The following is an 81,312-nucleotide window of genomic DNA, read 5'->3' as shown; positions in this document are numbered from 1 at the left end:
AAGTGCAGCGCAAGGTGTTAGGAGGTTCTTTCCCTACTGGCAAGAACCTCCTAACACCTAACAATTTATATAAAGTGGCTCACTTTTTAAGTGATCGCTCTGGCTCAATTTCCTATTGACAAAAACATAGCTTGTTTTACTTAACGAATTAATCCCTACTAAACACGTCTCGCGTATATACCTTCTCTTTCACATCTTTCAACTCATCAGACAAACGGTTAGCAACAATTACATCTGCTTCCTGTTTAAATGCTGCAAAGTTTTTAATCACACGAGAGTTATCAAATTCCTCAGCATCAAGTACTGGTTCGTAGATGACTACTTCTACTCCTTGATCTTTTATTCGATTAATAACTCCTTGAATAGCTGATTGTCTAAAGTTATCGGAACCAGTTTTCATTGTTAAACGATAGATACCAACGACCTTTGGATTTCGTTTCGTAATCATCTTAGAAATATGATCCTTTCTCGCTGAGTTAGCATCAACGACTGCCTTAATAATAGTATTTGGTACATCTGCATAGTTTGCTAATAATTGCTTTGTATCCTTCGGTAAGCAATAACCACCATAACCAAAGGATGGGTTATTATAATGATCCCCAATTCGAGGATCGAGTCCAACTCCTTCAATAATTTGTTTACTGTCCAACCCTTTCAACTCTGCATATGTGTCAAGCTCATTAAAGAATGAAACACGCATTGCTAAATAGGTATTTGCAAATAATTTAATCGCTTCTGCTTCGGTTGAATCCGTGAAAAGCACAGGGATATCTTTCTTCATCGCACCCTCAGCTAAGATATCAGCAAACTTCTTCGCGCGTTCTGATTGTTCTCCAATAATAATTCGAGATGGATATAAATTATCATATAAGGCTCTACCTTCTCTTAGAAATTCTGGAGAGAAAATGATGTTATCATTCTTAAATTTCTCACGTACTGATTTCGTATATCCCACTGGGATTGTTGACTTGATAATCATGATGGCATTCGGATTTATGCCGATAACCGTTTCAATTATCGATTCAACCGAGTTTGTATCAAAATAATTCTTATCTGGGTCATAATTTGTTGGTGTTGAAATAATAACATATTCAGCATCTTTAAAAGCTGCTGTTGAGTCTGTAGTAGCTGTTAAATTTAGTTCCTTTGTTTCTAAGAATGTTTGAATTTCTTCATCAACGATTGGTGATTTCTTGTTGTTGATCATGTCTACTTTTTCTTGAATTATGTCTAGGGCAGATACTTCGTTGTGTTGTGCTAGAAGTACTGCGTTGGATAGGCCGACGTAGCCGGTTCCTGCTACAGCTATTTTCATGAGAACTCACTCCTAATTCTTATATAGCGAGCGTAAAATAAACTAATTTATCTTATATATATGTTTGCATTGACCGATCTTAAAATACCTAATTATAAAGATATCTAATTGGAAAATTTTTATTTATGTCCTATTAGTACGGTATACTTTTTCTTGAAAAACAATTATAATTTATTTTTTACACCATGACTATTAATATAATTCATGATCCTTTAAATTTCAAATTTGTCAATCGGATCTTGCTAGGCAGTGAGTTTTTTCATGCGATTAAAAGAACTTAAACATTTTGTTGATAAACCCTTCTTTACTTCACATCACCAAGGAATACCTCTTGTTTTCTCTTTTGCATATAAATAAGAAGCAATACTGTTTAATCTCGTTTGTGGGTTCATTTCCTCAACGTTAGTTTCCTCGTAAACCTCTTCTAATATATCCAGTATTTCTTCGTCATATACCCCTAAAAAGCTCCATCTTAAAACGTCATAGTAATATGGGTTTTCTTCTGAAGTATAGTATGCTTTTTCTTCTTCGCCTCTTTTATGAATAAATTTCCTCATTTGTGGTGGTGAACTTTCATCATCTATTACTTTATAAACATTATTTGCTATCTTCTCAAAGTCTTCTTCTGTAAATACAGTGTATCCTGCCTCTTCATGCAGAATAAAAATTCCATATACAGTAATCATAGCATGGCTGATGTCTTCCCAGGGTTTTTGGATATTTTGCTCTTCCCAATAACTCCAGTAATATGAATCAAACTCCTCATCATATTTAAACAAAGAATCCTTAAAGTAATTTAAACTTTTCTTGATTCGTTCACTGTAAGTATTTCCCTCGGTTAACTTGTCGTATAGCCCTGCAGCTGCTAAATAAACGCTGATTCTATTTGGTATTCCTATTTTATTTGCTTCTGATACATAGCCCTCTCCATAAGGGTGTCCAATATAAAAACCTTCTGTATCAGAAAAGTCCACCCACATATTATCCTGGTTATGTACAGCAAGCGCCTCACCTGATGCTGCTAAGAAGCGAACAGCAGATTCTTTATATTCATTAAGATTATTCGTATAAACTGTGTCAACAAATCGTAAAATAGGTAGCGTAATCATGCCAGTATGCACTGGGTATGTATAATTAAACTCACCAGATGTGTAATGTCCTCGATCTGACCAGGCTGGTAGGGAGTGGCCTGTACCAGTAAAACTTTCTATTCCAAGTTTTTCATCTGTTTGAGAAAAGATATAATCTATCTGTTGTGTAAGTATATCTAAATACTTCTTATCTTCTGTAACCCTGTACATATCCACTAAAGAATTAGCAACATAACTCCATCCCCAAGCGTAACTAGATGCATTGTAATCAGGATTCGTTGCAGGAAATTGATTAATCGACCAATCAGATTGCTGTTCATATAGATCATTATATATTTCTTCCGTTATTTTTGTTTCAGAATCTTTTTGTAACAATAGGTAAAAGAGCAATCCTAAAGAAACAGAAAATAAAATAAATATCTTTTTCATACTATTTATCCTTTTTATCTAAATGTTTTTTATAGATAATAACTTTCTTTAAAAGAATATTAATATAAGTGCAAATTTGTATTTATTTTTACAAACTTGCACTTATATTTTCGTTATATTTAATAGTTTAAAACATAATAAGGCTCATTTAACCTAAAAACTCATTCACAGTCTTAGCAACCTTTGCAACTTCATCTTCCTTTAAATAAGGATGCATTGGTAAGGAAAGAACGGTATCACATAATTTATTAGTAACCTCAAAATCACTCTCGTTAAAATTCAAATTAGAAAATGCTTCTTGTTTATGCATTGGTTTTACATAATATACCATGCTAGGAATTCCCTGTTCTTTTAAATGGCTTTGTAACCCATCGCGTTGTGTTTTAGAGTCTAATTTAATTGTATATTGTGCGAAACTAGAATAATAACCATTTGGAATCACTGGCTTTAGTACATAATCTTCTAGCTTATTGTTGTACAATTCATATACTCGATTAACATCATCTAACTCATGTTCTCTAAAGGCTCTTAGCTTAATCTTCAATATTGCTGCTTGTATTGTATCAAGTCTTGAATTTACTCCAATTCTAACATTATCATATTTATTTTCGCCTTTTCCATGAATTTTTAAAGAGTTTAACAATGCTGCTAACTCATCATCGTTCGTAAAAATGGCTCCACCATCACCAAAGCATCCTAATGGCTTAGCTGGGAAGAAAGAGGTTGTAGCAGCATCTCCAAAGCTGCATGCCATTTTCCCATCAATATTTCCTCCAAATCCTTGAGCCCCATCTTCAAGAACTAATAGGTTATACTTTTTAGCTACTTTTTCAATTTCTTGGTAGTTAGCTGGTAATCCAAATAGATCTACAGGTATAACTACTTTTGGAGATAATTTTCCTTCTTCAATCGTTTTTTGGATAGCTTTGTCAAGTTTATTAGGATCGATATTAAAAGTGGTTTCATCTACATCAACAAATACAGGTGTCGCACCATTTAAGGAAACAACTTCGCCAGTTGCAAAGAAAGTAAAATCAGGTACGAATACAGCGTCACCTTCTTTTACATCCCAAGCCATCAGTACTAAGGAAAGCGCATCTGTACCATTCCCACAAGAAATACAATGTTTTACACCTACATAAGCTGCTAATTCTTCTTCAAGCTCTTTCACTATTGAACCACCAATAAAACTGGCATTATTCATTACTTCTTGAACTGTTGAGTCGATTTCATCTTTATATGTAGTGTACTGCGTTTTTAAATCTCTAAATTGCATATTAAATCCTCCATAATATTATTTGTAAATAAAATTCCACTACTGGTTTTAATAATTGATAACCTGAAAATTTATTAGTTAAATACACTATTTTTCATATAAAATTCTGTGCTAATACAACTCCTAAAGATTAAAGAATGTTATAAGTTTTTTCGTATATTTTAACTCAGAATACTTTTCTAAAAAATTTTGATCTTTTCCTTTTGACAACTAAACCTTTTATGTAACGTATCAAAAGCTGGATTCAAAGGTTCAATGCTAAAAGGTCTGTTAACACTCAAACAGACCCTTTTCCAACTAATACCTGACTTATTGTCTTAAATAGTATTTTAAAGTCCAAACATAAATTAAAGTTTTCTACATAATACAAATCATGTCTTATCTTCTTACCATGGACCATATCACTTCTACCATTTACTTGTGCCCAACCTGTAATACCTGGCTTAACAGCTAAACGAAGCTTTTGTTCCGTACTATAACATTTAGTAATTTGTATTATTTCTGGTCTTGGGCCTATTACACTCATGTCCCCTTTTAACACATTAATAAATTGCGGTAGCTCATCCAGACTATATTTTCGGATGAATTTACCTATCTTAGTTATATTCGGATTTTCAACTGATCCGGTTTTAAATACAAAATCGTCTGGGACTCCATTCTCCCAATCATATATTCTTCCTTTACTCTTTCCTTCAGAAGTTTGCTTTACCTTCATCGAGCGAAATTTATACATTTCAAAAGGAATATTCTCTTTTCCACTACGTCGTTGTTTAAAAAAAATAGGGCGGCCATCTTCTTTGAGAATTAGTAAAGCCAAAATTAAGAATAAAGGACTCAGTACTATCAGTACACTTAGACTAAATACAATATCAAATAATCGTTTTATTACAAGTTGAAATGAATTTTTCGATTTGGTGTAGCCTATTTCTGTCTGTTTCGCTGAGCTGTTCACTTTTTTTCACACCTCCACTCCCGTCTGCTATTCCAATCACCTGATTCGGTTGTTTAATACTATCTACAATTACAGTACCTACTTTACCGATATATCCACCAGCAGCTACAGATACTCCTTGAATTATAGATTGTCCATAGACATCATTAAAAAAATTATTAGTATATTCATGAGTCGACAAGAACTGGTAAGGTAGGGCAATCCTTGTATCAAGCCTTGTAATTTGAACGTTTTTTAATAACATTTCCTGAATAAAATCATTACTAAAATTATTTATTCCACCATCTATAATAAGTGTGTCTTGGTGTATTAGTGGAAATAAAATATCATCTTTGGTAAATTTACCAGATAGAAAAGATACAATCAAATCTACTTTCTCCTTAGATTGCAATTCTTCAACTGATTGAATAAGAGATGAATATTTTGGTAAAAATAAGTTTAAGGCTCCAATATGTCTGTTTTCCCTTTCTCTTGATCTTCCAATAAGGTAAATCTTTGCCTGTCTTTCAGCAAGCCTCACAGCCATTTTACTGGCTAAGTTACCAGTTCCTATTATGATTATTTTTTTGTTAAATAAATTATCATCAAAATAATTCCGAATCAATAAATCGCAGGATTCTATAGTAGTATCATTTGGTTTCACTGTTACCAACTTTGACCTTTGAATTACTTCTTTTGCAACTTTGAGCAAGTTTAAATTCTGCTTTAATTCTACATCAATGTAGAAATTGTTTATTTTACCGTCAAAAAAGGAGAGGGTATCTTTCAACATATTTTCATCATTAATCATAAAACAAGATATAGCCATTACACCCGGAATATTTCTACGTGGAAGTACTCTAAAATCTAACGCGTGTTTAGCAGTTGTACTAATCATAATAGAGCTATAATTAAATTTTTTTAGATACTTGTGCTCATTATGCAATATCTCATTTAATTCCATTTACTACACAACCCCTAAAATTTTAAATTGAAGAAGGAATTTAAAAATGACTTTCCAGTCTTCTGGCTAACATACTCCATGTATGATTACTTTCTCCATATTTATAAGAATTCTTGCTATACTCTTGTAATAATTTTTGATCTTTGGATACTCTTAATATTTCATTTGTAATCTGATCAACTCCATCTGATACTATACCCAAATTATTTCTAGTAATCACTGTATCTTTTAGATTGCTAAGCATAAAAATAGGTAATGAAGCTGCCATATAATCAAACATTTTATTTAAACTTATCCCCCATTTATATACTTCTGCATTTCTCATTGTTATTATACCTGCGTCAGCATAATTTAAAATTGATGGAATAAATTCCTTCTGAATAGGAGGCAAGAAAGTAATATTTTTCAAATTGTGATCTTCCGCCTTTTTAATAATGCTCTGTTTCTCAGGTCCGTCACCTATCAATACAAAATGAATATTCTTATCGTATCTATCTACTTTTATTGCAATATCTACCATTGCCTCTAAATAATTTGCTAGGCTATGAGCTCCAGTATATATTAATAAGAACTTTGATTTCTGTTCCTCTAGAGCATGTAAATGAGTTTCAGGTAGTACACTTTTTGTGTGGTACCGGTTAATATCAACGCCGTTAGGTAAATAAATGACTTTTTCTTGTGCAATACCTTTTTTCTTCACATATTCTGGTGCCTTATCAAATAATACTATAATTTTATCGGCTTTTTTATATAAAAACAATTCCAATTCTCCTAATACTTTTACAATTGGATTGTTTGGCGAAATCTTACCTAAATCTACAAGTGATTGTGGCCACAAATCTCGTTCCTCAAAATAAAATTTGGCTTTTTTCCTCTTTGCAACTTTATAGCCTAATATTGCTGCCAGTGGATGCATTAAAGAACCAATAACAATATCCGGTTTTTCTTTAACTATTTTTGCTAATTTGTTAGCTCTATAAGTATATGAAAACATATTAAGAATTCTTTTATGATCATTTTTATAATAGCTAGTTGTTTTTAGCCAATAAAATTTCACACCACTATATTCTTTATAATTAAAATAATCATCTTTATCATAGTTTTGTTCTTCTTCTCTTTTTTGATGATTAAATGAGGAGGCAAAGATAGTCACATTATGGCCTAATAAAACTAGCTCTTTTGCCAAATCAAAATGACGGGTAATCCCGCTTGAATTAGGTCCAACTGCATAATGATTAAAAATCCAGATATTCACTAATATCTACCTTTCTTGGTTTCGTAACAATTGATTTTCAGGCACTTTTCTTAGTTCTTTTGCAGGTGTACCAACCACAAGAATCTCTCTTGGGACATCTTTGGAAACAATACTTGCTGCAGCAACTGTCCCATCTTCTTCAATTACTTTACCAGGTAAAATTGTCGCATTTGCACCAATTCTACCACCTGTTTTAATAGTAACTCCTTTAAACTTATCAAAACGTTCTCTGCTTCTTGCCATATAATTATCATTAGTAGTTACAACACAAGGAGCTATAAAAACATAATCCCCAATCTCTGAGTATGCTGTGATATAACAATTCGTCTCTAATTTACATCTCTTTCCAACTACGCAATCATTTTCTACTGCTACTCCACGTCCAATAATAGTATATTCACCAATTTCTACCCTCTCACGTATAGTTGCGAGATCTGCAACAAATACATTATCAGAGATAATGCAATTAGCGTATATTATAGCTGAAGTACCTATAGTAACTTCAGATCCAAGTTTTGCTGGGGGTAATTGCTTAGTATTTGGTAATATCGATGCTTTCGCCCTTGTTGGTTGCTTCCCGATTACTGCATTATCTTGAATGATAACATTACTTCCTATTTCAGTACCTTCATAAATAATTACATTATGTCCTATTGTTACATTTTCACCGAATGTTACATTATCTTCTATTATTACATTTCGACCAATTTTAATTGGTTGGCTCATAAATTATCACCCAATTCTTGTAGATTTTATGGTAATCATTATTTTCTATTAATTAAGTTCTCAATTTATTCACTATGCTATGATAGAAATACTTTTATAATTTCTTGGCTCAAATCAAGGTTCATAAATTTCTCTATATAATCCTATATATCTTTCCGCTATCTTTTCCCAATCAAAATCGTAAACTTTATCAATAGTTTTTTTATACATCTCATTATAATTTTTTATAATCTTTTCTATACTTTCAACTATATCTAACAGATTATCTGGAGAGACGGGGTAACCTATTTCTCCCTTATTAAAATACCCATCAATTCCTTGCCCTTTAGAATATATTACTGGTAATCCCTGGGACATTGCTTCAATATATACTAAACCGAACGTTTCATGATAAGAAGGCATTATAAATATATCCGAGTTTCTATATAACTTAAGCAATTCTTCTTTATCTTTAACATACCCAAATAATTTAAAGTTCTTTTCGTTTTTAGTTTCTTTTATTAGTTCCTTAATTTCAATTTCCAATGGACCCTTTCCAATTATATTAAAATTTATATTATAACCTTTTTTGATCAAAAGGTTTGCTGCCTTTAAGGAGTTAATGATATTTTTATTTTTATTAAGCTCTCCGACAAATATTAAATTAATTTCCTTTAAATTTAATTTAATATTCTTTTCACGATTAACGTTCTCTAGCCAAAATTTATCTATACCGTTAGGGACTATGTACGATTTTTGATCTATTTCAGCTTTTAATTTTTCCGGTATATATCTTTGTAATACTCTTTCTTTATAAGTGGGTGATATAAAAATGACTTTTTTTGCCTCTTTTAAAATCTTTATTCCATAGTTACGTATGTGAAAACCATACTTAAAAAAGAAATTCACATCGGCATTTCTAACAGCAACAATATAATCAATTCCAAATTCCTTTTTTATTTTATAAGCAATACTTCCATCCGAAAATAGGAAATGTGTGTGTGTAAGGTCAATTTGATTAAAATCAACATTATTCTTTATATCTTTATATATTTTTTGAATTTTTGTATAATATATATACCTATCCAAATTATTGAATGTAGCAGAAAAAATGTAATTAGTTCCTTTAGGATTTTCTATAGTGCGTTTATTTTTTAAAGTAACATCCTTAATTGATACGTACATTGTTTGTTCAATACCCTTATTATCTAATTCTTGTAATAAATTTTTATACAAGTCCGTAAAAGGATAACTAGAACTTAAATGAAGGACTTTCATATTAGCCTCCTACCCAACAAGTGATTGCAAATTAATTATTATTATAAACTCTACCATTTTCTCAATTATACTCATGGTTTTCCTATTAAGTTCGGGATACATTGAAAAAGATAAAGCTTCTTCAATTGATTTTTTAGTTATCGGAAAATCACCTTTTTTTCAACCGAATTTTTAAACACTAGTTGAAGATGTAAGATGTAATGGCATTGGATAATAAATCATAGAATCAATACCATTTTCTTTTAAGTAATCTTTTAACTCGTCTCTTTTTTTCAATACGCAAGGTATATTTGTGAAACATATGATAGTTTCCTACTTTTTCAATTGAGGAAGGTACATGTTCAGAAAATAACCTTGCATAAATTTGGCGAAGAAAAAACTGCTTTCTGTCTTCTTAGGTCGGGAAATTCAGGTAACCTCTTAAAATTAACATTTAATATAGCTGCTTGCAATTCATCAAGTCGACTGTTGTAACCTAAAACATGTTGATAGTATTTTGGCTTACTCCCATGTACACGAATTACTCGACTGTTCTCTGCAACTCCTTTATTAAGAAGTATCAATCATTCCCCTATCACCATATGCACCCAAATTTTATTCAGGAAAAAATTATATGAGCTGACAGTTCCAAGTTCCCCTAGTTTTTCCCTTGAAACTCTATCCCAATTGCTTGGGCAACATCTCCAACAACAGCTAAATTATGTTCTTGAGCTATCTCATTTATTTTATCCATATCAGCCATTTGGCCATATAAATGAACAGGAATAATTGCCTTTGTCTTATCCGTTATTGCTTGTTTAGTCTTATTTGGATTGATATTAATGTAACAGTATCAGGATAAGCGAATACTGGTACTGCTCCAAATCTAGATACAGCAATAGCGAAGAATGTAAAAGGTGTTGTACTAACCTCATCCCCATCTTTAACTCCTACAGCTTGTAAGGCATTATTTATTGCATCAGACCCGTTTCCAACACCAATTCCCGCATCCGCATTACTATATATAGCTACATCTTTTTCAAACTTTTTAACTTTATTTTCTAATATAAATTGTAAGAGCTTATAAACTTATCAATAGTTGAAAGCAATCCTTCTATCATCACTTAATACAATTCTGATAGTCCTAACACTTTAAACTTTCCTCATTATATTCACCACTAGAAGTGTTTAGATAACATATGATGAATCAAAACTAAAAATATTTCATAGTCATGGATTTTCTCAGTTTTGGTATCAATAATACAACACAATGTTTATGGTAAACATTTGCTGTGGAAATAATTCTATTTATTTATTATCAAAACTATTTTTGTCCATAATAGCAATAAATTTGTCTATATGTTTTTCAACTGAATAATCTTTTGCTTTTTTTCTAACTTGTAAACATTTTTTTTCTAAGGATGCAATATCTTCATCTGATAATTTTGTAAACGATTCAAATGCTTTAATTAAATCCTTCTCATTACCCTCTTCAATTAATATTGAATTATTTTTATCCAGTACTTGTGAGTGGATTGGATTATCCCATGCTATAATGAGTCTACCTGAAGCCATTGCCTCTAAAAGCCCATGTGATAACCCTCCGGCAGAATTATTTTTATTTAAAAAAACAATTATGCCATGTCTAGACAGCACATCTGTAACATCATCTGGTGAATACGATCCACAATAGATTATACTATCACTCTCTATTTCCCCTCCATGACCATGAACAGAAAAACTTAGCGAATTCGATTTTAGATGATTAGCAGCCTTAATATATTCTGAAAATCCTTTTGCAGCCACCATTCTCCCTAAATAAGCTATAGAAATAATGTTTTTTCTGAAATTTGGTATCTGCAAATCCGAGAATTTATTATATTCAACAGCGTTTTCAATTACCTTCATTTTCTTTTGATGCACTGGAAAAATACTTTTGTAATATTGAAGTGTATCATGCCCATTCGCTATTATAATGTCAGATACATTCAAAAGCTTCTTTTCTAGAAAATTACCAATACGTATAAACTTAGACTTTCTAGCTGCTAATTCTCCTACTGTTCGACTTCTTATCCAGGTAGCAATTATTGCCTTTTTAAATATAAAGTTACTAATAATGCCTACTGGCGCAGTAAATATGGTGCCGATAATAATAATTTTGTCATTGTTTTTTACTAAACCTCTCATTAACTTAATTGTTTTAATCGTGTAATCTAATATATTTTTAAAACCATTTCCTTTTCCAATACTATTCTTCAAATCTATATCTAAAAATTCACACTCAACCTTATTTTTAAACAACGTTGAAATAGAATCTTGATAATTGGCCGGTTTAATATTATAAATATATACTTTAGAATAAATATCTTTTTCTAATATACCCTTTAAGAAGTAAACCAACCATGTTTGTATTCCTCCTCCATTTTTATACAAAGGGGACATAACAATAATGTGCAATTGTTTGGCCAAATTTATTACCTCCTTTAATTTGAAACACTTATAAAACAACTAAAACTGGTAATATTTACAAATGACATTTCAAAAAAATTAGAATCTAATACTAATAGTTAATTAAACATTCAACGAATAAAAGTTTTTGAATAGTCTCTATAAAACAAGAGTATTTCTACTAGTTATCCCTTCCACATGCTGTTATTTATGTTGATTTCATGTAATACTAACTTTATTTTAGTAATTAACCATTGAGATTGGTTAAAGGGGAAACAACTTTCGCTTTATATTTATTTTTTGCTATATTATTTTCAAATATAATTAAGAAAAAGCCGATTATACAAATTACAAAAAGATCGATATTTAACATAAAATTACTAATCCCAGTTATTGATAGCTTTTGCAATTCTAACATTAACCACGTATTTAGTCCTATTGTTAGAGAGGATTTAGGTAAGCTCAAAACAATATATTGAACACTATATAGGATTACTCCTATAATTATTGAAGTAACAATAATTCCTAAAAAACCAAAATTTGCATATGCTTCCGCCCAATACACAGTAGGGGCAGATCCAACTATATCCGATCCAACTAAGTGAGGATTCATATAATTCATTACTTCTACATTTATTTGGTAATGTTCCCATGGTAATATTCCCATAGGATTAGGAAGTGATCTACCTAATAAGAAATCAACTTTTTCTGGAAATATTTCTAAATAAAAATATGCTGGAGTTATTTGCCCGGTAAAGGTGCGGCTAATGATTGAATTGAAAATCTCAAATAATGTTCTATCTTCGTACCCCATAAAAAATTTATACATAAATGTTAGTGATGGAATAGCAATAACTGTAAATATCATTATTGTTTTGAAAGAAAACCTCTTATTACGTACAATCATATATGTAATTAGTAAGCCAATAAAAATCCATATTATTGGAGCCTTGTGTGTAGGTACAATCGCTGCAAAGGCTGTAAAAGCAAACACCGAGGCAAATATAAATATATTTATTTTGTTATATTTTTTTAGTAATTCGGCAAATGTCACATAACAAAGAAGGCAAAATATTGAATTAAAAAACAAGCTATACCAATGATAACCTCCAGGAAAAGCATTTGTAGCTGCGCTTCTTAAAGCTTTTAAACTTCCCTCAGATGTTCCCAGTAGTAATGATACAATAGGTATAGAAGGTAATTTAGATAAATATATTAAAAAAACAATTATACTCACAGAAAATAAAATTAATAAAACAAACTTCGTGCTTTTAGTCAGTGTCAATTGTTCTTTTTTAAAATTATTACTATTAAGATTCATTCTGAGAAGCTTATTACTGAAAATAAATCCTATTATAATTGATAATAGTGCTATACTACTATAAACCCATAATTGTATTATTCTTAATCTATCATTAACTCCTAATATGAAACGATATTCATCCAATCCGAAGTATAATCCAAAAATGCCTAGATAAGCAAAAACCAAATACATCCAGAAAAATATTGTGATTATACTTGGTGAAAAAAGATTAATTTTAACCAATTTAGCTAAAGCAACAAAAAATAAAACTGTTAAAGAAAAAGTTAAAAAAAATAGTATAGATGTCATTTATTTACCTCTCAAGAATTTAAAATATTAATCATTAACAACTTGTTTACTTGCGATTAAGTAAGTAATGATTAAAATAATTATATAATGTATTATTAATATTGTGCTATATAAGATAAAATAATTTATTATATCCAATCCCCCTAAAAAAGAGATAACAAATATTATTAATGATGAAATTAACATGGATATTTGCCAAGTTAAATCAACCCATTGTTTTTCAAAAATTATAGTTATAAGTGTAAGAGGTGCTGCTAAAAATCGAATATAGAACAAAGGAATTAGAATTTGTGCATACTTACCAGCAATTCTCCAATCATTACCAAATACTAATACCACAAGATCTTCCACAACTAAAAATAAAATCAGAAAAAGAGGAATAGATACAAAAACTAGCTTTTTAAAAGTCGATTTATAGATCTTTTTAGCATTTCCATACTTAATTCTTTCTTTACTTGCCTTTTCAAAAAAAACTTGTCCAATTGACTTTCCCAAAAGCGTAGTCGGCATACCTAAAATTCTTTGAACCAAGGAATAATAACCTAATGTACTAGTTAAGTATAGAAAGGATATAAATATACTTGTCAGATGCTGTGATAACGAATTAGAAAGCGTAGCCCAAGTCGTAATTAAAGGAAATTTCTTATATTTTTTCCCTACTTTTAACATATCAGAAATATTAATCCTTAGAAATAAATTCTTATATTTTAAAACTGGTTTAATAAGTCTACCGTTCGAAAATATATGTGAAACTATTTGGCCAGTTATTAAACCAAGGACCCCTGATTTTAAAAGGCCTAATAATAGTTGGACAGTTGCCATTGAAATTGATTTAATAACCTTAACCTTAGCAATCGAACCAAAATTTTTCATTCTAGTGTTAAGGTAATTAAGAGTATTAAATAGCCCTATAAAAAAAACTACTAGTGGTGCAAAAAATAGCCATATACTTATACTAGGTTCTCTTAATAACCTGACAATAATTTCATGAAAGAAAATTACTAAAATAAGCAATAATCCACTTACAGCAAGAGTAATTATAATTGATATAGCAGCTAAATTAATTGCCTCTTCATCCTTTTGAGGTAATACAATCGCCAACTCATATCTTGCATTAGCAATTGAGCCAAAAATAGAAGTTATTGCAATAAATAACGCCAATACTCCAAAATCCTCTGGAGTATATAGGCGTGTTAATATGGGAGAGATTGCTAATGGTATCGCTTGAGCTAAGGTAGCACCTGTCATTAGCTTTATAATATTTCTATTAAAATCATTAGATAGTATCTTATTAAGCATTTTTCCCTCGATTTACAATTATAATTTATAATAATTTATATTATTTTCTACTACTTTATATGAATTTCTAGTATCAAAAATCAAATTTGAATACTTTATTATCTCTTCATAATCAAAACCACTATGATTCGTAGCAATCATAACCAAGTCCGCATTCTCAAGCATCTCAACAGTTACATTTGCAATAGGAGTTTCAATGCTGTTTCTATGTTTAAACTCTTTCACATAAGGATCTACCACAGTCCAGTTTGCTCCAGCATCTTCTAGTTTTTCTAAGATAGGAAGAACTGGTGATTCACGATAATCATCAATGTCTTTCTTATAAGCAACACCGAGTACTAAAATATTTGAACTCTTCACTGCTTTTCCTTCTTTATTTAATATCTCCATGATTCTTTGTATTACATAATTAGGCATTTCATTGTTTATTTCTCCAGCAGTTTCAATTAATTTAGTGTGATAATTATATTCACGTGCTTTCCATGTCAAATACCATGGATCGATTGGGATACAATGTCCACCTAACCCCGGACCCGGATAAAACGGCATAAAGCCATATGGTTTTGTCGCTGCTGCATCGATAACTTCCCATACATCAATACCCATTTTATTACAAAGAACAGCCATTTCATTTGCAAGACCAATATTAATATTGCGGAAAGTATTCTCTAAGATTTTTTCCATTTCTGCTACAGAAGGGCTTGACACTTCATGAATATCACTTTCCAATACATTACCGTACATTGTAGCTGCTACTTTTGTACAATTTTCAGATACTCCACCAACAACTTTAGGTGTGTTTTTTGTCTTAAATTGCTTATTACCAGGATCAACTCGCTCTGGTGAATATGCTAAGAAAAAGTCTTCACCACATGTCAATCCGCTTTGTTCTAGGATTGGCTTCAACAATTCCTCTGTTGTTCCAGGATATGTCGTACTCTCAAGAACTACCAACATACCTTCATGAAGGTAATCAGAGATCTCATGTGCTGAACTTTCAACATAACTTGTGTTTGGTTGCTTGTAAATATCTAATGGAGTTGGTACACAAATTGCAACCGCATCTACTTCTTTAATAAATGAATAATCAGTAGTAGCTTTGAGCTTTTTGTTTACAACTAGTTCCTTTAATTCTTCATCAACTACATCACCAATGTAGTTGATTCCTTGATTAACTTCATCAACCTTTGATTCCTGGACATCAAATCCAATTACATTATAGCCAGCTTTTGCTTTTTCAACTGCTAATGGCAAGCCCACATAACCTAGACCTACAACACCTATTACAGCAGTTTTATTATTTAGTTTTTCAATTAATTTTTCTGCAAGTTGATTTCCTTTTTCTTTAGTTGTTAACATATTCTTTCTCCTTTGTTAGTTGGATTGGTTGATTGTTTTTAGCAGATTCGTAGAATGATAGTACTAACTCTAATGATTTTCTACCCTCTTCACCTGAAACTGCAGGTTGTCTATCTTCCTCAATAGCTTTGACCATATCATCAATAATACATTGATGACCTGGTATACCAAATGGATCTACTTTTATTTTTTCTTTAATCTCATTGATTTCATCTTCGTCCATACCTTCAATTTCTAGATGTTCGAAGTATATAGCATTTTTTCCACCAATTTTCACAGTACCTTTTTCGCCAAATAGAGTAATTGACTCTTCGAAATTTTGGCCATAAGCTGTCGTGGAAGCTTCTACTAATCCTAAAGCACCTGATTTAAATTTGATAACACCCGTGGAAACATCTTCTGCCTCAATTTTACGTAATCTTGTTGCTTCCATACTAAATATTTGTTCCGGTTTACCCATAAACCATAATAATAAATCAAGATTATGAATTGCTTGATTCATTAATGCACCACCATCAAATTCTTTAGTACCTCGCCAAAGAGCTTGATCATAATACTCTTGGTTTCTATTCCAATTTACAATTGCGTTTGCATGACTAATTTTACCTAATAGTTTCTGATCGAGTATTTTACGTAATTCCATTACCACTGGTCTAAAGCGGTTGGGGTGCACGATTGAAAGCTTTACTTCATTTCTATTGCAAGCTTCTATAATTTTATCGGTTTCTTCTAAAGTCATTGCAATCGGCTTTTCTAAAATTACATGTTTTTTCGCGTTAGCTACTTTGATGGCAAGCGGAGCGTGTAACCCAGTAGGTGTACATACAGAGACAACATCAATGTCTTCTCTAAGTAGCATTTGATCTAGTTCTTCATATGCTGCTACCCCATATTCCTCCACATATGGTTCCATCGCTGTATTTAGTTTATCACTTACAGCTACTAGATTAGCATTTTCAACTTCTTGTATCGCCTTCGCATGTTTCTTCGCTATGAAGCCACATCCAACAATAGCAAAATTCATTTCAACAACTTCTTTCTATAGTAAGATTGATATTATGTTTATTTTACAGCTAGCATTTCTCTTTCTGCATAAACAATATTCATAAGTTCATTTTTTAAACTTGCTTGATTATACCTTTCAAACCGTTTAATTAAATTTAGTACAATCTCCATATCAACTTCAATCGTTCTTCCAACATATATCTTCTCATAAACTTCACCAGGAAGAATCTCATCTTCTCCTAATAGTTCTTCGTACATCTTCTCACCTGGACGTATACCCGAGAATTCAATTGGGATTTCGTCCTCTGTGTAACCTGATAATCTAATCAGGTTCTTCGCTAAATCAACAATTTTAACTGGCTCACCCATATCAAGGACAAAAATTTCTCCGCCCTCAGCTAGTGTCCCTGCTTGAATAACAAGCCTTGAAGCTTCTGGAATCGTCATGAAATAACGTGTCATTTCTGGATCCGTTACAGTAACTGGACCGCCTCTTTCAATTTGTTTCTTAAACAAAGGAATTACACTTCCACGACTACCAAGTACATTCCCAAATCGAACAGCGACAAATTTCGTTTTACTTTTCTGTGCCATATGCTGGACAACCATTTCGGCAACACGTTTCGTTGCACCCATCACATTTGTTGGGTTTACTGCTTTATCCGTTGACACCATCACAAATGTTTTGACACCAAATGTGTCCGCAGCTTCTGCGACATTCTTCGTCCCAATCACATTGTTTTTGACTGCTTCATGCGGATTATATTCCATAAGTGGCACATGCTTATGTGCTGCAGCGTGGTAAATAATTCTTGGCTGGTGCTCTTCGACAATGTTGAATATACGTTCACGGTCTTGGACGTCGCCAATAATTGGAATGATCTCTGTTTCTGAATCATGGTGTTTATTTTTAAGTTCCATATCAATTGAATAAATGCTGTATTCTCCATGACCAACTAACAGTATCTTTTCCGGTGCAAAACGCATCAGCTGGCGACAAATTTCAGATCCGATTGATCCTCCAGCCCCCGTAACCATAACCGTACTTCCTGTAACATATTCCGAGATTGCGCCAATATCGAGTTTTACTGGTTCTCGTCCGAGTAAATCCTCGACCTCGACATTTTTCAAGTGGCTGACAGATATTTTCCCTGTCATGAGGTCTTCGATTTTTGGAATCATTTGTACCTTAACATTTGCCTTGTTACATTCTGCGACAATTTTCTCCAATTCGCCGTTACGCAAGGAGGGAATTGCAATAACGATATGCTCGATTTTCAATTTTTCAACAACAGCTGCAATATCTCTCGTTGTTCCTTCTACAGGTAAGTCATAGACTTGCATTTTTTGTTTGTTGATATCATCATCGACAAAAGCAACTGGACTTAATTCGGAGCTATGCTCATTCTTCAGCTGACGTGCAATCATCGCACCAGCAGCACCAGCTCCTACAATTAAGGTTCGTTTCTGATCGGTTTCATTTCTTATGTAACTATCTCGGAAGATCCGCCAGACAAAGCGCGATCCGCCAATTAATAAAATATGGAGCATCCATGTAACAAGCAACGCTCTTGAATAAAGTGAAAAATCATTGATGAAATACTGAACAATTCCTGCACCGACAATCGAAAATGTGATTGCCTTTACAATCGTAACTAACTCTCCAACACTAGCATATGCCCAAACCTTATTATAGAGCTTATAAACGGATGCAAATAAATGATGAAAGACTAATAGTGCAATTGCGCTCCATAGGATGGTTTCCGTTCGTAGAATTTCTGTATGCGCTGGATAGACAACCCAAGTCGCTATAAATATAGCCGTGCTGACAATTACGGAGTCTAGTAAGATCAGGAATGTTAGCCTCTTACGATAGGACATCGTACACGCTCCTTTTTGATGTTTTAATTTTAATTGGCTTCTTCCATACGTACACGATTCGACATGATTTTATTTAAATAGTGTACCACATTTTTCCTGCCTCTGATGTTAATTTTCTTATAAATTTGACTGATATGTACTTTTACAGTTCCTTCTCTTAACTGGATACATTCTGCAATTTCATTATTTCGTAAGTTTTTCTTGAGAAAGTAAGCAACAAGTGATTCTTTCATTGAAATATGAATTCCATTTTCTCCGAGACGTTTCCGAAATAGATCAAAGTTATCTTTCTTTAACTCATCTAAACGTTCTAATAGATCTAGGATTACACTGGAAGGAGCAACATAATGTGCATCCTGTATAGAAAGAATAACGAGCATCAGTTTATCTTCAAAATTCGGACGCTTTTCAATAACACTGTCACTGCCTGCTTCAATGATCGCCATAGAATCACCTAGCTGCGAAGCGCCCACAATCGTGATAACCTTCACAAATGGGTTAGCTGCTTTTAACTGTTTAATAGCAGCTGTCACTTCGGGTAACGCGATTGATTCTGTGTCCAATAAAACAACATTCGGCTTCTCTTCGATGACGAAACCATTAGTTGTATAGAGCACACACCCAATTAACTCCATCTCTGTTTGTTCCTTAATTTTCTGTATAATCAACTTAGAAAACGGATTCTTACTTATGTATAAAATAGTCGCCATTCAACTTTCCTACCTATTCTTTCATTTTTACCGTCTTAACGACATATCGTAACAAGATTCTATTCTACTACATAGGAAGTCACTTTTTTAGTGACTTTTTACAATAAAAGTCACTACTAGGCAATTTTACCTGTTAAACTATCACCGTGTGACATTACCGAAAAATTCAATAACCTTTGCGCGGTTTCGTATATTCAGTTTATTGTAAATCTCACTAATGTAATTTTTTACCGTGCCTTCACCAAGAAATAGCTTGAGGGCAATTTGCTGGTTCGTATAGTTCTCTTTTAATAAAAACGCAATGTCAATCTCACGCTTCGTAAACGTGTAGCCAAGACGTTCAAGTCGCAATGTGAATATTTGTTTATTATTCATTGTCAGTTGACGTATGCGGGTAGCAAGCATCTGAGCTACTTCACCAGAGAAGATTGTCTCACCGCGATATGCGATTCGAATCGCCTCCAGCAAGCGCTCAGCGTACACTGCCTTCACTAAAAAACCGTCTGCACCAGCATTAATTCCTGAAATGATGAAATCATCCACTTTTGAAGTAAGCAAGATGACCCCTACTTCTGGATACTTCTCTTTCATATATTTTGTTGTGCGAATCCCGTCCATTTGTGGTAAATGAATGTCCATGATTACAATATCAGGATTTAGGTGTTCCATCTGCTTAATCGCAATTTCTCCGTTATCCACTGCTCCGATAACCTTTATATCATCCGTTCTTTCGATAATGGCTTCCATGCCATCCCGGAGTAACCTCTGATTTTCTACAATAAGAACATGTATCACCTAATTAACCCCTTTTTTTAGATATTTTTCTCGATTCTACCCCTATTCGGATTATCTCTTTTTCTAGTATAGTTATTAGGCTATAGGAGGTTGTCTATACCCTTAAAACAAGCCAAGAAATTTCTTTTTCTTAATCATGACTGGTTCCATGCGGTTCACATTGCTATTCTCAATTAACAGCTGACTATTTTCCAAAAACATATAGTGATAATCACTGCCATATGCGTGGTTTACATGTTCAAATGCTTTATCCATCACAAAACCACGTGATTTCGTATTATGTGCATCCGACGCAATAAAGTGAGTGAGGTTAAATTCAATAAGTTGATTTGAGAACTTTTGAATATTCTTACCAAACTTTCCAACGAGGCTTGCTGCAGTCACTTGTGTTAACGCACCTTTTTTGACAAATTCATAGAGCTTGGCCGGATGTTCAATAAGCTCTTGATTTCGTTCTGGGTGAACGATAATTGGAGTATATCCTGCGACTTGAATGTCAAACAGCATTTGACTAGCATATCTTGGAACCTGTCCTGATGGGAATTCTACAAATAAATACTTCGACCCGTTTAGAGACAAGAGTTCCCCTTTTTCAATGTCTTGAACCATATCCCCATTGATTCGTGTTTCCTGACCCGCAAGTACGTGAAGATCAATATTTTCTTTTTTGAACAATTCATTTAAAATGGCTACATGATTTATAATCGACTGGGCGTCATTATCATATTTTCCATTTTTATGGTGAGGGGTTGCGATTATTGTCGTTATCCCTTGAGCAACTGCTGCTCTTGCCATATCTAAGCTGTCTTCTTCTGTTTTAGCACCATCATCTACTCCAGGTAAGATGTGAGAATGTATATCAATCACATTGCCACTCCCTCTCCGTCATATTTTTTGAAAAAATTAATTAGTTAAAATTATACAAGAATCGATGTATGTTTACAATTACTCCCTAGCAATTTAATCCTTTAGTAACATAAAGCGCAATTCGGAATAGAAAGCAAGCAGATCATTAAAAATAGCCACCATATATCATTCGGTAAGGAGGCTATTTTTTTGGGTTATGTAATTCTCCTTTATTAATATGAAGTGTCATCGGATGCAAAACACGGACGATGTATACGTGAAAAATATTTCGACGCCAATACAAATTGATGAATGGCATTTGGTATCCCACTATGTATGATGTAATTTTTGGAAGTTAACTAAGCATTTTTACCTATGAATATTTTATCATATGAAATTGTAAAAATATAGGTATTTATAGTCACGAAAAAGTCACGGAAATGTAATAAAAATAGTTTTTAGTCATATTTTTTCATGAAAAAACTCCTTATCAGCGCATAGGATGATAAGGAGTTTCTTATTCGTATTAACTTCCATAATAGTAGTAGTGATTTGATTCCTTCTTGTCCCGGTCATTTAGAACGGTACCAAGGACTTTGGCATTCACTGCCTTTAATGATTCAACTGCCTTTTGTGCTGATTCTGTCTCCGTGCTTTTGCTGCGTACTACGAGAATCGATCCATCAACGAAAGCAGATAGAATTTGTGCATCTGTTACCGCAAGAACTGGTGGAGTATCAAAAATAATCACATCATAAAGCTCACGCGCTTCAGCTATCATTCGCTGCATTCGTTTCGAACCAAGCAGCTCAGAAGGATTCGGCGGGATTGGACCACAAGAGATTAAGTCTAAGTCCTGTACCGCGCTCGGAACGACTGCTTCCTGCAAGGGAATATCTCCAACAAGCACATTGCTAAGTCCTTTTAGATTATCCAGGCGGAATGTATAATGGATGGTTGGCTTACGTAAATCCGCATCAATTAAAAGTACCTTTTTACCCTGCTGCGCATATACAACTGCAAGATTCGCTGTCGTCATCGACTTTCCTTCCGATGGACCAGCTGAAGTTAACAGCAATGTTTGAATCTCTTCATCCGCGGAAGCAAATTGCAGGTTTGTACGAACGGTACGATATTGCTCTGAAATTGGTGAGCGTGGACTTATTTTCGTAATTAGGTGACGCATTTTATTATTTTTAAACTGTCTTTTTCGCGCCATCTAGACCACCCCTTACCGTTCTGATTTCACGAGCCTCGAAATTCTCCGTACGCATATCTTTTTCATCAATATGAGAGATAACCCCAAGTACAGGAATTCCAAGTTTCTGCTCAATATCCTCTTCTGATTTAATCGTGTTATCTAAGTATTCTAGTAAGAATGCAATCCCAACACCAATCATGGCACCTAGAACAATTGCGATTGCAATATTCAGAATCGGATTCGGTGCTACTGGTGAAGGATTTTCAGCTAATTGTGCCTCCGATAAAATTGACACGTTATCAACATTCATCAAGTCTGGAATTTTATCTTGAAAAACTTCAACCGTCGTATTCGCAATTTCTGTCGCTAGAGCTGGGTCTGGATCTGTTGCAGTTACGGTTACAACCTGTGAATTATCAGCACTTGCAACTTGAAGCTTTCCTGCTAATTGACTACTGCTTATATCTAAATTCAATTCTTCTATTACAGGCTCAAGGACTGCTGGACTTGTAATTATTACGTTGTATGTATTAATTAACTCCACATTTGTTCTGACATCTGCTTGCGTAAGCTGTGCATTCATGTCGGTATTGTTGCTTTGCGTTACAAGAAACTGCGAACTGTTTTCATATGTTGGTGTTAAGACAAAATAGCTAATGATTGCTGCTACGAGTGCCGCCCCCAACATTAAGGCAATAATCATTAACAAGCGTTTCTTGATGACCTCAAAAATCTCTTTGAGGGATATCGTTTCCTCCATTGCTGTACCTCCATTGTATTCGGTCCACCCCTGCTTTTGGGGAATGGATGTGTTTTTGGGCTTTCGGATAATGAGTGCTATTTCTAAGCTATAATTTTTTTACCCTATATCTATTTCGACATTATAAAGGGAATTATAACATATTTCCATAACTTTTCAGAAATAAATTTTTTAGAGAATTTGGACCAGATCGCTTTTTGGTACGATTTTCATTGAGATGAAGGTGTTATTCGGATCGAGTGGTACGTAGATTCGGGATCTGCTAGTTTTGCTTTCGAGTCAATCATGGGCATCATCTTTACCAAACCTTTACATTACAATCATGTTACAAATGTCCTATTAATCTATAATAATTTTGAAATAATAGCTATAATAGTGTTAGTTTCTGTTAGAACATGGATATTCAGAAATAAATTGGCGAATTTTCCAGGATAAAAACATAAACTGCCGAACTGGCAAGTATTTACTGGAATTACTATAACTATTTGATTACAACAGGGGGATAAAAAATTGGCGAACAAGAAAATTATTATGTCGGTTACTGCAAGTGCGGCGATTGCATCAGCTATTTTTGCAGCTGAGGAAGCAGAAGCAGCATCACACAAGGTTAAGAGCGGAGATTCACTATGGAAGATTGCACAGCAATATGGTACAAGCGTATCTGAACTGAGATCGATTAATAATTTGTCATCGGATTTAATTTTCCCGAATCAAGTCATTCAGACTACGAAATCATCTTCGAGCACGGGATCATCATCAAGTACGAATACAAACACTTCAACTAATAAATCTACTACATATACAGTAAAACGAGGGGACACGTTAAGCGGCATTGCCTCCAAACATGGAATCTCATTATCTAACTTGATGAAATGGAACAACTTAAACACAACCTTAATTTACCCTGGGAATAAGCTTGTTGTAAGTAAGAACGGATCGTCTACTGGAAATTCTGGTTCATCTAGTTCATCCGGCAATTCTTCAAGCTCATCTTCTGTCTACACCGTTAAATCAGGCGACACGTTATCACGTATTGCTGCACGACATGGTGTTACAGTTAGCAACTTGAAAAAATGGAATAACTTAAGCTCCGATCTCATTTTAATCGGACAGAAGCTAAGTATCGGAAGTAGTTCAAATGGCTCATCCGGATCTAACTCAGGCGGAAGTTCAAACAATGCTCCAGCAACTGATGTAAGCTACAATGTGGACAAGCTTATTAGCACAGCTAAAAGCATGAGCGGCGTCAAATATGTATGGGGTGGTTCTACACCGAGCGGATTCGATTGTAGTGGATTTATCTACTATGTATACAAACAAGCTGGGATGGACTTGCCTAGAACATCAGCAGCAGGCTACTTCGACCGTTCCTTTTACGTGAACACACCACAGGTAGGAGACCTTGTATTCTTTGAAGGAACTTATAAATCAGGCATCTCTCATATGGGAGTCTATCTCGGAAACAACCAATTTATCCACGCAGGAACATCAAACGGCGTACAAATTACGAGCTTAGACAATTCCTATTGGAAGAAGCATTTTGATAGCTTTAAAAGATTTTACTAGAATGATAGAAGACCTTCAGCTGCGGCTGGAGGTCTTTTTTTGTGTGCGCGGGGTTGTGCTTTAATTTTCTGTTTGGCGTCATAGCTTGGGTGGATGGTGCGTTAGTTTTGTGTTTGGCGTCATAGCGTGCGGCGAGGGTGCTTTAATTTTCTGTTTGGTGTCATAGCGTGCGGCGAGGGTGCTTTAATTTTGTCTTTGGTGTCATAGCTTGGGCGGATGGTGAGGTAATTTTTTGTTTGGTGTCGTAGCTTGAGTCTATAGTGCTTTAATTTTCTGTTTGGTGTCATAGCCTGAGGCGAGGGTGCTTTAATTTTGTCTTTGGTGTCATAGCTTGGGCGGATGGGTGCTTTAATTTTGCGTTTGGTGTCATAGCTTGGGCGGATGGTGCGTTAATTTTGCGTTTGGCGTCATAGCGTGCAGCGAGGTGTGCGTTAATTTTCTGTTTGGTGTCGTATCGTAGTCGGATGGTGCGTTAATTTTGCGTTTGGTGTCGTAGCGTGGGGTGAGGGTACGTTATTTCTGCTTATTTTTTATCCATCTTTTATTTGCTGGTTCATAGGTTAGATTTATATTCTTTAATGCTTTGTTTACCATGTGTCGGGAGTTTACCTGGAGGAAATTTTTACATTCCTGATTCGTTATCCATTGGTACAGCAATAAATATTCTTTAATTGCTAGGTGATGTGCGTGTCGATCTTTATGCTCGCATTTTGGGCACACCCAATTTCTGGGTGTCCGCTGCATTGCAAGCATGTCACAGCTCGTGCACTTTACGCCGTTCACTAAGTCCTCTCTTTTGATCTCATGCTCTTTCATAATATCTCGGTCAAAGTCAATGCATTTCTTTAAAATCATATGTCCGATTTTTTGATGGATGATTTTGTTCGTGTTCTCAAGCTTTTTTTCAATGTCTAGTATGATGTGGGGAATCCGTTCGCCGTGTGCAACTACTTTGGCTATTGGCTCTGTATCTCCTATAACTTTTATTATGGTGGAAGGTTCGCTTATTGCGACGAAATAATAGATGGGAATGTTTGTGAAGCCGTTATGATGGAGCCAGTTTTGAAGTTTAAGCTGTTGTAATTCTACCTGTGTAATGGGGTGGCTAAACCCTGTCTCTTTCTTGCCGTCTTCTCGAATAAACTGGTTAAGTGTTGTATCAAAAATAATTGTGCCACTATAGTTTTTCACTTCAACGATATAAATTGCGTGCTGCGAAATGATAATATTATCAAGCTGAACACTTTTCCCATCCAGTTTTAAACAGACATCCTGGAGAATCGTAGTGATCTGTTCAAGAAATTGCAGATAATAATCGACCTTCACTTCACCCATATATCCTTTCATGTATTTTCCATACGCTCTATCGATCTGCTGAACTCTAGGAAAAGTACTCTTTAAACGTGTTCGCAGTATTTCATATTTACGTAGTATCAAAGGTTTCGTGCGCTTTCTTATTATCATCCCATCGTTCCTCTCTATCATTAATTTTTCTCTCCTTAATATATACTGGATAAGCAATGTGTACAAAAGGACAAATTAAAAAAACATGTTCTATTCAGACCATGAAAAACAAATCATTCTTAACGAGAAATTAAAAACTTAGAGTGGAAGATGGCTAATAACTGCATTTTAAGGAAATTATTGAAACTGCTTCTTGCTATTTTTCAAGCCAAAAAATCTTCCGAACAGTATTTCGAAGGCGTTTTTTGTTCCATTTAATTCGTTGCTTTTAGCAAGATTGTTTGTAATATAAATCCCACAATCACCCCTGGGATAATCCCTAAAGTGGAAAGCCAGATTGGCCCTAATAGTACGCCAAATAGTGTTAATTCAGACGAAAACATACATGCAAAGGTAACAAAATAGGCGGAAAATACAAACGGTAAAAAGGAAAAGGCTCGCTTTCCTCCTCCCGCATCTTTATACGCATCCCACATTGCAAAGAAATATACACAAGGATAAAACAGAATCCATTGATAATCCGCTTCCTGAATTGCTTGTTCTATTTTTCCATGGTAGCTTAGCACGACAACATTATTAAGATGTCCCTGCAAATTAATCAAAATCTCTAAAAAAATCACCATGATTCCTTTGAAGTATTTTTTATTTAATAACTGACCAAATCCTGGAAATGCAATACTCCATAAAAGTTTCTCAACTGCGCCCTTATCTGCCATAACATTTCATTATACCACCTTGCCATCAATTATCTTTTGCTAAATCATGACGATTTGGAGCCATTGGAGGCTGTTCTAACCATTGGTTTTTGATCATGATATTAGCCCCGTCCTCAGAAAGCTTCTGGATCTCAAGTGATAACCTGTTATACATTACACCTAAATCCATTCTGGGGCTTACAGAAATGCTTGTACCATAAAAGCCAACACTTAAAGCAATCAAAGCGGTAGTATAATACATCATTAATCGATCCGAAAATGTGTATGCAGTACTGGTTGTTATATCTGCATCCCATGTCATCGCAACAGGCAAATTGCTTTCCTTTAATTTTCCGCTAAACAAATCAATATGCTTTTTAGCAACTTCAATACATCTCATCATAAATTTGGTGACATCTTTCGATCGGGAAACTTGGCTGAATCCAGTTAATGTTGCCGTTCCTAAAGCATTTCTCTGGATATTTGAATAAAGAGAAGCCACTTCTAAGGCTATTAATGGCCTTTTTTCGCCAATTATGTCCCACATAAAAGCTTGTTTTTTCACAAATTCAATTTCTTTATGATTAGACACGTATGGCGCTCGAATATAAATCCCTTTTTCTAACAATAAATCCTTTGACATCTCGAATAATTCCATTGTCTCAGTCAAACATTCTTTATAATAAGCTGTAATGTCTGACCTTACTGAAGAGTACAAGCTAGTTGATATGAGCGAAAGTCCTATTCCAGCCATTTGTTCGATAAAATTTAATACAAAGCCATCAGAATATAATCTGGGTGCGGTTAAATCAACATCTCCCTCAACCGAAAAGCCAATAGGGACTTTATGCTTTTCCTCTGTAAGAATCGAACTGATTTTTTGTACATGGGATTGAGATAATTTCAAAGCATGTTCAATAACCGACTTAATTTCCTCATCTTCAGCCTTCTCCAAAAAAAAGCTTAATGCACATACACTTGCACTCTCTTCCATGTATTGATAAAGAAGCTGTGATAGCTCTCCCGATGTCAGCCTTATTTGTTTTTCCTGTTCCACACAAAACCCTCCATTGTAGAATAACTTTTATTCGTAGTTATCCTTTGTCATTAATGGTAAAGTATGCAGGTGTTTTTCTAAAATTACTGCAAAAAAATTAGGATATATTTTGTTACGAAAATATATTTAGTACCGAGACAGCAATTATAAAGCTATTTATTATAGGTAGATCAAAAACCAAAAATCGGCCTACTAAAATAAAATCCCCCTTCAGCTCAAAATGTCTACTTGATAGGGCATGTTCAACAAGTAAAGTCGAGGCAGTTCCGTACATTGCCTCAACTTTTACTTGCACACGCCTTTACATTTTAACCCGCCATTATTTTCACGTAAAAGTGCCGTTCTCTTGGCCCATCAAATTCGCAGAAATATACACTTTGCCATGTGCCTAATATGGGCTGCCCATCTGAAATGATTAAGGTTTCACTTGCTCCGATTACAGAGGATTTCATATGGCCGTCCGAGTTTCCTTCCATATGAATGTATTCCTGCTTGTTCGGAAATGTTTCATCCAGACCGAGTTTAAGATCTGTTTTCACATCGGGATCAGCGTTTTCGTTAATGGTAATTGCTGCTGTTGTATGCGGACAGAAGATAAGCATAATTCCATCTTGGACATTGCTTTCAGTCAATGCTTCTTCTAAATAATGGTCTAGATTTGTGAAGGATTGCTTTTCGTTCGTATGGATTGTAAACTTTCTCAACAAAATCAACTCCTAACATTTCTTTTGTCTATCATAGCTAAACTTTCGATCCATTCCAAACATAACATGAAACCTTTTTTATGTAGAATCGTATAGCTGAGTTAGAGGGTTATTTTAGTCTGAGGAGGATATGATGAGGAAATTTCTATTGATTGGACTAGTAATATTAGCCGGTTGTTCGTCCGCTTCGCCTACAGCTGAGGAGAGTGCACGGGAAGTGATTGATCTTCTTGTAAATGAAGATTTTGAAAAAGTTCATGATGATTTTTTTGGTGAAAAATTGCAAGAATCCACTTCACTAAAGGAATTGGAACAAGTTTGGAAAGCTGAAGCAAGTGGAACATTTATTGGAGTGGGATCTTTGGAATCTTCCGAAAGGGGTGACGCTTATCAAGTTGTTGAAGCTGAAATCGAGTATAGTGAAGTAATTTTTCAATTACGTTTGACATTCGATGAAGCGCTTCAATTGGTTGGAATGAATTTATCTCCTGGAGGGGTAAATGTTGATGTACCGGACAGTGTCACGGAGGAGCAAGTAACAGTCGGCCAAGGAACTGAATATGAGCTGGAAGGAACACTAACACTACCGAAGCAACATCAGGAGCTGGGTGATCTGCCAGGGGTTGTACTCGTTCATGGCTCAGGTCCTAGCGATAGAGATGAAGCTGTCTTCGGTTATAAGCCTTTCCGTGATATTGCTTGGGGTCTTGCTGAACAAGGGATTGCAGTATTAAGGTACGATAAACGAACGTATACCTATGGCAGCACAATGTCCCCCGATGAATTGCAGTCCTTAACTGTTTACGAGGAAACCGTTGAAGATGCTGTTCGAGCTGCTGAGCTGTTAAAACATGATTCGCGCATTGATTCGAATAGCGTTTACTTAGGCGGACATAGTCTCGGTGGGATGCTCGCCCCAAGAATTGACCTAGAGGGAGATTTTGCTGGTCTTATTATACTCGCAGGTTCACCGAGGAGTTTATGGGAGATTATTTATGATCAAAGTATGGATATGTATGAAGATGAGAACCAGATAGCGTTTGTGCAAGCGGAATATGAAAAAGCAAAAGGGTTAAAGGATATGACAGAGGATGAGGCTTTATCAGAAACGCTGTTTGGTCTCCCTGCCTATTACTTTCAAGAAATGGATACCTTTGATGCAGGAGCTTTAGCTGCAGAGTCCGAAAAACCTCTATTGCTTTTGCAAGGAGAAGATGATTTCCAAGTTTACGTCGATAAGGATTTTGCATTATGGCAGGAAGCCTTAGCTGACAAAGAAAATGCAACATTTATTAGCTATCCCGGACTGAATCATTTTTTCGTTGACTATGATGGTCCTGATGCAGGAACAATTGCCGAATACGAACATCCTGGTGTTGTCGATAAGCATGTAATAGAAACAATAGCAGATTGGATTCTGGAGCAAACGAACAAATCACAATGATAGAAAGGTGAGCCTAATATGAAGAAGCTTTTCTTTATCTTACTAGCACTATTAGTTTTAATGGGATGTGGCGAACCAACAGGTGACCAGGCTTCTGAAAATGCAACCGATAGCAGCACTTCGGATGAACAAAATGAAGATACAGATGATGCGGCGGATTCTAGTGAAAAGAACGGTTCAGATGAAGATACAGAAGAGATAGTCACTCTTGCGGAAGAATTTATCGGGCAGCTTGCTAATGGAGAATTCGAAACAGCAACCCAACATTTTAACGGAACGATGGAAGCAGAACTCACACCTGTCGCACTCGATGAATTATGGGTGGCACTTGAGGATCAGCTCGGTGGATTCATCGACCAAGAATATAGCTCGATTGAACAAGTCGATGACCACCAAGTTGTATTAATTGATGGACTTTTCGAAAGTGCCGATGTCGTATTTAGTGTAACGTTTGACAATAACAATCAAATTGCTGGTTTTTACATTCAATAAAATGATGGAGAGCTTAAAACTCTCCATCTTAGCCCCAAACTAAATTTTATCGCATCACCTCAATTTAAATTAACGCGCTAACGTATCTCGCTTGGTTTGGACACCTAAATCATATTTAACGCACCATCGCACACCGCTAAAACACCTTCATCCAATTTAACGCACTATCGCATCTCGCTAAGACACCTTAATCATATTTAACGCACCATCGCAACTCACTATGACACCTTAATCAAAATTACAGCACCATCACTCACCGCCAGGACACCCTAATCCAATTTAACGCACTATCTCATCCTACTATGACACCTATATCAAAATTACAACACCATCACTCATCGCCAGGACGCCCTAATCCAATTTAACGCACCATCGCATCTCGATAAGACACCTAAATCATATCTAACGCACCATCGCACACCGCTAAGACACCTATATCATATTTAACGCACCATCACACCCCGCTAAGACACCTATATCATATCTAACGCACCATCGCACCTCACTATAACACCTATATCAATTTCATCGCTCCGCTCTCACTATCTAACGAAAAAACAAATCGTAACAATTACTGTTTACAAATCGTAATGATTACGATATGATAGGAAATATTAAAAATACAAAACAAGAAAGGAATACGATAAATGAAAATTATCCAGGCTTTATTTATTTTTAGTTTTACAGCATTTTTAATGATTGGTTGTTCATCAACTGAAGAGGATCCAGCCAATGCCAATAATTCAGATAAGCTTACTGTATATACGTCTGTTTATCCATTTCAGTATGCTGTGGAGCAAATTGGCGGCGATTCTGTTGAAGCCAAAACCGTTTATCCACCTGGCGCAGATGCACATACATATGAGCCAACATCCAAAGATATGACGGCAATTGCTGATAGTGATGCATTTATTTTTATAGGTGATGGTATGGAGGGCTTTGCGACAAGTGCAGCAGATGCGCTTGCTAATCAAGATGTAGAATTAATTGAAATCGGAAAGTATAAAGAGCTTTTCCATGGGCATGGTGGCGGCGATAATCACGATCATAGCGATCATACCGAGGATGGACATAATCATGGGGAAGACAGTCATGGGCATGATGAAGATCACGAACACGATGGCAGCGAGCACAATCACGAACATGATAACAGCGAGAACAGCGATACTGAAGATGGCCACGATCATGATGGTCACAGTCACGGAACAACCAGTGATTCACATGAAGAAAATAGTGTTTCCATTACTATCGATGGCCTGGCTGGACATTACCATACTGGCGATTCTATCCAGTTAACCGCCCATTTAAGCGAAGACTCTGACCATGACCATTGGCATTGGTATACATTAGAACCTGGTGCTGATGATTGGGAGACGGTGCCCGATAACGGAACCGCCACATTTGGTGGCGAGGCTACTATTGATGGACAGCAAATTAAAGCAGTCCTCTTCGGAGACGATCATGAAGTAGTAGCAGAATCAGAGGCCGTAACAATTTCAATCGATGATCATACTGGCGATCATGATCCACATCTTTGGATTGATCCATTGCGAATGATCGAAATCTCTCGCATTATCAAAGATGAGCTGATTGCATTAAATCCCGATGCAGAGGCTGATTACAATGCGAATTTTGAAGGATTAGAAGCGGAACTTCTAGGATTGGATAAGGAATTTTCAGAGCTGTTAGCGACCAAAGAAAATAAATATATCATGGTACCGCATGCTGCTTACGGATATTGGGAAGAGCGCTATGGTGTAAAACAAATTGCGATTAGCGGGCTTTCAACAAGTCAAGAGCCGTCGCAAAAGCAATTAACTGAGGTTATAAGCCAGGCAGAGGAACATAATTTGGATTATATTCTCTATGAACAAAACAGTCCAAATCGACTTTCCGAGGTTATCCAGGAACAAATTGGTGCGGAAGATTTAACGATTCATAATCTCTCTGTCCTAACAGATGAAGATATTAAAAATAAGGAAGACTATATTTCCTTAATGCGATATAACTTAGAAATACTCGACCAAGTGACGAAATAATTATGTGTTGCCCTCATTTTTTGGCAGAAAGGAAAGTGTAAAACTTTTCTTTCTGCATAAATGCGACTAAGGCATTTGCCGAATGCCTTAGATTTCTATAGGGCAACTAACTTATGGAGGGAAAATGAATTTGTTACGACAACATAAAATTCCAGTTACGATTCTCACCGGTTTTCTAGGCGCAGGAAAAACCACATTATTAAATCGCATTCTTAATGAAGATTCGCAGCAGAAAACAGCTGTGATTGTGAATGAGTATGGGGATTTATCGATTGATAGTCAGCTGATCACCGATACAAAAGAAGAAATTATTGAAATCAACAGTGGCTGTATTTGCTGCAATGTTCGGGGTGACTTGATTTCTATTCTCTCTTCTATGCTGCGGCAGCAATTAAATGGCGAAGTTCAATTTGACCGGGTCATTATTGAAACGACAGGACTTGCCAATCCAGCACCTGTCGTTCAAACCTTTTTAATGGATGAGGCTATGTCCCGCTGGTTTGAACTAGATAGCGTTTGTACGGTACTTGACTCGAAGCACCTCCCTCAACATATCGATTCAGAGGAATTACAGGAGCAAATCGCCTTTGCAGATGTGCTTATTTTTAATAAAACAGATCTTGTAAATGAAAGAGAACTGAAGAAGCTTCAAACGCGGATTACACAAATGAACCCGAATGCAAACGTAATACACTCTATTAATTGCGATATTAACACCAGTGATATTATTGGCATTCAATCATTTGATCTCGGACACAAGCTTCAAATACACCCCAATTTATTAACGGACGAGCATCATCATCACCATGATACTGTAAACTCTTTTGTATTTACTGACGATCGTCCCCTCAATTTGGATCGTGTAAACAGATGGTTCAGCTATCTCGTGCAAATTAAAGGTGAAAGCCTGTACCGTTATAAAGGAATTCTTCATATTGACGGAATGGATGAACGCGTTGTTTTCCAGGGTGTGCATATGTTATTTTCCGGTACAAATGACCGTCCATGGCTGCCAGCGGAAACGAAGCAAAGTGAAATCGTCTTTATCGGAAAAGACCTGGATAAATATGAATTAGAAAAAGGATTTTACGCTTGTCTGCAATGAACAATCTATTATGAAATAAAAGAAAGAAGGTAATACAGTGGCTAAGAAATCAAAGGTCGCAAAAACAAAGAAGCAACAAGCACTTGTAGAAAAATATGCTGATTTAAGAAGAGAATTAAAAGCTAAAGGGGATTACGAAGCACTTCGCAAACTGCCGAGAGATTCTTCCCCTACGCGACTGAATAATCGCTGTGAAGTAACGGGGCGTCCAAGGGGCTATATGCGAAAATTCGGCATGTCCCGGATTGCTTTTCGAGAATATGCACATAAGGGGCAACTGCCTGGTGTGAAAAAATCGAGCTGGTAGTAAGTGCTCGAGCAAAAAGGGGGCTCCCTCAAACTCTAGGGAGACCCTTTTTTTAAATTACTTCGTATCAAGGGGTTCTAAGCGCGCTTCGATTGCTTCCCGCTGATCTTCGAAGTAAGGCGGCAATGCTAACGATTCACCTAAATGCTCGAATTCCTCATCTGATGTAAATCCAGGACCATCTGTAGAAAGCTCGAATAGGATTCCATTAGGCTCTCTAAAATAAAGTGCTTTAAAGTAAAAACGCTCCACAACACCTGAATTACCAAAGCGTGCTTCTGTGATTCGATCTCGCCATTTTCTCAATTCCTCTTCATTTTCGACACGGAATGCAACGTGATGCACACTACCACGACCAGGACGTTCTTTTGGTAGATCGTTTCGAGTTTCTAGATGGATTTCTGCTCCTGTCCCACCCTCTCCAGTAGAAAAAACTAAAATATCATCTTGCCCCTCAACCAATGATGGATAGCTTCCAACTTGTGTAAATGTTAACAGCTCGGTGAGAACTTTAATTGTTGGTGCTGGATCTTGAACCGTTAATTTTACCGGACCAAGCCCGATAATACCCGTATCCACTGGAACAGGGCTGCGTTTCCAAGGCGTTCCACCTGCAACACCTTGATTTGTTTCATCTGAAACTAAGGTTAAACGCTGTTTCTCTGGGTCACGGAAATGAATGACACCACGCCCCCCCTGCTCCATAATCCCATCATGTTCAACCTCATATTCATTAAAGCGGTTTTCCCAGTAAGTAAGTGCGGCATCATTCGGTACACGTAATGATGTTCCCGAAATGCTGCTCACACCTTGATACGTATTCCCTGCTCGTGGAATCTCAAAAAACGTTAAATCTGTTCCTGGATTCCCTACCTCATCTGCATAAAACAAATGATACATGGATGTATCATCCTGATTTACTGTTTTCTTAACAAGACGCATCCCTAGAACAGTTGTGTAAAAATGGTAATTCGCTTTTGCATTGGCAGTGATCGCTGAAACGTGATGGATTCCTTTTAATTGCATGACTTTTCCTCCTAGGATTTTATTATGAATTAAACTATTTTTAATTAATTTATCTTTAATTAATTATATAGTACAATTTATTTTATTATTTGTCAACAAGCTATAAAATTAACTTAACCGATTATAGCTGGTAAGAAACATAGTCTTATCTGAAAAAAATGTCATATTATGTTCGTCAGCTTCTATGCTATAATACAAACGAGGAGGTGATAAGAATGGACAAGTCGGATCAAATTATTGAAATGCTTGGGGAAATTAAGAGCAAGTTGGATGAGCACAGTCAAATTTTAAAGGAACATAGTCAAATCTTGAATGAACATAGTCAAATTCTCGGAGAGCACAGTCAAACACTAGAAAACCACAGTTCACAATTAAAAGAACACGGGCAAATTCTAACTGCATTGCGTGCGGGACAGGATCATTTAAAAGCAGAATTCGACGGGATGAAACTAGCAAATGCAAAAGAATTTGGAGAATTGAAAGAAGAAATAAATACGATTTCGATCAATCAGGAGCTGCTTCGCGATGACACATGGACAAATAAAGTAGACATACATCGCATCAAGAAAACGATGGGAATGGCCTAACATCACCTCGTTTTGCCTCTTAGAATGAACGCTCCCGAATCTTACCTACACTTAAAAGCAGGTTGGACATCCTATCCAGCCTGCTCTTCTCTTATCTATATGGCTTTTAACAACAGTTTCTTCAAAAGCGGTGCAAAATGCTCCGGTAATTCAGCGACACTTGGTACCATCACACGTTCCCTGCCATAGATATTTTCCATCGTTGCATCTTCACGCTCGCCAATTTCACCATCGGACAAAAACATTCCGATAACATCAATTCCTTTTTTGCGCGCTTCGGAAACAGCGAGATGTGTATCGACAATGCCATTTTGATCATAGCCAGCTGCTGCGGGCTCTCCATCGGAAAATACTAAAAGGAATTTATTTTTCTCGCGTCGTGCTTCTAAATCCTTTAAGGCGACACGAATGCTGAAGCCATCACGATTATCCTCTTCAGGCTCGAGCTGCATGATTTTTGGACCATTGTTTTGATAAAAGGAATCGGTATGGGCATGAATTATATGAAAATAATTTGGCTGATAGCCTTCCCTTACTTCATTCGCATCCTCCCAGAATCCGATGATGGAATGAGGTATTTGTAATTGCTTCAGCACCTCATGAAACAGCACAATTCCTTTTTTCGTTTCTTCCATTTTTCCAACCATGGAAGCCGAACAGTCAATTAGCAATGTAAAAACCGCATCGAATTCTTTCGATTCCTGATCCTTTTTATAAAAAACTCGTGACGTATCATCCAATACAAGCGGCAGTAAGTTTCTCGATAATCGTCCTGCAAGCAGGTCTTTTCGCGGTGTCGTTTTCTTATGTTCGATTGTCTTCTTAATCGTATTTGCAAGCTTGCGGTGGAACAGATCAATTTCCGCTACATATTCTCGGTAAAGCTCCTCATCTTCTCTTGACGGGGCATGCGCCTCTTTTATCAGCTTAACAGCATCAGCATTCTCTTCCCCATAGCTGCTTTCCGATCCTTGCTTCTGGTCCTTCGCCGCCTGCTTATCCACTGCTTCCATCTTCGAATAGTCCTCTTGCTTACTTTCGCCGGACGTTCCTTGAATGGAAGCCATCGCCTGATCGGCATCCTCCGTTTCGCGTGCTCCGCCACCTAGCATGCTTGTTTTCGAACCTTGCTCCAGCTCAAATTGCAGGAAGTTTTGCTTCCGGTCTTCATTTTTATTTTCGCGGTGCCAGGTAGAAAACGTCTCATCGAAGTATTCGCTTTTTTCCTTATCCACCTCGTCTTCATCGTCATTGACCAATTCATCGGTACGAGTTAGCTCATCAAAAAGGGTGTTTTTCGTATAGGTCTCCAGATGGCCAATTGGAAAAATAAAATATTCATTAATGGAATCCTTATAATCGCGGTTCAATCGAAAGACAATTTGCTCGCAAATTCTTACGGTTGCATCCGTACTTCTTGCTTCATAAACAGAATAAAGCAGCGGCTTCAGCTGTTCAAGATGTGACAGCTGCTCCTCATTTGCCCTCGGGAAATTAGGATCCGGACTGTCTGCCTGAATCAGTAAATAAATAAGGCAAAATAATTCATCGAGCGCAAAGCTTCTCGTCACATTTGCTGCTAATTGCATGTCAAAGTAATTTCTTAAATAATTTCTCCGTTTTTTGAACATCGCCACTGTTCCCGGACGGTTTTTTTTCACAATTTCTTCTAATCGAATATCCTCAAGGAGTGCGAATAATTGTGTAGCGAATTTAGGAAGATCGGATTCTTGAATACTTTCCATATATGCTTGCACCGTGGGTATATCAGAATAATGCAGCGTACCAATCGTCCTTAGAAGCACATCCGATTTAAATCCTGCTTCCTTCGTGTCCTGATCCAGCTTACGCCAAATCTGGCTCACTGTAACTCTTTCATCGACTAGGTCAATTTGTGAGCCATAGCTATATTCAAAGTCTAGATTCGGATTTCCAGATAAAACGGTCGCTAGATCCTGTAACTGCATAAAAAGTTTGGTGTCCACTTTCGAATCATGGAAACGGGTCATCCGGCATTCTCCTTTTTAAAATAGCGTTTCAGCTAAGTTCTTCACAAATTCACGTTCTCGCTCTTCATCCAATTTGTCAACGATTGAACGTAAAATAGCACGTTTGGGAGGTATCAAGACACTCAAATCACACGCATCAAGTAACGCACGAATTGATGCCGCATCCTCGGATAGCTTTCCTTGAAAGACAGCTGTAATTAAATCTCCAGATAATTTTACAAATAAATTAATTAATGTCTCATCTGCCAACTTTGTATTGGAAACGATAAGTTGCTTCAATTGCTCGCCCTCGATGTATGGAACCTCAATGACGATAAAACGGTTTTTCAACGCTTCGTTAAGCGGAACAGTACCAATATACCCTTCATTAATCGCAGCAATCACGCCAAAACCTTCCTTGGCAGTAATCATTTCATTTGTAAATGGATTCGTGATTGTTCTCCGATAATCAAGCACCCCATTAATAAGCGGCAATGTTTCCGGCTTAGCCATGTTTACCTCATCAATATATAAGAAGCAACCAGCCTTCATCGCATTTGTCACCGGTCCCGGGATAAACTCAATCACCTGCTTTTCACCTTCGTAAGCAAGTGTTTTAAACCCAAGCAAGCTTTCCGCATCCAAATCCACCGAGCAGTTCACACTGAACATCGGCTGCTGGAACAGCTGGGATAGCGTCTCCGCAAATTTCGTTTTTCCCGCTCCAGTAGGACCTTTTAACAAGACATTTTTTCCCATACTTAACGCAGTAATAGCATCCGTTAGCAAATCCATATGTGGCGGCACATAGCCACCAGGCCGAATTAAATCTTGAAACTCCTCTGCTTGTCTTGCTTTTTGCGTTTCTTCTAGTTGTTGGTTTATATTTTCAGGTAACTGATAATTTATATTCATTGTAAAAACTCCTTCCTAAGACATTGTATACGTGATTAGGGGGAGAAATCAAAGATTGCCTTCTGCATTATAGTGGAATGATTGTGTGGAAATGCTACTTATTTTGGAAGTGCGTGCTGAGATGGTGTCTTATTTTTGCGTTTGGTGCTTTAGCAGGGCGGGGATGGTGTCTTATTTTTTGCGTTTGGTGCTTTAGAAGGGCGGGATGGTGTCTTATTCTTGCGTTTGGTGCTTTAGCGTGTGGCGATGGTGTCTTATTTTTTGCGTTTGGTGCTTTAGCGTGTGCCGGTGGTGCCTTATTTTTGCGTTTGGTGCTTTAGCGAAAAGGGGTAGCGTCAGGAAAATGCGTATTAACAACGTTAGGGAATCCAGATATAAAATAAGCCTAATTTCTCGGTAGTTTTAGTGAGAAATTAGGCTTTGATTACTTCCATTAACGACCCTTACAGCTGAAGACGGTTGTTTTCTTAGAATGGAAGTGCTTTTCATGTTCCATCTATCTATGAGTAGCTATCATTTACTTTTTTTGTTATATACAATTGCAGTAATTACATTAAGTACAATAGTAACTATAGAAAGCAGGAAAGAAAGACGAACCACACCCTTAGAGGTGTCCATAAGAGCCGACCAATCCTCTATCCTGACTAAGTAATCGTTATATAAAATTTGAAAACATAGCGAGATTACACAGGCACTAAAACTTGCTATCGAAAATAAAACCCAAGTTTTGTTATTATCTTTATTACGCTTTGCCAGACTTGCAATAGGCAATATCCATGCAATCAAACCCAGCACAAGGCTTCCGATATTTAACAAACCATACATAATCATGTCTCCTTTCTAATTCTAATCCATATTTTCAATTATTTTCTTGAGTTTGAAAAATCCTGATAAATATTTCGTGGAGTAAAGAGTCAATATTAATCCGCCAAGCCATATCAGCGATACAATGAAAATGATGCCTAATGGGAAGAAGCTATAAAGAAACATATTTAATGCTAATACACATGAAATGATAACCGAAATGACTGTTAGAGGGATAAGTTGAACCAGTTTGCGCTTGATAATCTTTCTGCACATAGCGAGTTTCGTTTCACGATCACTGAATATTTTTTCTTCGCTACACTGTAAAGCAGGTTTTGAAAAATAAAATCTGCCGTCTTTTTCAGCCACGAATTCCCATCCAAAATCAGTAAATAATTGTACATATTCACTTTTACGCTGCTCTTTCGGATTAAAGTCTATCTGATAGATAGCAGCTTCTTTATCGCATTTTTCAAAAAGATATTTCTTGCCTCTTGTATCGGTCAATCTCCATCCAGCGTTGTGTTGAGAGGATAAAAATTCTTGCTCCTCCTCAAAATCGGATATATAAAAGCTCCTTCTGATTGTTTTCTTTTCAGTCATTATTGCATCCCTCCCTATGCTCTTGTGTTTTTATATAATCTTTCAATACGCAGGATTTCAATGTCTAATATTTCACGTCCTAAATCAGTGATTTTATAAAATTTTCGATTGCTCTCTGTTTTCACAAGAACAATTAGCCCATCTTTCTCCATTTTGGACAAACTGGTATAAACCGTCCCTGCCCCTAAATCTATTTCACCTTTTGTGAGGGTTTTTACGTGTTTCATGATACTATAACCATGCATTTCACTTTGCAAAGCAAACAGGATATAAAAGCTGGTTTCTGTCATTGGCATATAAAACCTACGTATTCTTTTATCCAATCAAACACCACCTTCCTTATAGCGTACTACGATATAAATGATTATAGCGAAGTGTGATACATTTGTCAAAACCTGATTTTAAAGAACGGAATAATCACTGAAAGCCGTGAATTACGCTTCTAATAGCAATTCACTACTAACAAATATAACTAATTTACAAAAAATTTACAAAAAACAGTAATACTATCCTATTTGGTTTTAAGGGGTAGTTTACTAGAATGGAAAGAGACAGGGGTGGTACTTAGGTAGTTTTACTAATGGGCTCAGGTGTGATAGACGGAGGGAGTGATACTGACGGGCAATAAGGCAATAAAGCATTGAAACATTTCTATTAATCAACTAAAACTACAAACTATTTTTAAGTAGAATGAGAGGAGAAATCAGAATGAAAAACAAACTGAAAACGGCGGCTTTCATTGCATTAACTACTCTTATGGTATTGGGTAATTTTAATCCAGTTTCCGCAGCAACTGAAACGGATGAATTTAAATATTTAAAGGACGCAATCGAAACAGTTGACGCTGTACCTTCTGAGGAAAGAGATCAATACTTGGAAGATAACCGTGATTGGATTGATGAAGTTGGAGTGAGACTGGAATCTTATGTAGAATCCTTTCCAGAAGGGGAGCAAAATGATGTAGTTACGCGTCTTTTAAGCGATAACGCTATAGGAGAAATCGAAATCGCACTTAGCGGAAATCTTGATGAATACTTTAATAACGTATGGACTTCTACACGTGGGGGTTATTACACATATTCAATGGAACCAAAGTGGTCCGTCAGACTTTGGGGGCCAACAATGGAGGCTGCTTGGAATGAATTAGGAAGAAACTATAGTGGTATCCGAAACGACAACGGAAGTTTATGGAACCAATATAAATGCCATTGGGATTATGATGTTTTTGGTGCAGTAGCAGGAAGCTGGGATTTAGAGGTGGGTAGACCGATTGTTTCTGACTGGGAAATGTTCACGTCTCGTTGCAATCCGTCGTAATTAAATAATCAAATTTATTGAGTAGCAAAGAACAATTTTTAATCTAAGTATTGCAGCAGCGCAACAGACGATAGGAAGCAGAATTGCTATAATATGGTAGACTGTGTACGCTAAGAGAAAACCTGGTGAAAACCGGAGGAGCAAAGCGCCATATAATCTGGCTGCAAACCTAATAGACCAATGTAACCAATCCATTTATATGGTGACATCATCCGAGAAGAGGTTGCGTTACATACTCTAAGACCACTAAAACTGTCTTAACGTTGTTAATCCGCATTTTCCTGACGGTATCCCTTAAAGGCAAAAGGAGCTTGGGTTCGATTCCAAACTCCTTTTTTTAATACTCTTTCCTCGATTCTAAGAAATGAATTGATGGAAGGATGGTATTCTTTATTTTTGATTGCGTGTCCAGTTACGGAATGTCACATTACATGGAATGCCTTGAGTGAACTACCCACCACTTAGCTAACCTTATGGTCTGCTTGAAGTGGGGGCTTCTCGACTTATCGTTACTTTTACTAGCTAACGAAAAATGACCGAGCTAACCCTCTTGTTCCAAGAGTTTTTGTTTCTATGATAATGCTAATAAGCGTAATCCTTCATTCTTGATATTGATAGCTGAATTGTAGTCACGATCTGCCACATAACCGCAAGAGCATTGGTATGTACGGTCAGATAGCGCCATAGGCTTTTCTGCACCACAACAAGAACATTTTTTAGTAGAAGGAAACCATTTGTCAATTTTCATGAGTTGCTTCCCCAGTTCTTTTAGCTTGTATTCTAAAAACGTAGTGAACATACCCCACCCATTATCATGAACGCTTTTACCAAAGTAAAGGGTTTTAGACATACCTTTCATATCTAAGTCCTCTATACTAACCGCATCGTAGTTTGAAGCCAATTCTTTTGACTTATGATGAAGGAAGTTTTTACGTTGATTTGCGGTTTTTTCTTGCAATCGAGCTACTTTCAATCGTTGTTTTTCCCATCGTGCAGAACCATACTTTTTTCGAGATAAAATACGCTGTTCCTTTGCTAGTTTGTCTAATGATTGACAATAGAAACGAGGGTAATTGGCTTTCTCACCCTGTTCGCTTTCAACATATAGACCATCCATTGCAAAGTCTAATCCGACAACATGTTGAACGTTTACAGGCTTAATCTCTTTCTCATATTCTGTCAAAATAGAAATATAGTATTTTCCTGATTTTGTTTTGGTAATCGTACAGGACTTTATTTTATAATCAGCAGGGAGGTCTCGATGCTGTTTGATTTTTAGTGTCTGTTTTATTTTGGGCAATTTGATATGGCGATCTTTCAATTTGATATTCTCATTTACCATATTTGTTGTATAAGATTGTTTATCTTTTTGGCTTTTGAATTTCGGGTAGTTTGCACGACCTTCAAAGAAGTTTTTATAAGCTACTTGCAAGTTAATCTGTGCATTTGCCAAAGCCAATGAATCGACTTCTTTTAGGAATGGAAATTCACTTTTATAGGTAGCAGGGGTCGGAAACTTTTGTTTTTTGCATTTTTCTTTGTCGTTTTTGTATTTCTCATACGTTTCTTTACGGTCTGCTAACATTTTGTTGTAGACAAAACGAACACACCCAAACGTTTTAGCAAGAAATATTACTTGGTCTTTATTCGGTAATAATCGAAATTTGAAGGCTTTATGTTGCTTCGTCATATCCATTCACCTGCTTCGATAAAGAATATATGTTCTTATTATATCGTAGGAAGGGATGCTTGGCTATCGCCAACCGAAATTCATCTCCCACCTACTCATTAGGCTAACGCCATAATGCCATTCACATTCCTTGAGGATGGGAGACTTCTTTCGGAAATCCGTTAAAACGTATGGTTTTATCCGTTTCCCTCACGCCGCGACTTTCCGCTTCTCTATAAATCTTTTTTCTAGCATGGACAGGCACAAATTCCATTAATCCAATGGGTTTCCCGTCTTCGATGAGCTTAATAGAAACGAACGGTCCTTCTTCACCATTTCCGTTATCATCACGTCGATATATTTATAATTAATGACCTTCAGCCATTGATGGGAACGTTTATTGATATGATACTTCGAATCCTTTCGCTTCAGGACAATCCCTTCCAGGTCTTATTCCTTTACTAAATGGAAATACGGCACGCCACCCCTTCGCCCCATTGAACCTGCACTGTCTTTTCCGAATGGAATTCCAGCTGATTCAGAAGTTTTTTGCGTTCGATAAGCGGGAAAGACGTAATCCTTTCACCGGCATAAGCTTCATCCGCAGTACGTTTCCAGTCACAATTTCATAGAACAAATTTACAGATAAAAGGTTTGCTTCTTCTTTATCACAGATGACCGTCACTTCCCCCTCTAGTCCTGTCAGGGTAGCAACTTCCATCAAAACGAGCTGTTTCATCAAGTTTTTCTACAGGTGTTCTATAATCAACCGTTTGTGCAATATACGGGATAAAATTATCTATAATCCCTCTTTTTCAGCAGTTTGATCTTTTCAAAGTGCTTATCTCTATATTTCTGAAAAAGTCCAACTACAATTGTTAGCCAAAATCCACTAGCGAAGTATCCACCAATAATATCACTCGGATAATGTACACCAAGATAGACTCTACTGATTCCAATCAAAACAATAAATAGGCTGCTAAATAGTATTAAGATAGTACGTCCAGTGCGATTTGGAATATGACGCCATAAGAGGAATGCTAGAATGCCATAAAATGCAAAGGCATTCATTGCATGACCACTAGGAAAACTATAACCACCAATATCAATTAGACGATGAAACTCTGGACGTGCTCGATGAAAGATTTGTTTTAAAATCCAATTTAGGATTGGCGTACTAATAACAACCGACCAAAGTAAAATGATTTCTAATCGATGTTTCATTACAACATATAGAAACAGAGAAGTCAGCAGAACAATGACAAGCATGGCAGAAAAAGAGCCAATGAATGTGAAAAACTTCATGATGGACGTTAGTGTTGATGTTTCGAATTCTTGAAAATAGGTAATCACTGTACGATCAAAGTTCGTAATATCTTGATTGACTGCAAAAATCACCATTATACTAAATCCGAAAAGCGTGACTAAACCGGTAATCAATGCCCCTGTCGAGTGCTTTTTATGTATCATGCTGAAAAACTCCTTAGATGAAATTACCTTTTATTTAGAGATACACGGAATCTTACCGCCTTCCCCAACAATACTTTCTTTGCGTATTATTACCTTACTTCCACCACTATATTTAAATTGTTAAAAGTTATCTGCTATCCTGGAGTATCCATTTGTATTGCATTTTTACGTCTATTTTATTATATATTGGACAGATGACGGATCTTAGAGGATACGGCACCAGCGCATGGAACGAAATCATGGAAAAACTTATTCAAACGACGTACCACTGTTGAACGTTTTCCATCCCGTCACAATCCTTAATTTTTCTCCAGAACGCGTCCGAACAAATGGCTTTCATCTGGTGTTTGAAACTCTATCAACAATGGCTCACTCTTCATTCTATTTTTTTATTATGCTCCAATCGCACCTCAAAACGGACACCCAACAACGTTCGGATACCCCATACCATGAAAAAATTTTAACTAACTAAGTTCTTAGTCATGAATCAGGAAGCTCGTCCCCGCCAATTAATCACAATAATTCCAACTGCAACTAGCAAAATCGAAAAAAGAATAAATACATTTAACGTCTCTCCAGGAATAAACATCGCGGATAGCACAGTTCCCGACACAGGAACAACAAATTTGTAAATACTTATCTCGCCAGCTTTATTATATTTTAAAATCGAATACCAGAGCGCAAATGCAACGGCCGATAAAATTGCGGAATAGATAAATAAAGCCGTACCGAGACCATTAAAGATAATTGCATTTTCACCTAGCTGCGGATAGCCGACCGCAAGTAAAAGCACAGCACCTATTGTTAGCTGCCAGCCTGTCAATGCGAATGGATGGATACCAACCGCTAATTCTTTTGCCATAATCGTTCCAATTGCACCTGTCAGCGCAGCTAATATCATGTAGCCTTCCCCAGTAAATTGAAATGCCAGCTCAAATTCCTGTCCCCAATTCGCAACGATAATCCCGGAAAAACCGGCGATTAGGCCAATAACTTTTTTCCAATTCATCCGATCATTTTTGTAGTAGTAATGTGCTAGGATAACGGTAAAGAAGGTGGCACTTGCTGATAAAATCGATCCTTGCATACCTGACACTTTTGCTAAACCATTGTAAAAGAAAAAGTATTGTAACGAAGTTTGAATAAATCCAAGGATAACAATGACCATCAGCTGTCTTTTTGTAATGATAACTTTCTTTGGGTTGGTTAGAAGCAGTCCAACAAGCACAATAAGTCCAGCTAGTAAAAAGCGCCAGCCGGCAAAGACAATTTTTGCAAAGGTATCATCAGGTGCCATTTGCAGTTCTTCATAGCTTACCTTTAAAACAGGAAAAGCACTCCCCCATAAAAGCGAGCAAAAGATTGCAATACCAATGACTGCCCATTTATTTTGAAACATGTTTTTCACGTAAAATTCATCTCCTGCTAATTCTAGTTGTACAATAGTCTAATGTAGCTTATAGATAGGTATTTGGTCAAGCAAAGAAAACTTGGCATTCGCAAGCTTTTAACGAATGTCTTAGTTGAACTTATATAAAAAGATAGTTTTAAAATAACCCAGCTAGAATTAGCCGGGCTATGCCTTAACAGTTAAATAATCGGATAATACTGCTCATATCTCGGATTGCAGTAATAAGGTGGTCTTGGCCCGATTTTCGGAACAAGCCACAAATTCGGGTTATCATCATATCGCATTTTTTCTTTTTCGTCGGAATGCGTAACTAATAACAGTTTTACCTCTGGATTGTAATAATCATGCATCATTATAAACCCCTCCTGCCTATGCTTTCCAATTACTTTATTCACCTCACACCGTTCATGAGCACGTACATTTAACCGATGCACAACATCCGCCCATTTTTCATAAATTAATTTCAGTATGAATGATGGAGGAGGAAATAGAATGACAAAGGATTATGGAGACGAGCAAACTTATCCTATGTATCCCAATTACGGAAAAATAACGCGGTATGAGGATATCGCTATTACGGTTCCTGAACAACGTCAATATCGACAGCCAGGTGTAGAAGCCAAAATGGTACCGAGACCAATCATCGAAAATCCGAATTATAAAGGAAGTGGAAAGTTAAAAGGTAAAGTTGCTCTGATTACTGGCGGTGACAGTGGAATGGGAGCTGCTGCGGCAATTGCTTTTGCAAAAGAAGGAGCAGATATTGCCATTTCCTATTTGGATGAACATGATGATGCAAACCGAACGAAAAACAGAATCCACGAGCTTGGCAGAGAGTGTCTCCTGTTACCTGGTGACCTTAGAAACAAACAGCAATGTATCGCTATTGTTGAAGAGACAATTAATACTTTCGGGAAGCTTGACATTCTGTGCAATCATGTAGGTATTCAATTTCAACAACTAAGTTTGCTCGATATTACCGATGAACAATTCGATGACACATTCAAGGTAAATATCTATTCCCATTTTTACACCACACGCGCTGCACTTAAATACTTAGAAGCAGGTAGCTCCATTATTAACACCTCTTCTGTTGTCGCTTTTGATGGAAATGATCAGCTCATTGATTACACAGCAACTAAAGGTGCAAACATCGGCTTTACACGAGCATTGGCAAACAGCTTAGTACGTAAAGGAATACGTGTTAACGCAATTGCACCCGGACGGATTTGGACCCCACTCATTCCATCCAGCTTTTCCGCCGACCAAGTTCCCCTTGCAGGTAATCCAATGGATCGTCAAGGCCAGCCGTTTGAAGTGGCTCCCACATTTGTCTATCTTGCCTCAGATGATTCAAGATTCGTAACTGGACAAACGTTGCATGTAAATGGCGGGCAGGCGCTTTCATAGTATTATGTTTATATCTTAATGAATGACTCTTTACTGTTTGGATGGATCGTGCGTTAGCTTTCGGTTTGGTGTCATAGAGATGGGGGATGGTTTTGGTGTCATAGAGATGAGGGATGGTGCGTTAATTTTGGATTTGGTGTCATAGAGATGAGAGATGGTGCGTTAGTTTTGGGTTTGGTGTCATAGAGATGGCGGATGGTGCGTTAGTTTTGGGTTTGGTGTCATAGAGATGGCGGATGGTGCGTTAGTTTTGGGTTTGGTGCTTTAACCAGGACGGATGGTGCGTTAGTTTTGGGTTTGGTGCTTTAGCCAGGACGGATGGTGCGTTAGTTTTGGATTTGGTGCTTTAGCGACGGTGGATGGAGGGCAGTCAAATCGACTGCCCTATTTCTAGATTAATTTACTTCAACAGACCGACCAACTGCAGTCCGTGTAAAATTCCATCTTCCCCTACATCTTTTGTCACAAATTTCGCAGCTTTTTTAGCTAAATCATGTCCATTTCCCATTGCAACACTATTATGAACATACGTAAGCATTTCAACATCGTTTAATCCATCACCAAATGCATATACGTGTTCAGGCGAAACACCTAAATGATTTACTAGATTTTCAATGCCCATCGCCTTTGACCCACCTAATGGCAAAACATCGACAGAATATTGATGCCAGCGGACAAAATCAAGCTGATCTACTGCTTCTTTGTATGCTGATTCATGCTCATTCTTACAAAAAAGCAGCGTTTGGTAGATTTCATTATTTTCATAGAAACTGGGATCAAATCCCACTTTATTATTCACTTTCAACGAATCGATTGCCTCTGCCAATTCAGCATGCTCTTCCACATTCGAATACCAGCCTTCATGATCCATGTAGATCAGCGGATGCCCATGCTTCCTAGCATGGACAGTTAATTGTTCCAGCAAATCGCGTTTGATTGGGTTTTTATAAACGATTTCATCGTCCCTTACAACATATTGCCCATTAAAACCTACAAACGTATTGATATTTAACACTTCACGCAGGTTTTTAAAATTAAAGGGTGAACGGCCAGTCGCAATTGCAATTTCATGTCCTTCTCCTTGAAGCGTTTGAATAGCTTCCTTTGTTGATGCAGGGAGTTGTTTCTCATCGTTATACAACGTTCCATCTATGTCAAAAATAATTAACTTTTTTTGCATGTTGCTACCTCTTTCTATGGGGGTTCTACTGTTTAGCTTAAGGGAAAAGGTGGGGGAATGCAATTTATTCGGTTAGATAGAAATAAGAATGGGAAAGAATTTGTTGCAGAGAGATGTTTCGCTCGGATATTTAAAAATGTCACGCAGCTCTTTATTTTATAAACTCCCAACAAACTCTTTATAATCCCTGGCTTTAATCAACCTTTCAACCATCGTACTACTATCAATTATCTCTCCGAGCATTTCGTACATTGCCTGCAGGTCTTCTTGTGAATCTTTCTTAACACATAGAAGGCATATAAATTGAACAGGTTTGTCCCCCCATTTTATTGGCTTTTCTAATGTACATACAGTCAGAAAGGTTTTTTCTGTTTTTGGTGTGATTGGATGTGGTATTGCCACTAAATTGCCATACGAAGTAGGAGCAACTTCCTCCCTTCCGTATACCGCTTCTAGAAACGTCTCATCCACTAAACCTTTCTTTAGCAATTCATCATTTAGAAAGCTCAAAACCTCATCCATCGTTTGGTGTTTTTTCCGAGGAAACATTAGCTCTTCACTAAAATAGGTATTTATAGATTGACCCTGTTCCCCTATAAATCGCCCAATTTTTGTTAAATCTTGATCTCCTAAAATGGCATTAACTTGAACAACTGGTACTGGGATATTATCTTGAATTGGAATTGAACTGACAATAAAATCTATATCATACAAACTATAATCACGTAATTTATAATATTCTGTTGTTCCAACAATATCTAAATCCTTACCAAATTGATTTTTCAATTTATAATAGATTAATTGCGCTGTTCCAAAGCCTGACGCACATATGATTAAACAGCGCTTTGGTCCACTTTTCAGCTTTCTTCTTTCTATCGCTGCTCCTATATGAAGGGCAATATAGCCAACCTCAGGTTCATCTATTTCAGTCCCTGTTTCTTCTCCGATAATTATTCCGGCATAAACAGCTGCTTCAAATGCTAATGGATAATTCTTTTTTATATCTTCCAGCATCGGATTACGGATGTTCATTCCATACTTATACCGATTAACAGCCGGCTTCAAATGAAGACTTAACCCAAGTATTAACTCCTTATCCTCGTTAATTCCAAGGTTTAATTCTTGCTCGATTTTATTCAATGCCGATGTGACAAGATGAAGAATATCCTCATCAATTACCTCTTCAACGGCATCATTCGCCTGAGAAAGCATTTTTGTTCCAAGTAAATGTATTGCAATATAGGCTACCTCCAATTGTGGAAATTCAACTTGGAACTTTTCTTCTATCTCTTTTACGATTTCCTGCGCAACTTTGTATTCTTTTTGTTTTAAAATATCCTGTAAATCCATATTGTATAATTTCACATGATTACCACTTTTTATTCGCTTATAAGCAATGGCAATATGAACGAGTAAATTATTCAATGCTATGTCTGATAGCGTGATGGAATGAGCGTTAATTTGCTTGATGATAATCTTTAAAAAACCATCAAGTACTTTCTGATCAAAGGAAGCTAGATATGGATCCATCAATTGCTCTCCAATATCTTCATTCCAATCAAAAATATATTCTGCCATACAAAAACGGAGTTTCATTTCATTCCCTTTTACTTTCAAACCATAATTTGGACGCACATCTAAACTAAGTTCGTATTTAAATAGTATTTCTCTAACTTGCTTTAAATCATTTTGAATAGTAGACCTGCTGATATACATCTCATCAGCTAAATCATCTAACTTAATATAATTCTTATGAAGCAGAAGTCGTATGATGATATATTTCGTTCTTTCTTCCGGTGTCTTTGGAACAAATCCGTTTATCGACTGACCAACATTTGATATTTCTGTTAAAAAATCTCGGAAAAGTTGTTCTTCCATAATTTTCAGCTGATATCCCTTGCCCTTTAATGACTCAATCATAGCTCCATTTCCCTCTAGTAGCATCGAAAGATTTTTAATATCTTCTCTCGTAGTTCGTACGGATACTTGTGTTATAGAAGCTAAGTACGTCCCTGTAATAGGAGATTCAACTGCGATTAATTCTCGTAATATCGCTTTCATTCTGTATTCTAGCATTTTCTTAATCCACCCTCTTTCGGTGTACCAATTACGATTAACATGAATCTTTTATCACTAACCTTGCCCTCTATCATTATTTTAACCATAAAAGGCTCTGATACCTATGCAGAACCAGAGCCTTTTAGAAAAAAATACTATTATAATGGAATCTTCTATACACCTTTTTTGAGTCCGCATCATGTTCTATAGGATATTCTTTAGAAAAACAATTCAATTCTTATTAAAAGCCGTTACGCTCAGACACTTCTTTGATCCAGTGTGCACTTTTCTTCGGTGTGCGTTCTTTTGTCTTTACATCAACTGAAAAGAACCCATAGCGGTTTTTATAGGCGTTCATCCATGACCAGTTGTCCATAAATGTCCAGAGGTGGTAGCCCTTTGCATTACACCCTTCCTGGATTGCTTGATGCAACCACTTTAAATGCTCACGGATAAAGTCAATTCGGTAGTCGTCCTGGATTTCTCCGTCTTCTAAGAAGCGTTCTTCATTTTGAACTCCCATACCATTTTCTGAGATGAAGGATTCAATATTGCCATAGTTTTCTTTTAGATTAATCATAATGTCATAGATACCTTTTTCGTAAATTTCCCATCCGCGATAAGGATTCATTTTACGACCTGGCATTTCATAGTTATCGAAAAACCAATCTGGCATGAAAGGTCCATAAGGGTTTGGCAAATGTTCCTTTGCTTTTACACGACGTGGCTGATAATAATTGACACCTAGAATATCAGCAGTGTTTGCTTTAATTAGCTCACGATCTCCATTTTCTGTCATAGGTAATTGACCATGTTCACGTAGAATTTCAATTAATTCTTCAGGGTACTCCCCTAAGACAGCTGGATCCAGGAAGCTACGGTTGAAAAATAAATCTGCAATTTGTGATGCTCTTAAGTCAGCAGGGTTTTGACTACGCGGATAAGATGGCGTCAGATTTAAAATGATACCAATTTTTCCTTCGCTAATATCACATGTACGGAAAATCTCCACTGCTTTTGCATGAGCAACCATTGTATGAAAAGCAACTTGTACTGCACGTCTTCCATCGACTACATTAGGATAATGAAAATCATAAAGATAACCGCCTTCTACCGGAACAATTGGCTCGTTAAATGTAAACCATTTGGAAACACGATCACCAAATAGATGAAAAGCTTCTTTGGCATATGCTGCATATGCATCAACAACAGATCTGCTTTCCCAGCCACCTTCTTCTTGTAACTCGAATGGCATATCAAAATGGTATAGGTTTACAAAAGGCTCAACCCCATTAGCAAGCAGTTCATCAATTACATGATTATAGAACTTCACAGCCTCTTGATTTACTTCACCACGTCCACCAGGGATTAGCCGAGACCAGGAGATTGATAAACGGAATGTATTGTGACCAATTTCCTTCATTAATTGGATATCTTCTTTATAACGGTAATAAAAGTCAGATGTGGATTCTGGACCTACACCTTCAAAAAAGCGATTTGGTTCGACTTCGTACCAATGGTCCCAGATATTTTTTCCCTTTCCTCCCGCATTGGCAGCTCCCTCCATTTGCGTTGCCGATGTTGCACTTCCCCACCAAAATCCTTCCGGAAATTTATATTGAACTGACATTTCATATACCTCCTCATTATTTGCTGCGATAGAGTTCAATAAATTCTACTGCTAAATCCCTCACAGTCATAGCGTTCATTAAATGGTCCTGTGAATGAATTAAAATCACATTTACATTTGCCGCTTCCCCATTAGCTTCTTCCTGTAATAGCTTTGTCTGGAAACCATGTGCCTTCGTTAGCTCTTCACCTGCTTCTGCTATTTTTTGATCAGCTTCTTCAAAATTACCCTCTTTTGCATCTTGAATAGCCTCCATCGCACTAGAACGACCATTTCCTGCATATAAAATAATTTGAAATGCAATTTCTGTTATATTATCCATTCGCAGTCACCTCTCATAAGTTGCTAATCTATCATCTTAAGAATAGAGTGGCCCCGCATAATTGGGGCCAATAATCTATCTACTTATTGCTACTTTTCTCTTTCTCATAATAGTTTTTATCCAGAATTTTCAAGAACGGCCACCAGATTACCATTACGACCATTAAATTAAATGCCTGCAGTACTGCACCTTGCCACGCATTGCCTGTTGCTAAAAATCCACTTATCAGCGGCGGTGTAGTCCATGGGACAATAATTCCAGCTGGCTTCGGTACGATTCCAGTTGACATTGCAATATACGTAATAATCGTTATAACAACTGGAGCGATAATCCAAGGAATCAGGACTAATGGGTTCATAACAATCGGCAATCCAAAGATAATTGGCTCGTTTACGTTGAATATGCCCGCTGGCGCGCCAAGCTTCCCTAGCTCTTTTAACTGCCTGCTTCGCCCTATCATAAAGATCAGAATGATAACCGCTAATGTCATACCTGTTCCACCCATACCGACTAAGAAAGTATCAATAAACTGTTTTGTTACAACATTTGGCAACTCAAGACCTGCCTGGAATGCTTGTAAATTTTCATCGTTTAAGGTGTACCAAATTGGATCAAATACAGAGTTTACGATAATCTGACCATGTAAGCCAAAGAACCAGAAAACTTGGATTAAAAGTACTGCAACAATAGTTGCTGGCAAACCACTGCCTAGAGTAGTCAATGGCTGTTGAATAATGGTATAGATAAAGTTCTGTATGGTTTCAAATGGTGTATAGCTGAAAATAATACGAATTATTAAAAATAATGATAACGTTAATGTGATTGGAATTAATGCGCTAAATGATTTAGAAACTGCATCCGGAACGCCTGGTGGCATTTTGATTGTCCAATTTTTCTGAGTAAAAAACCGATATAGCTCAGCAGAAACAAATGCCGTAATGATTCCTAAGAACATACCTTGTGCACCTAAGCTTACTGTTGGAATAACACCTGCCACTCCCTCAAGAACTTGCGGTGTTAAGATTAAAAACGAAGCTAAGGCAGCTGCTCCACCATAAATAGCTTCCAAACCATATTGCTCGGTTAGCTTATATCCAATACCAATAATGACAAACAGACCCATAATACTTAAGGTTGCGGCTGAAGCTGGCCCTAATGCAGTTTGATACGTTGCAAATGCTTCTTCCCCAATCAATTTATCTAAAAATGGCAGATTTGCCAGAACAACGAATATTGAACCAAAAATAATTAATGGTAGTGAAACCATGAAGCCATCACGCAGAGCTGTCAAATATTTGTTATTGTTAAGCTTGTCCGCAATTGGTAACAGTATATTTTCCAAGACCTCCATAAACTTGTTCATTTTTATGCTCCCCCTCTTGGTGACTATTCACCAATTAACTCCAATGCTTTATTTAAAACCGCTTCTCCATCTACGCGACCATAAGCCATGGGATCAATAATGTCTAATGGAACTCCAGCTTTCTCTGCGACTACAGAGAATTTCTTCTTCATAAATCTCATTTGCGGGCCGATTAAAAGAACATCTGCCTTTTCGATTTCAGTTGGTGCCTTATCTTGTGCAACAGCCCAAATATTGACTTCAATCCCTTTCGAAGCAGCTGATTCCTTCATCTTGTTCACTAAAAGACTTGTTGACATTCCTGATGAGCATGCTAATAATATATTTTTCATCTGATAATTCCCCCTGAATTATAATGTAGTTTGTTTTTGAACCTATATTTATCGTACAGCTAAAGCGGTTTCATTAACACGCATTGTTTTTCCTCTTTAAAGAGGAAGTTGTTAAACGCTTTCATTATTTTGTTTTTTTACCAGACACCAAGCAAAAAATAGCAATCTGTTATGAATCATAATAGAATGAAAAACTCCCTACCATCAAGTAAGGAGTTTAGTCAGTTTAAATTCCAGCTTTAGTCAGTAACTCTTCGACAACTAATTGTGATTTTAATCCCTCTACTCCATCGACAAGAAGTTGTGAGTCGTTGGTAACACATTCCACGAAATGTTCAACCGCGTCAACAAATCCTTTTTGCTTTAAGGTCGTTTCCCAGGATGGGGAAGTCTGTATGGTAAGTTTATCTTCTTGAACAGTTTCCATCACATTCAAGTTTTTCACACGAATTAGTGCTCCATCTGTAAGTAACTTTAATTGCTCTAAACTCGTTCCAGCCTTTCGATGCATTGAAAGATTAAATGAAGCTCCATTTTCAGCTTCGAAAACATGCTGAGCAAAAACGAGCTGTTCAGTCAAATTAGTTGTCATCTTTTGATACATCAACTTCAATTCACCACCATGAAACCACCTCATCAAGTCAACGATGTGAATGTAATCGTCAAGCATCGTAAAACGGCAACTCGCCGGACCAATGTTATTTGTACGGTGTTTCTCAACATAAATCGCAGCAGGATCCTCTGCCCTTTGCTTCGCTTCCACATACATCGGTGCAAAACGACGATTAAATCCAACCATTAGTTTTCGACGGTTTTTTTCACTTAACTCAACTAGTTTTTCCGCTTCTTCAACTGTAGCAGCAAGTGGCTTATCCACATAAACATCTTTTCCATTTTTAAGAAGTTCCGATACTACTTCAAAATGGGACTCCGTTGAGCTATGGACAAATACCGCGTCACTTGCTTGTATTAATGCTGACATACTATGAAAATCCTGAATTCGATACTGCTGGCAAATTTGCTTTCTTTTTTTCTCGTTCGGGGAAAAGGCCCCGACAAATTGCCACTTCATTTCTTTCGTTAAAGTTGGTAAATAAGCTTTTTGTGCAATGCCTCCAAGTCCAATCATAGCAATTCTTGGCAATTTCATTTAGACACTCCTTAAATAGGCTTCTTTTATTTATGTTCTTTCATGTTATTTAATATTGGATAAGAATACAAGTACTTAGGTAATGAGAAACATGATTTATGGAATTTCTCGAAACGGTTGCTTTTAATCCATTCATAGATAATAGCAATATGAAAAAAACGAGTAATCACTTCCGTCAGTGATTACTCGATCCTTATTTTAAGCTCCTATTTTTTCTTTTACATACTTTTCATTTTTACTGAATATTGTAAGACCAGTTGTGTTTTTATGGAATTTAGGAAAGAAAAAGCTTGCGATATATCCAAACCCAAATGATGTAAAGAAAGATACCATACTTACAGCAAATGGGGTTAACTCCGTTTGCTGGATAAAGTACGAAGCTATTGCACTTAGGAATAGTCCAACCAATACACCTGGAGCATTTGCTCGTTTCGTGAAGATCCCGAGTGCAAATATACCAGCAATTGGCACACCGAATAATCCGGTTATAGCCAAAAATAAGTTCCATGTTTCTGCACGATTCGTGGAAATGAGATACAAAGCAACAGCTAATCCAAGAACACCAGTAATGATTACTACCCATCTTGCAAGTGCGACATCATTTGTTTTCTTATGATTGAAAAATCGCTGTTTAAAATCAACCAATATACAAGCTGAAATACTGTTAAGACTTGATGAAATGGTAGATTGAGCAGCCGCAAAAATAGCAGCAATTAGTAAACCCGCAACACCTACTGGCAATGAAGTCACAATAAAATATGGAACGATTGCTGAAGTGTTAAACCCATCAGGAAGTGCTTCCACATTACTGTAATAGCTGTAAAGCACCGTTCCCATACCATAAAATATAGGAATTGTGATTAATGCAAGAATTCCATTTGTCCACAAGGATTTATTTGTATCCTTGATAGAACTTGTTGTCTGGTAGCGCTGTACAACATCCTGACTCGCTGTATACTGATGCAGATTATTAAAAATGGAACCAAGGAAAATAATTGGTATTGCTGCAGCTGCAGTACCAAACTGAAAGTTTTGCGCTGTAATAAATTTTTCATTCGAAATCGCATCATTTAATACAGTTGAGAAACCACCATTAACTGCGGATATACCAAGTACAACAACTAATATTGCACCGCCAAGTAGTATAATCCCTTGAATAACATCACTCCAGATTACACCTTCCATACCACCTAAGAATGTGTAGATAATACATAACCCTCCAACAGCTGCAGCAATAAGCACTGGATTAATTTCTGAAACGGAAGTAATGGCTAATGTTGGCAAATAAATAACAATCGCTACACGTCCAATATGAAATAAAACAAATAATAAGCTCCCTATCACCCTTAGTGAAGGGCCGAATCTTTCTTCGAGATATTCATACGCTGTTGTTATATTAAGTTTTCTGAAGAAAGGAATGTAGAAATAAATCAAAATCGGTATAATTGCAAATATTGCAAGGTTTCCTGCTGCATAGGACCAGTCCGTTAAAAATGCCTGCTCTGGAGTAGACATAAATGTAATCGCACTCAAAGTTGTCGCATAAATACTGAAGCCCGCTGCCCATGCAGGAATTTTACCACTTGCTTTAAAGAAGGCATCCGTATCTTTACCGGCCTTTTTCGTGAAGTATAGACCTACGCCAAGCATAGCGATTAAATAAACAACTAATACGATCCAGTTTACTGTACCAAGACCCACTTTTTCCATTATTTTTCCCCCTCTTTGTATGCGCTTAAATATTTATTATTCAAAAAATTAATTGATAGGAAAAGCAGTTCAACTGCTTTTCCTTGTTTGGTCTTAAAGCTTATTTATTTCTTAGAAACTCTTATTCTATTATTATTATTGAAATTCAAGCTTCCTGAGGGTGCATGATTCTGCATAAAAATGCTTTTCGTCTGAGAAGTATGTGTTTTAAACTATTAATTGCTCACTTGTACAGAAAAAATACGAGTACACTTTCGACTTAAATCACAAATTAAAATCTCTCACCAGTTTTTCCACAGCTTCCCTTTTAGCTGGATCAAATGAACTCATTGGCTGCTTCACTGTTCCGGCATCGATGCCCTTCACATTCAATATCTCCTTCAATGTCTGATACAACCCAAGCTCTAAAACTTTTTCTATGATATCGTTCATAACATGCTGCACTTCATAGGCGCTGGCAACTTCTCCCTGCTGCACCATTTCAAAAATTTGTTTTGCAAGATTACCATGGATATTATAGGTACTTCCAATTGCACCGTCTACACCAGAGACCGCACCATATATTAGCATTTCGTCAAATCCTGAATAGATCAGTTTATTTGGGTATTTCTTACGCAGACGCTCTAACATAAAGAAATTGCCATCTGTATATTTAACACCGATAACTTTTTCATTTTGGAAAAGCACATCAAACTGTTCCAATGACATGGATACGCCTGTCAAAGCAGGAATAGCATAAATAATCATATTGTTGCCTGTTGCTTCTATAATCGTTTCATAGTAATTCTTAATCTCGTCAAACGTAAATTTATAATAGAATGGCGTAACAGCTGAAAGACTGTCATACCCCAATTCTGTTGCATACTTCCCAAGTTCCACAGCCTCATCTAGATTAATTGAGCCAACTTGTGCGATTAGTTTAACCGCTCCATTCGTTTCTTCATGTGTAATTTCAAAAATTTTCTTCTTTTGATCGGTTGTCAGCATGAAGTTCTCCCCAGAGCTTCCGTTTACATATAACCCATCAACCTGCTGCACGTCGATATTATTTCTGATTACTTCCCGTAACCCCTGTTCTTTAATTCTTCCCTGATCATCAAAAGGAACGAGTAACGCTGAAAATATACCTTTCATGAAAATTCCTCCTTTAGTTTTAAATTGCTAAAACGCATTCATAAAGTTATAATATTGTCAGACCAATTTTCATTTTCATCATAAAAGGGTTTTCACAAAATGTCAACACTTTTCGTAAGGGGTTTCATTCGAACTATGAAAATATGATATGATTTAGGAAAAAAACGAGGGATCAACGTGGAAATTCAGAAGACTTCTCTAGTAAATATTGTTATCGAAAGAATAAAAAACTCTATTCTAGAAAATAAGTTAAAACCAAATGATAAATTTTTAACGGAAAAGGAGCTTACGGAGCAGCTGAAGGTAAGTCGAACTGTAGTAAGAGAAGCATTAATCTCACTTCAAGCTGTGGGTATTTTAAAGATTAAGCCCGGTGGCGGAATCTACATTGCAGACACGAAGCTTGGAACGATCAATTCCATTTTAAAACATCATTATGAAACATACGGTGTAAAAATAAGGGAATTAATCGAAATTCGAAAGGTCATCGAACTTGGGGCATTGCGCCTGATTATTGAAAAGCAGGTTCCATTGGATATACAACAGCTAAAAGAAATAAATGAGTCCTATCTCCAAGCGATTACAACCAATGGAGATACAAAGAAATTCGATCGTATTTTCCATCAATCCCTTATTAAAGCAACTGATAATGATACCTTTTATGACTTCAGTGAAATTATTCATCAGTACTTTGCTCTCGTAAGAATAGATTTGACAGAGAATCAGGATTCCTTAATAGAATCGTACAAACAGCACAATGAAATTGTTGATGCTATTAAGGATAATGATCTGCTTCATGCACAGAAAACAATGACTGCCCACTTTGAACCTATTTTTACTTTTATTAAGAAAATGGAGGAAGAATCGTGAAAATGGATCCAGTCGATGTGACAGAAAGAAAGTCTCTAAAAAAAACGGTCATACAGGAAATTAAAAAATATATAATCGATCAGCAACTAAAGGCAGGAGACAAACTTCCGACAGAGCGTACATTTACTATGATGTTCGGGGTAAGCAGGTCTGTAGTCAGAGAGGCCTTAAGTTATCTCGAAAATACTGGGGTTGTTACAACAACACAGGGAAAAGGTGCATTCATAAATGAATCAAACATAGAAAATCTTCTAAACAGCTTTTTTTTCCTTTGGCAAGTTAATGATGGACAAATCGAGGACATATTAAGCTTAAGAATCATTTTTGAGTCAAGTGCCATTGATGAAATAATTCGGCAAAATCAAATGGACGAACTAACTGAATTAAAACATAGGGTGGATGACAGTAAAAACTGCCAATCATTGGAGGAATTCAGAGAAGCGGATATTGCTTTTCATAAGCATCTTCTAGAAGCAACGAATAATAAGCTGTTTATTCAAATGACAAACATGATTACAACCTATTTTTTCGAAACGGAATATATTGAAATGACGATAGACGAATATCAAAAAGCTGCATCAGAGCATTTACAAATTGTAAAAGCAATGATGAAAGGAAATGCCGAGCAAGCAAAAGCATTACTCACAAGACATATTCAAAACACAAAGGTATAGGGGGCTTCATATGGGGATTTACCTATCCATTGATATTGGAGGTACATACATTAAATATGCCCTGATGGATGAGCAGCATAGACTTTATAACCATCAGAAGATGGAAACACCCGTAAATATCAATCATGCCATTTTAAAACAGATTGAAACAATAGTAGAGAACACAACAGCTCAGTACGAGATTGATGGAGTCGGCATCAGCACCGCAGGGATTGTAGACAGAACGACAGGGGAAATAATTTACGCTGGACCGACCATTAAAGACTATAAAGGTACAGCTTTCAAATCTTTGCTGAATGATAAATATAAGCTGCCAGTACATGTTGAGAATGATGTAAATGCAGCACTGCTCGGAGAAATTTGGAAAGGTGCTGCCAGAAATCAAAATAACGTTGTTTGCATTACCTTGGGTACAGGAATTGGCGGTGCACATTATGATCATCAACTAAAGGATGGATTTAATTATCAGGCAAATTCAGTGGGATATTTATTGTATGACCCAGAAACACGAACAAACTATGAAGAACGCGCATCAACAGCTGCTTTACATAAGAGAATAGAAAAAGAATTAGGAACCGAATTCTCAGTAAAATCCGCTTTTGAACATGCGAAAAATGGAAATGAATCCTGTATTTCCATTATTGTATCCTGGGCAAAAGAAGTAGCAAAAGGACTAGCGCAAATTATTTTAATATCAGACCCAAAATGCATTCTAATAGGTGGTGGCGTTTCAGCTCAAGATGATTATCTTCTCAAACAGATTCAAAATCAGCTCGAAGTATTCCTACCAGATAATTTCCTGAAAACGGAACTGAAGATAGCTGAATTATTTAATGACGCTGCATTATATGGAGCTGTGTATCCTTTTTTTAATACGAAAAATAACACTTTTTGAATAGGAGGAAGTAAGATATGCTAGAAAAAATAAAAGGAAATTTGATTGTGTCCTGTCAGGCATTACCTGATGAACCATTACATAGTTCATTTATTATGTCCAAAATGGCATTAGCAGCATTACAAGGTGGAGCAAAAGGCATTCGAGCCAACTCTAAAGCGGATATTATCGCAATTAAAAAAGAAGTCGACCTGCCAGTAGTAGGTATTGTAAAACGTGATTATGAAGATAGCTCTGTCTTTATAACTGCAACTTATAAAGAAATAGACGAATTAATAGAGAGCGACTGTGAAATGATTGCAATGGATGCGACAAACAGGAAGCGCCCAAATAATATTGAACTTGCAGAGCTTGTGAGCTATACACGGGAAAAGAATAGTAAAATCCAGCTCATGGCCGATATTGCTACACTCGAGGAGGCTGTTCAGGCAGAGCAACTTGGGTTTGACTGTATATCCACTACCTTGCATGGTTACACCGAAATAACAAAAGGCAAAAAGCTTTACCATGATGACTTTAAATTTTTGAAGGATGTTTTGGAACATGTGAACATACCGGTTATTGCTGAAGGAAATGTGATCACACCAGAAATGTACAAACGTTGCATGGAACTTGGCGCATATTCCAGTGTCGTTGGTGGAGCGATTACAAGACCGAAAGAAATTACGAAACGTTTTATTGAAATGATGGCGTGATAATCAAGTAGGATAGATTAATACCCCCTCACAGCCCGGTGTGGATTTCCCCATACCGGGGTTTCTAAAAATTGGTTCGCAGTATTGCGTAGTTCTTTAACAACAACCCCGAAAATCTGAATTAATAGATTTGGAGCTTTTAAACTTTTCACAAATGACATCGTTCTTTTGACTTCTGCTACTTAACACTAACTCCTCCTTGGTTAAGTAATTTAGATTATAGATTTGAATCTACCTTTATAGTGGTTTTTACAATAACATTAATGCTACTCTTAGTGTTAATGTACGTTTATGTTGTTATTTTATAATGATAAAAATATTATTTAGGGGAGGAACGACATGCTTATAGGCGGAATTGAAGCAGGTGGTACTAAATTTGTATGTGCTGTTGGTGATGAATCTGGAAATATTCTAGACAAGATAACTTTCCCTACAGAAGAACCAGATAAAACACTGGATGCAGCAAAGCAATTCTTCAACAAACATGATATCCAAGCACTAGGAGTGGGAAGCTTCGGCCCTGTTGATTTGAATAAAAAAAGCAAAACATTTGGAAGCATTTTAAATACACCAAAACTAAAATGGAAGCAGTTCCATCTTTTAGATCAGCTAAAACAAGATTATAATGTACCAATAACGTTAGATACAGATGTCAATGCTGCAGCACTAGGAGAATACAAATATGGTGCTGCCAAAAATGTTGCTAGTGTCCTTTATATCACTGTAGGAACTGGCATTGGAGCAGGGTTTGTGAAAGACGGCCAAACTTATATTGGCAAAAGCCATCCCGAAATGGGCCACATCTTTATTCAACAAAGAAAAGACGATAATTTTGAGGGTAACTGTCCTTACCATGGTACCTGTTTAGAAGGTTTGGCTTCAGGACCAGCGATTGAAAAACGCTTTGGTAAAAAAGGAGATTTATTAGGAGCAGATCATATTGCATGGGAAATAACAGCAGATTATTTAGCACAAGCAATCATTAATTATCTTCTTATTCTTTCTCCTGAAAAAGTGATTATTGGTGGCGGCGTGATGAAACAAAAGCAGTTGTACCCGCTTATCCGTAGAAAGGTACTGGAGTTTTCGAATGCTTATATGGAACTTGAAAATTTGGACGAAATGATTGTAACCCCTAAATTAAATGATGAGCAGGGGATTAAGGGTGCTATTGCGTTGGCTTTGTTGGGGTGAATGGGAAAAAGCTGTTGCTATGTGTTTGCAACAGCTTTTATAGTGTAAAAAATCAAATTTTAACAGGACTTGTTCCCTCTAGGAATGCGAAACAACCAGCTCTGCTTCCCCAGAAAGCTCATACGCTCCAACACGATGAGGAATGACAAAGTGACTCCCCTTCCCTATTTCAAAATCTTGACCATTCACTGTTAGCTTTGCTTTACCGGCAATTACACTAACCTGTAAAAAGTCTTTGTCCATGTCGAGCGAAGCCTTCCCCTTTAAATCCCAGTGATACACAGAAAAATACTTCTCTCCCACTAATTTCTTAACTGTTAAATCATCTACGGCATTTTCGGTTTGTTCCACCTCTGCATCTTGATGTGGAACTGTTGTTACCTGCTTTGCACGTTCCAAATGCAACTCACGTTTATTTCCTGCTGCATCTGTCCGATCATAGTCATAGACTCGGTACGTAATGTCTGAACTCTGCTGTATTTCCAAGATTACGATTCCCTTACCAATTGCATGAATCGTACCACTTGGCACATATACAAAGTCTCCAGCTTGTACACTGACACGTCGTAACAACTGATCCCATTCGCCACGATCAATCATATCTTCAAGTTCTTCTCGTGTCGTTGCATGATGTCCCAACACAAGCTCTGCACCCTCTTCTGCACTTAAAACATACCAGCACTCTGTCTTTCCATATGGTACATCTTCTACCTCTTGTGCAAATTGATCATTCGGGTGTACTTGTACAGATAAGTCATCAGCTGCATCTAAAACTTTTACCAATAAAGGATAAGCACCATCATTGTCTTTACCCTTATTAAATAATTCACCATGTTCCAGCCAAGCATCTGCTAACGTCTTTCCCTTTAATGGACCATTCTCTATAACGCTTGGCCCATTCGGATGAGCAGAAACAACCCATGCCTCGCCAGTGTGTTCATAAGGAATCTCATAATTAAATTGTGTATTTAACTTTTGTCCACCCCAGATTCTTTCTTGAAATACAGGTTGTAGAAAAATAGGTTCGTTATACATAGCGTCCTCCATTAATCGTAATTTTTCTTTTATGTACAGTGTCATTCTAACATAAGAGGAACAGAAGAAAACACAAGGTTCTCTTCTGTCATTTTAGTTCCAATTAGCTTATCGTATCTAATAACTCATAAGCTTCTTCTGAACTGTGCACATTCAATAGTTGCTCTCTAAATGCATCATCCATCAATTTACGTGATAACATTTGTAAAATCTTTAAATGAGCGTCCCCTGCACTTTCCTCTGGTACTGCAATCATAAAAATTAGCTTCGCTTCTGTTCCGTCTAAACTCTTCCAGTCAACACCGTCTCGCTTAATCCCAAATGCTACCGCAGGGCGTTTTACTGTATTAGACTTACCATGCGGGATAGCAATATTCATACCAAGTCCTGTTGTGCTTTGACTTTCGCGATTTAAAATTGCTTGTCTAAAAGCTTCCTTCGAATTTAAAATTCCGGATGCATCAAACTTTTCAATTAGCTCATCAATCACATCATCACGAGTTTCACCAGCTAAATCCGTTTCAATTAAATCAACATTCGTAATAGAAGTTAGCTTATTGATTTCTTCCATTTCAACTTCTTCTTCAACTTCTTCAGGAGCAGACGCTTGTTGTACTTCCTCATTTGTGTCACGGAGCGTACCACCGCCAGCAACTGCAACAGCTGGCTCACCAACCACGTCTTTCTTCAAGAAGTTAACCATAAATGCCGTAACAATAACCCCAACAATTGCTGCAATAAAGAACATCACCACATTATTTACGGCACCTAGTACAGCTACAATTGGACCACCATGTGCAACTCTGCCACCTACACTGCCAATCATCGCAATAACGGATCCGGCCATTGAACCTACAACAATACTTGGGATTACACGAAGTGGATCTTGTGCTGCGAATGGTATTGCACCTTCAGTGATTCCGAATAGCCCCATTGTAAACGAAGCTTTTCCAGCTTCTCTTTCATTATCCAGATATTTTTTCTTATTCAGCATCGTTGCCAGTCCCATTCCGATTGGAGGAATACAGATAGCAACAGCAATTGGTCCCATAATTTCATAGTTACCTTCAGCTATCATGGCAGAGCCAAATAGGAAAGCAACTTTATTGAATGGTCCTCCCATATCTACTGCAATCATTGCACCGAGAATAAGTGCCAGCAAAATCGAGCTTGCACCCTGCATCCCAGCAAGCCATACAGTTAACGCTTCAAAAACCTGTGCAACTGGTGCGCCAATAACAAAGATAAATAATAGTCCAACGATAACCGATGCAATAATCGGGATAAATATGATAGGCATGACAGGTAGAACAGCTTTTGGTACTTTAATTTTCTTAATAGCAAGTGCGACATAACCAGCTAGAAAACCTGCAATAATTCCGCCGATAAACCCTGCTCCGGCTTCACTTCCGTAAAAACTTCCGTTAGCAGCAATATAACCACCAATCATACCTGGAACAAGCCCTGGTCGATCAGCAATACTTACAGCAATGAACCCTGCTAATATTGGAACCATAAACATAAATGCCGTACCACCAAGGGATTCAATTTGTTTCCAGATCGAATCTTCCGGTATCACGATTCCACCTGGAGTTTGCTCTCCGCCAAGCGTCAATGCAATCGCAATCAATAAACCACCAACAACAATAAATGGAACCATATAGGAAACACCATTCATTAAATGTTTATAAATAGGATTTTCTTTTTTCTTACGTTCGTTTTTAATATTTGCTGCATCCCTTAATTCAGGACGATATATAGCAACATCACCACTTTGAATCCGTTCAATCAATTCCTTTGGTTTACGAATTCCATTCTGTACACCTGTCACAATCAGTTTCTTCCCTATAAAACGTTCCTTTGATACCTCTTTATCAGCAGCAATAATAATTGCATCTGCTTCTTCGATATCTTGATCTGTTAATGGGTTCTCTACACCAATTGACCCTTGTGTCTCCACTTTTATATCAATACCCATTTCTTCGCCTGCTTTTTGTAAATTTTCAGCAGCCATGTACGTATGGGCAATTCCAACTGGACAAGCTGTCACAGCTAATACTTTCATTGTGTGTCCTCCTCTTTAAGAAGTAATCGCTTTCTAAACTTATTATAACCCTGCCTTGTCCATGAATAAGTTTTTATTTTTACCAGAACTAGTGGTAATAAATGATTAATTAGATTTCACTATACAAAAAAAAAAAAGCAGGCATAATAACCTACTCACTTCTCTAAAACGTCTATAAATGCGTGCATGTCCTGCGTATCTGCTAATTCCTTTCCCAGTAATGGATCTTCACTGATTCCTGCAATTTGTCCAATAACTTCCCTCGTTATTTTATGATCGACATTTGCTATAGCAAGCATGAAGACAACAGATACAAATTCATTTCCCCATTCAGTCGGCTTCTCCAAAATAGCTACTGCAATCGCTGATTTATGAATCAGATTTGGATCAGCATGAGGGATAGCAATACCTCCGCCAATTGCGGTTGCTGATTTTCTTTCTCGAAGTAACGCATTATGCGTAAAGTTTTCCTTTACATATCCTTTTTGAATCAGTGCATTTCCAAGTAGTTCAACTACCTCATAACGATGTTCATTGTCCACACCTAAGAAAAACAAATCATTAGAGATTAATTTTTGAAGTGAAGAGCCTCCACTTTTAACAACCTTATGATCTAACTCATCTATAAACTGGCTAAGCTTTTCCTTATCTTTTGTCTCCAAGAGGGGAGATATAATGATATAAGGCATCTCCACTTTTTCTAGTGGAACCGTAGATATAATAAAGTCTACTTGTTCTTTCTTTAAAACTTTATCTACCTCTGCTTTACTTACACAAGCGGCAATTTCTATCCCCTTATAATTTTGGGTAATCTTAGCTTCAAGTAAATGAGACATACCTACTCCCATATGGCAAACTATTAAGGTCCTCCTACGTTTACTTTTGGAACCTTCCATTCTTTCTATAGAAGCCTGAAAATGTAAAACGAGATATGCAGCCTCATCCTCTTTAATATCAAGGTTATGCGTCTGTTTTACCTCTCCTAATGTTAGAATAACCATGCTAAACATGTAGGGATACATCTTTTTAATTTCAGATAACATTGGGTTTGTAATGGGAAAACCATATCGGATGCGATTAATCACTGAATGCATATGCACAACTAAACCGCTTTCTAATACTGCATCTTTTTCAAATGGAAACAATGTTAATTTGCTTAGCTTCCTAGTAAGGCTAGATACTACCTCCAGCAAAAAGTCATCGGAACTTAATTTATCTGTCCCGCTGGTTTCTGTCACCTTACTGCTTATAAGATGCCATGTAAAATAAACACGTTCATCCTCAGGGAAAGAAATCCGAAATATCACTTCCAATTGTTCAAAAAAAGAGGCAGCATAACGATATTCTTCCTGACCAAAAACATGCACTTTTTCTTCCTTAGGAACAAGAACAGGCGATTTTTGTCTCGTACGTTTCAGCATGATGAGAGCATGTACAAGGAGACTCTCCATTGCTTCATCTGTAAAAGATAATTGATAGTTCAGCCGCAGATCACGCAACGCTTTCTTAACTGTCGCAATCTCATGAGGCAAAAATAAATCAAGGACGTAATTTCGATCGGCTGTTGAAACTAGTAGCGGCAGCCGCGATAACGCTTGGCGTTTCTGCAATTCTGTTCCCTTAATCATATGCCCAAGACCTGGTTTAGAAATCAATTTTAAATCAAAAGATGCTGACCAAAGCTCTATGTTTTCCAATTCTTTCTTTATAACAGTCTTTGCCGCATAATATTTATCTACAAAGGCTTGGATAGTAATTGGATAATTACTCGTGAGTAATTGAAAAGCAATTTCAATAATTCGTTCTCCCTTGTCTTGGAAAGGAGACGTTGATAAAAGCAAATGCAATACTTCAAGGCGTTCCGCTTCATCCATTTCGAGCGTAATGCCAACACCTGGTTTTCGCTTGATATTACCTCTTGAAATCTCCGGTAAATATAAATCAATTTGGTTTAAATCATTACGCACCGTTTTTTCAGAACAATCCAGGCGCAAAGCAAGTTCTTGGATAAGCAGCGGGACTTGATATTCAGTTAAAAGTATTTTTAGTAGTTCTTTTTGTCGCTCATTCATCGTTTATCTACTCCTATGTATGAGTTTAGCTAATAGGTGATCGAGAAGCAATGAATATCTATCGGAAGATTTTTTCTATATTTATCGTTTAAAGTCCGAGTACCACCATAGCTAAACTCATTTGGTATTAACTCCAGCTTAATCCTATATTGAACGACTTTCCCAAATAAAAGAATGCTTTAAAAAAACTGCTACTATCCATTTGTATTACATCCGACTCAGTTAGTACTTAGTCAATTCCCCCTTGTAATAATCCAGTTTCAATGAATATCCTTTGACAGATAAACATTCTTTCAGCTATCGTTAGTACAATCAATAATGTTATGTTACACTAAACCAAATCTTCGAAATGAAAGGAGAATGTTATATGAGTAAAAAATGGTTATTAGGTTTATCCCTTGCCTTATCCGTACTTGTAATAACTGCTTGCAGTAATGGAGATGAGGCAGCTGAAGACAATAAAGAGGAAACAAACACACAAGAAGAATCTCAAGGAGAAGGGGAAGGTGCTGAACAGCCGGAGATGCCTCAAGCTGACTTGGAAGGTATCCCTGAAGTAGTTGCAGAAGTAAATGGAGAAGAAATAAGCAAGGAAGAATTTGAAACTACGTACCAAGCGCAATTTCAGCAAATGGCTATGCAGTCTCAGATGACTGGACAAGAGCTTGATCAGGATCAATTAAAAAAGCAAATTGCAGAAAGTATGATTGGTTCGGAACTGCTCATACAGGAAGCGGACAACCGTGGTTTTACTGCTTCGGAGGAAGATGTCAATAAAACAGTGGATGATTTAGTAAAACAAAATGGGCTTCAATCGAAGGAAGAGTTCATGACCGCTCTTGAAGAACAAGGTCTCCCTGAAGAAGAGGTAATGACCCAGGTTGAAACGCAAGTAAAAGTGGATCAACTTATTGCAGACGAGTCTGGTGACACAAAGCCAACAGAGGAAGAATTAAAAGAAGCTTATGATCAAATGAAAACTCAACAGGAGCAAATGGGTGGAGAGGAAGCAGAAGTCCCATCTTTTGAAGAAATGAAACCTAATCTTGAAGAACAACTCAAAATGCAAAAAGAAGGCGAAGCAGCTCAAAAGCTTGTTGAGGAACTGCGGAAAAACGCAGACGTCACTGTCAATATATAATCTAATAAAACCAGGTTCCTTTTCGGACCTGGTTTTATTATGTGTGTGTATAGCCAATGAGTAGTTATAGAGCTGCTTCCCTTTTACTCGGAAAGAATAATATAAAATAATCGGCTAACCAGGAGAGAAAAACTCGCAAGTGTTAGTAAGCTTCATGTGTATTTAGCGCTGGAGTTGGACATGCCCATTTTTGAAAAGGAATGGTAAACAGACAATTTTTATACTTTCCTACTTCGGAAAAGAGGTAACTATGGGATCCTTATATCCACATACATTGGACCATTTCAAACATAAAATCGTTGTATTGCACGATGATCCTTCAGGTATTCTAAATGGATAGTAAAGCCGTTTCTCCAACACGCCCTGTTATCGATTTCAAAAAATTGAAATCCACATAAAACTTAAGTACAGTAAAGTTAAACGATACATTCATGGAGGTTTAATATGGACAAATTCATGGAACGAGCAATTGAACTAGCGACAGAAAATATTCAAGAGGGTGGACAGCCATTTGGTGCTGTACTCGTAAAAGAGAATAACATCATAACTGAAGGCGTAAATGAACTGCACAAAACATTTGATGTTAGTGGCCATGCAGAGTTACTTGCTATCCGACGTGCGCAAGCTAAATTACAAACGAACAATCTATCTGGTTATACGATGTACGCGAGCGGTGAACCTTGTCCAATGTGTTTAACTGCGATGTACTTTGCGGGAATCGAACAGGTATTTTATTGTGCAACCGTTGAAGAAGCGGCTGAAGTTGGGTTAGGTAAATCAAAGGAAATCTATGATGATCTTAAAAAAGCAAAAACAGAACGCACCTTATCAATGAGACGAATGCCATTGCGTGAAGGGCAAGTAGATCCAATGAAACTCTGGGAGGAGACATAATTAGTTGAAATATCAGCTAATCCTATCTTAATACGAATATAATTTTTGATATTTTTTCCCATTTTATTGATATGAAAATCTCTAGTTCCTGATCGTAATCAGGGATCCTGTTGCTGTTTTTTTTAGAATTATGCTTGGATTCGACTTATCAAAAAGATTCTGCTCTAAACGAGGATAAACGTCCGTTCTTTCTGCCCATTTACAAGGCCCGATGTTATAAATTTCCCATTCGTCTTCATATTAAATAGCGAAGATCCATAAAAAAGACAGTTACTCTGCCTTCTTATGGATCTTAATCTTCATTTATTCTTGACCTTATTAACATATAATCAATTAAAACCTATCTAATCCTCTCCAGACGGAACAGGTATCAAATCGTCAGTTGCTAACGGAATACCAAATTCTGGTGTTCCATCAGCTTTCCAGTAAATCTTTTGGATTCGAGTACTGCGTTGCCCTCCCCCTTCTGATTCAGGAATAGCATGGTAAACGATCCAATCTTCTGTCCCATCTGGTGACTCTACAAAACTATTATGTCCTGGTGCAAACACTTTATTTTCCAAACTTTTCTTAAAAACCGGCTGTGTTGATTTTTCCCAAGCACTTGGTTTCATAACATCTGAATTAGCAGATAGAGTTAACATTCCTAACGAATAATCATCTGACCATGTGGCACTGGCTGAGTAAACCAGGAAAAGTTTAGATTTCCTTTTTAGTATGACGGGGCCTTCATTTATCGCCATACCCCCTTGCATTTCCCATTCATATTCTGGTTTCGTTAACATTACATTTTCACCAGTCAACGTCCATGGGTCAGTCATTTCAGCAATATAAAGCGCTGATCCATAAGCAGGAAAATGCCCATATCCCGCATAAACAAAATATAATTGATCCTTATATTCGAAAACTGTACCATCCAGTCCAGGGTATTCTGTATTTACATATCCGCGTTCAATCCATTGACCTGTAAAAGGATCCTCGGAGTTATTTTCCAGAACAAATATTTTACGTGATTCATCATCGCCAACTCCATCATTTGCAGTAAAATAAACGTACCATTTCCCGTTTATTCTATGAATTTCCGGTGCCCATATATTCTTGCTGTTTATTCCTGCTAATGGAGGAGTCCAGATGGTCTTACACTCTCCTTTGGAAATCCCGCTCAATGTGCGGGATTTCCATAAATCGAGCCTATTGCCTATGGTAATCATTAAATAATACATATCATTTTCTTTATAAACCCATGGGTCAGGACCGGGATCTAATAATGGATTCTTAAACGTTTTCCCCATGCAGTACTTCCTTTCGTATAGCTATTACATTTTTTGTAGCAGCATTATTTAATTACAGTTAAGGATTGTTCAAGAATACCTGAACAATCCTTCTGGTTATTACTATTTAATGGAATCATTAATTTCCTTTATCTTTTTCAGTTCAATTTTTGGTGTTCGATCTTCTTTCAATAATCCATTAATCTCCTGCTGTACATCTGTTGTCTGTGTATAGCAGTATCCAGAAATATACGGAATTGATTTTATTGCATCTGTGATATTGCGGTATCTGGTTAGAAATTCCTCCTCTGTATTCACTTGATTCCCGTATCCCCAGCCGCTTTCATCATTAAAGGCAATTCCGCCATATTCTGTTATCATAACTGGCTGACCTTTATATTCATATCCTTCTGCAAATGCATACTTTCCTTTGTTATGAGGTATTTCATTATTTACTATTCTATTTTTATCTTTATAACGTTCTAAAAATGCTTCCCCAAACTCTTCATAATCATGAAGGGCAATAATATCTGAAACGGTGTGTTCCCACCCATCGTTCACGATAACCGGGCGATTTGGATCAATTGCCTTTGTTAAGTAGTAAATTGATTCTGTAAATGCTTGCTGCTTTTTATCCTTTAATATATTTGGCACACCCCATGATTCATTGAATGGGACCCAAGTCACAATAGATGGATGATTATAATGCTGCTGAATGATTTCCAGCCATTCTTTCGTAAAATTATCTACTGCTTCATCAGAAAACTCATATGTAGCAGCCATTTCAGACCATACAAGCAATCCCTTTTTATCGCACCAATATAAGAAGCGTTCATCTTCAAGCTTTTGATGTTTGCGTACGCCGTTAAAGCCCATCTGAATTGTCTTCTCAATATCCTCCAGCATTGCTTCATCGGATGGAGGTGTAAGCATCGTATCTGTCCAGTATCCTTGATCCAATAGTAATTTTTGGTATATTGGTACATTATTAAGAAGTACTTGACCATCTTTAATAGAAATTTTTCGCATGCCGAAATATGAATTTACTTCATCTACCAATCTGCCATTTTCATAGAGTCTAAATGTAACATCATATAAATTCGGTTGTTGCGGTGACCAATGCATTACTTTCCATTCATGTATCTCAGAAAGAAGATCCACTGCAAAACTCATTTTTGAACGATCTGGTGTTATCGAAAATTGCTTAACTCTTTCACCCGAAAAGCTGATTATTGTTTCCACATACCAATCCTCATTAAATGAACCATTCAATGTATAGTCAAAATTAACAGAATGTGTATCCACATCAGGAGTAATTTTTACATTATCAATACTAGCTTCCTCCAGGAATTCCAGCCAAACACTTTGCCAAATCCCTGTAGTCTGTACATACCAGCATCCGAAGTTTTCGTCTTTCCACCGCTGTTTTCCTCTTGGCTGATAGCAGCTCATACTGTCTTCCGCTTTAACAACAAGTTCATTCTTTTCATTATAATCAATCGCATCCGTAATATCGAAATTAAAAGAAGAATTACCACCAACATGATTTCCGATATATTTACCGTTTACCCATACCTTTGTTACATAATCCGATGCTTGAAATCTCAAAATTACCCGTTTTCCTATTTCTTCCTCTGGAATTTCAAACGTTCTTTGATACCAAACATAGGGATGAAAAGCTTCTTCTCCAATTCCGCTCGCTTTTGTTTCATACGTAAACGGTACTTGAATATCTGTTGTAAAGCTTGGCTCATTCGACCATTGCTGTTTCTCGCCAATATTTTTGTCATCAAATGCAAATTTCCATGTTCCATTCAGATTTAACCATGAATCTCTTTGAAATTGCGGACGTGGATATTCTGTCCTCTGATATGTTGCAGTTGTTTGTGTCATTTATATTCTCCTATTCTATGATTTAATATTGTTTTGATTGATAGCGTTTACCTAAAAGTTAATTCTCCAATTTAACGCGGGGGTATACATCGGTCTTCTCAGCCCATTCTTTCCACGTTGCTTTCATCTTTTCCACGAGCTCAGGATAGTCATTTGCTACATTATTCATCTCTGTCCGGTCGTTATTCATGTTGAATAGCTCCCATTCTCTTTCTTTTATTTTCACAAGCTTCCACTCTCCCTGGCGAATTGCACAATGTTCTTCATGTTCAAAACACAATGTTCGGGTATCTGTTGTCTCTCCCTTGAAAACAGGAAGTAAACTTTCTCCTTCCATCGGCGGTATCTTATTTCCTTGATACTCATCTGGATACTGTGATCCGGTAATATCAACAAAAGTTGCCATAAAGTCAATAAAGTGACCTGGACGATGATCAATCTCTCCGTTTCGCTCAACCTCTGCTGGCCAGTGAACAATCAATGGCGTACTAATTCCTCCTTCATGGGAATAGTGCTTGTACATTCGAAGCGGTGTACTGCATGCATTTGCCCAGCCAGACCCGTAGCTGTGATAGGTTTCTGGACCTCCCATGCGTTCCAAGTCTTCTTTTCGATGCAAAATGTTTGAAGTTGTTTGCCAGTCATCAAATCCCCAAGGATCCCATTCCGCACATGCCCCATTATCCGAGCAAAACAGTATCAGCGTATTTTCAAGTTCATTATGTTCTCGAAGGTTTTCAATCACCCTGCCGACATTCTGGTCCATACGGTCAACCATGGCGGCATAAATCGCCATTCTTCTTACTAGATCTTTTTTACGGTCTGGATCAATCGTTTCCCAAGCTGGATTGACACCGCTAATATTTCGATCCCGATCCCAATATTCTGACCGTGGTGGCAGCTGCATCTCTTCATCCACCTCTTGCAGTTGTTTCATTCGCTCCAATCGTTCTTCCCGTATTTTATCCCAGCCTTTTTCATATAATTTCTCATACTTCTTAATATCTTCTTTCGGTGCCTGAAGCGGAAAATGTGGTGCATTATATGCCAGGTACAGAAAATAAGGCTGTTCCTCACTGCGGGATTCCTCAATAAAATCTAATGCGTGATCTGTAATTGCATCTGTAGCATAAAATTCTCCCTCGGCATAACTTCTTTGCGGTCGATCCTCAGGCAAGCGAACATAGTTCTTCTTGTCCCAAAAACTTGCAAAACCTCCCAATAAGCCATAAAAGTCATCAAACCCGCGTTCAATTGGCATATGTTTCCCTACATGCCACTTTCCTGATAAATAGGTGTGATAGCCACCTTCTCTTAACACTTCTGCAAGGGTGACAGATTGTTCTTTCAAATATCCGCGGTATCCTGGTGTTTCCCGATCCTCATCCATTAACCCTATACCAGCCTGATGTGGATATAATCCGGTTAAAAGAGAAGCTCGGCTCGGACAGCAGCGTGCTGAATTATAAAATTGAGTGAAACGTAACCCATCCTTCGCCAGCTGATCCAGATTTGGTGTATTAATTTCACCCCCATAGCAGCCTAAATCAGAATATCCCAGGTCATCTGTCAAAATCAGTAATATATTTGGCTTGCTTTTTACCATTCCTACCCCTCCAAGTTTGAGAATTGTCACACTGTCTAAATAACCCTCAATTCTTTAATTCATTAAATCACTTGCTATCAAATTCTACTAATCTACCAGCCTTTCGATATTTCTTTCACTAATCACAATCCCTTTACGAGATTATAAATATTAACTAACACAATAATTAAAATTGTGAAGTTAAAAACGCCCCAAATTGCCTTACTCGAAACCTTAAACAATAAAATATTTCCAATTAATCCTCCAGCAACACCTCCGATAATCATAAATGGAAGCATAGACAGGTCCATCCCCTGATATCTGGTAGTGAATGCTACCACTAGTAACGATGCCAGCTGTGAAAAAAATATAATGAACGTCGAATTAATGACAACTTTCCTTCCAGTCATGGAAAATAATAAAACCAATACAGCTACGTTTAAAGGACCGCCTCCGATTCCTAGAAATGCTGAGAGCAAACCCAATATTAGCCCTGTTGAAAAGATAATGGCTTTATTTGCTATCAGATAATTCGGTACATGGCTACTCCATTTGAAGGATGCATAGATAATTATCAACAGAAAAGCAAGTAATCCTGATTGTATGGCTCCTACAATATCAGCTAACTTCAGGTTAACTACGTAAAAATTAAATACTCCTTTACCAATTAGACCACCCACTATCGATCCAACTGCAATTAGTAAGCTAATCTTGAAATCTATCTTTACTTTGGTTGTTTTTATTCTTAACAGTGTTACAGTGGACATTGCCATAACGGTAGACGCGGATAATACTCCGATTGTTTCCAAATCATAATGCCCAACAAAATCTAGAACCGGCTTGATAATTATTCCTCCACCTAAGCCAGCCATTGCACCAATTACGGAGGAAATAAATCCAATTAAAAAGTATAGAATAATTATTTATATCATCTCCGTTTGGTAGAACAATCCTATTCAATCATTTTCTAAGACGAACCTCTCTCAGTTAGGGATTATTCTCTTGAGACCTTTCTTTGTCTATTTCACACATCACTTACACAGCGAAAACCTATATTCCCTGAAGAGCTGTCCATCGTATTTGAACTCCTTGCAGCTACACGATAGCGATTACAATAAGATTTATGACATAGATAAGATCCACCGCGCATGCTCTTCTGTGTTGAATGTTCGATGTCTTTATTAAACCAATCCGAGCACCATTCCCATACATTTCCGGACATATTATAAAGTCCATAATTATTTGGCGGAAATGACTTTGCTGGGGCTGTTCCTAAATAACCATCTTCTTTTGAATTATATTGTGGAAACTTTCCCTGCCAAATATTGCAGTAATGCTTTTCATCTGGAGTCAGCTCATCTCCCCATGGATATTTCTTCTGTTCAAGCCCTCCGCGAGCAGCAAATTCCCATTCAATCTCTGTCGGCAGACGCTTTCCTGCCCATTCGCAAAAGGTATTGGCATCATGCCAGGATACATGTAATACAGGATGATCCAACCGCTGCTCAATCGTTGATCCGCTCCCTTCAGGCTGATACCAAAAAGCATCTCTAACCGCATACCACCATGGCACGTTCTGTAATTGCTTTTCATTATTCAACTGTTCAAGCGTTAAAAATTCATGAAATACAAAGGACCAGCCAAACTTTTCTGCCACTGTCTGATAATTCGTCTCTTCAACGAACTGTTTAAATTCTTTGTTCGTAACGGTGTGATTATCGATATAGAACGGTTCTACCTTTACATTTCTTACTGGACCTTCTCTGTCAGAGGGGAAGCCTTCCTCATCATCCGTTCCCATCAAAAAATCACCACCGGATATATACACCATTTTGTCTTTAAATCTGATCTTTCCTCCCCAATAATCAGAGGGGGCTATGCTATGATTAGTTTGAGAAATATCTGTTCTGCTTACAGAGCAACATGAACAGGTTTTATTCGTATTCACTCGAATCTGTTCCCCCTTTAATTAAGTGGATTTGTGGGAAATAAGATTTTCTCGACTACCAAAAACCACTGCCTCATTCATCCTTGCTTTCAAAAGAGTCTATTAAGCTTGCAGCATCCGCGTTTAATTCTTCATATACACGTCCAGGTACATCAGCTTTATTTTTCTCCAGGTGCTTCAGAAAATCATTCAGATGTTTACTAGCCTTGTGCAGATCGCCCTTATCCTTATGATGCTGTGATTGCTTTAGTTTGTTATGCAGTTTCATATATAATGAATGACTGATATTACCTGTATCCCTGTTTAATTCGATTGACTTCTGTAAAGAATCCAGACTTGGCTCAATAGGCTTCACAAGGAAATTATCAAATTCAGCATTACTGAAATGACTTCTTACCCCGACACTACCATGAGAGAATGCTGTAACACTGTTATCGGTATAATCAATTTTTGGATTGTCCATATCTCCAACATATACTTTTATGTTCGCATCCTTCACAACTACTTTCATATGCTGCCATTCATCTTCTAACTCTGTCATTTCTGTACCTGCTAAATACTCCCAATTGTAATTTTGCTTTCCAAGATGGACGCCTTCTTCGTTCAAATATGCAACATAGCCCTGCATAAAATCAGGATTATTCTGTGCTCGTTCCATCCCATTTGCTGGATTATTTACTCGAAAGATAAGCCCGCCATCTCCAATTCCATCAACAAGTTTAATATCTGCTTCTACACTATAATTCTTCCAATCTTTTTCACCAATTACGGACTTCCCAAAAGTTCCAACGCTAGAAGTATAGGTTCCATCAGTTTCAATTTCTTCTTCTTCTTCTTCAGTATTCTCATAGAATTCTATACTATGAAAATCAAATTCACCATTTACTGTTTCCACCGTAATTGAATGGTTACCAGCAGGAAGGGAGACGTTTTCCTTCACAACATCGGACCAATTATCCCATCCCCCTGTACGAGGAACATTGATAACTCCAGTAAGGTCTATCTCGTCATTAAGCCACAACCTTACCTGACCACCTTCCAAGTCCGTTGTTACACTCATTTTCATGTTAAAGTTACCACTCTCAGCCATGTTTACATTATATTTATACCATTCCCCTGTCTGATTCCAGCCAATATTATACGTCCCATCTGGATGATTCCTGATGTCGACACCATCCTGTCTGTACACACGTCCAATATTTTCAGGGTTATTATCATGATAAGCAATGCCTTCTCCACCTGTTATATAATCAACTGCCATCACCTTTCCTGGGAGACTTTTATATTCATCAAAGGTATGAAATATCATTTTTGAGAAATCAAACTCTCCTTGAACTGCCTCAACTTTGAGCGTATGCTTACCTTTTGGTAAATGGATGTCTTTTAATGTAATTGTTTCCCAATTATTCTTATCACCAGTGTTTGGAATATCAATAACATCAATCAAATCTGTATCATTCAATACTAGTTTTAACTGAGCATTATCCTGTATGGACGCAACAGCTAAATCAATACCATACTCACCCTCTTCGGCTATATCAACGTCATAGTTGAGCCATTCTTCTGCTTCAAAGCTTTCAACGGCAAATCCATCATCAGGAGTCGAACGAATGTCAACGCCATCATCGCGATACTCTCCACCACTATTTTCTTCCGTTTTATCATGATAAGCTATTCCTTCTCCACCAAGATTATAGTCTTCAGCCTCTATTAATCCAGGCAATGGCTTATGAATATCAAAGGAGCTGAAACTAAATCTTGAGAAATCAAACTCTCCATTAACAATCTCGACTGTGATTGTATGTTCCCCTTCTGGTAAGGTTATACCTTCTTTCGTTACAGGGGTCCAGTTATTCCACCCCCCTGTACTTGGAACATCAATCACTCCTGTTAAATCCGTTTCATCATCCAGCCACAACCTTACTTTCGCATCAGTAAATGTGGTTGAAGCATCTAGTCTTAAGTTATACAGCCCCGTTTCCTTTACATTTACATTGTATTTCAACCATTCACCCGTCTGATTCCATCCAACAGCAGTACCACCCTGAGGCTTATTCCGAATATCAACGGAATCCCCTCTTAGGACACCACCTATATTTTCAGGTGTTGTGTCATGATAGGCTACTCCTTCTCCACCAGAGTTGTAATAAGCGGCTTCTATTACTCCAGGCAATGGCTTATAATTATCAAAAACACTTGGTTCATCTGTATTTGTATCCACCTTCCAGAAACCATCATGTGGTGTCCATCCGTCATCATTACCATCATTAAAGTCATCAAAAAGCACAGATTCAACTTTGTGTTTACTAACTTTCATACTTGCAAAATCAAATTCTCCTTGGACAACTTCCACTTTTATTGTGTGATTACCTTCTGGCAAAGTAATCCCATCAATGGATAAGTTTTCCCATTGATTGCCGTCTCCTGTATTTGGTACATCAACGACACCTGATAAATCCGTCTCATCATCTAACCGTAGCCTGACTTGAGCATTCTTGTCAGATGCTACCCTCAAACTGACATCGTATTTTCCACTATCTTGTATATTGGCATTATATTTCAGCCATTCACCTTCCTGAAAAGAACTTATTTTAAAACCGCCTTCAGAATTAGCTTCAATGTCAACAGCATCCCGTCTGTACTCCTCATTAATTTCATTTGTACTTTCACGGAACCCTTTTCCATCACCACCAGAATTATAATGTACGGCTTCAATAGACCCTGGTAACGGTTTATATGCATCAAATGCATTACTACCGTCTACCTTATTACTCGAAGCAATAAAACCAAATTCTGCATGAACATCGGAAGTGGTATAACCAATTTTTCCACCGTTCAGTCCATCTATTTCCCTAGTCTGTTTTAGCATTCCATCAACATATATGTTAAATTCTCTGTTTGACTTTTCCACTCTTACTTGGTGAAGATTAGAGTAATCATAATCAGACGGAAGTTCAGAAGCCTCCCATTCTTGATCAACTCCATCCACCCGGAAAAATGTTTCCAGTCTATTTTTATCAGGGCTTAATACAGCTAATCCATAGTTATCTTCATCTTTATATGAAAATACAGCACCAAATCTTGGATTGGAACTCGAACCTTGTTCCTTCTTTTTCATGTTAAATTCTGCAGTATAGTTATCATTTGTCTCGTTTTTTGTAACCTGACGATGCCAATTTGTATCACCAAGGGATTCCTGCTCTAACCAATCATTTGAAATACTCCAGTTCCCTCCATTTACCGCTATCCAATCATTACCTACTTCATTACGCTTAAAGCGATCACTGAAATCCGGCATATCGGGATTTTGCTGTTTAAACGTTGTAGGTCCGAGTAATAGCATCTTATCACCGTTCCAAACGATTCTATCAAGGTTCGTTTCACGGCCTGGATTTGCATGACTATGATATACCATGTAATGTGTGTCAAGATCAGGTCCACGGACGATCGAATTATGACCAAGTCCAACATGGGAACCTTCTGTGTTAATTAATATAGGATTTTGTTTTGTTTCATTTGTAAATCCTTCTGTAGGTGAATTACTGCTACCATAATCAACCCGATACGCTTTATTCCAAATATGATTTCCCGTATAGGTCATAAAGTACTTTCCATTTCTTTTCAACAGTGTTGAACCCTCAGTCCAACCATCCATTGATGCTCCTGTATTTATAGCCTCTCCAAATGTATATGGGTCGTCCATAGGTCTTGCCATAATACTGTTGGTGCCAGTACTATAAAAATACCACTGGCCATCATCATCAATAAAAACACTTCCATCTATTCCCATCCCTAGATTGTCCGTCTGCTTAACAAATGGTCCAAGTGGACTAGAACTTTTATAAACGTAATGACCATTTCCACCTGGTGATGTATACATATAGAAAGCACCATTCCAATACGTTACCTCTGGTGCATATGCCGCTTTCGTACTAGGCTCTTCTGTAACTAGCCCACCATAATCCCAATCAATTAAATCCGTTGACGTCCAAACCTTCACTCCACTTTTATCATCCACAGTACTGACATAAAGATAATAGATGCCATTGTACTTTAAAATATATGGATCACCTTCCCCATAAAAATCCCCATGGTCCCACATCCAGGAATCAGGTATATCCAAGGGGTTACTGTATGAAAAAGACGGTTGCGGAGCACTCAACATAACGGCAAATACAGTTGCAAATAACAGTAAAATCAATTTTTTCATAGAAAGTTTCTCCTTATTCTAATAATGGATTCTATCTATGTTACGTTCTTTAAATGTAAGCAATTGCATAACTAAGTAAGCTCAACGTTTCTTAGCCAGTTTCTCTTTGTCTTAACCTTTAAGTCCTGTAAAGCTGATTCCTTTAATAATTTGTTTTTGAAAGATTAAGAACACGATAATAACTGGTATCGATGCAATAGCATTGGCTGTCATTGGCAGTACATAGGCTTGCGAATAGCTGGAATTAAATACTGGCAGACCTACTGGCAATGTATAGAGCTCCTCAGATAATATGGACAGGTATGGCCACAAGAAATTATTCCATGACCCAATAAATGTAAAGATAGCTATTGCGGCTAAAGCTGGTTTAGCTAGAGGTAAAGCGATTTTGTAAAACAGTTTAATATTTGAACATCCATCCATTTTTGCACTTTCGAATAATTCCTTTGGTATTCCATCAAAGAAGCTTTTTAATATGATGACACCTAATGGTGAAGCAATCATCGGTAAAATAAGCCCTGCATAGCTATCAATCAAGTTTAAACTTTTCGCTGTTTCATATAGCGGAATAATCGTTGCTTCTCCAGGTATCATTAAACCTACCAAGAAGAATATAAAAATAGTTCTTTTGAAACGAAATTTCATTTGAGATATTGCAAACGAAGCTAATGATGTCACAATTAACGTTAAAATCGTTGTAATCAGCGCGACGATAAAACTATTAAACGTCCAGCGAAGTATTAACGTGTCAGAAATTATATTCGTGTAGTTCGAGAATG

70 protein-coding genes and 1 pseudogene (1 of these 71 cut by a window edge) are annotated in these 81,312 nt (G+C 36.9%); 16 read left to right on the top strand and 55 right to left on the bottom strand.

Annotated features, from left to right (window positions below; translation table 11 throughout):
- Window positions 1-148: 148 nt before the first annotated feature.
- From D1B32_RS17670 to D1B32_RS17575, 21 genes and pseudogenes are all read right to left on the bottom strand, one after another.
- The gene (locus D1B32_RS17670) at window positions 149-1,315 is read right to left on the bottom strand and encodes a nucleotide sugar dehydrogenase (protein ID WP_118890033.1); all 1,167 of its coding nucleotides are present in this window, start codon (window positions 1,313-1,315) and stop codon (window positions 149-151) included.
- A 314-nt stretch (window positions 1,316-1,629) separates the two neighbouring features.
- A complete protein-coding gene (locus D1B32_RS17665; RefSeq protein WP_118890032.1) occupies window positions 1,630-2,835 on the bottom strand; it encodes a hypothetical protein in 1,206 nt (401 codons plus the stop codon).
- Window positions 2,836-2,983: 148 nt separating this feature from the next.
- On the bottom strand, window positions 2,984-4,111 hold the full coding sequence (locus D1B32_RS17660) for a DegT/DnrJ/EryC1/StrS family aminotransferase (protein ID WP_118890031.1): 1,128 nt from the start codon (window positions 4,109-4,111) through the stop codon (window positions 2,984-2,986).
- 277 nt (window positions 4,112-4,388) lie between these two features.
- A complete protein-coding gene (locus D1B32_RS17655) occupies window positions 4,389-5,063 on the bottom strand; it encodes a sugar transferase (RefSeq protein ID WP_262366370.1) in 675 nt (224 codons plus the stop codon).
- Window positions 4,981-6,006 (bottom strand): Rossmann-fold NAD(P)-binding domain-containing protein, encoded by a 1,026-nt coding sequence (locus tag D1B32_RS17650; RefSeq protein ID WP_118890030.1) that lies wholly within the window; start codon window positions 6,004-6,006, stop codon window positions 4,981-4,983. The genes D1B32_RS17655 and D1B32_RS17650 overlap by 83 nt, the downstream gene beginning before the upstream one ends.
- A 40-nt stretch (window positions 6,007-6,046) precedes the next feature.
- Complete coding sequence (locus tag D1B32_RS17645; RefSeq protein ID WP_118890029.1) at window positions 6,047-7,261, bottom strand: glycosyltransferase family 4 protein; 1,215 nt, start codon at window positions 7,259-7,261, stop codon at window positions 6,047-6,049.
- Window positions 7,262-7,267: 6 nt separating this feature from the next.
- Window positions 7,268-7,987, bottom strand: a complete 720-nt coding sequence (locus D1B32_RS17640; RefSeq protein WP_118890028.1) for an acyltransferase — start codon at window positions 7,985-7,987, stop codon at window positions 7,268-7,270.
- 114 nt (window positions 7,988-8,101) lie between these two features.
- Window positions 8,102-9,244, bottom strand: coding sequence for a glycosyltransferase family 4 protein (locus D1B32_RS17635; protein ID WP_118890027.1), 1,143 nt, complete (start codon window positions 9,242-9,244; stop codon window positions 8,102-8,104).
- Window positions 9,245-9,585: 341 nt separating this feature from the next.
- Window positions 9,586-9,807: a DegT/DnrJ/EryC1/StrS family aminotransferase gene (locus D1B32_RS24475; protein ID WP_262366371.1), complete on the bottom strand. Its 222-nt coding sequence runs from the start codon at window positions 9,805-9,807 to the stop codon at window positions 9,586-9,588.
- A 74-nt stretch (window positions 9,808-9,881) separates the two neighbouring features.
- Window positions 9,882-10,249 (bottom strand): annotated as a pseudogene (locus tag D1B32_RS24470) (DegT/DnrJ/EryC1/StrS family aminotransferase).
- A 282-nt stretch (window positions 10,250-10,531) separates the two neighbouring features.
- Window positions 10,532-11,692: a glycosyltransferase family 4 protein gene (locus D1B32_RS17625; RefSeq protein WP_118890026.1), complete on the bottom strand. Its 1,161-nt coding sequence runs from the start codon at window positions 11,690-11,692 to the stop codon at window positions 10,532-10,534.
- A gap of 226 nt (window positions 11,693-11,918) precedes the next feature.
- Window positions 11,919-13,283 carry an O-antigen polymerase gene (locus tag D1B32_RS17620; RefSeq protein WP_118890025.1) on the bottom strand — a complete coding sequence of 455 codons (1,365 nt, stop codon included), beginning with the start codon at window positions 13,281-13,283 and terminating at the stop codon, window positions 11,919-11,921.
- 27 nt (window positions 13,284-13,310) lie between these two features.
- Window positions 13,311-14,582, bottom strand: coding sequence for a lipopolysaccharide biosynthesis protein (locus D1B32_RS17615; protein WP_118890024.1), 1,272 nt, complete (start codon window positions 14,580-14,582; stop codon window positions 13,311-13,313).
- 18 nt (window positions 14,583-14,600) lie between these two features.
- Entirely contained in the window at window positions 14,601-15,941 is a 1,341-nt protein-coding gene (locus tag D1B32_RS17610) for a nucleotide sugar dehydrogenase (RefSeq protein WP_118890023.1), read from the bottom strand.
- A complete protein-coding gene (locus tag D1B32_RS17605; RefSeq protein WP_118890022.1) occupies window positions 15,928-16,965 on the bottom strand; it encodes a Gfo/Idh/MocA family protein in 1,038 nt (345 codons plus the stop codon). The genes D1B32_RS17610 and D1B32_RS17605 overlap by 14 nt, the downstream gene beginning before the upstream one ends.
- Before the next feature lie 38 nt (window positions 16,966-17,003).
- The gene (locus D1B32_RS17600) at window positions 17,004-18,827 is read right to left on the bottom strand and encodes a polysaccharide biosynthesis protein (protein ID WP_118890021.1); all 1,824 of its coding nucleotides are present in this window, start codon (window positions 18,825-18,827) and stop codon (window positions 17,004-17,006) included.
- A 29-nt stretch (window positions 18,828-18,856) separates the two neighbouring features.
- A complete protein-coding gene (locus D1B32_RS17595) occupies window positions 18,857-19,537 on the bottom strand; it encodes a LuxR C-terminal-related transcriptional regulator (RefSeq protein ID WP_118890020.1) in 681 nt (226 codons plus the stop codon).
- 141 nt (window positions 19,538-19,678) lie between these two features.
- A complete protein-coding gene (locus D1B32_RS17590; RefSeq protein WP_118890019.1) occupies window positions 19,679-20,332 on the bottom strand; it encodes a response regulator in 654 nt (217 codons plus the stop codon).
- 102 nt (window positions 20,333-20,434) lie between these two features.
- Window positions 20,435-21,199: a tyrosine-protein phosphatase gene (locus D1B32_RS17585; protein WP_118890018.1), complete on the bottom strand. Its 765-nt coding sequence runs from the start codon at window positions 21,197-21,199 to the stop codon at window positions 20,435-20,437.
- Window positions 21,200-21,704: 505 nt separating this feature from the next.
- Window positions 21,705-22,397 (bottom strand): CpsD/CapB family tyrosine-protein kinase, encoded by a 693-nt coding sequence (locus D1B32_RS17580; protein WP_118890017.1) that lies wholly within the window; start codon window positions 22,395-22,397, stop codon window positions 21,705-21,707.
- Window positions 22,375-23,139 (bottom strand): YveK family protein, encoded by a 765-nt coding sequence (locus D1B32_RS17575; RefSeq protein WP_118890016.1) that lies wholly within the window; start codon window positions 23,137-23,139, stop codon window positions 22,375-22,377. Before D1B32_RS17575 ends, D1B32_RS17580 begins: the two co-directional genes overlap by 23 nt.
- Before the next feature lie 510 nt (window positions 23,140-23,649).
- Here D1B32_RS17575 and D1B32_RS17570 point away from each other — a divergent pair.
- Complete coding sequence (locus D1B32_RS17570; protein ID WP_118890015.1) at window positions 23,650-24,705, top strand: C40 family peptidase; 1,056 nt, start codon at window positions 23,650-23,652, stop codon at window positions 24,703-24,705.
- 513 nt (window positions 24,706-25,218) lie between these two features.
- Here D1B32_RS17570 and D1B32_RS17565 read toward each other — a convergent pair.
- The 4 genes from D1B32_RS17565 to D1B32_RS17550 form a co-directional block, all read right to left on the bottom strand.
- Complete coding sequence (locus D1B32_RS17565) at window positions 25,219-26,190, bottom strand: nuclease-related domain-containing protein (protein WP_118890014.1); 972 nt, start codon at window positions 26,188-26,190, stop codon at window positions 25,219-25,221.
- Between the two features lie 233 nt (window positions 26,191-26,423).
- Window positions 26,424-26,885: a hypothetical protein gene (locus D1B32_RS17560; protein ID WP_118890013.1), complete on the bottom strand. Its 462-nt coding sequence runs from the start codon at window positions 26,883-26,885 to the stop codon at window positions 26,424-26,426.
- A gap of 25 nt (window positions 26,886-26,910) precedes the next feature.
- Window positions 26,911-27,921, bottom strand: a complete 1,011-nt coding sequence (locus D1B32_RS17555; RefSeq protein WP_118890012.1) for a DUF3231 family protein — start codon at window positions 27,919-27,921, stop codon at window positions 26,911-26,913.
- 308 nt (window positions 27,922-28,229) lie between these two features.
- The gene (locus D1B32_RS17550; RefSeq protein WP_168927298.1) at window positions 28,230-28,628 is read right to left on the bottom strand and encodes a secondary thiamine-phosphate synthase enzyme YjbQ; all 399 of its coding nucleotides are present in this window, start codon (window positions 28,626-28,628) and stop codon (window positions 28,230-28,232) included.
- Between the two features lie 130 nt (window positions 28,629-28,758).
- Here D1B32_RS17550 and D1B32_RS17545 point away from each other — a divergent pair, with 130 nt between their 5' ends.
- The 5 genes from D1B32_RS17545 to rpsN all read left to right on the top strand — a co-directional run bounded on the left by D1B32_RS17545 (window position 28,759) and on the right by rpsN (window position 34,012).
- Entirely contained in the window at window positions 28,759-30,069 is a 1,311-nt protein-coding gene (locus D1B32_RS17545; RefSeq protein ID WP_118890011.1) for an alpha/beta hydrolase, read from the top strand.
- 18 nt (window positions 30,070-30,087) lie between these two features.
- On the top strand, window positions 30,088-30,561 hold the full coding sequence (locus tag D1B32_RS17540) for a DUF3887 domain-containing protein (protein ID WP_118890010.1): 474 nt from the start codon (window positions 30,088-30,090) through the stop codon (window positions 30,559-30,561).
- A gap of 647 nt (window positions 30,562-31,208) precedes the next feature.
- The gene (locus D1B32_RS17535) at window positions 31,209-32,600 is read left to right on the top strand and encodes a metal ABC transporter solute-binding protein, Zn/Mn family (RefSeq protein ID WP_118890009.1); all 1,392 of its coding nucleotides are present in this window, start codon (window positions 31,209-31,211) and stop codon (window positions 32,598-32,600) included.
- Between the two features lie 124 nt (window positions 32,601-32,724).
- Window positions 32,725-33,705: a CobW family GTP-binding protein gene (locus D1B32_RS17530; protein ID WP_118890008.1), complete on the top strand. Its 981-nt coding sequence runs from the start codon at window positions 32,725-32,727 to the stop codon at window positions 33,703-33,705.
- 37 nt (window positions 33,706-33,742) lie between these two features.
- A complete protein-coding gene (gene rpsN, locus D1B32_RS17525; RefSeq protein WP_095308323.1) occupies window positions 33,743-34,012 on the top strand; it encodes a 30S ribosomal protein S14 in 270 nt (89 codons plus the stop codon).
- A gap of 57 nt (window positions 34,013-34,069) precedes the next feature.
- On the opposite strand, the gene D1B32_RS17520 is transcribed toward rpsN, so the two are convergent.
- Window positions 34,070-35,038 carry a ring-cleaving dioxygenase gene (locus D1B32_RS17520; RefSeq protein WP_118890007.1) on the bottom strand — a complete coding sequence of 323 codons (969 nt, stop codon included), beginning with the start codon at window positions 35,036-35,038 and terminating at the stop codon, window positions 34,070-34,072.
- A gap of 215 nt (window positions 35,039-35,253) precedes the next feature.
- Between D1B32_RS17520 and D1B32_RS17515 the strand changes: the two genes are divergently transcribed.
- Window positions 35,254-35,625: a hypothetical protein gene (locus tag D1B32_RS17515; protein WP_118890006.1), complete on the top strand. Its 372-nt coding sequence runs from the start codon at window positions 35,254-35,256 to the stop codon at window positions 35,623-35,625.
- Window positions 35,626-35,720: 95 nt separating this feature from the next.
- Here D1B32_RS17515 and D1B32_RS17510 read toward each other — a convergent pair whose 3' ends face one another.
- From D1B32_RS17510 to D1B32_RS17485, 5 genes are all read right to left on the bottom strand, one after another.
- A complete protein-coding gene (locus tag D1B32_RS17510) occupies window positions 35,721-37,634 on the bottom strand; it encodes a vWA domain-containing protein (protein WP_118890005.1) in 1,914 nt (637 codons plus the stop codon).
- 15 nt (window positions 37,635-37,649) lie between these two features.
- Window positions 37,650-38,528, bottom strand: a complete 879-nt coding sequence (locus D1B32_RS17505; RefSeq protein ID WP_118890004.1) for an ATP-binding protein — start codon at window positions 38,526-38,528, stop codon at window positions 37,650-37,652.
- Window positions 38,529-39,041: 513 nt separating this feature from the next.
- Window positions 39,042-39,353: a hypothetical protein gene (locus D1B32_RS17495; RefSeq protein ID WP_187393113.1), complete on the bottom strand. Its 312-nt coding sequence runs from the start codon at window positions 39,351-39,353 to the stop codon at window positions 39,042-39,044.
- Window positions 39,354-39,374: 21 nt separating this feature from the next.
- A complete protein-coding gene (locus D1B32_RS17490) occupies window positions 39,375-39,935 on the bottom strand; it encodes a DUF2812 domain-containing protein (protein ID WP_118890002.1) in 561 nt (186 codons plus the stop codon).
- A 14-nt stretch (window positions 39,936-39,949) separates the two neighbouring features.
- Window positions 39,950-40,258 (bottom strand): PadR family transcriptional regulator, encoded by a 309-nt coding sequence (locus tag D1B32_RS17485; RefSeq protein ID WP_095308316.1) that lies wholly within the window; start codon window positions 40,256-40,258, stop codon window positions 39,950-39,952.
- A 385-nt stretch (window positions 40,259-40,643) separates the two neighbouring features.
- Between D1B32_RS17485 and D1B32_RS17480 the strand changes: the two genes are divergently transcribed.
- Window positions 40,644-41,252, top strand: coding sequence for a DUF2599 domain-containing protein (locus D1B32_RS17480; RefSeq protein ID WP_158586288.1), 609 nt, complete (start codon window positions 40,644-40,646; stop codon window positions 41,250-41,252).
- Window positions 41,253-41,823: 571 nt separating this feature from the next.
- On the opposite strand, the gene D1B32_RS17475 is transcribed toward D1B32_RS17480, so the two are convergent.
- From D1B32_RS17475 to D1B32_RS24045, 5 genes are all read right to left on the bottom strand, one after another.
- Entirely contained in the window at window positions 41,824-42,942 is a 1,119-nt protein-coding gene (locus D1B32_RS17475) for an RNA-guided endonuclease TnpB family protein (RefSeq protein ID WP_118890000.1), read from the bottom strand.
- A 517-nt stretch (window positions 42,943-43,459) separates the two neighbouring features.
- Window positions 43,460-43,660 (bottom strand): hypothetical protein, encoded by a 201-nt coding sequence (locus D1B32_RS17470; protein WP_095308313.1) that lies wholly within the window; start codon window positions 43,658-43,660, stop codon window positions 43,460-43,462.
- 56 nt (window positions 43,661-43,716) lie between these two features.
- On the bottom strand, window positions 43,717-44,391 hold the full coding sequence (locus D1B32_RS17465) for a phosphatase PAP2 family protein (RefSeq protein WP_095308312.1): 675 nt from the start codon (window positions 44,389-44,391) through the stop codon (window positions 43,717-43,719).
- A 487-nt stretch (window positions 44,392-44,878) separates the two neighbouring features.
- Entirely contained in the window at window positions 44,879-45,790 is a 912-nt protein-coding gene (locus tag D1B32_RS17460) for a DMT family transporter (RefSeq protein WP_240033829.1), read from the bottom strand.
- A gap of 191 nt (window positions 45,791-45,981) precedes the next feature.
- Window positions 45,982-46,155, bottom strand: coding sequence for a hypothetical protein (locus D1B32_RS24045; protein WP_168927297.1), 174 nt, complete (start codon window positions 46,153-46,155; stop codon window positions 45,982-45,984).
- Window positions 46,156-46,294: 139 nt separating this feature from the next.
- On the opposite strand from D1B32_RS24045, the gene D1B32_RS17455 reads away from it, so the two are divergent.
- Window positions 46,295-47,212 (top strand): SDR family oxidoreductase, encoded by a 918-nt coding sequence (locus tag D1B32_RS17455; RefSeq protein WP_118889999.1) that lies wholly within the window; start codon window positions 46,295-46,297, stop codon window positions 47,210-47,212.
- 400 nt (window positions 47,213-47,612) lie between these two features.
- On the opposite strand, the gene D1B32_RS17450 is transcribed toward D1B32_RS17455, so the two are convergent.
- The 9 genes from D1B32_RS17450 to D1B32_RS17410 form a co-directional block, all read right to left on the bottom strand.
- A complete protein-coding gene (locus tag D1B32_RS17450) occupies window positions 47,613-48,392 on the bottom strand; it encodes a Cof-type HAD-IIB family hydrolase (RefSeq protein WP_118889998.1) in 780 nt (259 codons plus the stop codon).
- A 156-nt stretch (window positions 48,393-48,548) separates the two neighbouring features.
- Entirely contained in the window at window positions 48,549-50,468 is a 1,920-nt protein-coding gene (locus D1B32_RS17445; RefSeq protein ID WP_118889997.1) for a BglG family transcription antiterminator, read from the bottom strand.
- Between the two features lie 223 nt (window positions 50,469-50,691).
- A complete protein-coding gene (locus D1B32_RS17440) occupies window positions 50,692-52,080 on the bottom strand; it encodes a 6-phospho-beta-glucosidase GmuD (protein ID WP_118889996.1) in 1,389 nt (462 codons plus the stop codon).
- Between the two features lie 16 nt (window positions 52,081-52,096).
- The gene (locus D1B32_RS17435) at window positions 52,097-52,402 is read right to left on the bottom strand and encodes a PTS sugar transporter subunit IIA (protein WP_095308300.1); all 306 of its coding nucleotides are present in this window, start codon (window positions 52,400-52,402) and stop codon (window positions 52,097-52,099) included.
- Window positions 52,403-52,481: 79 nt separating this feature from the next.
- Entirely contained in the window at window positions 52,482-53,765 is a 1,284-nt protein-coding gene (gene celB / locus D1B32_RS17430) for a PTS cellobiose transporter subunit IIC (protein WP_118889995.1), read from the bottom strand.
- Window positions 53,766-53,788: 23 nt separating this feature from the next.
- Window positions 53,789-54,097, bottom strand: coding sequence for a PTS sugar transporter subunit IIB (locus tag D1B32_RS17425; protein ID WP_095308298.1), 309 nt, complete (start codon window positions 54,095-54,097; stop codon window positions 53,789-53,791).
- A 226-nt stretch (window positions 54,098-54,323) separates the two neighbouring features.
- Entirely contained in the window at window positions 54,324-55,247 is a 924-nt protein-coding gene (locus D1B32_RS17420; RefSeq protein ID WP_118889994.1) for a Gfo/Idh/MocA family protein, read from the bottom strand.
- A gap of 198 nt (window positions 55,248-55,445) precedes the next feature.
- Window positions 55,446-56,957 (bottom strand): sodium:solute symporter family protein, encoded by a 1,512-nt coding sequence (locus tag D1B32_RS17415; RefSeq protein WP_118889993.1) that lies wholly within the window; start codon window positions 56,955-56,957, stop codon window positions 55,446-55,448.
- 264 nt (window positions 56,958-57,221) lie between these two features.
- On the bottom strand, window positions 57,222-58,091 hold the full coding sequence (locus tag D1B32_RS17410) for an N-acetylneuraminate lyase (protein WP_118889992.1): 870 nt from the start codon (window positions 58,089-58,091) through the stop codon (window positions 57,222-57,224).
- A 177-nt stretch (window positions 58,092-58,268) separates the two neighbouring features.
- Between D1B32_RS17410 and D1B32_RS17405 the strand changes: the two genes are divergently transcribed.
- The 5 genes from D1B32_RS17405 (at window position 58,269) to D1B32_RS17385 (ending at window position 62,419) form a co-directional block, all read left to right on the top strand.
- A complete protein-coding gene (locus D1B32_RS17405; protein ID WP_118889991.1) occupies window positions 58,269-58,961 on the top strand; it encodes a FadR/GntR family transcriptional regulator in 693 nt (230 codons plus the stop codon).
- Window positions 58,962-58,963: 2 nt separating this feature from the next.
- Window positions 58,964-59,635, top strand: coding sequence for a FadR/GntR family transcriptional regulator (locus D1B32_RS17400; RefSeq protein ID WP_118890034.1), 672 nt, complete (start codon window positions 58,964-58,966; stop codon window positions 59,633-59,635).
- Between the two features lie 10 nt (window positions 59,636-59,645).
- Window positions 59,646-60,530: an ROK family protein gene (locus D1B32_RS17395; protein ID WP_118889990.1), complete on the top strand. Its 885-nt coding sequence runs from the start codon at window positions 59,646-59,648 to the stop codon at window positions 60,528-60,530.
- Between the two features lie 17 nt (window positions 60,531-60,547).
- Window positions 60,548-61,225 carry an N-acetylmannosamine-6-phosphate 2-epimerase gene (locus D1B32_RS17390; protein ID WP_118889989.1) on the top strand — a complete coding sequence of 226 codons (678 nt, stop codon included), beginning with the start codon at window positions 60,548-60,550 and terminating at the stop codon, window positions 61,223-61,225.
- Between the two features lie 339 nt (window positions 61,226-61,564).
- Complete coding sequence (locus tag D1B32_RS17385; RefSeq protein WP_118889988.1) at window positions 61,565-62,419, top strand: ROK family protein; 855 nt, start codon at window positions 61,565-61,567, stop codon at window positions 62,417-62,419.
- 78 nt (window positions 62,420-62,497) lie between these two features.
- Here D1B32_RS17385 and manA read toward each other — a convergent pair whose 3' ends face one another.
- The 3 genes from manA to D1B32_RS17370 form a co-directional block, all read right to left on the bottom strand.
- On the bottom strand, window positions 62,498-63,454 hold the full coding sequence (manA, locus tag D1B32_RS17380) for a mannose-6-phosphate isomerase, class I (protein WP_118889987.1): 957 nt from the start codon (window positions 63,452-63,454) through the stop codon (window positions 62,498-62,500).
- Between the two features lie 103 nt (window positions 63,455-63,557).
- Window positions 63,558-65,519, bottom strand: a complete 1,962-nt coding sequence (locus tag D1B32_RS17375) for a PTS fructose transporter subunit IIABC (protein WP_118889986.1) — start codon at window positions 65,517-65,519, stop codon at window positions 63,558-63,560.
- Window positions 65,520-65,674: 155 nt separating this feature from the next.
- Window positions 65,675-67,591 carry a BglG family transcription antiterminator gene (locus D1B32_RS17370; RefSeq protein ID WP_118889985.1) on the bottom strand — a complete coding sequence of 639 codons (1,917 nt, stop codon included), beginning with the start codon at window positions 67,589-67,591 and terminating at the stop codon, window positions 65,675-65,677.
- 367 nt (window positions 67,592-67,958) lie between these two features.
- Here D1B32_RS17370 and D1B32_RS17365 point away from each other — a divergent pair, with 367 nt between their 5' ends.
- Both D1B32_RS17365 and D1B32_RS17360 read left to right on the top strand, forming a co-directional pair.
- The gene (locus D1B32_RS17365; RefSeq protein ID WP_118889984.1) at window positions 67,959-68,732 is read left to right on the top strand and encodes a SurA N-terminal domain-containing protein; all 774 of its coding nucleotides are present in this window, start codon (window positions 67,959-67,961) and stop codon (window positions 68,730-68,732) included.
- Window positions 68,733-69,176: 444 nt separating this feature from the next.
- Entirely contained in the window at window positions 69,177-69,626 is a 450-nt protein-coding gene (locus tag D1B32_RS17360) for a nucleoside deaminase (RefSeq protein WP_118889983.1), read from the top strand.
- 344 nt (window positions 69,627-69,970) lie between these two features.
- Here D1B32_RS17360 and D1B32_RS17355 read toward each other — a convergent pair whose 3' ends face one another.
- From D1B32_RS17355 to D1B32_RS17325, 7 genes are all read right to left on the bottom strand, one after another.
- Window positions 69,971-70,918: a glycoside hydrolase family 43 protein gene (locus D1B32_RS17355; protein ID WP_118889982.1), complete on the bottom strand. Its 948-nt coding sequence runs from the start codon at window positions 70,916-70,918 to the stop codon at window positions 69,971-69,973.
- A gap of 102 nt (window positions 70,919-71,020) precedes the next feature.
- Window positions 71,021-72,790 carry a glycoside hydrolase family 2 protein gene (locus tag D1B32_RS17350; RefSeq protein WP_118889981.1) on the bottom strand — a complete coding sequence of 590 codons (1,770 nt, stop codon included), beginning with the start codon at window positions 72,788-72,790 and terminating at the stop codon, window positions 71,021-71,023.
- A gap of 58 nt (window positions 72,791-72,848) precedes the next feature.
- The gene (locus tag D1B32_RS17345) at window positions 72,849-74,396 is read right to left on the bottom strand and encodes an arylsulfatase (protein ID WP_118889980.1); all 1,548 of its coding nucleotides are present in this window, start codon (window positions 74,394-74,396) and stop codon (window positions 72,849-72,851) included.
- A gap of 122 nt (window positions 74,397-74,518) precedes the next feature.
- Window positions 74,519-75,277 carry a sulfite exporter TauE/SafE family protein gene (locus D1B32_RS17340; RefSeq protein WP_275669472.1) on the bottom strand — a complete coding sequence of 253 codons (759 nt, stop codon included), beginning with the start codon at window positions 75,275-75,277 and terminating at the stop codon, window positions 74,519-74,521.
- A gap of 122 nt (window positions 75,278-75,399) precedes the next feature.
- Window positions 75,400-76,323, bottom strand: coding sequence for a formylglycine-generating enzyme family protein (locus tag D1B32_RS17335; RefSeq protein WP_118889978.1), 924 nt, complete (start codon window positions 76,321-76,323; stop codon window positions 75,400-75,402).
- A gap of 73 nt (window positions 76,324-76,396) precedes the next feature.
- Window positions 76,397-80,533 carry a carbohydrate-binding protein gene (locus D1B32_RS17330; RefSeq protein WP_118889977.1) on the bottom strand — a complete coding sequence of 1,379 codons (4,137 nt, stop codon included), beginning with the start codon at window positions 80,531-80,533 and terminating at the stop codon, window positions 76,397-76,399.
- A gap of 111 nt (window positions 80,534-80,644) precedes the next feature.
- Window positions 80,645-81,312, bottom strand: the 3' portion of a protein-coding gene (locus tag D1B32_RS17325) for a carbohydrate ABC transporter permease (RefSeq protein WP_095308252.1). Its footprint extends 259 nt past the window's final position; 668 of the gene's 927 nt are visible here — the last part of the coding sequence; the start codon falls outside the window, past its right edge; its stop codon occupies window positions 80,645-80,647.

This window comes from Oceanobacillus profundus, assembly GCF_003515705.1.
GTDB lineage: Bacteria > Bacillota > Bacilli > Bacillales > Amphibacillaceae > Oceanobacillus > Oceanobacillus profundus.
Note: the sequence above shows the minus strand (reverse complement) of the source record. Positions and strands in the feature narration are given on the sequence as shown.

Coding starts and splice junctions, on each gene's coding strand:
- D1B32_RS17665 (WP_118890032.1), bottom strand. CDS start 2,835: ATGAAAAAGATATTTATTTTATTTTCTGTTTCTTTAGGATTGCTCTTT.
- D1B32_RS17425 (WP_095308298.1), bottom strand. CDS start 54,097: ATGAAAAATATATTATTAGCATGCTCATCAGGAATGTCAACAAGTCTT.
- D1B32_RS17385 (WP_118889988.1), top strand. CDS start 61,565: ATGCTTATAGGCGGAATTGAAGCAGGTGGTACTAAATTTGTATGTGCT.
- D1B32_RS17595 (WP_118890020.1), bottom strand. CDS start 19,537: ATGGCGACTATTTTATACATAAGTAAGAATCCGTTTTCTAAGTTGATT.
- D1B32_RS17465 (WP_095308312.1), bottom strand. CDS start 44,391: ATGATACATAAAAAGCACTCGACAGGGGCATTGATTACCGGTTTAGTC.
- D1B32_RS17370 (WP_118889985.1), bottom strand. CDS start 67,591: ATGAATGAGCGACAAAAAGAACTACTAAAAATACTTTTAACTGAATAT.
- D1B32_RS17530 (WP_118890008.1), top strand. CDS start 32,725: ATGAATTTGTTACGACAACATAAAATTCCAGTTACGATTCTCACCGGT.
- D1B32_RS17400 (WP_118890034.1), top strand. CDS start 58,964: ATGGATCCAGTCGATGTGACAGAAAGAAAGTCTCTAAAAAAAACGGTC.
- D1B32_RS17330 (WP_118889977.1), bottom strand. CDS start 80,533: ATGAAAAAATTGATTTTACTGTTATTTGCAACTGTATTTGCCGTTATG.
- D1B32_RS17470 (WP_095308313.1), bottom strand. CDS start 43,660: ATGAAACAGCTCGTTTTGATGGAAGTTGCTACCCTGACAGGACTAGAG.
- D1B32_RS17510 (WP_118890005.1), bottom strand. CDS start 37,634: ATGACCCGTTTCCATGATTCGAAAGTGGACACCAAACTTTTTATGCAG.
- D1B32_RS17490 (WP_118890002.1), bottom strand. CDS start 39,935: ATGACTGAAAAGAAAACAATCAGAAGGAGCTTTTATATATCCGATTTT.
- D1B32_RS17375 (WP_118889986.1), bottom strand. CDS start 65,519: ATGAAAGTATTAGCTGTGACAGCTTGTCCAGTTGGAATTGCCCATACG.
- D1B32_RS17660 (WP_118890031.1), bottom strand. CDS start 4,111: ATGCAATTTAGAGATTTAAAAACGCAGTACACTACATATAAAGATGAA.
- D1B32_RS17505 (WP_118890004.1), bottom strand. CDS start 38,528: ATGAATATAAATTATCAGTTACCTGAAAATATAAACCAACAACTAGAA.
- D1B32_RS17535 (WP_118890009.1), top strand. CDS start 31,209: ATGAAAATTATCCAGGCTTTATTTATTTTTAGTTTTACAGCATTTTTA.
- D1B32_RS17670 (WP_118890033.1), bottom strand. CDS start 1,315: ATGAAAATAGCTGTAGCAGGAACCGGCTACGTCGGCCTATCCAACGCA.
- celB (WP_118889995.1), bottom strand. CDS start 53,765: ATGAACAAGTTTATGGAGGTCTTGGAAAATATACTGTTACCAATTGCG.
- manA (WP_118889987.1), bottom strand. CDS start 63,454: ATGTATAACGAACCTATTTTTCTACAACCTGTATTTCAAGAAAGAATC.
- D1B32_RS24045 (WP_168927297.1), bottom strand. CDS start 46,155: ATGATGCATGATTATTACAATCCAGAGGTAAAACTGTTATTAGTTACG.
- D1B32_RS17615 (WP_118890024.1), bottom strand. CDS start 14,582: ATGCTTAATAAGATACTATCTAATGATTTTAATAGAAATATTATAAAG.
- D1B32_RS17350 (WP_118889981.1), bottom strand. CDS start 72,790: ATGACACAAACAACTGCAACATATCAGAGGACAGAATATCCACGTCCG.
- D1B32_RS17450 (WP_118889998.1), bottom strand. CDS start 48,392: ATGCAAAAAAAGTTAATTATTTTTGACATAGATGGAACGTTGTATAAC.
- D1B32_RS17420 (WP_118889994.1), bottom strand. CDS start 55,247: ATGAAATTGCCAAGAATTGCTATGATTGGACTTGGAGGCATTGCACAA.
- D1B32_RS17460 (WP_240033829.1), bottom strand. CDS start 45,790: ATGTTTCAAAATAAATGGGCAGTCATTGGTATTGCAATCTTTTGCTCG.
- D1B32_RS17610 (WP_118890023.1), bottom strand. CDS start 15,941: ATGTTAACAACTAAAGAAAAAGGAAATCAACTTGCAGAAAAATTAATT.
- D1B32_RS17440 (WP_118889996.1), bottom strand. CDS start 52,080: ATGTCAGTTCAATATAAATTTCCGGAAGGATTTTGGTGGGGAAGTGCA.
- D1B32_RS17360 (WP_118889983.1), top strand. CDS start 69,177: ATGGACAAATTCATGGAACGAGCAATTGAACTAGCGACAGAAAATATT.
- D1B32_RS17605 (WP_118890022.1), bottom strand. CDS start 16,965: ATGAATTTTGCTATTGTTGGATGTGGCTTCATAGCGAAGAAACATGCG.
- D1B32_RS17640 (WP_118890028.1), bottom strand. CDS start 7,987: ATGAGCCAACCAATTAAAATTGGTCGAAATGTAATAATAGAAGATAAT.
- D1B32_RS17540 (WP_118890010.1), top strand. CDS start 30,088: ATGAAGAAGCTTTTCTTTATCTTACTAGCACTATTAGTTTTAATGGGA.
- D1B32_RS17355 (WP_118889982.1), bottom strand. CDS start 70,918: ATGGGGAAAACGTTTAAGAATCCATTATTAGATCCCGGTCCTGACCCA.
- D1B32_RS17365 (WP_118889984.1), top strand. CDS start 67,959: ATGAGTAAAAAATGGTTATTAGGTTTATCCCTTGCCTTATCCGTACTT.
- D1B32_RS17560 (WP_118890013.1), bottom strand. CDS start 26,885: ATGGCAGATAAGGGCGCAGTTGAGAAACTTTTATGGAGTATTGCATTT.
- D1B32_RS17520 (WP_118890007.1), bottom strand. CDS start 35,038: ATGCAATTAAAAGGAATCCATCACGTTTCAGCGATCACTGCCAATGCA.
- D1B32_RS17515 (WP_118890006.1), top strand. CDS start 35,254: ATGGACAAGTCGGATCAAATTATTGAAATGCTTGGGGAAATTAAGAGC.
- D1B32_RS17445 (WP_118889997.1), bottom strand. CDS start 50,468: ATGCTAGAATACAGAATGAAAGCGATATTACGAGAATTAATCGCAGTT.
- D1B32_RS17410 (WP_118889992.1), bottom strand. CDS start 58,091: ATGAAAGGTATATTTTCAGCGTTACTCGTTCCTTTTGATGATCAGGGA.
- D1B32_RS17580 (WP_118890017.1), bottom strand. CDS start 22,397: ATGGCGCGAAAAAGACAGTTTAAAAATAATAAAATGCGTCACCTAATT.
- D1B32_RS17545 (WP_118890011.1), top strand. CDS start 28,759: ATGAGGAAATTTCTATTGATTGGACTAGTAATATTAGCCGGTTGTTCG.
- D1B32_RS17415 (WP_118889993.1), bottom strand. CDS start 56,957: ATGGAAAAAGTGGGTCTTGGTACAGTAAACTGGATCGTATTAGTTGTT.
- D1B32_RS17635 (WP_118890027.1), bottom strand. CDS start 9,244: ATGAAAGTCCTTCATTTAAGTTCTAGTTATCCTTTTACGGACTTGTAT.
- D1B32_RS17565 (WP_118890014.1), bottom strand. CDS start 26,190: ATGATAGAGAGGAACGATGGGATGATAATAAGAAAGCGCACGAAACCT.
- D1B32_RS17345 (WP_118889980.1), bottom strand. CDS start 74,396: ATGGTAAAAAGCAAGCCAAATATATTACTGATTTTGACAGATGACCTG.
- D1B32_RS17600 (WP_118890021.1), bottom strand. CDS start 18,827: ATGTCCTATCGTAAGAGGCTAACATTCCTGATCTTACTAGACTCCGTA.
- D1B32_RS17455 (WP_118889999.1), top strand. CDS start 46,295: ATGACAAAGGATTATGGAGACGAGCAAACTTATCCTATGTATCCCAAT.
- D1B32_RS17475 (WP_118890000.1), bottom strand. CDS start 42,942: ATGACGAAGCAACATAAAGCCTTCAAATTTCGATTATTACCGAATAAA.
- D1B32_RS17395 (WP_118889990.1), top strand. CDS start 59,646: ATGGGGATTTACCTATCCATTGATATTGGAGGTACATACATTAAATAT.
- D1B32_RS17495 (WP_187393113.1), bottom strand. CDS start 39,353: ATGTATGGTTTGTTAAATATCGGAAGCCTTGTGCTGGGTTTGATTGCA.
- D1B32_RS17650 (WP_118890030.1), bottom strand. CDS start 6,006: ATGGAATTAAATGAGATATTGCATAATGAGCACAAGTATCTAAAAAAA.
- D1B32_RS17575 (WP_118890016.1), bottom strand. CDS start 23,139: ATGGAGGAAACGATATCCCTCAAAGAGATTTTTGAGGTCATCAAGAAA.
- D1B32_RS17390 (WP_118889989.1), top strand. CDS start 60,548: ATGCTAGAAAAAATAAAAGGAAATTTGATTGTGTCCTGTCAGGCATTA.
- D1B32_RS17620 (WP_118890025.1), bottom strand. CDS start 13,283: ATGACATCTATACTATTTTTTTTAACTTTTTCTTTAACAGTTTTATTT.
- D1B32_RS17480 (WP_158586288.1), top strand. CDS start 40,644: ATGAAAAACAAACTGAAAACGGCGGCTTTCATTGCATTAACTACTCTT.
- D1B32_RS17435 (WP_095308300.1), bottom strand. CDS start 52,402: ATGGATAATATAACAGAAATTGCATTTCAAATTATTTTATATGCAGGA.